This is a genomic window from Shewanella sp. 5_MG-2023 (assembly GCF_030547465.1).
Taxonomy (GTDB): domain Bacteria; phylum Pseudomonadota; class Gammaproteobacteria; order Enterobacterales; family Shewanellaceae; genus Shewanella.
Genome location: NZ_JAUORC010000008.1, coordinates 57,672 through 161,927, shown reverse-complemented (window position 1 = coordinate 161,927; position 104,256 = coordinate 57,672). Strand labels below are relative to the sequence as shown.

The following is a 104,256-nucleotide window of genomic DNA, read 5'->3' as shown; positions in this document are numbered from 1 at the left end:
TCTATTGAAGGTGATATTAGATTATTGAGGGTAAATACAAATGACTAAACCTCGAGAGATATCCATTTCAAACACATTTCGGGGCATAAACGAGTTACCAGCACCAACTTTATACTTCATTTTTATTGGCTAAATTACGGAAGACCATAACTTCAACTTAATCCATTGCCTGCCGCAGGTGATGTATAGGATATACAAATGTCGCGATCACATGGATGTGAAAGAGCGACCTTATGTGCAGATACAACTGCGAGACGCTGCAAGTACGTCCATGTAAGCTCTGCCAAAACATCCCTGTTTTGGAAGCTCGCTGCTGCATCTACACTGGGATTTTCATTTCTTCGATTTGACTGTATTCGTGATAAATTTAAGAGCTAAAAGGCTCAAAAGATCAAGAGTCTAATCTGCTAAAAGGCTCAATTTGAATTGAGGGCGTTGAAGAAAATAGCGTGATGCTCACATGGATGTGAGCATAGCTTTCGCGGTGCAGGGATGCACCATCGGAAGCGTTAGCGTTAGCATTTTCACTCTTTGCAATAAAGAGGTGACCGAAGCGGTTTACAAACGACGTTGAAAGCTGGATCAATCCCCATCGAAAATCATGCGCTTTTCAGCATTTTTCGTCGGGGGCGGCAGGGTGATCCAAGAGGGTATTGCTGTTGATACCCTTTTGGTCGGGTGTGGGTGGAAAACCCACGATGTTAATCCAAACGGAGTTTGGAAAAATAGCACCCAAAGAAAGAAGTTATTCTGTCGGCCAACTGCCATCATTATTCGGTCTTAACCAGGCTTGCGAAAACCAATAATAACCTGACTTAGTTTTACTCGGTGCAGTGCAGTTATAACGGCTTCGACCTGCAGGTAAGTTTGCTGAAGCTTGAATATTAAACTCAGTTTCAGAAACCCAAGTCGGCTTTTTAGCGCCTTGGCCTTGGACAAAACACATCACCTGATGCGGGTAAATATCAGTGGTGTCCAGCTCAACGGTTAGCTCAGGTCGCCACTGACCTTGGCTTAACTGTGGGTCAGTGATATTTTGCTTCACCACCGGCATATTGAGGCTAGTAAACTTGACTTTTAAACTGTCTAAATCAGCATAAGGGCCCGCCACAGGAAAACGTGGCAGCGCAGTCAGTATTGAGTATTTTCCCGCGGCGCCAGATTGTTGCCCTAAACCAATAAAGGCGTGCTTTTTCAGAATATCTTCAACATCGCTATTGTACTCACCATATGGGTAAGCCAGCATTTTTACACTCTGACCGGTATGCTTGTTAATTTCCGCTTCCGTTGCTAGCAAGTTTGCTTCGATTCTATCAAGCCATTGCTGCTTAGATTCGCCATCAAGCTTACGATTTAGATGCTCATGGGCCCAGCTATGGTTGGCGATTGTAGCGCCCTTTTCAGTGAGCGTTTTAATATCATCCCAACTCATCATGCCGCGATAGCCTTTTTCAATCGGCTCTACTGACACAAATACTGTATAAGGAAAATCATATTTGGCTAATATGGGCGCCGCAGCCATACCGATACTGTCATAGCCATCATCAAAGGTAATAACGATGCTTTTATCCGCTAATGGCGTGTTATTCTTTAGCGCATTTACCGCTTGGGTTAATGGAATGATGGTAAACTCGTTTTCAGCAAGGTATTGCATTTGCTCTTCAAATTGAGCTGGCGTCACACTGGTACTTGCAGGTGTAGTTTCTGACACATGATGATATTGCAAGATCACCACGGCATTGGCATTAAGTGATATTAACCACAATAACCCCAATAGAGTTCGTTTTAACATATTATTCCTATGTCCATAAAAGCATTACTTTTTAACAGCCAAAAAAACCGGCAGCTTTTTGCTTTAGCCTTGCCGATGATTTTATCGAATATCACCATACCGTTATTAGGTTTAGTCGATACCGCAGTCATCGGCCATTTAAGTGAGGCCTATTATTTAGGCGGGGTGGCGCTTGGCAGCACAATTATTACTTTAATTGTCTGGTTGCTGGGCTTTTTGCGCATGTCCACCACGGGGCTGGTCGCCCAAGCTTACGGCGCTAATGATACCGTAACTCAGCAAAAATTGCTGGTGCAAGGCGCTTGCCTTGCATTGCTGTTTGGTGGCGCAGCAGTGTTATTGCAGCAACCGCTGCTCGATTTTGCCATGTCTTTAAGCCAAGCCAGTGCGCAGGTGCAGCAATTTTGCCGCGAGTACGTAGAAATTCGTATTTGGTCGGTGCCATTTGCACTCTTAAATTTGGTGTTACTTGGCTGGTTACTGGGCAGGCAAGCGCCCAAGGCGGCAATGTGGCAGTTAATCATCGCCAATATCGTCAATATCGTTTTAGATGTAGTGTTTGTGATTGGCCTAAATTGGAATGTAAAAGGTGCCGCGCTTGCCTCTGTTATCGCTGATATGTGTGCCTTTACCGTTGCAGCTGTCATTGTAAAACGCGCTTTATATCAACAGGCTGATTTTAGTTTGCGTCAGTTAATGGTTCATATCAGCTTAAAAGGCTATTCACGCTTATTAAAATTAAATCGCGATATCTTTATTCGCAGCTTATGTTTGCAAGCCAGCTTTACCTTTATGACTTTTTACGGTGCGGGCTTAGGTGATGACATCATTGCCGCTAATGCGGTGCTGCTTAATTTACTGATGCTGATCTCTTACGCCTTAGATGGCATAGCTTATTATGCCGAAGCCGAAGTGGGCCGCGCGGTGGGGCAAAAAAACCTCAATTTATTACATGACTCAGTGACCCTTGCTGCGAGTTGGTCAGCGCTATTTGCCTTAGGCTTTAGCCTGTTATTTTATTTTGCGGGTAGCAATATCATTGGCTTACTCACCAATATTGAATTGGTACAACAACAAGCCGAACATTACTTAATTTGGCTAGTATTCATGCCATTGCTGGCCTTTGGGTCCTACTTATTTGATGGGGTATATATTGGCGCAGCCCAAGGTAAAATGATGCGTAATAGCATGATTTTATCGACCTTTGGGGTGTTTTTTCCCTGTTGGTATTTACTTCAAGAATACGGCAATAATGCCCTGTGGGCCGCCATGAGCGCCTTTATGTTATGCCGTAGCCTGTCGTTAGCACTGCATTACCGCTACAGTGACTGCTTTAAACAGCTATAAGCGCTCTTTATTATTGAATTAACAGTAGATTTATCAGTCCTGCGACTGATAACATCTAGTTAACAACAATAATAGGGATGATTTTAATGAAACGGATTTTTAGCTTACTAGTGACGCTTTGGCTATGCTCAGCTTCAGTTAGCGCCCAACAATTACCGCTGGAAGCATTTGCCAGCATTCCAGATGTTAGCCATGTGACCATGTCACCTAATGGCAAAAAAATAGCTTCTTTAGTCCGCTTAAATACCAATGAAATGAAAGGCTCTATTATTAATATCCTTGATATTGATACCCGTGAGTCTTTTTATCCACTGCAAACAGATAATGAAAAATTTGTTATTTTATCACTGCAATGGGCCAGTGATGATGCCTTATTAATCAAAGCTAAATTCCCTGCTGTACGCTACGGCACGCCAACTACAGAAACGAGGTTGATGAAGTATTCTATCAGTAAAAATAAAACCTCTAGCATTATCAGCAGTCGCTCTCTTAAAAAATTCAAATGGATGCCGCAAATCCAATCTAACATCATCGACTATTTGCCAAATGATAAAGAAAAACTGTTACTGGGCATTAGTGGTTTAGGTAACAAGCCCAATTTTGAGTCGGTTATTAACATCAACTTGAACAATGGAGCTTTCAAGTTTGTGCAACCAGCAGAACCAAATATCCAAGACTGGATAACCGATAGACAGCATAAAGTCAGAATTGGCATTTATCACAAAGATAGTCAGTTCAGAATTTACGAACAAGCTGACACAGGTGAAGATAGACGTGTTTTATGGGAATTTGAGGCCTTTGCTAAGGAACAAGTTTGGCCGATGGGCTTTGCGCAAGACCCCAATATTCTTTATGTAAAAGCATATCATGATGACTTATTGGCTATTTTTAAGGTTAACTTAACCGACCCAAAACTAACTAAAGAATTGGTGTTTAGCAGAGAGTCCTATGACGTTGAAGGCTCATTAATTTACTCAAGTCTCAAACAAAGAGTCATCGGCATTAATGACAGTGACGAATCTGAATATACATTTTGGGATGACGAATACGTTCGCTTAGCTAATGGACTAAATAAAGCGTTACCAGACTATCGTAATTACATCACTCAATTTAGTGACGATGAACGCCGCTATATTGTCTACTCAACCAATGCCAAAGAAGCGGGTATTTATTTCTTTGGTGATCGTGATGCCGGTGAGTTACTCCCTATCGCATACCGCTATAAAGAGTTAAACCCTGAATTATTAGCTGATACTAAAACCCTGACTTATAAAGCCAGAGACGGCTTAGAAATCGAAGCTTTTCTAACGACGCCCCAAAACAAAGAAGCTAAAAACCTACCTACTATTATTTTCCCCCATGGCGGCCCCATTAGTTATGACTCAAATAGCTTTGATTATTGGACCCAGTTTCTAGCCAACAGAGGCTATGCAGTACTGAGAATGAACTTTCGAGGTTCATCTGGTTACGGCTTTGACTTTATGCAAGCAGGGTTAAAAAGCTGGGGCTTGGATATGCAAAACGATGTTGAAGATGGTACCCGCTGGCTGATGGAGCAAGGTATTTCAGACCCTAAAAAAATATGCATTGTCGGCGCCAGTTATGGCGGTTATGCCGCACTCATGGGTGTGGCTACCACCAAAGATTTATACCAATGTGCAGTCAGTGTGGCGGGTGTCACCGATGTGGAGTATTTAGTCAAGTCTTCAAGACGTTACACTAATTTTGAAATCGTTAAAAAACAAATTGGTGATGACTATGATGCGCTATATGAGCGCTCACCATTAAGCAAAGCTAAAGACATTCATGCCCCAGTGTTACTTATTCACGGCGATAAAGATCGCGTGGTGCGCGTGCAGCACAGTGAAGATATGTTTGATAAGTTAGACGACTTAAAAAAGCCTGTGGAATATATCGAACTTGAAAACGGCGATCATTATTTAAGTAATAATGATCATCGGATTCAGACCTTTATCGCCATTGAAAAGTTTTTACATCAAAATTTACATTAAGCTTTAAATTCAGATCAGTACCCAGTAAATCAACACTGTGGTACTGATTCTTTATCAAAAAAACGTTTAAGAGAAACAATCAATAATGAAATGGATTTCCATACTAATCACCACTTTGGTGCTAAGTCAGCAAGCTTTGGCTGCCGATAATACTCCCCCAAAAACTGCCCCTAAACTCCCCGTTGAAGCCTTTGCCAGTATTCCCGATGTCAGCACTGTAAAGCTGTCACCAAATGGTAAACACATAGCATCGTTAATTTTGGACGATAGCGCCGAAGAGCCACATAAGATTGTGGCGCTGTTTAATACCGAAACGGGTCAGTTTCATATACCGCTTAAAAATGACCATGAACGCTATACCATTATTGGTTTAACCTGGGCCAGTGACGAGATTTTATTAATATCAACACTTATTCCTTCAAAGCGTTTTGGTAAAGATGCCAACGAAAGTTTGCTGATAAAGTACAATATAAAAACCGGTGAGGCGGGCAGCGTATTAACTAAAAAAGTCATCAAAAGTTTCGAGTTTATACCACAATTTCAACATCATATTGTCGATATACTCCCTAAAGATCCTCAACATATATTACTGTCAGTCGCTGGGTTTCGTTCTCGAGCATTAGAGGATAGCGTGCTAAAAGTAAACTTGTATTCCGGCAAGGTTACTATTGAGCAAAATTATCGTGAACATGTTTTCAAGTGGATGACAGATCAGCAAAATAAGGTTCGTATTGCCACTTATCGAGACCCTGATACCACCGAATATAGAACCTACGAGCAAAGTGAAGCCAATGGTGAATTACGTTTACTTTGGAAACACGAAGCATATTCAGAAGACAGCGTTATTCCTCTAGGATTTGACGTAAACCCCAATATTCTCTTCGTCAAAGCTTACCAAGATGGTTACTTTGCCATTTTTAAAGTTGATCTTAGGGATCCTACACTTCATAAAGAACTCGTATTTAGCGAAGACAATAGTGACGTTAATGCACAATTGCTGCACTCTAATATCACTCGAGAGGCCATTGGTATTGCCGCAGGTATCGATAATGAATATCACTTTTGGGATCAAGATTATCAAAAACTGATCAAGCGCTTAAAAAGCGCATTACCCGATACCCAAAACTACCTGACTCAGTTTAGTAAAAATGAACGCCGTTATATTGTTTTTGCTACAAGTCCTACTCAACCAGGGTTGTATCTTTATGGCGATCGCGATGCAAACAGGCTAGAAGTGATTGCGACCAAGTATTCGCAACTCACGCCAGATGTATTAGTCCAACCTCAAGCAATGAGTTATACCGCCAGAGATGGTTTAGAGATACCTAGCTACCTTACATTGCCCAAAGGACGTGAAGCGAAGAACTTACCTACCATTATTTTTCCCCATGGTGGACCTAATTCTTATGTTGGCGAAGAATTCGATTATTGGGCTCAGTTCTTTGCTAACCGAGATTATGCTGTACTGCAAATGAACTTTAGGGGCTCGGCGGGCTACGGGCTTAAGTTCACCACTGCTGGACATAAAAATTGGGGGAAAGAGATGCAAACAGATGTTGAAGATGGCACTCGCTATTTAATCGACCAAGGTGTTGCTGACCCAAATAACATATGCATAGTTGGCGCTAGTTACGGTGGATATGCCGCCATGATGGCAGCAGCAAAGACCCCTGAATTATACCAATGTGTGATCAGTTTTGCAGGAGTCTCTGATGTAGAAGACCTCGTCAAGCTATCCCGTTTTTATACTAGTCATGAGATGACTAAAAAGGTGTTAGGAGATGATTATGACGACCTGTATGAACGCTCTCCGATTTATCATGCTGATAAAATTAATGTGCCCATTTTATTAATCCATGGTGATAATGACAAAGTGGTACAGGTGAGCCAAAGCCGAGATATGTATCGAAAATTATCCTCGTTAGATAAACAAGTCGAATATGTTGAAATCGATAATGCCAATCACTATTTATCAAACAATCAGCACCGCTTAATGACCTTCAGAGCCATTGATAATTTTTTATCTAAAAACCTATAATTGAAGCAATGAAAAAGGCCCGCACATATTGGTATATGTGCGGGCCATTCTTTTAACACTCTATAGGTAACTGCTGAGCTAAAGCTGTTAACTAAAGCATTTAACTAAAGCAGATTAAAACTTAGCTTCAAATGCAAGGCTGAAATGTCTGCCATCACCTATGGTAACGTCGGTGTTGGTGCCGCCATCTAGGTATTCAGTATCAAATAAGTTTTTGATATTAAAGCGTACATTCATATCTGTATTGTGAACCGCAAATGAGTAAGCTGCGCCAAAATCAAATCTAACATAGTCATCTTTAACTATGGTGTTTTGAGTATTGGCAAAACGCTCACCGACATAGATAGCACCAAAGTTAAGTGCGACATCATCGGTAACTTCGTAACGAGTCCAGATATTTGCTGACCATTCAGGTGCATCTACCGGGGTTTTACCGTCTAGCTGTTCAGTATCTTGGCTGCTAGTGACATATTTTGCATCTAGATACATCATTGAGCTGGTGACGAATACATTGTCACTGACTTGTCCTTGAGCGCCCATTTCAAAACCACGGTGATGCTGCTTACCGCTTTGGGTGGTGATGTACTCATGCTCGCCAATAGGTTGCTCTAATTGTTCGCGCACTGTAACGTTGGTCACTGTGGTGTCAAAAACTGCACCAGTTAATAGTAAGCCGCCATCATACAGTTCCCATTTGGTACCGATTTCATATTGCTCACCGTACTCTGGGTCTAAGTTCATACCATTATTGACATCGTCTTCATTGTTAACGATTGACTGAGGGTTAAAACTTTTGGCGTAGTTTACATAGATACTGCCGTTATCTGAAGGCGAGTAAATAACCCCAAACTTAGGTGACACGGCATAGCTATTTTCACCATCGCCGTCTTTTTTCTGCTCGTCATAACGCAGGCCTGCCAGTACTTGCCACTGATCATTAATGGTCATTAAGTCTTGTACATAAAAACCATAATGCTTATAGCTTGACTCTGACTTAGTGGTGTCTCTGTTGTAATCCAGATCAGGTCTAGGTACATAACCACCCGGCTGAACCATCTGCGCGTCATCGCGGTCAATAAGTTGACCATAGTAATAATCGAGAATGTTAGCACCAACTAACAATTGATGTTCCATGCCAAAGCCATTTACGACACCAGTGAAATCCATATAAGCGGTTTTAAGCTGCCAATCATCGTGGCGATCAAACGCCTTAATTTGGTAACCATCGGTAGTTGGATCCATACCTGCCACCATCGATGGAGACGAATCTAAGCGCTGACGGGTAAATGATTGATGGTTATAACCTGTGGTCATTTTCCAATCATCTGATACATACCAGGTTAAATCAGCACCCAGGTTTTGCACCTCGTTGTCAGTAAAGGCCCACGACATATCCCAGATATCTTCGCGATCACCAACTAAGTCACCGTTACCATCTAACCAGCCACCGCTATCGATACCGGTTTTATCATCGGTGTAATCATAGGTCAGTGATAACATCACATCGTCATGGAGATCGAATTCAAGGTTTAAGTACCCTAAGAAACGGTCACGTTCTTGAGTATCATCGCCCTCACCGTCCTGGTATTCACGCCAGTATTTTGTATCTTGCTTAACTAATACAGTGCGGTAACGGATTGACTCAGCATCATTTAACGCGCCGCCTGCATCAAGCTGGAAGCGAGTTGAGCCGTTCTCATCGGTATCGAACCCAAAGTCAAACATGGTTTCAGAGGTGGCCTTTTTGGTCACCATATTAATCAAGCCACCTGGGCCTGATTGGCCATAAAGCATGCTTGATGGGCCTTTTAAGACTTCGACTTGCTGCAAGGTTTCAATCGGCTGCACATAGTGCGAAAACTGCTGCTGACCATTAATTAAAAAGCCACTGCCAGAATCTAATTCAAAGCCACGAATATTAAATACTTGGCGGTTCCACTTTTCACTGCCGCCGGTCACACTTGAGTCGTTAACTAATACTTCAGATAAATTAGTTGCTAACTGCTCATCAGTGACAAAATCTGGAATAACGTTCACTGATTGCGGCGTATCCATCAAGGCAATATCACCCCGCATGGCGCCTGATGACGAGCCTACTTTGTAATTATTAAAATTCATGCCTGTTACTTGAATTCGCTCAATGTTCAACTCGAAATCTAAGCCGTTATCAGTGTCATTAGTTGCTTCTTCAGCCGCTAATGAAGCTGAGGCTAAACTGGCAACAACAGCAAATGCAATAGGTGAGATTTTCATACAAAGTAGCCCTTTAAATGGCAGTAGTCGTTAATGAGATGGATTATCATTTGCATTACGGCGAAAGTGAAGCCATTTATTTAACAGAAGTAAATAACTGTGAACAAGGACACTGTTGTAAGTAAATTGTAGAAAGTTTACCTGAATAAATGTTGCATAAATGGATTAACTAATGTTCATCCAAGCTAGATGAGTTTAATCGCCAAAACTAATACAGATATTAATTATTTAAACAAAGTTACACAAAATCAGAAATTAACAAATATTAAACATGTGTGTTTGTTAGCTTAAATTTCATTATTTTTCGAAAACCTCACTTAATAGCAGCTAAAAAAATTCATTACCAAGAATTTTTATTCAAATAAACTTTTAGCTTTATACGCCCTCTACAGCTTTAAATGTGACCTCGACAACACAATGACACTTATATGCCACTCTTTACATTTCTTTAATTGCAGTTGCAAATGAGATTAATTATCATTACCCATATAGCGTGTCAGTCATAATTGTTAGCTGCTAACTTTTGTCATTGTCATCCATAAATATTTAACCTGAGAACGTAAATATGAAAGTTGTACCCGCTTTAAAGTGGTTCCATAATTGGGTCGGTTTTGTCATTAGTATTTGTATGCTGATAGTGCTGACAACGGGAGTGTATCTCGGCGGCATGGACATGCTAAAAAGAATGGATGATAAAGGCCAAACCTATGTGCCGTTAACCATTGAGCAAAAAGCACAAGCCACTGAGTATATTTTTGAGCATTACCCAAAAATGAGCAGTGTACGTTTTCCTACCGAACATACCCCTTACCTTGAAGCTGCTACCCGTGGGCAATCTATCGCTTTTGATAGCGAGTTCAATGAAATCTCCCATTACAAGGTGACAGAAATTCCGCTTTGGACCACGATGTTTTGGTTGCACAGAAACTTCTTACTGGGTGATATTGGTAAATACGTTAATGCATGGGCATCGTTCATTGGTGGCGTCATTACCCTAGTGGGTATTTACCTTTGGTGGCGAGTACGTAAAGGTTTTAGACTCAAGTACTCTATTCCAAAAGACACCAAATCAAGCAGCCTAGTTAAAAGCCACATTCAATTAGGTTTATTCATATCAGTGCCACTGTTTTTACTCTGTATTACCGGCTTTTTGATTACTTATAAAGGCTTATGGATGGATGCGCTCAAGCACAAGCCAACCGCAGAAATTAATTATCCAGTAAGTAAAGCTAACGATTGGCAAAGCCAGCTACAAACCGCGCAAGATTTATGGCCTGAATCGTTATTAGTATCGGTTAATAAACCAAGGCAGAAAAAACCCGATCCTGATGCACCAAAGGCGGCTAAACCTCAAGCGATGAATTACAGTATCAACTTTGATAGTCATGCTGATGTCTGGCTTAGAAATGCTGACAGTATCACCATGGATCATCAGCACGGCAAAATCGTATCAAGCCTGAAGCACAGCGATAGAAACTTGTCAGGTCAAGTGGCCAGCTTTGTTAGACCACTGCATGACGCATTGAATATGCCACTTAAATACGTTGTATTTATTACATTAGTCGCAGTGGTTGGTACCTTGATTCTATTATTCAGCACAGTCACTTTTTATCGACGTATATTCAAGTCAAAAAAGAAAAAGTAGCCACCTAAATTCATTTGATATTATTAAATTACAGCTATAAAAATAGCGGCTTAAAGCCGCTATTTTTATTATGTCGCATTTGATAAATAACTATCCGATTTATTCATCGATATAGGCTTGAACAGTCCCTTCTACCGAGTCATAGACAATTTTTATCTCTGCACTATTTCGACCTGCAGTATCACCAAGCGTTCGCAGTACATAAGTACATTGGGTCTCACCTGTACCGCCCGCAGCTGCATGTCGATATGATTCAAAATCCACATCATCCGAAGTATTTCTAATGGCAACCGATGGTGGGCTTTCTATCAAAGCGTTCCAAAGATCGACACACCCTTGCTGACCTTGACCAATATTGACAGGGTTGGCCATAGGGTTGTTTTTACCTGTGCCTAACGGATAGCCAAAAGCATTCATGTCGAGATCGTTATTGGCAAAGTCAGGTAGATCATTCATTGGATCGCTGCCACCAATAATTTGCCAACGTGTATGGGAAAAAGTAACCGACTGCTCAAAGGATGCCGCTACCGCCTTTACTCGGCTTATTTCAGCATCACGTTTTACATCTATAAATTTACTCGCCGCTATTACTGCTAAAATAGCCAATACAATAATAACCACTACCAGCTCAATTAAGGTAAAGCCTTGCATTTTTAACGGTTTAAATTGAGTTGTTTTTTCTGTCATGAAGTTATCCTGCTCCGTTTTCATACTTAAGTTATAGCACAAGGCTCCCACTCAGCGTAAGTTACGGCCAATAAAAAACGCGACCATATTGGCCGCGTTTAGTGTAAAATTTGAATTAGCTATTGCTGTATTTTACAACAATAAAACCTTGCAAATTTACTGGTAAGAGTGAGAACCATGTTGATGGTCAGTCACATCTTTCACACCAGAGAGCTCACCAGGGAACATCTCCAGTAACTGTTTCTCAATGCCATCTTTTAAAGTGATATCAACTTGAGAACAACCATTACAACCACCACCAAACTGCAGTACTGCAACTGCATCTTCCGTGATTTCAACTAGCATGATGTTACCACCATGGCTTGCTAACTGCGGGTTAATCTCTGATTGAATCACATATTCAATACGCTCTTTTAATGGCGCATCTGAAGACACTTTACGCATTTTAGCGTTTGGCGCTTTTAAGGTTAGCTGCGAACCTAATTGGTCAGTAACAAAATCAATGCTCGCTTCTTCTAAAAATGGTGCGCTTTTTTCGTCAACCATGGCACTGAAGCCGTTGAAAGGTAATTCAGTGTCATCCGCTTCTACAGCGTCAGGTGGACAATAAGACACGCCGCACTCAGCTTGGGCAGTACCCGGGCTGATTACAAACACACGGATATGCGTGCCTTCAGGTTGATCGGCCAGTAATTTAACAAAATGCGCCTGAGCCGTATCAGAAATGTTGATCATAAAAACTGCTCCGTTAGATAGTACTTTAAAGTGTACTAAAAATAGTACTTGAGTAATTTAGTAAGAATTAGCGCTATGATACTCCTAGTTGCGACGGCTTTGTAGTCCTGCAGTGAGCAAGTTGCATAAAAAACACCGAGAAATTGCGCTTTTTAATGGCGATTTAAGTTTAATCACTTTATGGTGATTGTATTGTTTTCTTTTTATGATGTTGTTTCTTATATGATTAGCTTCAATGCATTGTTTACTCGTCTCGCTAAAGGCACCTTTTTCGGCTTCATTATCTGTATGCCATTATTTACCGTGGCGCAGGCTGATTCCCGCATTGAGCAGCGCCTCGGGGCTGAGAAAATTAATAAAAAAATCACCCAACCTACTGAATATTTAGGTTATCCATTGGGCGAGTGGCATTTAAGACATGATCAAATTAATCACTATTTACAACTATTAGCCAGCCAAAGTTCGCGAGTTTCTTTAGATTCTGCTGGTTACTCCTATGAAAAACGCCAGCAACTTAGCGCGGTCATTACCTCAGATGACAACCAACAGCGGCTAGCTGAAATCCTCGAACAACGCAGCCAAGTAAAATACGGTGTCAAACAACAAGGTCCATTACAGCAAAGCCCATTGATTATCTGGTTGGCCTATTCAATTCATGGCGATGAAGCCAGTGGCGCCCATGCGGCGGTGGCGTTAAGCCATTACCTTGCCGCATCTGATGAAGATTGGGTAAAAGAATTACTCGATAATACGGTTATTTTACTGACTCCGACCCAGAACCCTGATGGTTTTGATCGCTTTGCTAACTGGGCAAATAGCAATCGAGGCCAAGTGATTATTACCGATCCTAATCATCGTGAGCATAATCAAGATTGGCCCGGCGGACGTTTTAATCACCATTTCGCTGATTTAAACCGTGACTGGCTATTTCTGCGCCACCCCGCCTCTCAAGGCAGAGTGGCGTTTTTCCATAAATGGCAGCCCCATTATGTAGGGGATTTCCACGAGATGTGGCAAGACCAAACCTACTTCTTTCAACCTGGTGTCGCTGATAGAGTCAATCCGCTGACCAATCCTGCCAATCAAATGTTATCCAATGAGCTAGCGGCCTATCATCGTAAAGCGCTGGATGAGGTTAAGCAGCCATATTTTAGCGGGCAGATGTTTGATGACTTTTTCTATGGTAAAGGCTCAACCTACCCAGATATCAATGGCGCTGTGGGTATTTTGTTTGAGCAAGCTAGCTCCCGTGGTCAAGCCCAAGAGTCCCCCAATGGTGTGGTCACCTTGCAAAATAGTATTGATAATCAATTTTCTACTTCACTATCAAGCCTGCAAGGCGCCCATGCGCTACGTAAAAAATTGATGACATACCAAAGTGATTTTTTTGCTCGCAACAGTAAGCGCACCCGTGACGGTAAACAAACTGGCCGCCTTATCAAAGCCCATGGCGGTAATGCCCATATCACTGAGCTTGCAACGATATTGCAGCAACACCAAATCAGCTTCAAATATCTAAACCGTGAGCTGGAAGACGATGACATACTCTTTAAGCCGTCAAACAGCCTGTTCATTCCTCAAAGTCAGCCACAGCATGACTTATTGCAAGCATTGTTTGATAAGCGCACTGAGTTTAAAGATGAAACCTTTTATGATATTTCCACTTGGAATTTTGAATCAGCTCTGGGCTTAAGTATCAGTGAAAATGCTAAACCCAACCCCAAATATCTCACCAATAACACGCCATATGTCGCGGCGACTGAGCAGCTAGATAACGCCAGCAATGTGGCCTTTATTATTGACTGGCAACAAGCGGCCGCGGCGCCCATGTTGCAGCAATTACTTAGCCAAGGGGTACAGGTTAAATACGCTAAAAAGCCCTTTAGCCTGCCTGATCGCAGCTCTAACGCCAAAAAGTCAGCAGCAATAGACTTCACAGCGGGTAGCCTGCAAATTCCCTTACGCCAGCCCAACTACAAAGGCAATATCGCCTTACTTGTTAGCCAGCTTGCCACGCAATACCAAGTAGATGTCACTGCAGCAAGCAGCTCACATACCTTAGCGGGAATGGATCTTGGCAGTGATGAATTTAGCGTGATCAACCCCATTAAGCCGTTACTGCTCACAGGCATAGATACTAACGCCTCAGAAACCGGGCAAATGTGGTATTACCTTGATCAAACGCTTGCAGCACCTGTCACTATGGTGGACAGCAATCGACTAGCAGGCATTGATTTATCAGGCTATAGCCACATTTTTATGGCTGATGGGCCTTATCATTTAATCAGTGATGCCAGCGCAAGAAAACTGGGCAAATTTGTAATGGATGGCGGCACTATCGTGGCGCAAAAGCGGGCGCTGGTATGGCTCAATAAGCGCAATATTCTTAAGTCTCAGCCTAAAACCAGACTAGAGCTGAATAAATTATTTAGCACTTCAGGGATGAGTTATGCGGATAAGTCTAAATTAAATGCCAGACAATCCATCGGCGGCGCCATTGTGGCGTTAACACTGGATGAAACCCATCCAATCAACTTTGGTTTACCTAACCCGCTGCAAGTGATGAAAAACCGTGAGATAAGCTTTAACCTCACTTCCACGCCATTTATTGTGGCGGCGGACTATACCAATGAGCCACTGATGAGCGGTTACCTTGCTAAGGAATATCAGCGCGCTTTTGCCAACACCCCAGCAATGATTGTTGAGCCCAAAGGCAAAGGGCATGTTGTGGCATTAACAGATAATTTTTTGTTTAGAAATATATGGTTAGGCTCTGAAAAAGTCTACGCCAATGCGCTGTATTTTATCCAAAAATAACTGACTAATTTACAGTCTGCCTTTCATAATAATCCCGGTGCTTCAGCCCTTGCTAAGCACCAAGTTTGCACATGGGTATAGTGCGCCGCAAATAAGCGGCTAATTTCATTCACCGTGGTGCCTGTGGTCACCACATCATCGATAAGCGCCACCCGCTGGTAGGGGTTATCTCGCTGCAACGTAAATGCATCGGCGCAATTTAAGCGTCGCTGCTTACCATTAAGTCCCGCTTGGGCCTTAGTATCAACGCAGCGCACCAATAAACTATCGTCCATCGGAATACCAATTTGCGCACTGAGCTCTTTAGCAATCAGCCAAGCTTGATTAAAACCGCGCTGCTTTAAGCGATTGCGATGTAGCGGCACCGGAATGAGCACTTGGGGAAGTTGAATTAAACCTCTGGCCGCCAAATCCATCACCCTTACGGCTAATACTTGCACCAAGGCCGCTAATGGCGCGCATTGCTGCTGATATTTAATCCCAGCTATTAACTCCCCTAAGCCTTGATGATAACTGCAAGGGGCAATGACTAACATGGGTTCAATATGCTGGCAGTGGCCGCAATACACTTGCAATAACGGCATCGATTTACCACAACCTAAACAGACTTCCTGCTGATAAAGCCCCGCCACAAGGCAGGTCTGACACACCCCCGTATGCGGTTTAGCTGCAGAGTACTGAATGATATCTTGTTGACATAACAAGCAGCGGTTAGGCAGGTTAGCTGCCACTGCAGCCATCAATGAAACTAACCGCGCTGTATGATTGTGCAAATTGAGCTTGAGGAGTTTTGAGAGTTGCCAAGCCATAGAATATCCTTATCCTGTATGACAGTTGTTTTAACCAGCGATCATTTATTAATCGCCACTTTTTGAGGTTAGCCTTTGAATCCACCAGCGCTGCACATTACTACTATTACGCCTAAAGCTATTTCTCATACAGATATGACTCATGAAAATAGCACCGACGTTATTGATATCGTATTGCTGCATGGCTGGGGGGTGAACTCTGCGGTTTTTCAGCCGCTACAAACCGCATTATCAGAGTATAGAGTGCATTATGTCGACTTGCCGGGCTTTGGTGATAGCCAAGCAAATAGCGATAATATTGAAGCATGGGCAGCGGCGTTAGCTAAAGCTCTACCAGAAAATGCCATCTGGCTTGGTTGGTCATTGGGGGGCTTAGTTGCCACTCAAATTGCCCTAAATCATCCTCAGTCGGTAAAAGCGCTGATCACTGTAGCCTCTTCGCCTTGCTTTATGGCCCAAGAGCAAAATCAGTGGCCGGGGATCGCCCCTGCAGTGCTCACGCAATTTCACCAGCAATTAAATGTCAATCTAGCCAAAACGGTCGAGCGATTTTTAGCGATTCAAGCCATGGGCAGTGACTCGGCCAAACAAGATATTGTAGCGATAAAAAAATTAGTGTTGGCTAAACCTTTACCGACCCAAGCAGTACTCGATCAAGGCTTAGATATGCTCAAAGAGGTTGATTTGCGGCCCCAGCTTAACGATATCAGCCAGCCATGGTTACGTATTTGGGGCAAATGCGATGCCTTAGTACCCAGAACCATCATCCGCCAGTTACCCCAAGCCAGTAATATTACTGACATTGTCCACAATAAAGCCTCCCATGCGCCGTTTATTTCACACCCACAGGCCTTTTTAGATGGCTTATTGCCATGGATAAAAAAACATCAAATATAGGCTATAAAACCTGCTAGCATTTGGTTATAATTTAAACATTAACTGTTTGTTTTTTAAGTGAGTGTTATGCTAATTGTCACTAATTATCCCCAAGTTCCGCTGGCAACAACGAATGTTGCAACGGATCTTGCTCGGGCGGATAATCAGCAGGCAAAGCCAATATTACCGCCACAAGCGTTAACTAAGCCCCACCATGAACGGGCGCTAAATCAAAAAAACGAATCATTATTCCGTTTAAATACCATAGAGGAAAAGCATCGCCAGCAGCGACAATCCTCAGATCAACAGAATCAGCAGCATCTATCCCAACAATCAGCTTTACAACAGCAAGCACCTCAAAGCGCACCGTTAACCGGCTTATTGCCACAACTGCTGCGAGTAGCAGCCAGAAATAATCCCACTGTTAGCCGTCGTGACATTCAACCCCAAACGCCCACTAAGTCGACTGCAATTAACAGCGATAACAATAAAAAAACCGAAGTTAAACAACAGATAAAGCAGCATTCTGATGAGTTTTATAAACAATTTGGCCAGCACATAGCCACATGTTACCAGCAATGCACCACCCCTTCGCCACTCGCTCATCTGCTGATATTAGTCTAACCCTGCTCTCACTTTAATTAACGGGCTTGATGTCTTCACTTATTATGGCCGAACGATTACTAACTAATCATTATTACCCGCTAATCATTGTATTAGGTAATAGTCGTTATTTAGGCCATAAGCATCAATCACACATTCACTTCAAAAGATTATCTATTAATTTTTGATAATAACTCAAATGACAGCCTATTTATTCACCAGTAAGTAATGGCTAATATAGCTTCATCAGCAACAGGGCTGAACCAAATTCAACTTGATACATTATAGGAACTATCATCATGGCTAGCTTAACTATCGTAGCAAACATCATTACCAAAACTGACAAAGTAGAGCTGGTTAAAGCGGAACTACTAAAACTTATGGATATAACTCGCGCTGAAGCCGGTTGCATCAATTACGACTTACATCAAGACAACGAAAACCCTGCACATTTCATGTTTTATGAAAACTGGGAAAGCCGTGAATTATGGCAAGCACACATGGGTAACGCACATTTAGCCGAGTATATGGTGGCAACCGAAGGTGCTGTTGAGCAGTTCATTTTAAACGAAATGACTCATATCGCTTAATTGGTCGCACTATAAATTTTACAAAATAAAAAGGCCTTAACAGTCACGAGTATTCTCACGATGTTAAGGCCTTTTTTGGTTTAACCCTAAGCCAAACACATTAGCGGTGTTACTTTTTCAGCTTAGCAAAGGCGTCAGCAAAGGCATTACCCATAGCGGCATTAGCTGGGGCCTTTTGCGGTTTATGGGCTGACTTTTGCCCTGATTTATTCCCGCTAGCTTTATGTGTAGGCTTGCTGTTGGCTGATTTAGATTGATTAGCGGTTTTCGCTGTGGGTAGTGCTTCATCAAGGCGCATACTTAATGCGATACGGCGACGCTCTACATCCACTTCCATCACTTTAACTTTAACCACATCACCCGCTTTAACTATGGAGTGAGGATCGCTAACAAACTTGTCAGTGAGTGACGAAATATGCACTAAACCATCTTGATGTACGCCTACATCGACAAAAGCGCCAAAGTTAGTCACATTGGTGACCACGCCTTCTAGGATCATCTCTAGCTTCAGGTCTTTAAGCTCTTCAACACCTTCTTTAAAGCTGGCGGTTTTGAACTCACCACGAGGGTCACGCCCAGGCTTGTCTAGCTCTTTCAAGATATCGCTGATGGTGGGTAAACCAAATTCATCAGTAACAAACTCGGCAGCATTTAGCTGGGATAACAATTCGCTATTACCCATTAAGCTGGCCACAGTTTGCTGCTTGGCACTGGCAATGGCTTCAACCAATTTGTAGGCTTCAGGGTGAACAGATGAACCATCTAATGGATTTTTAGCATCGCTAATACGTAAGAAACCGGCTGCTTGCTCAAAGGCCTTTGGCCCTAAACGCGCCACTTTAAGCAATTGTTTACGGCTTTCAAATTTACCGTTTTCATCGCGGTAGTTAACCACGTTTTTAGCTAAGGTTTTATTTAAACCGGCCACCTGCGCCAATAATGGTGCTGATGCCATATTTAAATCAACGCCCACGCCATTTACACAATCTTCTACGACCGCTTCAAGCGAGCTTGATAGTTGGCTTTGGCTCACATCATGTTGATATTGGCCTACGCCAATGGATTTTGGCTCAATTTTAACGAGTTCAGCTAATGGATCTTGTAGTCGACGGGCAATCGATACTGCGCCGCGGATCGATACATCTAAGTTAGGGAACTCCTCAGAAGCCAGCTCTGATGCTGAGTACACTGATGCGCCCGCTTCACTGACCATCACCTTGGTCAAGCTTGGATGCGTCTCTTTCATAAAGCTCATCACTTCAGCGGCTAATTTATCCGTTTCACGTGAGGCGGTACCATTGCCAATGGCGATGATCTCCACTTTATGCATTTTTATCAGGTTCGCTAAAGTGCGGATTGACTTGTCCCACACGTTTTGCGGCGCATGAGGGAAGATAGTGGTATGGGCCACAAACTTACCGGTGTTATCGACAATCGCCACTTTAACGCCGGTGCGCAGTCCTGGATCTAACCCCATAGTGGCTTTAGCGCCAGCAGGCGCTGCCATTAATAAATCACCTAAATTACGGGCAAACACATTAATGGCTTCAGCTTCAGCGCGCTCACGCATTTGGCTAATAAACTCGGTTTCCATTTGCAGCGCAATCTTGATGCGCCAAGTGGCGGTAACCACAGTTTTAAGCCACTGATCGACACTCGAGTCTGAAAACTTTAGTTTGAAATGATCGGCAATAATCACCACGCAATAACTGCTTTGCGCCACTTCAGCTTTAGGGTCTGCATTCATCGATAAACTGAGCGCACCTTCATTGCGGCCGCGCAGCATGGCCAGGGCCCGATGGGAAGGCACTTTAGTAATGGCTTCAGTATGCTCAAAGTAATCGCGAAATTTTGCGCCTTCTTTTTCTTTACCTTTAACTAGGCGGCTTTCAAGCACTGCCTGTTGGCTTAAATGCTTACGCACTTTTTGCAGTAAATCTGCATCTTCAGCAAAACGTTCCATTAAGATAAAACGCGCGCCGTCTAAAACCGCTTTCGCATCGCCAAAGCCGGCGTCGGCATTGATAAATTCAGCCGCTTTTGCTTCAAGATTAATACTACGATTAGCCAGTAAAAAGTCAGCTAAAGGCAACAAACCAGCTTCAATAGCAATTTGACCTTTAGTGCGGCGTTTCGGTTTAAAAGGAAGGTATAAATCTTCTAAGCGGGTTTTGCTGTCAGCGGCATTTATGGCTTGCTGCAATGCTGGGGTTAATTTGCCTTGGGTATCAATGCTAGAAAGAATAACTTGTCTGCGCTCGGCTAATTCACGTAAATAGCTTAAGCGACTATTTAGGGTTCGCAGTTGCGCATCATCTAAACCACCAGTGGCTTCTTTACGGTAGCGGGCAACAAAAGGAACGGTAGAACCATCATCGAGTAAGTTAATCGTCGCTGAGACTTGTTGCTCACGAACATTCAGTTCTTGAGCGATTATTTGAGCAATACTTGGCATAAAAGGTCTATTTGGCTTTGAATAACAAATGAGGTCAAAGATAGCATAATCAACCGCAAACGTTTATGAACAATCGATGATTTTGTGCTATTTATCTAAGCTAACTTTAGCCGTTAGCAAAGCCACACACAGTTAAATAACCGCTAAATCAGCCGCTAAAACTGCGAAATTTAATTAATAATATTACTTATGATTAATTTAATTAATAACCATTCTCATTAAACTTATTATATTAAATGTTGGTTACAGATTGTTGCAAATATTATTGCGCACATATTGAGTTGGCGTGCAGCCTGTTGATTTAGAAAAATATCGGCTAAAACTTGGTAGATCTTTAAAGCCACTTTCATATGCTGACTTTTTTATATTACCTTTATTATTTTTCAAAATAGTTATAATAGAATTCATTCTGGTATTTTGAATCATGTCTTTTACACAGCAGTTTTCAGTTCTAAGTTCACGCTGTAAACCCCTTTCTGAAACCCCAATTGAATTGGCAAGATTAGGTAAACTTAATGCTGACGGTGGCATGCTATTAGCGGCAGCTTTTACCCGTTCGCTACTGGGCAGTATTAGCTTATTGTCTGTCAATATCGGGCCAACATCTCGTTCATCTTTTGCCACTATCACTGACATCGACTGACAGTTAAAGGTCACATTATCAAACAAGTCTACATCAACACCATAGAATGCTCGCCCAAAAGGTAACTCTATGATTAAATTTAACTTATTTTTGAATGAATGACGTAAAATATGTGTAATACAGCTATAAATAAACAAGTCGTCATACTTAGATGCAATCGCTTGAGGAGCGCGTTTAGCCACTAAAGCTAAACTGTGCTGCGTTTCAATATTGCACCAATTGAGATCTGATACTTGATTATAAAATTGGGTAAATGCCAGCAGCTTTTGTGCATCACTTACCTCTGCTGACAAGTCGATATCTGTAAACTTGATGATCCGCTGAATAAAATATTGCATTAAATCAATAAAGAAATACTTATTGTCACAATTATTTTCTATATAACGTAATAAGTTAGTAATGGTATTAAAACCAATCAAATCTGTATCTGCAAGATATTTAAAGTGGTTATATTCATCAGGTAATGGAAAATTAATTAACTCGCAATATTCACACACAATCTTGGTGTGAACAGCTGGCCGGCACTTATATTTTATCATCTGAAAACATCTAAATAATATCCACATTTATTGGGCGGTTATTTTATTTGTTTTTGCCACTCAAGATGCTGACACGGATCACATATGTCGTTTTTTGATAATTCAATTGTATCGATTAGATTTCTACACATCCCTAGAATACCCCCTCTTAATTAGTACACTTTTTAACGTTTGATTTAATAAGGTCAGGTAACTTGATGAACTGGTATCGTAAATTCATAACCTATATCAGCATAACGCTCTGTTTATGCTCATTTAGTGCTATCTCTGCGCCATGGGATGACATGCCAGCAGACCAATTAGAGCAACAATTAGTTGAAAAGTTCGCTGCTGGTAAGTATTCCCCTAAAGGGGCAGACAACTGCTTAATGTGTCACCGCAAAAATGACAAAGTCATGGATATCTTCAAAGGCGCCCATGGCAACTTAACTAATAGTGACTCGCCAATGGCGGGGCTGCAGTGCGAAGCTTGTCATGGCCCTCAAGGTAACCATAACCGTGGCGGCAAAGAGCCAATGATCCAATTTGGCCAAGACAGCAAGTTATCAACCCAAGCACAAAATACCGTTTGTCAGGGCTGTCATAACGATCCAAAACAAATGGCATGGCATAACAGCACCCATAATCTTGAAGAAGTTGCCTGTGCTGATTGCCATAACATCCACGCAGCTAAAGATCCTGCCCTAGACAAACTAACCGTTAACGATACCTGCACTAGTTGTCATAGCCAAGAAAAAGCTGACATGAATAAGCGCTCATCTCATCCACTAAAATGGGATCAAATGACCTGTGTTGACTGTCATTCTCCCCATGGTTCTATGACTGAAAGCGCGTTAAATAAACCTTCTATTAATGACACTTGTTATAGCTGTCATGCAGAAATGCGCGGCCCAGTGTTATGGGAACATGCTCCAGTGACTGAAAACTGCGTCACTTGTCATAACCCACACGGCAGCGTTAACGAATCTATGCTCAACAACCGTGCTCCGCAGCTTTGTCAGCAATGCCATGCCGATGATGGCCATGCAAGTCGCGTAGTACCACAACCAGGAATGGATGCCTTTGGCGGCGGCAAAAGTTGTTTAAATTGCCACAGCCAAATTCATGGTTCTAACCACCCTGCTGGCAGCTTGCTGCAACGCTAAATGAGGACAACAACAATGAATTTTAAACTTAATTTTATTACCGCCTCATTAGTGATTGCCTCAGCCCCCGCTATGGCGGCTGACTTTGCGGTAGGTAAAGCCAATACCGCTAATGTTGATCAGCAAAAATATCAATGTCAGCGCTGTGAAGCTAACACTGGCTATAACGGCAGTATCAGTGTTGCCGCGGGTTACATTAGCAGTGATGATGTTCATGCTGCTAATGCCTTTGGTACTGATCAAGACGGCTTTGTTACTGCCGTTAGCGGTGATGTGAACTACCAAGGCGATAGCGGCTATCAAGCGAGCATTCAAGCTAACCAACTGGGGTTTGAAAACAGCTCAGCGAATGTCAGCGTCGGTAAAGCGGGACTGTTTTCAGTTGATGCCGATTACCAATTACTGACCACCTATCAGTCAGGTGATGCTCAAAGTCAGCTTTATTATGACGACGGCATGATGGTGCCAAGTGACGAGCCATACACCTTTGAGCTATCACAGCAACGTGAAAAAATGGGCTTTGGTGCCAAAGTTAAGCAAGATTTTTATCAAGGCTACCTGCGTTATGAAACCGAAGATAAAAGCGGTTACAAGAGCAGTAGCATTGTTACCCCAAGCCCGGTAAATATTGGTTTAGTTGTCGACTCGACCACTGATTCATTTACCGCAGGCGCAGCGCTTACTGGCGACAACTGGTTAACTGAACTGAGCTATTTTGGTAGTCAGTACAAAAATAATGTCAACGATTTAAGCTTACCGTATTCATACGACTTGTATGCAGCAACCCCTGACAATGAAGCCCATCAAGTATCACTGTCGGGCCAATATCAATTAGATCGCACTGTGATGTCAGGGCGCTTTATTGTTGGCCGCATGATTCAAGATGATGACCTCATTCAAGTGGCTGGTAATCCAATCCAAAACTGGGATGGTGAAGTCGACACCACAGATGCGAGCTTCAATATCACCTCAATGTTGAGCAACCGTTTACGTCTGGGTGCCAGTTATGACTACAGCAACCGTGAAAACAACAGCTCGGTATTTGAATTCCAGCAATACGACTTTAATAGCTTAAGTGGCAGCTTCAAAGAAAACGTTGCCACTGATATCGAACGCTCAAGCTATAAAGTGAATGCCAGCTACCGCATCAGCAGTGGTTACCGCTTACAAGCAGGTTACGATCGCAAAGATGTTGAACGTACTTACAGCGACCGCGAACAAACTAACGAAGACAACCTATGGGCCAAGTTCAGTATTCGCGCCATTGATAACGTCAATATCAATGTTAAAGCCAGCCACAGCAATCGCGGCGGCTCTGAGTATTTAACCAATGAGCTAACGTCATCTGAAGATAACAGCCTAATGCGTAAGTACTATCTTGCTGATAGAACCCGTAACGATATCGAGCTGCGCGTTAATCACAGCCCACTTGATTGGTTAAGCATCGACTTCACTGGACGCTACGCCATAGATGACTATGACGATACTGTTATCGGCTTAACGGAATCAGAAGATTACGGTTACGACATCAATGTAAACCTACAACTTAGCAAGCAATTATCAGCTTATGGTTTTGCCGGACAACAGTGGATTAATTCAGCTCAAGCTGGCAGCCAAAATTATAGCGACCCTGATTGGTACGCCGATATTGAAGACAAATTTATCAATATGGGCGCCGGCGTGAGCTACGGCGGATTAATGCAGGATCAACTGACTTTAGGGGCTGATTACCTATTCAGTAACTCAAGCAGTGATACCTACGTTACCAGTGATGGCACCACGCCATACGGTGATTATTATTCTTATAACCATAGCGCCAGCTTATATGCCAACTACGCCTTAAGTGACGACATGGCCTTAAAGCTGACGTACCGCTACGAACGCTATTACGACACCGATGATGCTCAAATATCGCCAAATGAAGTCCCTGGAATGGTGACGCTAGGCGAGCTTAATCACAATTATAACGCCCATCAGATCATGCTGAATTTCAGCTATCTGCTGTAGTCGTTACCAACGCGCTGAAAAAATTTTAGTAAGAGGATTTAATAATGGAACGCAGAAGTTTCTTGAAAATGAGTGCGGCTTTAGGTTGCGCTGCAACAGTAACCGGCTGTAACACCAGCTCAAAAGATGCCGAGCCACTACCACCAGAAGTACCTGTTGATGAGACCTTAACTTGGTCAGCATGCTTAGTAAACTGTGGTTCAAACTGCCCAGTAAAAGTATTTAGTCAAGACGGCATCATTACTCGCGTTGAAGCGGATCATGAAGTAGAAGATGAATACGGCCTACATCAAATCCGCGCCTGTGCCCGTGGTCGTTCATTACGTCAACGTACCTATGCAACTGACCGCTTAAAAACCCCAATGAAGCGTATTGGCGAGCGTGGTGAAGGCAAATTTATTCCTATTACTTGGGAAGAAGCAGCATCAACTATTGCTACCCAGCTAAACAAAACCATTGCTGAGCATGGTAACAAGTCTATCTTTAGAAGTTACGGTTCAGGTGCTTATTACGGTTTTGCATCAAACGCCTGCTTTAACCGTCTATTCAACTTAGTTGGCGGCTGCTTAAGCTACTACGGTAACTACTCTTGGGCGCAGCAAATTGAAGCGGCTAAGCATACCTTTGGTACTAGCAGTACTGCTGGTTCTTCAACAGTAACCTTAGATCAAAGTGACTTCTTATTAGGTTTTGCTTATAACCCAAGTGAAATCCGTCAATCAGGTTCAGGTGAAGGTTATGATTATCTTAATGCACTGCAACGTAACAACGGCCTAAAAGTAACCTTAATTGACCCGCGTTATACCGACTCAATGTTAGGTAAAGAAAGCACTTGGTTGCCGATCCGTCCAGGAACAGATGCCGCACTTGCTGAAGCAATGGCATACATCATGATCAGCTCAGGTTGGGTTGAGCGCAATAGTATCGACTTCATTAATAACCATACTGTTGGTTATGATGCAGCGTCGATTCTTGCTCAAAAGCTAGCGTTTGAAACCAGCGGCGATGCCACTAAAATTGAATATGCCCAGCATATGAACTCTGAAGATAACTACTATGATTACATCATGGCGCAGGGTATCTACAGCGATCGCGCCCCGCGCACTCCAGAATGGGCCCAATCTATTACTGGTATTCCAGCAGCTAAAATAAAACAGCTTGCTGACGATTTAATGGCAGCCCAAAAACCCTACATAGTTGCGGGCGCTGGCGTTAACCGTCAGGCAAATGGTGAGCAATCAGTCCGCGCCATTTATATGCTTAGCGTATTAGCTGGTAAGTTAGGTGTTGAGGGCTCATCAAACGGTGAGCTACCAAACATGACAAGCGCATACCGTGCAGGGATCCCAACTGGCGCTAACCCAGTTAAAGAACAGATTTCATTCTTCTGCTGGTCTGAAGCGATTCACAATGGTGAAACCATGACGGCTCGTACTCATGGTGTTACCGGTACTGACGGTTTAGATACCCCACTTGGAAACAACATCAAAGTGATCATCTCTGCATCTGACAGTTCACTACTGAACCAACACGCAGACATTAATGGTACGGCTGAAATCTTAAAAGATGAAAGCGGCGTTGAATTAATTGTCTCTTGTGACTGTTGGATGACGCCTGGTGCTAAATTTGCCGACATCATCATTCCTGATACCTCTTGGTTAGAATCAAATGACTTAGTTAATGACTCATATGCATCTGGTTCGCTTGACTATATTACTGCAATGAAAGCAGCTGTAGACCCAATTTGGGACTGTAAGTCAATGTACCAAGTATCAGCAATGATTGCTGATGCTATGGGTGTTGGCGCCGAATTTACCGAAGGCAAAACTGAAGATGATTGGTTAGAAGAGCTTTATCAGCAAACGAAAGCAAATGCCGGTAACGCAGATATCAAACCAGCCTTCCCAGCAACGTACAAAGAAGCACAGGACATCGGTTTATTCCGTAACAACACTCATAATCGTCACGTGGCACTAGAAAGCTTCGTCAATGGCGGCGAAGCACTATCAACGCCATCAGGCAAAATTGAAATCTATTCAGCTGAACTTGCTTGGCGCGCAGCGAACTGGGAACAAGACAAGTACAAAGGCGACATCATCACACCACTACCACAGTACACAGTGACTTGGGACGGTTACGAAGATGAAGACACTAAAGAAGATTACCCACTGCAATTAGCGGGTTATCACACTAAAGGTCGTACTCACTCAAGCTATCACAACGTACCTTGGTTACGTGAAGCGGTAGAAGATGCGGTATGGATTAATGCCATTGATGCCCAAGAATACGGTGTGGCTTCTGGTGACAAAATCGAAATGTATAACGAACGCGGCTCAATTGAAGTGGTAGTACGTATCACTCCACGTGTTGCTCCTGGCATTGTGGCTTTAGGTCAAGGCGCTTGGTTCTCTCCCGATCCAAATGGTCGTACAGGTTCAACTGGTAAAGTGATTGATATTGGCGGCGCGATTAACTCGCTGACTAAATATGCACCAAGCCCAGTTGCAAAAGGCAACCCACAGCACACAAACCGTGTTCAAATTCGTAAAGCTATTTAATGGAGGCTACCATGACCGAATCAACTCAATACAGTTTCTACCTTGATACGACTAAATGTACAGGTTGTAAAGCCTGCCATATTTCTTGTAAAGACCGTCAAAGTGGCATTATTCGCGAAGGCGATAAGCCAACAGAAGGCGGTGTACCTGCATTAAATGGCGTTAATTGGCGTCGTGTTTATGAATACGGCGGTGGCAGCTGGAATGTAGACCCAAGCACAGGCTCTTTTGAGCAAAATGTGTTTAGCTACTATGTGTCAATTGGCTGTAACCATTGCAGTGAGCCTGTTTGTGTTAAGGCGTGTCCTACGGGTGCGATGCATAAACGTCGTGAAGACGGCTTAGTCCATGTGGCAACTGACTTATGCATTGGCTGCAGTAGCTGCGCCAGAGCTTGTCCATATGATGCACCGCAATTAGACCAAGAACGTAAAGTGATGACCAAGTGTGATGGCTGTTACGACCGACTAGCAGAAGGCCGTAAGCCTATGTGTGTTGACTCTTGTCCAATGCGCGCAATGGACTTTGATACCGTTGAAAACATTAAAGCTAAATATGGTAATGGTGATGCCCATATCGCACCCCTACCACCAGAAGGTATTACTTCACCTAATTTAATAATAAAAGCGAATAGAAATGGCGGCCAACAAGGTGACATTCTCAATTTTGCAGAAGTATAACTAAATAATGGCGCCCTTCGGGGCGCCTTTTAACAGGAATGAAATAATGACAGACGCGACTACTCATGATGCTTACTTAGAGCTACAAGCTATTGCACGTTTACTGCATAACGTTTTATTGGACTATCCAACCGAGGATTCAATCCAGTATTTTGTCAGCAATCAATTAAACCTGACTTGGCCTGCACTACAAGACTCTGAGGCCAATAAGCAAGGTAAGTCATTATTAGGCCAATTCTTCTCACAATGGCACCCTGAACAAATCAACGACATTAAGCTTGATTACGGCCAGCTCTATTTTGGTCCCGGTGAGCCTAATGCTATGCCTTGGGGCTCAACTTACCTAGGCGAGCAACAAATCCTCAATGACGACTCGACCATTAGCCTAATGAACTTTTACAAGCAATTAGGCATTAGCTTCGAGTTGAAATTTAACCAACCAGTAGACCATATCGCTTTGTTCTACGCGGTCATTGATCAATTACTGCAGCAATTAATTGATGAGCCAGACAATAAGCCAGCTAAAGAAGCGCTTATGGTGTTATTGCAACAACACATGTTGCCATGGTCAGGTCGCTGTCACGAACTCGCTATAAAACATGCTGAAACCGATTTCTATAAAGGCATTGCCCTACTAGCAGGCGATTTTGACACAGTACTCGCTAACACATTAAATATCATCCCAATGCCAATGCGTTTATTTCGCTAGTAGGAAAAGCTTATGAGTGTCATTCGATCCGTCGCCCAGCAGTGGAACAAGGCAGATTTTGCCCTGCAATTACAACAGTTCTTTGCTCAAGATAAGGACATTGGTGAGCTATTTGTCGGCGCTACGCCTTGCTCGACAGTGTGCAGCCTCATCGCCGCGATGATCGAATTACCACCAAAGCCTAAAAATGAACATTACAGCATGGATATGGAGCAGGTTTTTGATACCTTGTTTCAGTGCTTTTTATTGATGTTTATTAAGGAGCTGGAACATAAACTGCTGACACAACCTGAGCAGTTAATTATGTCGTTGGCAGTGCATTATGCACAAACCATTAGAGATGATGCGCAATACGCCAACTCAAACCTACAAGACAACAGCCAACGAGTGTTAACCGCCATGGCGCGTTTAGAATCTGAGCGCAAGCAACAGCGTAAACAGCAATATAATATGGGTAAATGTTAACTGCGATAGTAGTTGAAACGATAGTAGTTGAAACGATAGTAGTTGAAGTGATACTAGTTGAAACGATAGTAGTTGAAGTGATACTAGTTGAAGTGATTAGGACTGTAGCAAATGCGGCTCCACTGGTGAATAACTAACGGATTCACCAGTCACTCATCGGCAGCTAAGGTATTATTTAGTAAGCAAGAATTCACTTGGGGAAATGCCCATAGTTTGATTAAAGATTTTAGTTAATCTGCCCTGATCGGTAAAACCACAATCACACGCGGTCAGCTTAATATTGCCATTATTCATTTCTAATAATCTGCGCGCTTTTTTATATTTAACATTATTAATTAATGTCTTAAGTGATATTCCCATTTCTTCAACCACTTTTGTTAATGAACGTGGTGAAATACCTAATATAAATGCCAAAGAAGAAATATTAAGCTTATTAATTGGGATCATATTACTTGCCGCTATAAGCAAATCATAATCAGTAATTCTTTTACTTAGAAACATCGGATTATAAACTTTACTATCACACAACTTAGAAACAGAAAACACAAACTTACCCACATTTGTATCATTCGTGCCGAATTTTGTATCAACAGGAAAATCTAAATACTTTAAATACTCTTCACTCTTTAAACTGAACTCTGCTGTTATCGTTCCTGTGGCAGAAATATTTGGCTGATTCATCATTTTAATTAAAAAACTATAAAGTAATAAGTCATTAAATTTCCCATGTAAAGCAGACTTAGAGACTAAACTAACTGTCTCATTCGTTTCCACTAAACTCCAATTGTGATTAATTCTCATCCCGTGAATATTTTCATAAAAATCAACCAGCTGAGAAGCCATATCGGCATCATTTCTCGGGGGTACCATTCGATAAAATGCTTGCAGCCAAGTGTCTGTGCATACTTTCATTAGTTCGCTAAAAAACTCTGCGTTATTTGTTTGTTGCTCAATACATTCCAACATTTTAATGGGAGCACTGCTACTGATTAAATCATCATCTGACAAACTTCTTATTACATCAAACTCTTCTGGCAATATAACATTATTATCTTGGCAATAATTTAAGATTGCTTTAGCTGTTAAAGCTGGTCTTACTAAAAATTTAATCATAGACACCTCCTGTGAATACTATAAAACAACCATTATTTTTTTCCTTTACATTTAAATTGTTTGTGACCGAGTTCAAACAATGTTTTTTTTAGAAAACGATAAAAGGCGAAATATACACAGGTAAAAAGTAAAATATATTTAGTTACTGGTATGTGTAGATTGGTTAAAATTATTAAGGTGCCACGATGAAACATAGTAAATGTTATTCCAGATTATTGACCTTGTTGTTATTTGGTGGCAGCGTTTTAACAGCTAATGCCACCCCATGGGATAACCTCAGTTCAACACAATTAGAACAACAGTTAGTTGAGAAGTTCGCTGAAGGCAACTACTCCCCTAAAGGCGCCGACAACTGCCTAACCTGTCACCGTAAAAATGAAACCGTCATGGACATATTTGACGGCGTACACGGTCAAGGTAATAACAGTCAATCACCGATGGCAGGGTTACAGTGCGAAGCCTGTCATGGCCCACAAGGCCAGCATAATCGCGGCGGTAAAGAGCCGATGATTGCTTTTGGTAAAGACAGCAAATTGTCTGCCCCAACCCAAAATACCGTTTGCCAAGGCTGTCATAACGACCCTGAGCAAATGGCGTGGCATACCAGCACCCATAATCTTGAAGAAATTGCCTGTAGCGATTGTCACACCATTCACGCAGCCACAGATCCTGCATTAGATAAACTGTCGGTTAATGACACTTGTACTTCATGTCACACCCAAGAAAAAGCCGACATGAACAAGCGCTCATCACACCCAATGAAATGGGACCAAATGACCTGTATTGATTGTCATGCTCCCCACGGTTCAATGAGTGAAAACGCCTTAGTTAAACCAACCGTTAATGACACCTGTTATAGCTGTCACGCTGAAAAACGTGGTCCCTTCCTATGGGAACACGCGCCAGTCACCGAAAGCTGTGTGTCATGTCATAACCCCCACGGCAGCGTCAACGACAATATGCTTGATAGCCGCGCACCGCAGTTATGTCAGCAATGTCATGCACCCGATGGGCACGCCTCTCGCGTGGTACCTGAGCCGGGGATGGATGCCTTTGGTGGTGGAAAAAGCTGCCTTAACTGTCACAACCAAATTCATGGTTCTAATCACCCAGCTGGCAGTCTGCTGCAACGCTAATGGAGAGCAAGATTATGTCATTTAAATTGAATCTTATTACCCTGTCACTGCTGGCGGTATCGACCTCTGGCATGGCAGCTAACTTCGGGGTTGGCAACGCCAATACCACCGCGGTTGATACACATAAATACGAATGTAAACGCTGCACTAACGTCGTCGGTTATAGCGGTGAAGTGAGTGTTGCTGCAGGCTATAACGACATCAGTGACATTCACGCTGGCAATGCCTTAGGCACCGCCAAAGATGGCGGTATTGCGGCAGTTAGTGGTGATGTGCGCTTTAACAGCCAGTCTGGTTATCAAGCTCGCATTCAAGCCCATCAGCTAGGCATGGATAATGGCTTTGCTCATATCTCTGGCGGTAAAGCGGGCTTGTATGAATTTAGCCTCGATTATGATGCGATTAAAACCTATAAAGCCGGTGATGTAGAAAGCAATCTGTGGCACAACGATGGCATGTTAACCCCATCTGATGCCATCAACAGCTTTGACTTAGCCCAGCGCCGCGAAAAAGTGGCCCTCGGCATGGAGTACGGTCAAGACTTCTATGGCGCCTTTGTGAAATACAGCCAAGAAGATAAAACCGGCCATAAATCAGCCAGCCTGGTATCACCAAGCCCGATTAACTTTGGCTTACCCACCGATTCTCGCACTAAGCAGTTAGATGCTGGGGTGAACTTATCTGGTGAAAACTGGCTCACTGAGCTGAGCTACTTTGGCAGTTATTATGAAAACAATATCGACCACTTCAGCCTGCCTTATGCCAATGATGTGTACTCAGCAGCGCCAGATAACCAAGCCCACCAGGTGGCGTTATCAGGTCAGTACCAGCTCAATCGCACCGTGATGAACGGCCGCATTGTGACAGGCCGGATGATACAAGATGACAACCTCATTCAAGTAACGGGTAACCCGCTACAAAACTGGGATGGTCAAATTGACACCCTTGATGGTCGTTTTGCGCTGACCTCGATGCTCACTAACCGTTTACGTTTAGGCGGCAGCGTTGATTACAGTAAGCGTGATAATAAAAGCTCAACCGCTGAATTTGCCCAATACAACTTCAATAGCTTAACCGGGGCCTTTAGACAAAATACCCCGCAAGATATTGAACGTAACACCTATAAAGTCAATGCCAGTTACCGCATCGCCAGTGGCTACCGCTTACAAGCCGGTTACGACCGCAAAGAAGTGGAGCGTACCTTCAGCGACCGCGAGCAAACCAATGATGACAACCTATGGTTAAAGTTCAATGTGCGTGCGTTAGACAAGGTTAATTTTAACCTTAAAGCCGAGCATGCCAATCGCAGTGGCTCTGACTATGAAGTTAATGAGCTGACCTCATCTGAAAACAACGCCCTACTGCGTAAATACTACTTAGCAGACAGAACGCGCAACGCGGTTGAATTAAAGGTGAACTACAGCCCTATCAACTGGATGAGCCTGGATATCAGCAGCCGTTATGCCCAAGACGAGTATGACGATACCCAAATCGGCCTGACTGAATCAGAAGATTACGGTTATGACGCTAACCTTAACATCGCCTTTAATCAGCATCTTGATGGTTACGTGTTTGCTGGACAGCAATGGATTAACTCCAATCAAGCAGGCAGCCAAAGCTTTGGCGCAGCAGATTGGATGGCTGATATTGAAGATGAATTTATCAACTTAGGCGCAGGCGCAAGCTATAGCGGTTTAATGCAAGACAAGCTCACCTTAGGGGTGGATTACTTATTTAGTAACTCTGTCAGTAACACTGATGTCACCGCCGAAACCATGAATCCGTATGGGGATTATTACTCATACAACCACAGTGCCAGTATGTACGCCGATTACGCCTTGAGCGAGCAAATGGCACTGAAATTAACTTACCGCTATGAACGCTATTTCGATACCGATGCAGCCAACGTAGGGGTCAATGATATTCCGGGGATGATTACTCTGGGCGATATCAACCATAACTACAACGCGCACCAAGTGATGTTGTCGTTTACCTACCAATTGCGCTAAGACGCATCGTTAATGCTACGAGAGGATATATCAATGGAACGTAGAAGTTTTTTAAAAGCGAGTGCAGCACTTGGCTGTGCAGCAACGGTAACCGGTTGTAAAACCAGTTCAGATGATGCCAATGTCACCCCAACTCCGCCACCTGTGGCTGATGAGCAAATGAATTGGTCTGCCTGTTTGGTTAACTGTGGTTCAAACTGCCCAATTAAAGTATTTAGTCGTGATGGGGTAATTACTCGAATTGAAGCTGATCATGAAACCACTGACGAATACGGTGTTAACCACCAGATCCGTGCCTGTGCCCGCGGCCGCTCTTTAAAGCAACGCACCTATGCACCAGATCGTTTAAAAACCCCAATGAAGCGTATTGGTAACCGTGGCGAAGGTAAATTTGTACCTATCTCTTGGGATGATGCTTACGCAGAAATTGCCGCTAAATTACAAGAGACAGCAAGTACACATGGCAACGAGTCAATCTACTTTAACTATGGAACTGGTGCTTACTATGGCTTTGCTAATAACAACGCCACTTGGGGTCGATTACTTAACCTAAATGGTGGTTTCTTAAACCATCACTGGGATTATTCATGGTCGCAAGTTTACATGGCGGCAATGGCCACTTATGGCGACAAATGGGACTCGATTGGTGGTTCAAGTTTGGCTGAAATCGAAAACAGTGATTTATTCATTGGTTTTGGTTTTAATCCAAACGAAATTCGTCAATCAGGTTCTGGTGAAGGCTATGACTTCATTAAAGCGCTTGAAAATAACAAACATAGTATCGAAGTGTATATGGTTGAGCCGCGCTATACCGACTCAATGCGTGGTAATGAACACAAGTGGTTAGCTGTTCGTCCAGGTACTGATGCAGCGCTTGCTGAAGCCGTTATTCACCACATGATTGATACTGGCTGGGTTAACGATAACTCTGCCGCTTTCTTAGAAAGCCATTGTGTTGGTTATAGCAAAGCGTCACTTGAGCGACTAAAAGCCGAACTAGAAGTTGAACAAGACCAAAACAAGCGTGAGCACGCACAATATATTAATCCTGAAGACAACTACCATGACTACATCATGGGTATGGGTAAATACCTTGGACAAGGCGCTCGCACCCCTGAGTGGGCTGAAAAGATTTGTGGTGTTACCGCTGACAACATTCGTGAACTTGCAACCAAGTTAATGAATGCTAAAGCTCCATACATCTCTGCCGGCGCAGGTGTCAGCCGTCATGCTAACGGTGACCAAAATACTCGCGCAGTTTATATGCTTTCTATTATGACGGGTAAACTCGGCCAAGCGGGTGTTAGCACCGGTGCCATGCCATCAAGCAACCAGTTCCCACTTGGTGGTGGTTTGCCAGCTGGTAACAACCCAGTTGATATTACCATTCCTTGTTTCTCTTGGTCTGATGCCATTGTCCGTGGTGAAGAATTTACTGGCACCACTGACGGCGTTCGTTACGCTAGCAACGCCTTAAATGAAATCGAAGACAACAACAGTGCCAAGTTAAACAGCAACATCAAAGTGATCATTAATACTTCAAGTAACATCTTGATCAACCAACACTCTGATAGTAACGGCACCGCTGAAATCCTCGCTGATGAGAGTAAATGTGAGCTGATTGTTGTTTGTGATTGCTGGATGACGCCTTCAGCTCGATACGCCGATATTATTCTGCCTGATACCACTTGGCTTGAGTCAGAAGATCTTGCCGATGACAGCTATGCATCAGGTCAAATGGCTTATGCAACCATGATGAGTTCATCGCTTAACCCGCTAGGTGATGCAAAATCAATGTATGACATCTGTGCTGGTATTGCAGACAAAATGGGTAAAGGCGGCGAATATACTGAAGGTAAAACAGGCCGTGATTGGTGTGAAGAGATTTACGCTGGTACTCGCGCTGCAAATACTGATGTTGATATGCCAGCCACCTATGGCGAAGCGCAAGAAGTGGGCTTATTCAGAAAGTATATGGCTAACACTGTTGTTGCCTTAAAAGACTATGTAGCTAATCCTGCTGCAGCACCAAGACCTACCATCAGTGGCAAAATTGAAATCTACTCAGTGTCTTTAGCTAAAAAAGCCGCTACTTGGACCTTACTTGATGGCGATGAAATTACTCCGCTACCAAAATATGTAGTGACATGGGATGGCTTCGAAGATGAAGAAGCAGCGAAAGATTACCCATTACAGCTATGTGGTTTCCATACTAAAGGCCGTACTCACTCAAGCTACCACAACGTACCTTGGTTACGTGAAGCGGTTGAAGATGCAGTATGGATGAACCCAAAAGATGCCAATGCCAGAGGTATTACCCAAGGGGCAAAAGCACAAGTATGGAATGATCGCGGCACAATTGAATTACCTGTTCGTGTCACACCACGTGTGGCACCAGGTGTGGCAATGGTTGGTCAAGGCGCTTGGTATACCCCAGATCCTGCAGGCCGTATTGGTAACTCAGGTCACATCATCGATATTGGGGGCTGCATTAATACGTTAACTAAGTATCACCCAACTCCGGTGACTAAAGGTAACCCACAACATACCAACCGTGTACAAATTGCAACAGCTTAATGGAGTAAATAACAATGACCACTAATATCCAATATGGTTTTTATCTCGACACTGCTAAGTGTACTGGTTGCAAAGCGTGCCAAGTATCTTGTAAAGATAGAAAAGACTTACCAGTCGGTATCAACTGGCGCCGTGTATATGAATATGGCGGCGGACAATGGGTTGAAAACCAAAACGGTAGCCTAGAGCAAAACGTATTCACTTATTACACCTCAATTGGCTGTAATCACTGCTCTGAGCCTGTTTGTGTAAAAGCTTGTCCAACAGGAGCAATGCACAAACGTCGTGAAGATGGCTTAGTGCACGTGGCAACTGATTTATGTATTGGCTGTAATAGCTGCGCTAGAGCATGTCCATATGATGCGCCACAACTAGACCAAGAACGTAAAGTAATGACCAAGTGTGATGGTTGTTATGAGCGTCTAGCTGAAGGTAAAAATCCAATGTGTATTGACTCTTGCCCGTTACGTGCAATGGACTTTGACACCATGGACAACCTCCGCGCTAAATATGGTAATGGTGATGGCCACATTGCACCTTTACCACCAGAAAGCATTACATCGCCGAACTTGATTATTAAAGCGAATGTGAATGGCGGTCGTGATGGTGAAATCGTCAACTTCTCTGAAGTTTAAGACGTCATAAAGCCAATTAGCTAGCCAAGTATATTGATACTTGGCTAGCTTTTTTAGCATAAATAATCGTATTTAATGTGACCTAAGTAGGGTCATAGAATAAAACCCAAAAAATCACCACATTTCCATGTAGCATAGCTAATACAGCATCACGTTAATTACTCTTTATCCGCGCTATAACTGGTATTATCAACAAGCCTATGACTGCAGAAATTACCCAATATGGATTCTATTTTGATACACGTAAATGTGTTGGCTGTAGAAAATGTCATCGCGTGTGTAATAAAAAATTTGATGTGGAAAAATCCGTCAGCACTCGACGGGTCTATAAATATGGCGATGAACGCATTCCTACGGCATTATCAAAACAACCCAATATCTCGACCTATTATTTATCAGTATCCTGCAACCATTGTAGCGAACCAGTATGCGTATTGGCCTGCCCAACAGGGGCGATGCATAAACGTGCCAAAGATGGCTTAGTTCATGTTGCTCAAGAGACATGTGTTGGATGCGGTTCTTGCGCCCGTGCTTGCCCTTATGAAGCGCCCCAACTCGACCCAACACGTAAAGTGATGGTCAAGTGCGACGGTTGCTTCGAGCTAATCGAGCAACAGAGCCTACCTTTGTGCGTCGATGCCTGTCCAAAAGGCGCATTAGACTTCGGCTTGATCCATGAGTTAAGAAGCAAATACGGCACTGAAGTAAATATCTCTTCATTGCCTTCAGCACACATTACCTCCCCCAATATGCTTTTAGGTGGACAGCCAATAACCTCCTCGACTAATAAACCCAAGGGCAACATGGGTAAGCGATATTAGTTTTCTTTATTGGCCATATGACTAACGTTATAAATGACCTTAAGTAACTCATATGAGTTGATAATGCTAACGTTAAAATGTGCGCTAAAAATCATCACCAATTAAGTCCATTCTATTCGCACGGCTTTATGTGATTGGCGATAGCATCAAATCACAGTATATTGAGTTTATGATGTCGGCCATGTTCTCAATACGCCGCTATCGACGCGCTGTTATTAACGCGATAATCACTGAATTCGTTATTAAGGCTAACTACGTGAAAACCAATCTCATCACCCCTGAAGGGATGACTAAACTCAAAAATGAGCTCAATTATTTATGGCGTGAATATCGTCCTGAAATCACCAAAAAAGTGACTTGGGCGGCGAGCCTTGGTGACCGCTCCGAAAACGCTGACTACAAAGAGAATAAACGTTTATTACGACAAATTGATGGCCGAGTGCGGTTTTTACGTAAGCGTATCGAAAACTTAAAAGTGGTTGAGTATGCTCCTGAGCAAGAAGGTAAAGTGTTCTTTGGCGCTTGGGTCGAAATTGAAAATGATGCTGGCGACACACTGGCATTTCGTATAGTTGGTCCCGATGAAATTTATGGCGATGCCAAAGGCTATATCTCCATTGATTCACCCATGGCGCGGGCATTATTGAAAAAAGAAATCGATGATGATGCCGTTGTTCCCACCCCCAATGGCCCCCAAGATTGGTATATCAATAAAATATCCTACACCGTTTAGCTAATAGAAAACCTCAAAGCCTCAAACAAAAGTAGAATTTTGCACTGCAAAGCATGCAGTTTAAGGCTGTTTTAGCTACTAAAATTTGCCCTATAGATATATTTAACTAGACTTAAAGTTGTATTTATTTAGCTGGCCTTAACGATATATAGTGCTTTAGCGCTTAGTTTTTAATCTTGGTTCAAGCGCTGATAATAGTACTGTCTATAGCCAAATCGCTGAGCTTTCAAGCAAAAGTCCATTCACCCCCTAATACCTGCATGGAAGCGAGCTTTGAATAAGATGAATAAAAGGATTTTTTATGTACAGTAAAATCTTTTGGGCTGTTGGACTGCTTGTTGTTAGCTTTAAGCTAATGGCGCTGAGCTATGTACCGCAAAATATTGTCGGTAACTGGCTCAATCAGCAAACAGATTACATTGAGCTATTACAAATCAATGAAGACGGCTCCTACCTGCAACTGGGGCTTGACCTACTCCAGCCTGAAAATAGCTTTGCCGAATGGGGCAGTTATACCTTATCTGAAAGCAGCAACTTTGCTGACTTACCGCTGATTATTAGTTTTAACCCTACCTTCAGTAATAATCCTGCAGAAGGCTTGATAACATTGCTCACTGACCGTAGTAAAAGCCATGTCTATATCAATGCCAGTGCCAGTGCCGAGCGCTTACAGCTCAATATGGACTCCCAAAGCGACAGCTCAATTGATGTCATTATTGAATATCATCAGCTGCAGGCTCAAAGTATTGAAGGTTATTGGTACAATCAGGAGTTCGATGATTTATTTGCGGTATTGATGCTCAATAATGGCTTGTATGTGCAATTACAAATCAACTTGGATCATGATGATGAAAATACCGGCATGGAGTGGGGTCAATATCAACACCAAATGGACTCAGGCGAAGTCTACTTTCAAGCTGAATACGATGATAACCAACAAATCGGCTTTAACCGCTTAAATGATATCGCCGCTGCCGCGTTTAATATTAAGCTGCACGATAACCAGCTTATTTTTTTATTGGACAGTAATGATGATGGCGTGATTGACTCCTGTTCAACCTTATTGCGTAAAAACTGATTTAGTTACAATTTCCCTTAATCAATTTAATGCCATTAAAATCACTTTTTTTCATAGACTTAATCCTTGTTATTGATCATATTACCCCTCACAATTAGCAAACAATTCATCCAGCGCTTGTTTGCACTCTTATAAAGTCGCTATATTTAGCTTAATAACTGTATTTAGTGCCGAAATTTAGCCAAAGGATATGTCATGGGCCAAGAAACATCTAAAATTCTCGTTGTCGATGATGACATGCGACTCAGATCATTATTGGAACGTTATCTGCTGGAGCAAGGTTACCAAGTTCGCAGTGCAGCAAATGCCGAGCAAATGGACCGCTTATTAGAGCGAGAAAACTTCCACCTGTTAGTGTTAGATTTAATGCTTCCCGGTGAAGATGGATTATCGATTTGTCGCCGCTTACGCCAACAAGAAAATCCCATTCCTATTATTATGCTGACCGCCAAAGGCGACGAAGTTGACCGTATTATTGGTCTAGAGCTTGGCGCTGATGATTACTTACCTAAGCCGTTTAATCCGCGGGAATTGCTCGCACGTATTAAAGCCGTTATGCGCCGTCAAACGGCTGAAGTACCAGGTGCGCCAGCGCAACAAGAAGAAGTCATTAGCTTTGGTGAGTTTTCCCTTAACCTCGCCACTCGTGAGATGTTTCATGAAGATAAAAGCATTGCCTTAACCAGTGGCGAGTTTGCGGTATTAAAAGTGTTGGTTTCACACCCTAGGGAGCCACTATCGCGGGACAAACTAATGAACCTTGCCCGTGGCCGTGACTACTCTGCACTTGAGCGCTCAATTGACGTACAAGTATCCCGTCTGCGCCGCTTAATTGAAGTCGATGCTGCTAATCCCCGCTATATCCAAACGGTTTGGGGTTTAGGTTATGTGTTCGTGCCTGACGGCACCGCTCGAGGTTAAGCCTTATTAGCCAAGCTCAAGCCATAAAACTGAAGTGGTGGCAGCGTTTCCTGCCACGTAATTCGTTCAGTCAAACCGTACTATTAATTGGTAGCTTGCTACTGATTAATCAGTTGGTGTCTTATTTATCTGTGACGGTTTATTTCATTAAACCCAGTTACGAACAAATCAATCAACTGATCGCACGGCAAATCAACTTATTATTTATTGATGGCGTAGAGATCAGCCGTGAACACCTCACCATTGTCGATGCCCTAAACGCCAAAGTGCGTGACGATGAGATGAAAGTCTATAACCAACAAGGCGCCATTGAAGCTGGGGTAGACAGTGCGACCTACTATGGATTTTTATCTGCACAAATGTCTGAGTATTTAGGCGGAGAAGCAGAAGTCCGCTTTTCCCAAGGGACTCAGTTAGAAGTGTGGATCCGTCCACCTCAAGCCACCTCGGTGTGGATTAAAGTACCGCTGACAGGCCTAAACGAAAATGATTTATCGCCACTGACCTTATATTTATTGGTTATTGGCGCCTTAAGTGTCGCTGGAGGCTGGTTATTTGCTCGGCGTCTTAATAAACCACTTAAACGCCTACAGCGAGCGGCCTTTACAGTATCAAAAGGGGAATTTCCTGCGCCATTGCCCTTAAGCGGCTCTTCTGAAATCGTTGAAGTGACTCACGCCTTTAATCAAATGTCTCACAGCATGAAGCAGTTGGAGCAAGATCGCGCGCTATTGATGGCGGGGATTTCCCACGATTTACGCACACCACTGACTCGTATTCGCCTAGCATCTGAAATGATGGTGGAAGAAGATCAATATCTAAAAGATGGCATCATCACCGATATTGAAGACATGGACGACATCATTAATCAGTTTATTGCCTATGTGCGCCATGACCAAGAAAGCGCCCGGGAACCCAATGATATCAACCGCCTTATTCGCGAAATCGCCCAACAAGAAATGCATCGACAAGGTGATATCGAGCTGCAATTGCAAGAAGGCCCTATGGTGTCCTTTCAAAGTGTGGCCATTAAACGGGTATTAAGTAATCTTGTTGAAAACGGCTTTCGCTACGGTGGCGGCTGGATAAAAATTAGCTCAATCCATAAAGCCAAATACGTCAGCTTTATTGTTGAAGATAATGGCCCTGGTATTAATGAAACTAAAATTGATGAACTATTCCAGCCATTTACCCAAGGCGATAGCGCTAGAGGCTCTGTGGGTTCAGGGTTAGGGTTAGCGATAGTTAAACGTATTATCGATAGGCATCACGGTAAAATCCTCCTTAAAAACCGCCCAGAAGGCGGGCTGCATGCCCAAGTGTGGCTGCCTATTAGCCGTCATTAATACCCAAAAATAAGCATAAAAAAAAGCGACTCATAGAGTCGCTTTTTTAGTTAAGCCTCAGCCATTATAAATCAGCATGAGGGCCAAATACTTCATAATGCAGTTGTGATTCTGGCACATTAAGCGCTAATAATTGCTGCTTAACGGCTTTCATAAAACCAATAGGACCACAGAAGTAATATTGCCCATTGGGTAACATATGCTCAGCGATTTTTTCGAGTTCTACAGTACCTTCAAAATCAAAATCTTCTGCTGGTAAATCCTGTGCTGCTGGCTCACGATACCAAACATAGCTTTGCAGCTGCTCATTAGCGATTGTCTTTGCCTTAATTACCTCTTTAAAGCCATGTACTGCGCCATTATCACAAGCATGTATCCAAGTGATGTTATTTGCGTATTTTTGAGCAATAAGCTGGTTTAACATGCTCATCATCGGCGTTTGACCCACACCTGCTGAAATCAGTATCACAGGGCTTTCTTCTGCTATCAGCGAAAAATCGCCCGCTGGCGCAACCACCTCAATGACATCACCTTGCTGATAATGATCATGGAGCAGATTAGATACTTTACCGCCCGCTTCTCGCTTCACACTGATGCGATAAGTATTGCGATTAGGCGCATCTGATAACGAGTACTGACGAATTTCTTTAAATTCAAGTTCATCATGCTCAAGCGATACACTCAAGTATTGACCAGCAATAAAGTCGATCACTTCTTTACCATCTTCAGGCACTAACAAAAACGAAGTGATCAGCGTTGACTCTGGGGTTTTCGACTTTATGACAAAACGGCGAGTCCCTTCCCAGCCACCTTGAGCCTGTGCTGTTTGCAGGTAAAGCTGAGCTTCACGGTTGATGAAGATTTCAGCAAGGAAACCATAAGCCTTACCCCAAGCTGTTAAGACTTCTTCAGTAACGGCATCGCCACCTAACTCTTCTAGGGTTGCTAATAAGTGGCCACCAACAATGGCATATTGCTCAGGTTTAATTAAAAAACCCGTATGCTTATGAGCAATGCGCTCAACAGCTGAGCCTAGCACGGCAAGATTATCGATATTTTTTGCGTATGCGGCCACCGCACTGAATAAGGCAAGCGGTTGTCCGCCAGAATGCTGATGGGTCAAGTTAAATACATCTTTTAACTCGGGATTATGTTCAAACATACGTTGATAAAAATGCGTCGTCAGCGCGGGGCCAGCTGACTCTAATAAGGGAATGGTGCTTTTAACAACGTCAATCGTATGTTGATCTAACATAAACAACCTCTAATATGTATTTATAATGCATGTTTTGATAGATATTAAACATGCATTTGATTTAGATCAATATATTTCGTATTAATTTAAGTTTAGTGAGCTAACAAATATGGCAAAAGTAACAAACTATTTAATTTCTGCCAGAATAAACACCGACTGAATGAAAGTGCCCGCGGTTGATTTTTGTTAATAACAATCTAGAGCGGTAAAGCTTTTCCCCTAGGATTAGAAAATTATCGATTGACAACATACAAGTCAAAACCCTGTAAATTATACTTATAAAAAATAATAGCATCCCAAATTTGGCAGATACAAACTGCCACTCACAATGTAATATCTTTGCAACATTAACGTCATAAACTAGCGAGCAATATCACTTGTCGTTCATATCAGTTGCGAAGTTAATCTATGAAAATTTCAACCCTCTCCTTATCAGCATCTGCAGTCCTACTTTTATTAGCGGCATTATTAGCGACCACCGTTTTATGGAGCACGGATAAAAGACAGCAACTTGAGCAGCAAGCCAATGAGCTACAAAAAATTCAACACCAGTTTTTGGTTGATGTACGACCAAACATTAATGCCTATCTGCAAACTGGCGACAGCAATACTTTAAACAGTGCCAGACAACAGCTATCTGATATTGCCCATTCAATAAGCATGATTGATTTACCGTCTGCACAAACAGATATTGCAGCCATACAACAATTTCTCAATGGCTTTTTAGCAAACCTTGATAATCGATACCGCGCAGCAGGAAAACTTGCTGGAAATCCGCGACAGCTGTTAGCACATTCAGAGTCAGAAATGCTTGATAACAATATGCGTTTAGCTGCCTATGCCGAACAAGGCTTAGGGACTAACCCTAAGTTGGCTCTGCAATACCTGCAGCTAAGCCGAGAGTTATCGCCGTTGGTTTATCAATTATCACAGCTAACTGAAGGGTATTTAATCGGTAAAGACAGCCGCTTAGAATCCAGTCTACAACGCAGTATTCAAGAGCTTAATCGTTGGCACCGCCAACTGAATACATTGGGCTTACTAGGCATTTTTGAACGGCAAGAAGTAGACGAATTTGCCCTAGGTGATGATGAAGCAGAACAAATTGAAGTCGGTGAAATGTATAAAGATGAACTGATCAGCTTAACTTCACGCTATGAAAGAGAAGTTTCGAACACCTTTAATTTGATAGCAGATAACCTCACGGTACAATCGCAACTGACCGCTGACACGCAGCAAGTTGAACAACAACTCATTTCTCTTGGTCATATTCACGCCAAACATGACCACCAATTAAAGCAGCAGTTACAAACCATAATGTATTCAATGGTCAGCATCATCAGCTTATTCGCTGTTGGTTATTTATGGTTGCAACAACGCCGGGTGGTGCAGCCATTAAAGCGCTTAAACGCTGCCTTTATGAAACTCAGCGAATCAAACCAGCGCGAGCAATTACATATTAATAGTCACTGCGAAACAGGCCAAATTGCAGGTCACTTCAACCAACTATTAAACCGATTTGAGCAAGAAGACGAAAGTCAGCGTCAGCAAGTGTCTAAAGTCTCACATTCATTAAGCTCGTTAATTAACAGGATCAAGCAAATCTCGACCACCACAGAGCAAACTCAAGCAGTGGTCAGTGTCGCGCAAACACAAACTAGCCATTTACGAGAACTAGCCAGTGAAGTAGAACAAAACTCATCCATTGTTGAGCAAAAAGCCACTGCCACCATGGAACATATGCAGGCAAGCCAAACCCAAGCAGAAGCCGTATTAGAAGCGACTGAAACATCGCAACAAGCAGTGACCAACTGTTATGAATCACTGACCAACTTATCGACTTCTGTCACTGATGTATCAAAAATTATTGATGTTATTGGCAACATCGCCGAGCAAACTAATCTACTAGCCTTAAATGCAGCGATTGAAGCTGCCAGAGCAGGCGAACAAGGCCGCGGCTTTGCTGTTGTCGCTGATGAAGTGCGTAACTTATCTCATCGCACTCAAATATCCCTTAAAGATATTATGAATATTTTAGAGCAACTTACGGTATCTAATAAGGCATTAACCCACAGCGTACAAGGTATTGGCGATGCGACTGAGAGCCAACAATTACGCGCAATTCACTTGTTAGATGTTGCCAAAACGGTACAAGCCCAAGCCTGTGAAATGGTCGGTACATCAAAACAAGGCTCTGACTTTGCTAACCAACAAGTCAATTATTTAGATGAATTTGTCACCGCAATGGAAAGCCTCAATACCCATGCGCAAAGTGCATCAGATCAAAGCCAAGCTATCGCCACTGAAGTCGCAGAAAGTGTCAGTACCATTGAGCAAAGCTTAGGAATTGAAACGAAAAACATTGTGGCTGCAACGGCAAGAAGAAGTGTGTTTTAGTGGTGTGAATTATTCATTTTTATTCAAATATTTAAGGAAAGGTCGTGGCGCTTCCCTTCACCTCGAAAGCTAGCCGAATCTTAAGTGCAGGATGCACTAAATGCCTTGAAGCACATGGATGTGCGAGAAAGGCCATGTTTGGACTTACGCATTCTCTTCATAAAGAGTCTGCAACTTCATATGAACTGTCGGGCTCAATGGTCTCCGTGAGAAGTGCCCGAGACGATTAAGTGAATTAGCGTGAGGTTGGCATGGATGCCAACATAGCTTCAGTTAAGCCATGGATGGCGCATCTGAAGCGTTAGCTAATTCACTTTTATCGTCGAGGAAACAGCACTTATTCGGAGCGGGTGGGAGATCCAAGAGGGAATAGCCGTTCACTCCCTTTTGGCCAGTGCAGGGTGGAACCCTGCGATTGCATCTTTAAATAGCTAACATGAAGAAATCGACTTTATAGACCTGACACAGGCAGTGATTGTATAAGACCTTTGGCAGGCAATCGATTAGATTGAATTTTGAGTTTAAAAATATTTGTAAAGACCGAGACTTTATCCTTTTACAATATTGAGCTAAAGCTATTTAATCACGAGCAGCAATGAAACCATTGACCGCTTTTTGAGCCTCTAAAAAGCTTGTTCCTGTATGTTCTCGATACAACCTGATCGCTTTAATTTTCTTACCACTTTTTAAAGCATATTGAACTTCAGCGGGCACAAAATCTTTGTCATTTATTGCAATGCCATTGCTTTCCAGCAGTAGGTTCAACTTAGACTCGACACGATTTAATTTATTCTTAGTGCTCGATAATTCTGCGATCAGAAAAATGAAACTTATAAAGATTAAACACCCAATGATGGACTCTTCCATGTGTAAACATTCCTTGTAAATATCAGACAAACTTTACTTAAAGTGATACCAGCACTTTATAGCTCTTAAATACCCCAGCTACAATATCGTGCATGCTACTTTTGTCAACAATGAGGTTCATTGCCTTTAATATTTATAGCATTGTAAATAAGGGATATTTTATAATAATTCAAACAAAAAGGACGACTTGTTTAAGTCGCCCTTTCAAGAGTTAATCCAGCCAGTGTTTTTATAACGCTGCTAATATCGCTTCTGCTGTACTCACTTCAAACGACTTTGGCGCTTCCACATTTAAGCTGGTTACCACACCATTATCGACAATCATCGCATAACGCTGGGAGCGAATACCGCCAAAGCCTGCGGTATCCATATCTAAACCTAATGCTTTGGTAAAACTTGCATCGCCATCTGCTAGCATCATGAGTTCACTGGCATTTTGCGCATCCCCCCAGGCTTTCATTACAAAGGCATCATTGACAGATACACAAGCAATGGCATCAACCCCTTTAGCTTTAAGTTGATCAGCAAGCACCACAAAACCCGGTAAATGCGCTTCTGAGCAAGTGGGTGTAAAAGCACCCGGTACAGCAAATAACACCACCTTTTTACCAGAAAATAACGTACTAACATCATGACTTACCATGCCTGTTGCGGTTAATTCGCCTAAGGTGCCTGCCGGTAACGTGTGTCCTTGTTCAATCATGGTAAATCCTTATTTATTGAATAATGTGCTCAACAGCATAGCGCTAAAGCGGCGTTACAAACACTGAGTAACTGTATGGGCTTTAGCTGTTGTTCGCCTTGAGCTTATTGTGAGCTCACTTTAACCGATATCGGTTTTAGTGCTCGATATGCATGTCGACAGCCTTTGCCACAACCCAGCAAACAAAGTTCACATATCAGTGATAATAAAAAACCGAGCACTAAACCTATGGTTATCGCCCGTGTATCGAGCATGATGGTATGGCTAAAGTTGTGCCATACCTCTTGGCGTATATCTTCCATTGGCGTAAATGCCACTTGTTCAAAACCACTAAAAGCCGTTTGATTGAACTGCATAAGTGCCCCATTTAGCAACTGATAACGTTGATAAATGGCTTGAATACTGTCGCCACCAGCACTAAACACTTGGTCAGGGTTATGCTGATAATGGGCTATGAGCTGTTGAATATCACCAGCAAAAAATCGATCTGCATCTTGCTCAAACTCGGCTAAACTCAATTTTGCTTCTTGGGTATGAGCTTGCAATCGCTGACCATACTGATCAACAAAAGCAGGCACTTGCACGCCAAGTAATACCCCTGAGACAAATAGTATTAAGCGTAAATAATCGAATACAGATTTCATAATAGATCACGGCCTTTAAATGAGTATGACGGCTAAAACACTACAGTAAGCCGTTCGCGCTTCTATGTCGCAAACAGTAAGCTAAAAACTATATCTACCAGATTAGCCACAAATAGAAAGCGCTTTATCATTAAAAGCAGTTAACAGCCGCAAGCTTACCCATGAAGGCACCTGCTCATGAGCTTTATTTAACCCATAGGGTTAATACGTCACTCAAAGCAAACCGACATTACATAATTTTATTGTTTCTATAATTATTGATAATTTTTCATTAAAACCTTGTCTATATACAATTCGCTCATCAAATTTTCACCAGTTAATGAGGAATACACCATGAGCAACCACGATGACAGCAGCAATGCTAAAAATAACGACTTAAACCTAGGCCGCAGAAACATGCTAAAAACAATGGGCGTGGGCGTTGCAGCCGCTGTTGCCGCCACTACTGCCGCATCAGTTATGGCAGCCACAGGCACTGAGCCAACCAAGCTTGCTGGCGCTATGGGTAATGATAAATTCAATACCAATAATCCCTACCCACGTACTTTTTCTCATATCGGGGTGTCAGTACCTAATCTAGAGGAAGCGGTTAAGTTTTATAGTGAAGTCCTCGGCTGGTACGTGATCATGGAACCTACCGAAGTAAAAGAAGATGACAGTGCAATCGGGGTTATGTGTACCGACGTATTTGGCGCAGGCTGGGAACGCTTCAGAATCGCTCACATGTCTACGGGCGATCGCATTGGCCTTGAACTGTTTGAATTTAAAAATCAGCAAAACCCTGAAGATAATTTTGAATATTGGAAAACTGGTATTTTCCACTTTTCAGTTCAAGATCCAAACGTTGAAGAATTAGCGGAAAAAATTGTTGCTGCTGGCGGTAAAAAACGTATGAAAGCACCACGTTATTACTTCCCGGGTGAAAAACCATACCGCATGATTTACATGGAAGATCCATTCGGAAATATCATCGAAATTTATAGCCACAGCTATGAACTACAATATTCTAGCGGTGCTTATAGCTAAATCGAGCTAAAAGCCAAAGCTCGGTAAAGGCTAAATCTAGGTAAAAGACAAAGGAGGCATTATATGCCTCCTTTTTTGATTTTTAGCTCACCGCTAAAGCTTAGCTTAACAACAAGCCTGACTGTGACGATGAAAATCGATTACAGAAAACAGCATTTTGGTAGCTTTACTTTAAGTAAGCTTACTCGTGCTTTAAGCAATGCTCTATGGCTTTACCCATGGTTGACATTATGCAGTACAAATGAGCACCCCTAGTGACAGCAATGTTAACCATTAGATTGTGTCGATGTTTTTATAGTCAAGCAATTGCGTAACCTTGTAGCAATATCACACCTTTAGCAGCCCCATTGGCTAATTAACACCTTAATTTAGTTTAATAATACTAATGCCTGCCCACTTTTACTTTAATAACAACGACCCCTATGAAATCTTATTCATTAAAGCACAAAATACTTATTCCTGTACTAATCGCATTATCGATGGTGATAACGCTGCTATCTTGGCTTAGTTACTCCAATCAAAAAACCATGCTTATGCAGACTAATCTTGAGCAAGTTCAGCGCTTAAGTGCTCAGCAAGCCCAAAGGATCAGTGAGTGGTTAGACAGCAGAAAAGATATCGTCAATGCGATGGGCGACAAAGCCAACAGCAACACACTTGATGCTTTGCTTCAGGCGAAGCAATCTGGTCGTTTTGAATCAACCTACTTCGGTAAAGCTTCAGGCGAAATGATAGATTCAGATCAAAGTATTGATTTCAGCGATTACGACCCACGTCAACGCCCTTGGTATCAGCAAGCTAACTCAGAACAACAATTAATAATAACCACGCCTTACCTTGATGCTTTTTATAATACTTTGGTTGTAACCCTTGCCACACCAACGATCAATGGTGTGGTAGCTGGGGATCTATCCATTAATGACTTGGTTAATGATGTCAAGCAAATGAAACTACCTTCGAACGGTTTTGCCATCATGATCCACCGAGACGGTACGGTTATCGCCTATAAAGACTCAAGTAAAACCATGGGCCATATCCGCGCCATTGATAACGACCTTGATTACAGCCTTTTGCAGCAAAATCGTCGCGCAAATGAACTCATGTCGATTCACTTCGCTCCTGAAGACAAAGATAAACTTATCTGGCTAGAAGCAATCCCTAATACTGACTGGGAACTTATCCTCGTACTTGACCAAGCAACCTTGGAAGCGCCACTTAAATCATTACTCCTGACCCAGCTCGGTATTGCTGCCATTATTTTACTGGTAAGCATGGTGTCTATTTCTTTGATGATGAGTCGCTTACTTGCGCCTTTATCAAAAGTGTCACAAGCATTAGCCCACATAGCTCAAGGCAATGGCGACTTAACCCAGCGTATTGAAATTGAGAGTAAAGATGAAGTAGGAACACTGGCTGAAAATTTCAACTTATTTGTACATAGTCAGCATCAGCTGATTACTCAAATCCGTCAGGTAGCTCATGAACTTGACCAAAAAGCGGATCAAAGCTTGGGCAATTCACATGAAGCAGCAAAAGAGCTACAAGTGCAGCAACAAGAAGTCACTATGGTTGCCACTGCCGTAACCCAAATGGCCAGTGCCACCAACGAAATTGCTTCAAATGCGGAAAATACTGCAGCTGCAGCGCAGCAATCAAGCACAAGTAGTTTACAAGGGCAAAGTTTGGTTGATAACACTCGCCAGTCAATCAATTTGCTGGCAGATGAAGTCACTCAAGCCACTGATGTAATTGGCGATTTAAGCCGTCATGCTCATTCAATTTCAAGTATTTTGTCGACGATTCAAGGCATTGCTGAACAAACAAACTTACTGGCATTAAATGCCGCCATTGAAGCTGCCCGTGCAGGCGAACAAGGCCGAGGCTTTGCAGTGGTGGCTGATGAGGTCAGAGTACTATCTCGACGCACCCAAGATTCAACCCAAGAGATACATCAAACTATTGAAACCTTGCAAAAAACCACTTCAAGAGCAGTAAGCTTGATGCAAACCAGTCAATCCTTAGCCGCTAACAGTGTTACCGATGTTAATGAGGCCACCAACGCGATTGGCGAGATCACCCAAGCAGTAGCGTTAATTTCAGACATGGCCAGTCAGATTGCCACTGCTGCTGAAGAGCAAACCCAAGTCACCAATGAAATCACCCAAAATACGGTAGCGATTAAAGACGTCACCGATGAAATTAGCCTTGCTGCTGCAGAAAGCTTACAGCAAGCGCAAGATTTGAAGCTGCAAGCAAAGTCATTAAATAATTTGGTGGCAACATTCATCCTGTAACAAGCCATTTGAGGATTAACACCAATACCTATAATGCTTGGTTATAGGTATTGGTCGGCGCCAATATTGGAGGCATTGATAAGTGTTACTGACTAGGCATATGCTCCACCAGCAAGTCGATAAAGCGGCGAACTTTTGGGGATAAATGCTTACGGCTTGGATAAACCGCATATATGTCGATTTGAGGTTGAATGTAATCTTCAAACAGTATGCTGAGCTGCTGTTTTTCAAGCGCTGCAGTTAAGTAAAATGAGGGTAAGCGGCAAATACCGTGATGATCGAGCACCATCGCCAGCTCCATATCTGCATTATTACAACCAATCACTTGCGCCACAGTTACCGTTTCTGAGCGACCATCAGCATGTTCAAACAGCCAGCGATCTGGCTGCTTTAAATTGCTATAGCAAATACATTGGTGCTCAGTTAACTCGCTGGGTACTTGCGGGGTTCCGTGTGTGGCAAGGTATTGCGGCGTTGCCACAACATGCGCATGAAATTGACCAATACGTTTACAGATTAAACTCGAATCAGTTAATTGTCCGGTGGCTCGAATCGCTAAATCATAGCCCTCTTGCACTAAGTCCACATGGCGATCGCTAAAATCAATGTCTAGCTTTACCTCGGGATACATGCGCATATACAAAGACAAAATGGGTTGTAAATATTGCAAGCCAAAGGTCACTGGGCAGCTAATCTTTAGAGTGCCGTTGGGGGTCATTAAGCTGCTATCGATCATATTGATTGCCGCTTGGGCATCGGCGACCATTTGCTGACATTGCTGATAAAACAGCTTGCCCTCTGCGGTTAAACTCAGCGAACGCGTGCTGCGATGCAATAATCGAGTATTAAGCCGCTGCTCTAATTTTGTGACAGTTTTACTGACATAAGAAGTGGAATGGCCGGTTTTTTCTGCCGCTAACGAAAAGCTCCCAAGCTCGATCACTTGGGTAAAAATCACCACACCATCAAATAGCTTTGTACCTTGATCCATCACGCTCGGCCATTGTTACTGCATTTGAGCCACTATAACGGCGTTATTCATTCCAATAAAGATTAAAATAGCTTAAAAAACCACTATTACGAGTCATTTGGAAACAATAAATATCCAACAACTAACTTAATCAATCCGCAAAAAAGCCGTACAGTAGCTGCATAAGTTAATAGCAAACACACTTTAGTCATCCACCGCTTTGGTTTTAGGTGTTTACAATATCAGCGATTTAAATAAGGCAATAACATGAAAATATTAGCATTTGCAGCAAGCAGCAGTCGTCATTCAATCAACAAAACCTTGGCACATTATGCCGCTCACTTGGCCGCTAATATAATAGATGGAGCAGAAGTAGAGTTGTTAGATATTAACGATTATGAAATAGCATTATTTAGCGAAGATAGAGAAAAAGAGTTAGGCAAGCCTGCATTGGCACAAGCCTTTTTTGATAAAATCACCCAGGCAGATGCTTTAGTCATTTCTTTTGCAGAGCATAATGGCTCTTACACTGCAGCCTACAAAAACCTGTTTGACTGGACATCACGTATTGATCAAAAACTGTTTCAAAATAAACCAACGCTATTATTAGCCACCTCACCAGGCCCTGGCGGTGCTAACACGGTATTAACCGCCGCAACCACATCAGCGCCCTACTTTGCCGCTGATGTAAAAGGCACTTTGTCGGTACCCAGCTTTTATCAAAATTTTGATGTAGAAACAGGTACATTAACGAACCCAGAACTTGCCGAAAAACTCACTCAAGCCGTCAGCCAGCTCGCGAGTTAACTCTAATTCAAGATACTCGATAGCGCTGTATTATTGCCGCAGCGTTATCTTGCTGATTTTTCTCATTGCTTTGAGTATCTAATTCAATTTCAGAATCAAGCACCCCACCATTGGCGATGATCATTTTTGCCGAGGCAAGATTGTGCTTATAACAATGAATATGCAGCTCATTGATGCCTTTACCCTTTGCCAATGCGATAGTTTGCGCCAGCAATTCAACCCCTAAGCCTTTACCTCGAAAACGCGGTCGAATACCGAGTCCAATATGGCCGCCACAATAACGAATATTATCATTGAGAGTTAAGCGTAAATTGGCGACACCTAAGAGCTCATCACCTTCCACTAACCAATAAGTTTCACTGGCCACATAACCTGCAGGTAAATTCTGCCCGCGGGCAAAGTCACTGATTTTTTCGAGCATTGCGCCAAAATCACTGTGGTCAAAATCAAGCGGAAACGGGTAGCGCTCTTCATCCCCTAGCTCGGTAATATAATCAATATAGCTTTGCTGGTAGTAGCCACTTGGTTTTACGAGTTGCAACAGGCTTCTCCTTGGATGATCTGACTGACACCAACAGCGCCTTATGGCTCTGTTGGTGTTGCCTTACTCGATTTTACTTACGACCCAGAATACGCAAAATTCTAAGGAACAAGTTAATGATATCCATATACAGGGCTGCAGCACTATCAATAGCATTATCTACTGTTTTCGGAATTTGATTGGCACGGCCCCAGTCATAGCCTATGTAGCCACAAAAAATCAGCACCACAATCCAATCTAATATGCCGTGATGAATACCAAACACGTATATTTCAATCAGCTCAACGACAATCACTAACAATAAAGCAATGGTTAGCGCACCAGCGATTTTGCTAAAAAACGCCGGAAATAACGTTCCTAGACACATCATGCCGATAGTCACTAGCCCTGTAATCCGAATGGCTTCTGATACTAATGCGGCATCATATTGGCTCACCACTAAATTAATAATGAAGCCAAATGGCACCACCACAAAGTTGTAGCCAGCAAAACTAACAATGGGTTTATCAGATGAGGAAAATAGATAAACACCCAAAAAGCATGACGCAAAATACCCGATAAAAAACACCCACGAATTAATATCTGCAATTGCTTGCGGTGAAATATTTGTCACCATCCACCAATTAACGCCAAAGCCCCAGCAGAGTGTTAAGCCAATAACAAGATTATAAAAAGTGGGACTGATCAGGGTGTCGTCTGTATTGCGACGGTCAAAAACATTACTTTCCACAACAATATCCTTTCGTTGTTAATAGACGTTATTGAGCCATTAATGGCTCAATAACTGACAGCAGATTTACTTAATTAATCGCAAAGTATATGGCACGCGAAAGTTATCACCTTTTGATGTGGCAATCGCGCCCATAATGCAAAAGACCAAATGACAAACGCCCAATACCAAGGTAAATAACACCCCAATTAAAATGAAAGTAAGAATGAACGAAATGAAATAACCAATGGTGGCAGTAATTGACCAGTTCAGCGCCTCTTTAGACTGCTCTCTAAGGTATGCATCATCTTCTTTGACTAGATACAACACCAACGAGGGGATAAACCCAAAAAAGATGGTACCAATCCAGCACAACAGCGCCATATTTTTACTATCTTTTGAAATTTCATTTATCACTACGTCGGTATTTTCGCTCATTATTCATTCCTTTATAGACACCCAATGAACCCACTAAAACTGGGTGCAAGACTTTAGCGGTATTTAATATTTAGTATTTAGTTCGTAGCAAATAGAAAAAGTAATAAACACTATCCAGCAGATCTGAAAGGATATGATTGATATCCATATCAGGGCTTAAAATAGTTGTCCTTTACTATCTATATTGATACTTAATGCCCAATAACAGCTTGATTAAAGCATCACAGTGGCACTCAAGGTTTAAAATATAACCACGATTGATATTAGCAAGTCAAATTAACCTTTTAAAACAGAACGATATAAACCATATTATCGCTTTATGAGTTAATAATTTCAGCCTAGGTCATCGATACTGGGTAATTGATACTGGGCATTTAATACTACTGGGCATTGGATAACAGCATCATAGTTTGGCTTTTTACTATAAAAAGCTGGCGAAAAAGATAAATATATTTCATTGATGCAAAAGGGAATACCGCCTAAAACGCTTGCTTTGCTCCTCCGCACAAAATAAACAAGATGTGATGTTAAAGTCTGCATAATTCAATTAATGTATCATCACTTATACCAAGTTATTTACCCCACTAAAAATAAAAAAGGTAAACAATAACAACGTGACCAATAATCAAATCAATAATAATAAAATCCACAATAATAACGTCGCAAAATCAGCGGCTTTAATGGGCACGCCAACAGCACAACTATCCGCATTACGGCTCATTTATTGGCTATTAAAAATAGGCTTGATCTTATTTGCGACTCAGTTATTTGGCTTAACCGCCCCACCAATGGAACTCAACTTTATTCTTGCTGTTGAAGCTGTCTATGTCGCTATTGGCTTTCGCGTTCGTTACGCCATTAACCAAAACCAATTATTGTTTGCCACCTTATTGCTAGATACCCTATTTTGGATTATATGGCTGTATTGTACTGGTGGCTCAGCTAATGCCTTTATTTCATTGCTTTTATTGCCTATCGCCATCGCTGCTGTCATGTTGCCACAATGGGCCCCTTGGTGTTTGGCGCTTATTTCTACCGCCGCCTACAGTGCGATGATTTTTACTCAACCCGATCACAGCATGCACCATGGTATGGACATGAGTTCCCACTACTTAGGCATGTGGTTTAACTTTGTTATTTCAGCATTAGTACTCACCACCACGGTGGCGTTTATTGCTAAAAAAATTCGCCAAAAAAACGCCCAATTACATTACTTGCGCGAAGCGCAAATGCGCCAAGAAAAGCTATTGGCGCTGGGCACAGTATCAGCACAAATGGCTCACCAATTGGCTACGCCACTGGCCACTTTAAGGCTATTATTTGAAGAGCTTGGCGAAGATAATCAAGCGGGTCACTTACAGCTTGAAATGAATAAGGCGCTGAATCGCTGCGAGAAAAGCCTAACAGATTTAAGGCAGGCCACCGAGTCTATTCGATCGGAAAAAATGCACTCGCAAACCGTGAATAATTTAACCAGTAGCCTGCAAGAGCAAGTTAATTTACTCATGCCTGAAATTCAGCTGTCTTTAACCCTGGCTGACAACGCTGACCGAGTAGAAATTCTCACCGATATGAGTCTATTACCGGCATTATTGGCATTAATTGAAAATGCCGCCAGAGCCAGTCAGGAAAATATTCAAACCCAAAAAGTAGCGATAAAAATCACCTTAGATAAACAAGTTGGGCTAAGCATTGGCATTTACGATTTTGGTGAAGGTATGTCTGAAAGTTTGCTGGAAAAACTTGGCCATAAAATGATTGAAAGCCCCAAAGGCTTAGGGATTGCAGTGTTATTAAGCCATGCCAGTTTTGAGCGCTTAGGCGGCAAACTAACCCTACAACCCAACCCAGAGCAAGGCATGATTGCCACTGTAACCTTACCCATAGAAAAATAGGCTTATTAGGTATGAATAACTTACTCATTATTGAAGATGATAGCGCCTTAGCCGCCGTGCTCGCCAGCCGCTTAAGCCGTCATGGGTTTAACTGCGTGCAATGTAACAGTGCGGAGCAAAGCTTATTAAAAGCCCGCCAGCATGCACCGAGTCATATTTTATTAGACATGAAATTGGCCGATAAGAATGGTTTAGCGTTAATCACCCCGCTGCGCCAATACCTGCCTAACGCATTAATCGTATTACTAACGGGCTACGCCAGTATTGCCACTGCAGTTGAAGCCATCAGATTAGGTGCCGACAATTACTTAGCCAAACCCGTTGATACCCAAACCTTATTAAACGCCCTCAATGTTAGCCCCAATGAGCAAAATGAGCCGTTATTGTCTGAGCAGCCGATTTCGCCCAAGCTACTAGAGTGGGAGCATATTCAACAGGTTCTGACCGCCAATAATGGCAACATTTCTGCCACGGCAAGGCTATTGGGGATGCACAGAAGAACGCTGCAACGTAAATTACTGAAAAAGCCCATTACTGACACGCGATAAAGGCCCTAGTGGCTGCTATATACATTTTTCAGCCCCTAAAACTGTCACCATGGGATTTGACTTCAGTTTACTTAATTAATCGCAGGCTAAGGGCACGCGGAAACTGTCGCCTTTGGAGGTGGCTAAAGCGCCTATGGTACAAAAGACCAAATGACTGATAGCCAATACTAAAGTAAGCATGACTCCCATTAAGCTAAAGAAAAGCATAAACCCAATGCTATAACCAACTACACCAGTGAGAAACCAATTCAACGCCTCTTTTGATTGTGCTTGGATATAGTCATCATCTTGTTTCACAAACAACAATACCAGCGTCGTAATGAAGCCGAAAAACAAGGTGCCAACCCAACATAGTCGCGCCATATTTTTCGCATCTTGGGTAATTTCATTGATGACTAATTCCGTGTCTTGGCTCATGGATAATTCCTTTATACACATTCAATGAGCACTGTGAAGCTGGCTACATGATTGGTGTATGAGTTTAATGGTATTTAAAAAATTAAAAAAAGTGCATGAAAACAGCAATGAAGGTCTGACAGGATGTCATCGATATCCATACCTGGCTTAGAATAGTTATCCTTCACTATTTGTACTTTCACCTGTACCTGTATTTATAATTATTTTTGCGGCCTAATGACAGCTTGCGACAAAGTAGCTAATAAACTCTGTTTAAAATATAAGCAGCGCCACTGACAATAAGTCAAACTAGCAAATTTAACCCAACATAATAAAATAAACGCCCTAAATATAAGCGCTTAATTTATCTTGAAAGCTAATTGTCTCGCCAATTTTGCCCTCTGTTTTGCCCTCTGTTTTGCCCTCTGTTTTGCCCTCTGTTTTGCCCTCTGTTTTGCCTCGGATATAAACAAGATTACCATTAAACTTTTACCGCCAATTGCCGATATGTTTGTATGCGGCGGTCTTTTAACAATAAGGCAAATAACGCCAATCATTTAACACTGGGATTAGCGTCAATTTATTTAAAAGCTATTCCTTTTATATCAGTTACATACCAAGACTAAGGCTTACGCCGAGGATTTCAAATGAAACAAATTAGTTTTCGCAAAGTCGATGCCGTACTAATTAAGCTGAGCCTAAATGGTAAATTTTGGGTTATTTGTACCCTAGTCACCTTTTTTACCGCAGCTATAGCACTGACAAATTACCTTAATAGCAATAGCCAAATAAGCCAGTCATCACAGCAATTTGCCCAAACAACCATTGATGCTTACGCGAACAGTGCCAAGGCTCAAAACTTATCAGACGATGCACTTGCTGACTTTGCCCGACAAATAAATGCGTCTGTGGGTTATATGAGCGCCGCCAAACGTAGCGGCGATAACATTACCGTCAGTGCTGCGGTTGGCAATCAAGCACTTGTAACCACTATTAATGTCACCCAAATTGAAATGGCAGCAAAATCAGCTACTAAAAACATAATGATGATAGCCTTATTGAGCTTATTGCCCTTATATCTGGTTTGCTATTGGATCTCGACCTCCCTTGGTGGCGGCCTGTGGGATATGTATATTGCCATTAAGCGCCTTGCAGACGGTGATTTAAGCCAGCGACTGAATTTTTTTGGTAGCGATGATTTCAGTGTTATTGCCCGTGAAATTGATCGCAGCGCCGATAATATGAGTGAAATGGTGTCAGCCATTGCAGTTAATGCTGAAACACTAGCTGGTGCTGCGGTTGAGTTTAATCAACAGGCGCAACAAAGTGAGCAGTTAACCCAGTACCAACATGATTTTTTAGATACGGTATCAGTTGCTATGGCGCAAATGACCGCAGCCATTGAGGAAGTATCCCACAATGCCTCGAATACCTCTGAGCAGACTCAGCTCAACTCAGCCCAAGCTAATAACAGCCAGGTGCAAATTACTGAAGCCGTTACCCGTATTAGCACCTTAACAGGCAGAATTTCAGAAGCCTCAAGCTCAGTGGCTGAGTTATCTACCGCCGCCGCTAATATCGGCGCTGTGGTCACCACCATTAACAGCATTTCAGAACAAACCAACCTGTTAGCCCTAAATGCTGCTATTGAAGCGGCTCGCGCCGGTGAGCAAGGTCGAGGCTTTGCCGTCGTTGCTGATGAAGTGCGCACCTTAGCCAGTCGCACCCAGCAAGCCACGGTTGAAATTCAAACCATGATTGAGGGACTACAGCAAGACACTAATACTCTTTCGCACATCACCACCGATATTGTGGCGCAGGCAGATAAAGGCCGTAATGCCATTGAGTCTGTCGGTAACGATGTGGATCAAATGGTTGGCTCTATTAGCCATGTGTTTGATATGAGTAGCCAAATAGCAACCTCATCAGAGGAGCAAAGTGCGGCAGCGCGAGATATTGCTGGCCAGCTAAGGGATATTCGAGGCCAAGCAGAAACCATCAAGGATAGTGCCCAGCGCTCGGTCAGTCTCGCCACCAATTTAAATGACTCTTCGAATAGCTTGGAAGGTATTTTAAAGCAGTATACTTTAGCGAAATAACAGCACTTGAGCGAAATAACAGCACTTTAGCTAAAAAATAACGATATAAAAAGTGACCCTAAAGCAAGGTTAGCCCTTTGCTTTAGGTTGCTGATTTTAAGCAATTTATCTTTTAAGCGGTTTTTACACTAAGCCACGTTACTGATCCACACCGTTTGATAGGGCTCAAGTAACATCACTGCATTAATATCTGCAATCACCTCACCATCAATGAGATCAAACCAGGTTTCAGTGCCAATTAAATTCAGTTCAGCCAACGGCAGCTCCATCACTTGATCGGTAATATTACTGATACAAAAAATACTTTGTCGTCTATCACGGCTTTGACGCCAGAAACCAAATAACTGTAAGCCTAAATGTAACGTAAACTGGGTCGCATTAGGGTTAAATGCTCGCTGCCGAGTACGAATACTAATTAGCTTAGTTAATGATGCCAGCACTTTACTGTGCTGATTATTATCATCGGCTAGTAATCGACTTAGCTCTTCATAGTCCCAGCGATGACGGTTAATAGCCCGGTTATGGGAGGTATTGGCTAGCTTTTCATAATCATTGCCAGTGCCTAACAAGCTATGAATATAAATACCTGGTATGCCCTCAAGCCCCAGCATAATCGCGTGGGCGCAGCTAAAGCGAGCTAAACCAAACTCATCTTTACCTTTCACTGTGCCTTGTAAGGCGTCAATTAAAGCAATGTTCATTTCATAGGGCTTTTGCTCCCCCTCTTCAGAGGTGCGGCTAGATATTTTGCCGCCAAATGACACCATGGTTTCCACTAGGGTGTTAATTTCATCCTCATCTAATAAGCCTTCAGCAGGTCTTAGCCCTACACCATCGTGGGAGGCTATAAAGTTAAAGTAAGTGGTGCCGTCCTGCGCGGGCGGCATACTCATCTGCCAACGTTTAAGGTATAAACAACTGCCAGTGATCAAGGTATTAATCAATAACGGCGGCAATGAAAAGTTATAAATACAATGGGCTTCGTTAGCATTACCAAAATAGGTTAGGTTTTGGGTATTGGGTATGTTGGTTTCGGTGATCACCACCGCATTATGTTGCGCATGCTCAATAAGGGTGCGTAGTAATCTAATCACTTCATGGGTTTGCACTAGATTAATCGATTTAGTGCCGACGATTTTCCATAAAAACGCCACTGCATCTAAACGGAAAATATTCACGCCTGCATCAAGGTATTGTCTGATGATCTTCACAAACTCCAGCAGCACTTGCGGGTTTCTAAAGTCAAAATCCACTTGGTCATGACTAAAGGTGCACCACACATGCTGCAGACCTTTAGCGGTATTTGTGGGCCTTAGTAAATCAGATGTCCGTGGCCGCACTACCGCAGATAAATCATCCTCAGGCTTAGCGGTAAAAAAGTAATCATGACCTAGGCCCTCACCTTTAATGAAGTTTTGAAACCACGCGCTACGGCTAGAGCAGTGATTAATCACTAAATCAGACATTAATCTGCGTTTGTTGGCAATTAACTCAATATCCGACCAATCACCTAAGGCATCATTGACACTTGAGTAATCAATTACAGCAAAGCCATCATCCGAACTATAAGGAAAGAATGGCAAGATATGCACCCCATTGATGCACTCAAGGTAGTTATCCATAAATTCTGCAAGAATGGATAACGGCTTTTGCCCCTCTTGAATAATGCTATCACCATAGGTGATCATGATGACATCGTGCTGCGACCAATGATTGGCATAGGGATGTGGCTCATCACAATCGACACTAATATTCATGGTGTTAATCAATTGCTCAGCAAGATCATCCACTGGCACATCTAGTGTGATATCTTGATAAATACAACCTAACTGCTGAATTAGCTTTTGCTTAAGTGCATTAATGTCTGCCATTTTGACCTCTTCAAACCTGCGAGCTTGCCCTGCTCGCGGGTATCCTAAAATCTCACTCATAATTACATAAACTCTGCATTATCAGCCTCTACCGCTTCTTTGAGCTGCTCAAGCACATCAGGCATAGCGCTGATCACCCGGCTCCATGTTGGCATAAAAGGGGTTTCCATTGGGTTATCAAGAAAACGCTGCCCAGCGGTCACAATATTTTGGGCAAACATTTCTACGGCTTTTTCTTCAGTATGGATATCGGTGGTGAGCCCATTCATAAGCGCATCATTATGGTAAGTTTCCACATAATCGAGGGCGATACGATAATAGGTCGCTTTTAGGGTTCTAAAGGCTTCGGTACTAAAGGTTTCCCCTTGGGTAGCCAATTTACGATAAAACGCCTTGGTGATATCAATCGACATTTTTGATAAGCCCGCTTCCGCATTATCTAGGGATAAATCCTGATGTTTGTGATCGTAATTATCCGCAATGTCCACCTGACAAATACGGTTATGAGCATAGTTACGATGCATCTCACTCAGCACCCCAATCTCTAAGCCCCAATCACTGGGAATACGTAAATCGTTTAACACATCACGTCTAAATGAAAACTCACCGGCTAATGGATAACGAAAGCTGTCCATATATTCTAAATAATCATTATGACCCACCACTCTTTGTAAGGCTTTAATCAATGGCGTGACCAATAGTCGAGACACGCGGCCATTAATTTTGCCGTTGGACATGCGGGCATAAAAACCTTTACTGAACTCGTAATTAAACTGTGGATTGGCCACCGGATATAACAATCTTGCCAGCAGGGATTTTTCATAGGTGACAATATCGCAATCATGCAGTGCCACTGATTCCGTTTTGCCGGACGCCAAAATATAACCCATGCAGTACCAAACGTTACGGCCTTTACCGAGCTCTTTCGGCGCAAGGCCCAACTCACTTAATTTAGCATCAAGGGCTTGCAGTCTGGGGCCGTCATTCCAAAGTACTCTATGGTGTTGTGGCAGCTGATTAAAAAAACCCAGCGCCTGTTTATATTGCTCTTTATCGGCCCTATCAAGCCCAATCACAATTTCATTTAAGTAAGGCACGTCTTTTAATTTACTAATAATTGCAGGTAAGGCTTCACCCTCTAGCTCTGAATACAGCGAAGGTAAAATCAGCCCTAACGGCCGCGTTTTAGCAAATTTAAGTAAGTCCTGCTCCATCTCTTCATGGGTACGCTGGGTCAGATTATGTAGGGTAGTCACTATGCCATTTTGGTAAAAATCAGCCATGTTATGCCTCCTCAAGCTTCAATGATGTTGAAGAATTTGGGTTTAAAAACAAAGCTTCTAGGCATTCTGCCCAGCCTTTAGGGCCGTATTGGCTACTTTGAATCGGTGTTGATGTGGTATCGATTTTTGGAAAAGTATGAGTGGGAGATTTAATTTGAATGGCAATATCAGCCGCCTCTAGCATGGCGCTGTCGTTACCACTGTCACCGAGGGCAATGGTTTGCACGCTGGTTTGATAAGCATTGGCATATTGCTGGGCTAACCAGTCCATCGCGCGGCCTTTATCTGTATGGCCGCCAACATGTAAGAAACGCCCGCCTTGGAGCATATTCGCGCCTAGGCTATTCATATGGGCCATAAAGGCTTGCTTTCGAGTGTCATCACCGGTCCACAATAACGGCTCAGAGTAATGCCTTACCAAGGCCAGAGTGGCTTTTTCTGGGGTTAAATCCGTTAGCTCACAAAGCTCTTCGGCTGTCAGAGATGAAAAACCAAGGTAATCTTCTGCAAATGCTTTGGCCTCGGTTTCCAGTAAGGTTAACCAATGGCTTCTTGGCTCACAAAATTCTTTTACCCAATAATACCCTTGGGTAAAGGTGTCTTGAGGCTGAGTGTCAAAGTAACCAATGGGAATGTAGATCACTGCGCCATTTTCTGAAATAAACGGTGAGTTAAAACCAATGGTTTGCTGAAACTTTTCCATTTCGGCAAACGTTTTACTGGTATTAGGGATAATAGGAATTTGCTTTTCATTTAATCCTTCAATTACCGCTATTGCGCTGGAGAAACTGTAATCAAAGTGATCAAGTAAAGTACCGTCCATGTCTGTAAATATTAGCGGTCTTGTGGTCATATTTATTCCCTTCCATTACCTAAACAATTATTCAACTGCCTAAAAATGTTTCAGGTTACATGCCAGCTTTTGGCGCTTTGCACTAAAATGGTTAGAAAATAAACATTAGACACTGAATTTATTGATTAAATAATTTATCCGAAGGGAAAGAACACATTAAAAAAAACACAGAAATGGATCATAAATGCAGGATTTTGAAACAACCTTTGCACCATTACGGTGCAAAGAGAGCGTTAAAGGTTAGCTAATTACACTTGCTAATAGGACTGCATTAGCCAAGCTGTTTTTGGTAAGGGTTATGCGCACTCAGCAGCAAGGTGCACTTTATTTTTACCTGCATATTTAGCGCGATATAGTGCTTCATCTGCTATTTTTGCTAAATCAAATAATGACTTAGTGTTATCAACGTTATTTACCACCCCCATGCTCACCGTTAAATTAATCGTAATATCGTCAAAGTGGAACGCTTGAGATGCTATGCCATGGCGCAAACGTTCAGAGATAGTAAAAGCTTGATCCATATTAGTATTGGGTAACACTATCAAAAACTCTTCACCGCCGATCCTACCTATCAAGTCACTGTTTTTTAATAAGGCTTTTACTCTTTTTGACAGCGATTTTAGCGCAAGATCGCCCACATGATGCCCATAAGTGTCATTAATGGTTTTGAAGTTATCAATATCAAACAGGATCACTGCCAAAGGTTGCTGTTTTTTTGCCGCTTTTTCAACGAGGCTCTGACCTTGGGTAAAGGTTTGGCCACGATTATAAAGCCCGGTCAGAAAGTCAATTTCTGCACGAAATTTTAACGATCGCCGCGAGAGCAATAGGAAAATAATCAAGGTTAATAACACCACAGCAGAAACAAAAAGTAGCATCAGATTAAGCTGATAAATACGCTCTTTATCTTCAACTGCTACCAAGTTTAATTCATTAATAGCAAGCCTATTCGCCAGTAATTGATTTTCAAAATTGACCAATTGGTCATTATGGCCAAGCGCAGAAATGATAACTTGGTTGCTAATGACGCTTTGGTGCGCCTCCCTTTCTAAATCAATGACATCAAGCAGCGTATTAACGGCCTCAATGGGCTTAGCCTCATCCATCGCAATTATGGCATCGGCCTGTAAAATCATGCTTTGCTGGTTTTGACTAAAGTGTTTATCTTGTTTGAATGCGCGCGCCATTTCAGCCGCTTTTACTGCATCACCAATTCTTAAATAAGCTAACGCCAGATATAAGTAATTGCTGGTTTTAAAATAACTTTCTTTGGAAGTGTGGTGTAATGCAACCGCTTTTTCTAAATGCTCAATAGCAAGGGGGAAATCATTCATTCTTAGCGCCACGCGGCCGCTATTTAGATGCGCGAAAAATAATAAATCTTTGTAATCTTTAGCTTCATTGGCCAAAGTGAACTGCACCGTCAGGCTTTTCTGAGCTTTATCCCAATCCCCTAGCTTTAATGCCTCGCTAAGCATATTGTGTTGCATATTGAACATGTCTTCTTTGTCATTAATACGCTGCCAAGTCAGGTAGGCTTTTTCAAAGTTTTCATACCCTTGTTGATGTAATCCCACACGCCGATAAAGATTACCTGTCGCATTATAAATCAAAGCTTTACGGTTTAAGTTTAGCGCACTACTTTTATCAACGACTGTCAGCGCTTCGCTTAATAAATCAATGCCCTGTTGAACCGTAGTAGGCTCTGTATAACAAAAAGCATTTTGAGTTAATGTCTTAGCGAGTAATTCTGAGTTGTTATGCTGACGAGCATAATGGAGCGCGAGTGTTCTATCTTCACAGTAAACCGCAGGATCGTTAGTTTGGAGATATTTAGCAAAGGAGCGCTCTAAGTAGCTATCAATTAAGATATCAGTCACCGCCAAAGAGCTAACCAGCGCGATACCTTTATCATAACTGGCTATAGCTAATTCCAACTGGCGAGTTTTTTCGTACTGCTGGCCATAAACAAAATAATACTTTGCTTGAGATTCAGCATCAAAGTTGCTGCCTGTAAGATCAAATTGGTCTAATAACGCAATCGATTCTGCAGCAGAAAGCCCTTTAATTGATTGTTCTAATTTGAGGAAAGCATCATTGGCAACAGCACTCAAGCTTGCTAAAAAAAGCATACTGCACAGCCATGGGATAAATCTTCTCATCTACAAACAATCCATTTTTCGTTAGCTAAATAGCACTTTTGTAGTATATCGACTTAGGCGTAATATGGAATGGCTTCGCAACAAAACTCACAACCACCTACAAATTGATACAAATAGACTGACAGAACTGATACACAAGTAACTTAAACCCGATAAGCCCTTAAAAAATGCACTAGGCATAACAGCAAGAGTTAACGATGAATAGAGTCTGGGTTTACTTAGCATTGGCTAATGCTTGAGATGAATTATCTGAGTTTGCGAGAATCGTTTTGTGAGGCCGATAACAGCCATCACAAATTATTTTTTGCCATAAAAATAGTCAAAAATAACGATTTTAATGCTGTAAATTGGCGTTATTTAACAGAGCTTGGTTCGCACGATGAAGAGTAGCTGTCGAGTTCAATTAACCCTTTGAGGATAATGCCGTGATAGCGCGCTTTAATCAGTTGATAATCCATATCTGCAGCAAAATAGTAGGTGACATCTTCATCGCCAGTTTGCTCCACGGGGATCAAGGTTAACTCCCCCCAAGGTGCAAGTGTAACCGTTTGCTTTTGCTGCACATAAAACTGGTAGGGCTCGATGCCATCAGAGGCTTGCCTTACTAAGGCGAATTGCTGCCGACCTTGTAATAAATGCTCCCGAATTTGAATCGCCAAGGTATCCACATCACGCAAAGGGAGTTCTTTTGACACATAGGTATCCACATCGCCATCAATATCGACCCGCGACTGTCGCCCTGCGTCATCAAAAGTGACTTGCATATCCCGTGAGCGAAATCCTGACACTTGTTGATGAAACTCATCCGTTAACCATTCATTAGTTGCATCAGACCAAGACAGTTCTGCCCGCTGCTGATATTGGGTGCCAATGCCTAAAATACTGGCTTCACTGTTTGACGTTACTACCGCTGATTTGCCTTGCCAATGCTCAGTTCTGGTCATTTCGCCAGTGTGTATCCCATTAAGATAAATGCTGTAATGAGCATTACGGCTGCATTGCTGGTCTGTTTCATTAGCAAGAGATTCACTAGCAAGGGCATCTTTGACGATGGCTTCATTGGCCAATGCATCACTAGCAGCTGCCGCATACAGTATGGCGAGCATCACCAATGACATAGCCACTGACTTAGATGACAGCGCCAATGACATGGCCAATGAGTTAGCCAAAGTTCGCCATCTTGTGGTGCTTATATGCAATTCAGAAATTGTGTTATTCATGCTCGCCTGTTATTGATACGTCAAACAGTAAATTAAAAAACTTCATTCACATTAAGATAGAAGTTAGTTTCATTTTCACCCACACCGACATCAAAACGCAGATTAATATTGTCTTTTATATTGAAGCGAAAACCGGTGCCATAGGATGTCATTAACTCATCAGATAATTGGCTCACTTTAGGCGCAACGCTGCCCACCGCGCCCCAAAAAACCATGCCATAACGCTGAAAAATCGGTAATCGATACTCAACTTGGCCCATCATCATTTGCTCGTCACGGTAACGCCCTTTGATATAACCGCGCATGGCGTTAGAGCCACCTAGATCTGGCAGTAAATTCCAAGGTACATCGCCATCAGTAAAGTGCCCTTGCAGTTGCCAAGCGATTAATCCTGGCGCAGACATAGAGCTTAAATCAATGTAATTGGCTAACTCGACATTGTAAGTTGAAAATGACGATGATTGATCGTTTTGATACAGGCCGGCATCCACTTGAAACAACCAACCTTTAGTGGCATTTAAACGGTAATCCCGCGAGTCGTAAATACTGGTGACGACCACGCCTGAACTAAAATTATTCGGCAATGTTTCAGTCGCATCTACGGCCATTTCAGGCTCAACTAAGGCTAAGTTTTCAGCACTGGCATAAATAAAATCTGCGCCAACACCAATAAAATAGTTGCTGGCAACTTCGGTCATCCACCGTGGCTTAAAACTATAAAGCTGCTCTTCAAACTCATGGTGATTTGCATCGATATTACCTTGCTCGATACCTTGGCCATAATAAACCGCCGCTTCGTTATGCAATTCTAATTGCAGCAATAAGCGCTGCTTTCCTTGATTGAAAAACGTCATGTTTTCCACTTCAACGCCGTAAGAATTATTCATCGATACAAATGAGTTCAGTACTAACGATGACGGCTGCTCCTCTGCCGCTGCGCCATCAGTTTTATATAACCCCACCATTAACAAACCTAAGCCAAACTTTTTCTCGGGGGTGTAATAAGCGGTGGGTAAATAGCTCATATCGATGGCTTTAGTGTCATCAAACTCACCATCGGCGCCAAAGACTGACAAAATATCATCAACCCATGTCGGCTGCATATCTTCTGGCGTTTCAAATAAAGGTTCTACTGCGACGCTTGCGTTAGAAAACGCCATAAATACTAGGAATAAAATCCGTTTCATAACAACTCTAATTAATGATGGGAATGGGGAGTTAATAAACACCTTGTATGCAGCCAATTGACTTGCCGAGTGCATTTTAACAGAGTTTGAGCAATAAAAAATGCCGCTATCGTTGCAATAATAGCGGCATTTATTATCAATGATGGGTTTTATCTCAAACCCATTAACTCAGAGAGTTACTTACCCCAAGGGTTAGTTGGGTCTTGTGATGGCGCAGGTCTTTTGGCGCCCGACTTATCTGAGCTACGATTTTGCGCATAAGCATCTTGTTGTCTTGGCTTATCGCTACCATAACGAGGACGCTGATTTTTAGCCTTCATCGCTTCGTAATTCTCAGTCGCTTTAGCGCGCTGTTCATCTAACAACTCAACCGTTAACTCTTGTGGCTTACGTGGCACGATACCATCAGCAAACCCGCGAGCTCTTGGCTTTAGTTCAAACTGTTCAGCAGTACCTTTTGGCATTTGCTTAAAACGATAAAGATAGAAAGACTCAACTCGCTCTCTAGCCCATTCGGTTTTTTTAAGAAACTTGATACTCGCTTCCATACTTGGATTAAGGTTAAAGCACTCCAACCTCAGTGCCGCATAAAGTACTTTCCAATCATAAAAATCAACCAGCTCAGTCATCATGATGTCTAAACTCAGGCCGTGAAGTGGGTTATTCTGTTGCTTTTCAATCATGTGAGACTCTAATAAAGGATAGTATTTAAAGGGAATGAAGCGGGTTTTGAACTGCTGTGCACATTATAGCGTTTTTAACTGCCTATATTGAGATATTTTTAATATTCAAGTGCGACAAAACCCCGCGTACAGCAAAAGCATGCCATATATCATCTATTCAGTTAATGAGTAACACACTGTATAAAAGCAAATTTTAAAGTCTGTAAAATTAATGCTAATATCCTCAGCTTATTTTTTAACCTCTATTTTAAATATTACTCTCGAAGAGTTATCGGCTTTTACAACTTAAAATCGATGACCATGCTATGTAAAGTATGAGAGTGAGATGCATTTTTAGTTATCAAGGAAGATAATGTGAAGAAAATTTTTATTTTATGCGTTCTATTCGCCATCTATCAAAATTGGCCATTATTTCCTAAGAAGTACGACCAAACTAACGAGGTGGTGTTATATGCCACTGACTGGTGTGGATATTGTGAAAAAGCGCGAGTATTCTTTGATAAAAATAATATTGCCTATACTGAATTTGATATTGAAAAGTCAGCTGAAGGTCGGCGTCGTTATGAAAATCTAGGTGGGGATAGCATTCCATTACTGGATATTAATGGCACCATTATCAGAGGTTATAATGAAAGAAAAATGGCTCAGCAACTATATGAGAAGCGATAATTTCAATCGTAAACCCCATACTTAATCTAAGTATGGGATTTGATAAAATAGCTGTGTTGGTATCGACTACTAACTAAAAAATCAAACTATAGCTAAAAAATGTGAAGCCCTACTTCATTGCCGCTTTCACATACACATCAAAGCGGTTTTTCTTAGTCGCAATAACCATACTCGGTTTTACTCCATCAAGATCTTCAGCGTAATCAGGGCGTTTTACTGCCACTCGCTTAGTGGCTAATGCCATTGCTGGCGCCAATAGGCCATCGGCATCAAGGTCTGCGCCCACTAATGTTTGGAATACGCGCATTTCTTTTTTAACCAAGGCTGACTTTTCGCGGTGAGGATACATGGGGTCTAAATACACCACATCAATTTCTGTCGCGGTCGTTTTAGCTGCATCAGCTAAGGCACTAAGGCTCGAGCCATGAAATAAACTCATGCGCTCACGCATCCATTCACCAATTTCAGCGTCTTCGTAAGCGCGGCGCAGTCCATCTTCAAGTAACGCTGCTACTACAGGATGGCGCTCAACCATAATCACTTTGCAACCTAGGCTAGCCAACACAAAAGCATCGCGGCCTAAACCTGCGGTGCCATCAACCACGGTTGGGGTTACCCCTTGTTTAAGGCCTACCGCTTTGGCGATTGATTGGCCGCGGCCGCCACCAAATTTACGACGGTGAGCAACAGCACCTGAAACAAAATCGACACTTATACCATCTAATTTAGGTTCATCACGTTTGTGCAGGCTTAAGGTGTTGTGCTCAAAGCGCAATTCAAACTGCGCCTCTTTGCTCCACTCAAAACCCCAACGCTCACTGATATCAACCAGTGACGGATATTGCTGATTAAAAAAAATCGGTATTTGCAAAAGTATTTCCAGATATTTAGTAGACTCAAGGCTATTATGCCAAAAGCCTGCAACAGTGAATACCTATACCTGCTTAGACTTAGCCCCTATAATGTAGCTATCTTGCAGCTTAGACTGCTTATTAATTTTCGGACACTCTCATGTTAAGTTACCGCCACGGTTTTCATGCTGGCAATTATGCCGATGTACTTAAGCACACTATGTTGCTGCAAGTACTTAAATTGATGCACAAAAAAGATAAGCCTATGGCCTATATCGATAGCCATGCGGGTGCAGGCGGTTACTCACTAACAGATGAGTTTTCAAAGAAAACTGGCGAATATTTAGATGGCGTAGCTAAGCTTTGGGGTAAAGATGATTTACCAGAATCATTGCAGCTGTATATTGACGATGTAAAACACTTCAACCAAGGTGAGGAAGAACTGTCTTTTTACCCGGGTTCACCTGCTTTTGTTGATATGAACATGCGTGAAAAAGATCGCATGGTTTTACATGAGTTACACGGTACTGATTTTGCTTCACTTGATGAACAGTTTGCTGATGACAGACATGTTCGTGTCGTTAAAGGTGACGGCTTAAAAGGTTTGATAGCTGCAGTGCCACCACTTGAGCGCCGCGGCGTTGCTTTAATTGATCCTAGTTACGAAATGAAAACCGATTACCAAGATGTTGCCCACGCCATTATTAAAGCGCACAAACGCTTTGCTACTGGTGTTTATATGCTGTGGTATCCGGTGGTTGATAGAGCTCAAACTGAGTCAATGTTAAAAATACTGGCTGATAGTGGCATTAAAAATCAGCTGCGTATTGAGCAATCAATTACCCCTGACAACAATGTATTTGGTATGACGGCTGCTGGCTTATGGGTGATTAACCCGCCGTGGCAGCTCGATACCCGCGCCAAAGAAACCTTAAACTACCTAGAGCGCTGTCTTGGTCAAAGCGGTGGTAAAACCGTGGTTAAGTTAGAAGTGGCTGAATAATTTATTTCTCGCGGTACTTTTAGCAGGTATCTTTAGCGATAATTTTAGTAAAGAAATTCCACAAAAAAGCCCATGTAATGCAGATTACATGGGCCTTTTATCATACGAGTTTTTATATTAGCTAGACTATATGCACTCATCGCCATCGTCAGTAAAAGGTCGTACAACCAGTCCAATTAGCGCGGTAAAAATACCAACGAAAATATCACCATCATGTGAATCACTGGTAGTTGCTCCCGGGCTAGAGTCACGTTCACGTCTATCTGAATTACTTTCTGCCGTGCCGCGAACAAAATCACAGCCTGCATTGGTGGCGCTTGATGATGAGCAAGCCGTGTTCAACATCATTGGCAGCAATAGACTTGCCAGTAAAATCCTTTTCTTCATCCTAATCCTTTTTTTTACATCATATTAATCTATTAAAAAAACGCCCCTGCCGCGCCCGGAAATACCACCGGACTCGCATTACCATTATCACCAACACTGGCAACGCCGAAGACATAATTATCTATGACCATGTTTTTTAATATAAATTCATTCACGTTACCAACATAACGACTATGACTCCATTCAGATTCAGTCGTTGAGCGCCAATAGACCCGATAACCTGATATATTCTTATTCGGTTGAGGCTGCCATTGCAGTTTAGTATCGGGCTGCATAATGCCTTCGATTTTCAACCCTTTTGGCGGTTCTGGTGCCCACGCCATCGAGGCTAAACTAATGGCATTAAGTGCGGTTAATTTAGCATTAAAATCAAAATCCACACCCTCAATCACATCGCCATAATCGATGCCATTTTCAGTGCGAATATTTTGATGCTGGCGATCATAATGCTCGTTCGTTTCCATCACCCTTACTGCTGGGTAACCTGCTTTATTAAAAGGTAAATGATGGCCGCCACGGCCAAAACGATCGAGACGATATACCAACATCACATCAAGGTTAGTCATGTATTGATCAACTAAGGATTTAATTTTTCGCGCCAGATTACGTGAAGCGGAATCATTTTCGCCGCCGCTGAAATAACGCTGCTTGGCTTCTTCTGTGGTTTCTGCAATTCTGACCCCTTCAGAAAATACCCTTACAGTAGAATTGTTAATAACCCCGTTAATGCCAGCAATATTGCCAATCATGTCGTTGTTCAATACCGCTTGGATTTGCCAGTCATGCTTTTTAGCATAATTGATCAGCACATCACCGCCATATAGCCCTTGTTCTTCACCTGATAGCGCGGCATAAACAATGGTGCCGTTGAACTGATATTTCGACAGCACTCGCGCGGCCTCTAAAGCGCCAGCAACCCCAGAGGCATTATCATTGGCCCCCGGAGATACCGAGGTAAAATCCATCGGGTCGGTTACCCGAGAGTCAATATCACCACTCATCATTACCACGCGGTTAGGATCTGTTGTGCCTCGCTGAATCGCAAATACATTTACCACTTCAGTGGGTTCAGGAATGCGTTTACCACTGACTGTCTCGCCTACCATGACAACTTCTAAACAGCCACCACAATCAGCAGATATCCGTTCAAATTCAGCTTTAATCCAGCGCCTTGCTGCGCCAATGCCTTGGGTATCAGATTGGGTTTCAGATAAGGTATGACGAGTGCCAAAGCTCACTAATTTCTCCACATCGCTACGCAATCGATTAGCCTCTGGGGCTGTGGCAATATCATATAGACGCATATCTTCTTCTGACGGTGCCATATGATTTTTCTGCGCTGCAATCGCATTGAAACCAATTAAGTTAACGCTTAATAGCGATAGTACGCCAATAACTTGATAGCACTTTTTTATGGTTATTGTGTGTGTATCCCTGTTCATATCATCCTCTTAAATCTTTAGATTATTAGCTCGCTAATGCTGCTTGATAGCGTTTTAGCAAGATTTTTACCCGCTCAACATAGGCTTGAGTCTCTGGGTATGGCGGGATTCCTTGGTACTTAGTCACGGTTGTTGGGCCAGCATTATAGGCGGCGCAGGCAAGCTCAATATCATTATCAAATCGTTCAAGTAAGTACGCTAAATATTGGCTACCACCCAGAATATTCTGCCGCACGTTATAAGCATCGGTCACGCCCAACTCTTTGGCTGTGGCAGGCATTAATTGCATTAATCCAATTGCCCCCACCTTTGAGTGCGCTTTGGCATTAAATGCTGATTCCGCATGGATCACCGCCCGAATTAACGCAGGATCTAACTGAAATTGTTTGGCAGCATCCTCGACTAACTGTTTATGCTTAGAGACAAATATGGGAATACGCTGCCAATCAAGCTGCGAGTCTACTTGGCAGGCAAAGCAGTCATACAATAAAACGTCAAAGTCCTCAGTGGTGGGCACGACATTTGAAAAAGTGGTCACGCCATTTTGTTGATACTGATAGATTTTACGTTTTGGTTTTTTAGTCTGACTACCTGCGGTCAAGGTACTTTTTGCGGTTAATGCGCTTGAAACCATTGTTGGTGCTGCATTATCCGCTGACGGCTGGCGCGAAAAATACTTCTTCTTTGCAGGAGGCTGATAACGCTCTACAACAGCCGCTGATTTTATCGCAGTTTGTTCAACAATCACTTTGGGCTTTAACACCATAGCAGGTTTTGCTGGCTGCTTAAGCGCCACGACCGGAGGGTGTAATACCTGTTGTTTCTTTGGTTTAACTTGAGAGCGGGGTTTAACTTGAGAGCCAGACTCAGCATCACCCGTGTCACTTGCTAAAGGTAATACCACAATAGGCGCATGCAAGACTTGTTGACGCTTAGGCGCTTGAGCCACGGGTGCTGGCATTGCGGCTACTTTCATGGGCTTAGATGGCATGCTAGCTTCATTTGAAAACTGCTTTTTCGGTTTAATGATAGTGGCTTGCTGCGTTGCCACTTTATCTAATTTTTGAGATACCTCAGGCAACCTTAATGCCTCTGCTACTGGGGTAAGCTTTTGATTCGGCTTACTTAGCTCAACCTGTGTTTGTGCTGTCGCAATAATTTGCGGTTTAACTGGCGCTGTCATGGTTAGTTTAGTTTTAGCTTGAGAGAGCAGCTGTTCTTGATTCACTTCAAGGGCCTGAACCCTATCTTGTGCATGCGCCACCGTACCAGAGGCAATTAGCCACATGAGTAAACTCATCCAACAACGGATTGTAAAGCTGAAGCGGCTGAAATGTAGACTATCGCGGTATAAAGGTTTTTTTATCATTATTATCACGTTTATATTAAGCATTAACGAGCTTGCCTCATCATAGCGAAGAATCAACATCATGGTTACTAAATAAACACCTTGGAGTGGTGTTGTTTTTTGCACGATTTTTTACAACTCACGCTAAAAGCAGATTAAAAACCCAGTTCAAACTATCAAAAATAGTAACTTAAGTATCGGCTTTGCCACTAGAGCTCAAAATAGTGAAATTAATAGAACAATATGATGAAAACTATTTTTTTATAAAAATAAAACAGCAACTTAAACAAAAATAAAACTGGGTGTTTTTTATACCCACTTACAACAAAGATCGGTTTTATTAGACTTTTTTTACGATAATGAGTTGTTATTGAGTTAGACTCAATGAATATTTGATGTTAACTGATATTTATCAGTTTTTTCAGCCTAAATTTAAGCTTATTTTAAAATAGGTAATATAGTCTGTAGATTGGCAAAATCTCAAATTCTAATAATTAAGCCTATTTAAGGGATATTCATGAACCTTGATCCATCTAAAGCTGTGCCCAATAAGGGCTCACCTCAGGACCTCGCCTCCAGTGGCGCCTTTGTCCGATTTCTTAATATTGTCGAGCGGTTAGGTAACTTACTACCTCACCCAATCACACTGTTTGCCATGTTCTGTCTTGCTGTCATTGCCATAAGTGGCATTGCTGGTTATTTCGAAATGACAGTCGCAGATCCTCGCCCTTTAGGCAGTTCAGGTCGCAGTGAAGATGGCTTAATCCATGTGGTCAGCTTGATGAATGCTGAAGGGTTAAGGATGATCGTCTCTAACCTAGTGACTAACTTTACCGGCTTCACCCCTTTAGGTACGGTATTAGTGGCCTTACTGGGTGTCGGTATTGCTGAGCGCTCAGGGCTATTATCTGCCGCTATGCGCTTATTGGTCATGGGCACTTCAAAGCGCCTTGTTACCTTAACTATCGTTTTTGCAGGCATTATCTCCAACACCGCCTCTGAACTAGGTTACGTCGTTCTTATCCCTATGGCTGCAATGATATTCCACTCCCTTGGACGCCATCCTTTAGCCGGATTAGCAGCGGCTTTTGCGGGTGTATCTGGTGGCTACAGCGCTAACTTATTATTAGGAACGGTTGACCCCTTACTGTCAGGTATCACCGAAGCTGCGGCGCAAATGATTGATCCTGATTATATTGTTGGCCCAGAAGTGAACTGGTACTTCATGTTTGTGTCGACCTTTTTAATCACCATATTAGGCGCACTGGTCACCGAAAAAATCGTTGAACCCAAACTAGGAAAATACGATGCATCAGAAGCGGCTGATGACCTATCTGAACAGAAAATGGATATTGTCACCCCTGAAGAAAAACACGCCTTAAAGGTCGCGGGTTTCTCTGTATTGGTGCTATCAAGCTTATTGGCATTGACCATTATTCCTGAAGGCGCCCCACTACGAAATCCTGAAACCGGTTTAGTATCTGGCTCACCATTCCTAAAAGGCATAGTGGCGTTCATCTTTATCGGTTTTGCGATTCCAGGTTTGGTGTACGGTAAAGTGGTCGGCAGCATGAAAAAAGACACCGACATCATTAATGCCATGTCTCACAGTATGAGTACCATGGGTATGTATATTGTGTTGGTATTTTTTGCCTCGCAGTTTGTGGCTTTCTTTAAATGGACCAATTTAGGTGCGGTATTAGCTGTAACTGGCGCGGATGCCTTGAGCAGTATTGGTTTGACAGGGCCATTAGTCTTTGTACTATTTATTATGTTGTGTGGTTTTATCAACTTAATGCTCGGCAGCGCTTCGGCGCAATGGGCAGTCACAGCGCCAATATTTGTACCTATGTTAATGCTGGTCGGTTATGCCCCTGAAACCATTCAGGCAGCGTATCGAATAGGTGATTCGGTCACTAACTTGATAACACCAATGATGAGCTATTTCGGTCTAATTCTGGCGGTTGCCAGCCGCTATAAGAAGAACTTAGGTATCGGTACCTTAATTGCGACCATGCTACCTTATTCAATCGTATTCTTTATCGGTTGGACGCTGTTCTTCTTCCTATGGGTATTTGTTTTAGGCTTCCCAGTAGGTCCTGGCGCTGCAACTTATTACACGCCATAACTAATGCCGTTGTCATACCATAATGACTTAAACTAATTAGCTTATTAGCCCTGCATTTGCAGGGCTTTTTATTGCGTTTTTGACAGTGACTCTTTCATGGAGGGGTATTCATTGATAGAAGTATTTTATTGATGGCACTATTTCATTAATAAGAGCATTTGGAATCGCTGCGTTTACTCGCCATTACTGTGGTTCTGCTACTAAAGCATCTAACTCAACTTAACTGACTCGAGTTATTGCAATACAACCTGCTCCCACTGTCATAGCAGCAAAATATACGCCCATGCCATTAAGCATATCTCACTATGTTAGGTCGCAGTAACGGCGCTCTTCTCCCTGAGTCAGCTCATCAACTTAAGCGATAGCATGGCTGATTAAAGGCAATAAGCCCTAAATAACGAGTAACAAAAAGCCCAGCATCTGCTGGGCTTTTTAAGATTAACTACAGTGATTAGCGCTTATTCAGCTGAATCACTTTTCGTTTCAGGTGGTACATAACCTTTACGCTCTTTCTTATTGAAGATTTTCTCAACCACCACGAAGAACAGTGGGATTAAGAAGATACCAATAAAGGTAGAACTCATCATGCCACCAAGTACGCCTGTACCTAGTGCATTCTTACTACCAGAACCAACACCGGTACTAATTGCTAGCGGTACAACACCTAAACCAAAGGCTAGAGATGTCATCAAGATTGGACGTAAACGTACTCGCACTGCGTGCAAAGTCGCTTCAACCAGTCCTGCACCCTTGTCATAGAAGTCTTTGGCGAATTCTACAATCAAGATGGCATTCTTGGTTGCCAGCCCTACCGTCGTCAGTAGACCTACTTGGAAAAATACATCGTTAGGTAAACCACGACCATTCATCGCCAGCAGTGCCCCGATAACCCCTAATGGCACAACTAGGATTACCGCAAATGGTACCGTCCAACTTTCATAAAGTGCCGCTAATACAAGGAATACCACTAGAATAGACAGTGCGTATAACGCTGGAGCCTGGTTACCTGATAGTCTCTCTTCATAAGATAAGCCATTCCACTCGATACCAAACCCTGGTGGTAAATCTTGCACCATTCTCTCGAAATCAAGCATTGCATCACCAGAGCTATATCCGGGCATAGTTGCACCTTGAATATTGACCGCTGGTAAACCGTTAAAGCGTTGTAATTGTGGCGAACCAAATTCCCATGAACCAGTAGTAAAGGCCGAGAAAGGTACCATTTCACCTTTTGAGTTACGCACAAACCAGGTTTCTAAATCACTTGGTTGCATACGGTATTCAGCATCACCTTGTACGTATACTTTCTTAACGCGACCACGGTCGATAAAGTCATTCACATACGAACCACCATAAGCGGTTGCTAGTACACTGTTTACATCATCGATATCCACACCTAAGGCGCGAATTTTAGCTTGATCAACATGGATTTGGTACATAGGTGCATCTTCTTGCCCATTAGGACGTACGCCCACAAGGTTCGGATTCTGCGCTGCCATACCTAATAACTGATTACGGGCTGCAATTAACGCCTCATGACCTTGACCACTACGATCTTGCAGGTACATATCAAAACCATTGGCCGTGCCTAATTCAATTACCGCTGGCGGTACAAAGGCAAACACTAAGGCGTCTTTCATCTGCATGAAACGACCCATTGCACGGTTAGACAAGGATTGAACATCTTGCCCTTCACCACCACGTTCAGCCCAGTCTTCAAGACCGACGAAAGCAATACCCATGTTTTGACCAGAGCCAGCGAAACTGAAACCTGCAACACTAAATACAGATTTAACGATATCGCCTTCTTCTTCCAAGTAATAGTCACTCACATCCTCAAGCACTTTCATGGTGCTTTCTTGAGTCGAGTTAGTTGGCAAAATTGCTTGGGTAAACAAGATGCCTTGGTCTTCATCTGGCAAGAATGCTGTTGGCATGCGCATGAAAATCCAACCAGTCGCGATAACCAGTACAAGATAGACACCCATCATGCGCACAGTACGCTTAAGGATTTTTGCTACACCCGCTTCATAGCGCGAGGTTAACTTATCAAAGTTACGGTTAAACCAGCCAAAGAACCCAGTATTAATATGGGTATGGCCTTTTGGAATTGGTTTAAGCATGGTGGCACATAATGCCGGGGTTAAAATCATCGCGATTAAAACAGACAGCGCCATTGCAGACACAATCGTAATCGAGAACTGACGATAAATAACACCAGTTGAACCTGACATAAATGCCATAGGTACGAATACTGCTGACAGGGTTAAACCAATACCCACAAGTGCGCCAGTAATTTGATCCATCGATTTGCGGGTGGCTTCAAGTGGGCTTAAGCCCTCTTCAGACATAACACGCTCGACGTTTTCCACCACAACAATCGCATCATCTACTAACAGACCAATAGCCAGTACCATAGCGAACATGGTTAAGGTGTTAATAGAGAAACCAGTCGCTGATAAAATGGCGAATGTACCAAGTAATACCACGGGTACCGCAATCGTTGGAATTAGTGTTGCTCTGAAGTTCTGCAGGAACAGATACATGATCAGGAACACTAAAATCACTGCTTCGATAAGGGTATGCACAACACCTTCAATTGATTTCTCAACAAATGGCGTAGTGTCATATGGGTAATAAATCTCTAAGCTGTCAGGGAAATAAGTTTGCAAGTCAGCAAGCATTTCACGAACATTTTTTGCGGTATCAAGCGCGTTAGCACCTGTGGCTAACTGCACACCAATACCAGCAGCGGGTTTACCGTTAAAGAATGATTCCACTGAGTAGCTTTCAGAACCCAGTGCAACGCGAGCTACGTCGCTCAGGTAAACGTTAGCACCAGAGGTGTCAGATTTGAGAATAATCCCTTTAAATTGCTCAGGAGTTTGCAAACGGCTTTGGGCAGTAATGGTCGCATTTAATTCTTGGCCAGCAATTGATGGCGCACCACCTAATTGACCCGCTGAAATCTGCGCATTTTGCTCACGAATCGCGGCCATAACATCAATACTAGTTAAGTTGTATTGCGTCAGCTTTAACGGATCAAGCCAAATACGCATTGCATATTGGGCTCCGAATAATTGCAATTCACCTACACCAGCAACACGGCTTAACGGATCTTGAATATTGGCAGCAACATAATCGGCAATATCGGTTTTATCCAGCGAACCATCTTCAGATACAAACGCTGCAACCATCAAGAAACCAGCACTTGATTTAACCACGTTAACACCCTGAGATTGCACCTCTTGCGGTAACAAGGTCATCGCAGCTTGCAGCTTATTTTGCACTTGTACTTGAGCAATATCCGGATCGGCTTCAGCATTAAAGGTTAAGGTGATTTTTGCATTACCAAAACTATCACTGCTTGAGGCAATATAACGCAGATGGTCAATACCCGTCATACGTTGTTCAATAACCTGAGTTACTGTATCTTCCATGGTCTTTGCAGACGCGCCAGGATAAAACGCGGTTATTTCAACTGTTGGCGGTGCAATACTCGGGTACTGCGCCACAGGAAGATCTTTAATTGCTAAGACCCCTGCCAACATGATTAGAATTGAGATCACCCATGCAAAAATAGGGCGATCGATAAAGAAACGAGCCATAACGTTACCCTATTTAGTTGGAGTGTTTTCGGTTAAAACTTGTGGAGCAACTTCAGCGCCAGGACGAACTTTTTGCAGACCTTCGACAATCAATTTGTCGCCAGCCTTTAAGCCTTCAGTAATACGCCATTGGTGATTAATCACCTCTGCTGTTTTCACCACGCGCGCTTCAGCTTGATTATCAGCATTAACAATCATAGCTACCGCTTCACCTTTTGTGTTACGGGTAATGGCTTTTTGCGGCACTAAAATGGCTGATGGATCTTGTCCGGCATTTAAAATCGCGCGCACATACATACCAGGCAACAACACCCCATCAGGGTTAGGGAATTCAGCACGGATAATCACCGAACCTGTTGCTTCATTGACGCTCACTTCAGAGAACTGCAATGTACCTACGTTCTCGTAAGTGCTACCGTCTTCAAGAATAAGGGTCACTTCAGCATTTTCGCTTTGCTGTAACTTGCCTTGTCTAAGTTTTGACTTAAGACGTAATAGTTGTGCACTTGATTGAGCAATATCGATATTGATTGGATCAAGTTGCTGAATTTTCGCCAGTGTATTTGATTGATTAGCAGTAACTAGTGCACCAGGAGTGACACTTGATGTGCCAATACGACCAGAGATTGGTGCACGTACTTCTGTGTATTCAAGGTTGATTTTAGCAGTATTAATTGCTGCCTCAGCAACAGTCACCTTAGCGATTGCTTCTTTGTAGGCTGCATCAGCTTCATCAAAGTCTTGGGCACTAATAGCATTAGTTTTAACCAAGGCTGCATAACGGTCTGCTGTAGCTTTCGCAGAAGCCAAGGCTGCATTCGCGCTGGCTAAATCTGCTTCTGCGCTAACTAAAGCAGCTTTGTAAGTTGCAGAGTCAATTTGATACAGTGACTGACCCGCTTCGACATCTTTACCTTCAACAAAACCACGGTTGGTGATGATGCCTGATACCTGTGGGCGTACTTCCGCTTCTAAAAAAGCACGACTACGACCTGGTAATTCAACATAAATGGCTTGAGATTGCTCAGTCACACTCATCACCCCTACTGGTGCGGGTGGTGCTTTTTGTTGGCCTTGGCCTTGTTCGGCTTGACCACAAGCGGTAATCCATAAAGCCGCAGTGATAACTGAGGCTATTTTCAGTGCTTTGCGCATGACTGCTCCTACTCCTAATGACATCATCAGTAAATTTCACCTTGTTTGAAGGGTAAATATTTGCTGGATATATATTTCAACGTTTTTCAACGTTTTAAGCTTGAAATTTTAATGGACGTTGTTATCCCATACACTTGCGAGCTCAACAACCATTACAACCAATTAAAAAATTATAAATTGTAAACAAATAATAAACTTAGATACTTTGTATACGCTTTGTTGACTTAGCTGTAGCAACAACAAAAAATACACACGAAAGTGTTACAAAAAGGTTAACTAGCTCACTTTTAAAAGTGCGTAAATATACAACATTCTAATCAAAAAAGGTGTGCGCCTAGTATTAAATCCTGAAAAAATACCTACCTACAATATTAATTGTGGCACTTGTAGCACGAATACAGAGTTAATCAGCATATCCCGCCACCATCATGAGCCTTGTCAGGATGCTTTATACTGCTTAACCACAGCAGCGTAAGTTGTCATACGCTGACTAGACCACGATCACTAGCCTTCTGATAAAATAAACATATCCCGTCAAAGCTAACAAATATCTTAAGCGCAGATTGGTAAGCACCATCGCCATTAAAGAATAGTTTATTTTTTAGCCTTAGCTATCCCAACTTGCCTATAAATTGATATAGCGCTCAAATATACCAAGGTGAGGTAATGCACTCAGCTGAGGTTACGACGAACCTGAGCTCACCTGCTTTTTACCACCTTGTTGCGACACTAAAACGGTCAGGAATGCTTCAATCAATAAAAAGATAGTCTACTTATTGATTGAGGCATTAAAATATTTTGCCAATCTTTGAAACCAATACGACGGCTTTATTAAAATGATCATAATGCTCATTGCCATAAATGGCTGAACTAATAGCATGTAGCAGTTCAACATTCATACAGCAAATGTAAACTACACGGTGCAGTTTATTGATTTAATGTTGAAAAGTAAACTACTCAGTGTAATATACTTGCACGACTCCCAGCGAAGATTTGTAAACAGATATGACAATAACCAAGAAAACCCTCAGCCAGCAAAAGCATGAGGCCATCGTTGACGCAGCCAAGCGGATGTTCAAAAAACTGGGGGTTGCGGCGACCAGCATGGATAAACTGGCAGAAGAGGCGCAAGTGTCTAAGCGCACTGTTTACAACCACTTCGCCACTAAAGAAGCCTTAGTCATGCACCTAGTTAGTGAGTTATGGTTTGAAGCCATGGCCAGCAATCAAGAGCAATATCAACCTCAACAGGCACTGCTTTCGCAATTGTCAGCCATCATTTTGACCGAAATTCAATTCATCAACTCTCAAGAGCATATTGATATGGCCCGAGTCGCTATTGGGCATTTGTTTTACAATAGTGAAGAGATGTGCCGTGAAATAGAAAAAATGAAACTGCATGAAACGGCATTATTACGCTGGATAAAAGCCGCTGCAATTGATGGAAGGATTGAGGTTGAAGATGCTACTTTTGCCAATGAGCAACTATTGCATTTGATCAAAGGCCAGTGTTTTTGGCCGCACATTTTAACCTGTTGCGCACTGTTAAATGATCAACAACGGCAGCATTTAGCCGATGAAACGGCAACAATGTTTTTAGCCCGTTATGAGGTTTAAAGCCTATTTTCACCCACACTAAGTGAAATAATGCGGCTTATTTCAGCCAAGGTGAGTCCTGACTCTTGCTGCCAGTGGTTAAAAGCCGCTTGGGATTGGCGCAATGCCGTTTGCGAGGTAAATCCGGCATCAACCACCTTAGTGGCTTTGAGATATGACTGCACATCAGTGGTTAATAAAAACGTATCCTTACCCACATTACGTAAAAAATACGGCCCAGTATTGCCACCTAAACGACTGCCTTTCTTTTTTAATACTTGCCAAAGTCCTGTGATATCTTCCGATGGCCAATTAGCAATAAACTCAGCAAAGCTGCCATGCTCAGCCGCAATTTGCTGCACCATATAGGCATTATCAACAATAGATTGGGTTTTCTTTTGATGGCGAATAAGCGTTGCGTCAGTGGCGCGCTGCTGAATTTGATCCGGTGACAGCATTAATACTTTAAACGGTTCAAAATCAAAGAAGGCTTTTTCATACGCAGGCCATTTATTCTCAACCACCCGCCACACAAAGCCACTTTGAAACACTTGCTTGCTCATGGCAGACAAAAGTTGTGCATCAGAAAATTGACCAATCTCATCCGCTTCAAGGGTCAGAGGCAATAAATGAGCTAACGCCTTACTGCCACCTTTTCGCTCACTGGCGCGGTCAAAAATATCGCTGAATTTTTCTAATTTGGCCACAAGCTAACCCCGTTAAATAAATGACTAGCGCTTATTATGCTACCTGACTCAGCTTAGGGGCAATATTCTGATCTTTTTTTACTTGCAGAAATTGTTTCCACTTAACCACTTCAGCAGTCATTACTGGCATAGCGCCGTCGTAGCCCGCTTCGGCAATTAACTTACTGATAGGCACTTGCTTACCTTTGCAAACAAACACACCACGCACATGGGCAATACAATGAACCCCACGATTAGATACAAAGCGCTGCTCAATATAGAAATATTTCTCATCCCAACCAACTATCTTGGTTTCAATGTCAAATTTCTCCAGCGGCTTAATATCTTTAATAAAGGTAAACTCAGATGCGTTTACAATGGGCAGCCATTTAAGTTTTAAAAATCGCTTCATTAAACCCATTTCAGCAATCATATAAGTACGAGCTAAATCTAAAAAGGCAGGATAGCGAGAATTAGTAAGATGCATATTGATATCGCAATCGAGCGGTAATGCGCGATATGAAATACGACTGGTACCTAAAAAATCGATGTGATTACAGTGACGAATACGCCAGACAAACAACCAAAACAGACGAAAATATAAATTCATGGGGCTACAACTCCTTTGTCAGCGGCAAAGGCTATCAGAGGTCATACCAGCGAGCAAGTTTGTTCACAAAATTATCCAGTCACCCCCTAAAACGCCCCACTCTTGATGACATTTTATATCTAAGACTGTGAGCATAAGCCCTTTTTTTATAGTCATTTTTGCCATAAAATGGCCGCGCTTAACTTTATTAAGCATCACAATTTAAATTCTCAGGGCGGGGCGCAATTCCCCACCGGCGGTAAATCGAGGCGACTAAATGCGCCAAGATGAGCCCGCGAGCGCTCGATATTTTTCGAGGTCAGCAGATCTGGTGACTTAGGCCATGTTTTCACATGAAGTACGCCTAACAGTCCAGAGCCGACGGTTATAGTCCGGATGAAAGAGAATAGAAAACACCACTACTTAGGTATGCTGGTGCATTTCGTTTGGCGTAAAGCCACTCTTCAAAGCCCTGATTCTGGTATTTTTTTAGGAGTAAACCATGAATCAGCTAACACTACTTTCGCCATTTGGTGATCCAATCGAACGTGTTGAAAAAGCCTTAGCCGCCTTACGATTAGGTAACGGTGTGTTATTACTCGATGATGAAGATCGTGAAAACGAAGGTGACATCATTTATTCAGCCGAGCACTTAACCGCAAAACAAATGGCATTAATGATCCGCGAATGCAGCGGCATTGTGTGTTTATGTTTAACGGACGAGCAAGCCAACAAACTTGAACTGCCGCCAATGGTGCAAGACAATAACAGTGCTAACCAAACTGCTTTTACGGTTTCAATTGAAGCTAAAGAAGGAGTGACTACAGGCGTTTCAGCTCAAGATCGAGTAACGACAGTAAAAACGGCTACAGCAGTAAATGCGAAAGCCAGCGACCTCGCTCGTCCGGGACATGTATTTCCACTGCGCGCGCGTGCAGGTGGCGTTATGGCTCGCCGTGGTCACACTGAAGGCACGGTTGATTTAATGCAAATGGCCGGTTTATCTCCTGCAGGTGTTTTGTGTGAAGTAACGAACGAAGACGGCACTATGGCCAAAGCGCCTGAAATTGTCGCCTTTGGTTTAAAGCACAATATGCCAGTATTGACCATTGAAGATATGGTGATGTATCGCTTGCAATATGATTTGAAGTTAGCCTAAGGCTTGTTTATAAAGAGCATCTATTTCAAAGCTCTGTTATAAATAAAATGGTAAAAAGAGACGAATATACGTCTCTTTTTAATTTTCAGCTTTATAAGTTATTCACAAACGCTTGATAGCGGCTCATCGCGTGAGCGTTATCTAGCATTCCTTGGTGACCAGTATTTGGCACCATAATTAACGCTTTAACCTCTGACTGACTCGCATCAAATAATTTTTCAGACAACTCTGCTGGTACTTGATCATCATTCTCTGCACCAATGACCAGTAATGGGCCTTGGTAGTATTGCGCGACCACTTGCTCATTATCTGCTTTACGGAAATCTTCAGGCATTTCGATACGGGTAAATAATAGATACCAAGGTGTTTTCTCATCAATCCAATCATCAACATTGGTGGCAGAGCCTTGTAATACTAATGCGTCGACACTATTGGTTTTTACTAATTGCGCAGCAATGAAACTGCCTAGAGAATAGCCATGCACAATGACTTTATTTGTTGGGTAATGCTGGTGTAAATAGTCAAGTTGCAACTGTGCATCGGCGATTAAATTTTCAATTCGAGGCTGACCTTCACTGGCCCCTAATCCACGACGATCAACAATGAAAATATCGGTGTTGAGTTCTGATAGTCTGGTTAATATTGATAAGCTGTCAGGCTCAATTTTCATGCCGTTACCTTGAAAAAACATCAAGGTCGTATCACTTGTAGGGTTATCGATGTAAAAGCCTTTCAACCTGACTTGTTCGCTGGCATCAATACTCACTGGCGTAATGGTATTATTAGGCATGACTTGCTGTAATTGATCAACAAAATCAGTTTGATAGGCGGCTGGTTGCTCATCACTAACAATAAACGTATCTTCACTGATCCTTATGGTACAAGCGGTTGTCATCAATATCATGCAGCCAACTACGGCCCCAGAGAATATATTTTTAATCAAACTTTTCATCTCATCTTCCTTTATAAAAAACGGTCTAGGTTTCATCCTGATACAGTAAAATATCACCCGGTGAACACGCTAAATGCTGGCAAATCGCATCTAACGTCGAAAACCGGATAGCTTTAGCGCGGCCACTTCTCAGCACCGATAGATTTTGTGGCGTAATCCCAACGAGTTCAGCCAGTTCAGTTGACTTCATTTTCCGTTTTGCCAACATCACATCGAGTTCAATAATTATGGCCATTAAATTGTCAGATCTGCCTCTTGTTGTAATTCAGTCGCATGCTTCATCACCCATGCGATGCAATAAAAAACTAGCCCGAACAAGGCAAACTTAAGTTCATAACTACCAAGGCTAAAGTAAATCGGCACTGCACTACTGAGACCGCTAAAGTGCAGTACAGAAGCCACAATCATCGGGTAAAACAGGCTCAATACAATCCACCAAACAAATACCAGCGCGATATGACGTAAGCAACGGAAGTTGTTTTTTGTGAACACTAAGCCTTGCTGATAAAGGTCAAATAACTGATATAAAAAAGTATAAATAAGTAAGTAGGGTAAAATTTCGACGCTACCTAATATCACTCCAGCATGAAAACCTTCAGCATAAAGTGTCTCGGCTAGGATTTTCCACGGCGCACCAAAGTCGACAGCCAGGTAACTGTTAAACCAGCCCCACCAGTCGATCGTCATTACGTATTCGCCTTCTCGAAACTCACCAAATACCATAGTGGCGCCATAACTACTGATTTGTAGCAAGGCTAAAAATATAATAAGTAATTTAATCCATTTACTAAGTAAAACTATTCTATCCATGATTAATTTAGGGTCGGCTAAAGTTAATTAAACGTTAACAGAATTAATAATTAACAGCAACTAATTACCGTTAAACGATAATTGCCTCTGTTGATTAGATAATGATAAAAATTGATTTATAAGCTGCAGTCATAAAAAAACCGACAGTAATATGTCGGCCAATTAGATGAACTCTAAATCATGCTTACAAGTCGATAAATAACTGGTTTAAAAGCTGTTTAATTTTCGGATCATTATCTTCAAACTTAATACCTACATTGACTTTGCCATTTTCAAAACGGCTATTACATACTTTGGCTGGTATGGTGATATTCGTGTCATTGGCGTTGCGAATATTGACGAAGATCTCCTTCTCATTCACTTTTAGGTTTTCATTGTCGGTCTTAAACAGAAAGCCACAACCTTTCGCAGAGATATCAGCAATGATCCCTTTGAGTTCAGAGCCGAGCTTACCTTCACTGTCTTCTCTTGCCTGTATTGAAGACGGTAAATGGGTCACAAAGCGTTGATGGGTGCGTAATTGACGATTCTCAATTTCTTTGGGATAGGTGAGAAATATGAATTTTTCAGGAAATTTAGTGATGTTTCTAATGGTGGTTTTAAATGCAAAACACTCACCTTGCTGGCCTTCCAACAAATAACGCACGACCACACCATTACCATGAGCAAAAACATCTTGATGATTATTCATCTGAAGCGGAGCTGGATGTTTGAGAATAATATACTTACCAATCTCGTAGCCCACTAACGTGGCTTTAGTTCTAAATTTAACCGGGGAGTTTATTTGTAGATCAACCAAATTACCTGGCATTAAACTAAAAAATATTTGTTCAACTTGTGCGGTCAAAATACGATTCCATTCTAATTTTTATCAGCAACATTCTAGTGCATTCACAACAATAAATTAAGCATATTTAGTGACTTAAAATGAAACTGTGTGATCTTTAAATAATAAAAAGGTGCCCTAAGGCACCCTTGAAATAGTCATAACTCTCGAAAGCTTAACTCACTAGGCGTTAATACCTGAGTGACGCAATAGTGCATCGGTATTAGGTTCACGACCCATAAAGCGTACAAATAAGGTCATTGGCTCTTCACTGCCACCCATTTCTAAGATGTTATTTAAGAAGCTTTTACCGGTTTCAGGGTTAAAAATACCTTCGTCTTCAAAACGAGAAAACGCATCTGCCGATAATACTTCAGCCCATTTATAGCTGTAGTAACCCGCAGCATAGCCACCAGCAAAAATGTGCGCAAAACCATGTTGAAAACGATTAAATGCCGGTGGCACATTCACCGCTACTTGGCTACGAACTTCATCTAAAATGCCTTGAATATCTGCGCCTTTAGCTACATCAAACTCATGGTGCATTCTAAAATCAAACAATGAGAACTCAAGTTGGCGTAACATCATCATCCCAGATTGAAAGTTCTTTGCCGCCAGCATTTTATCCAATAAAGCTTTTGGTAATGGCTCGCCGGTTTCAAAATGACCTGAAATTTTCGCTAATGCCTCTTCTTGCCAGCACCAGTTTTCCATAAACTGACTTGGCAGCTCTACCGCATCCCAAGGCACACCATCGATACCCGATACGCCGCCCACTTCAATTTGAGTCAGCATATGGTGAATACCATGACCAAATTCATGGAATAAGGTGGTCACTTCATCATGGGTGAATAAAGCAGGTTTACCGTCCACTGGGCCATTAAAGTTACAGGTTAAATAGGCCACAGGCTTTTGCAAACCTGTGGATGTAACGCGGCGACCACGACAGTCATCCATCCAAGCGCCGCCGCGTTTGCCGCTGCGAGCGTATAAATCTAGGTAGAAACTGCCACGATGGACTTTATCAGCATCATAAATGTGGAAGAAACGCACATCATCATGCCACTTATCAAACTCATGTTGCTCTTCAATGGTTAAGCCAAACAGGCGTGACACTGTGTAGAACAAGCCTGATAGCACTGTGTTTTCAGGAAAATATGGACGTAGTAGTTCTTGAGAAACTTCGTACTTGTGGTGCTGTAATTTTTCTGCGTAGAAACTTAAGTCCCACGATGCCATTTCAGTCACATCATAATGCTCTTTAGCGAAAGCTTTTAACTCAGCAAGTTCAGCTTTGGCTTGATCTTTTGAGCGTAGGGCTAATTCATTTAAAAATGACAATACTTGACTAGGATCATTGGCCATTTTAGTTGCTAAAGATTTATCAGCATAGCTGTCAAAACCCAATAGCTGGGCTAACTCATGACGCAACGCCAAGATTTCGTCCATATTGGCACTGTTATCAAATTCGCCTGCATTGGGGCCTTGATCCGATGCGCGGGTGACAAATGCGCGATAGCATTCTTCACGTAATTGACGATTTTCGCTGTAGGTCATTACCGGTAAATATGAAGGGAAGTCTAGCGTAAATAACCAGCCTTGTAGCTCTTTGGCCTCTGCCATTGCTTTAGCTGCCGCAATAGCTGAATCAGGTAAACCCGCTAATTCAGTGTCATCGGTAATCAGCTTAGTCCATGCTTGGGTTGCATCAAGCAGTTGATTTGAAAAATTACTGGTAAGCTCTGATAGGCGTTTTACTATTTCGCCATAGCGCAGTTTTTGCTCATCATTTAAGCCAATACCCGATAACTCAAAGTCACGTAAACTATGGGTCAATAAGGTTTGCTGCGGGGTAGTAAGCTTTGCAAAACCGTCAGATTGTTGCAATGATTTATAAGCTTGGTATAACCCTTGGTGCTGACCCACAAAAGTGCCATATTCAGATAATAACGGTAAGCATGCATCGTGCGCTTCGCGCCATTCATCAGTGCTAACCACTGAGTTCATGTGTGATACTGGCGACCAAATTTTGCTTAATTGATCGTCCACTTCTTCAAGGGGGGCAATTAAGTTTTCCCAAGTGTAAACAGAGTTATTGCTTAGCACTTGTTCAATTTTACTTCGACAAGTTGCAATAGCCTGCTCAACTGCTGGCTGGATATGCTCCGCTTTGATTTTCGAAAACTGCGGCAGTTCAGTGTCACTTAGCAATGGGTTGCTCATCTTTGATTCCTCGGGAAGTCGATTCAATATCACCTTCATTGTTAATAGGGGTTAAAGTGGCGAATTTCAAGGGTAAGCAATCATCATAAGCAGGATAAAAGCATCATAGTGACCAACCATTGTTAACCCCTAAGTGCATTAACTAAATGCCAGCAGCGCAATTATCACTCACTAACTGAAAGCCAACACAATAACTGTGAATAAGATCTCAACCTCAGTCAGCCACTTTTTATAAACAAATATTCGACAAGTTGATCACAAATCGTACTCGTTATCATTTTTATTTGAGAAAGTTAATGTATTCTCATTAAAAATTAATTCCTTTTGAGTCTGATACTAAATATGAAACCAACATTGTCATTGTTAGCTGTATCCCTATTGAGTATTTCTCCTTTCATGTCAGCCGCTAATGCCAATGATATCGCTGTTGCAGTTGATTTAGGTTGGGACTCAAAATACATCTCTGAAGGACGTGACAACCTTGAAGATGGCGGCATCTATTGGGCTGGCGCAGCCATAGAAACGGGTAACCTAACCACTTATGCAGTTGTCGGGCGTGGAGACAGCACCCATTACACTGAATGGAATTTTGGTGTTGAATATAGTTTGCAGCTCCATGACGATTTAGAAACCTTAATCGGCTACCAACGACTTGAATTTTATGGTGATGAGCGCGCTAACGATAATGAATTATTTGCTGAAATTGCCTACGTCGGTGTGCCTTGGTTAATTCCTTCGCTGGCTTATACCTTTGCCACCGAGGCCAGTGGTTATTTTGTTGAACTGAGTTTACATAGCCCATGGCAAATAGGTGAACGTTTCTCGGTTACGCCCTATGTGACTCAAGGGTTTGATTTTCGCTATGCCAGCCAAGACTACGATGGTGCCAATCATTTTCAGTTCGGAGTTGAAGCGGGTTATGAAATCAGCTCAGAAATTGCTATTAGCGCCCATGTTAGTCACTCGATTGCAATGGAAGATATTAAGCAGCAAGCCCGCAATGAAGGCGTCACGGGCAGTTTAGATCAAACTTATGCAGGGGTTAATTTAAGCTTTAGTTTCTAAACCTTTAGTTTCTAAAGCTTTATAAAAATAGCGTAAAAAACGCCCATAGATTTATGGCGAAAGTCTACCGCATATTCTAAGCTAAGCGGGTGAACCATGACTCACTTGAAGCAAAGGAATGCTTATGACCATATTGAAAGGGATTTTCCCGCTTATTTTTGTGTTTATAATTAGCCAAATAGCGCCATTATTTATGACCATTGACTCACCTCAGGCCAACGAATTTGAGCAATTAATCAGTAAACCGGCCAGCGAGAACAAGCAACCCAACCAAGCATCACTATCAATGAAGTCATTGCCGATGAATGTGGTACTTGATCATCAAGGTCAAGCAATCGAGCTACCCGCCACACAATCAGCGCTGGACTATTCTGCTGATGAGATGCTGCTAGAACCGTCGTCTACTCAGCAAGCAGTAAAGCGTGATACAAGCACCGCAAACAATAAAAAAGCCACCAGCAAAAATAAACCGCTCAGACTAGCAAAAAAGACCGCTAACGACCCCAGTTGTCGCTGGCTAGGTAATCGGATTAAACAACTGAGGGTGCAATTAAAAAGGCACTACTCAGAACATGTTGAAACTGAGCTATCTCATCGACAAACTGAGTGGGATTGCTTGCAATGCTCAACCTCAGGCCCAAGCCAAGAGCAATACTCCCAATGTCAGTATCGGCGCTAAACAAACCATAAAAACTTTTTAGCCACCGTAAAACCAATTCCCGACTTAAGCGGCCTAGGAGACTAGCTTGTGGCTGAATTCCGCCCTACAATGGCTGCAAATGAAATATTCTTATCCTAAGAAACCACTTGTTCGAGGTAAAAACCTCCAAATAACAAGCTGTAAAAATACAATTAGAGAGGGTTAACATGGCTCAACATTTTGACTATATCTGCCTAGGCGCAGGTAGTGGCGGTATCGCTTCAGCAAACCGTGCCGCACAGCGCGGCGCCAAGGTATTAGTAATTGAAGCCAAGCATGTTGGCGGTACCTGTGTAAATGTGGGTTGTGTACCTAAAAAAGTCATGTGGTATGGCGCACATGTCGCCGAAGCAATGAACCTATATGCAAAAGATTATGGCTTTGATGTCACGGTAAATAAGTTTGACTGGAATACCTTAGTTGATAATCGCGAAGCCTATATTAGCCGTATTCACGATGCCTATGGGCGCGGCTTTGCTAACAATAAAGTCACCTTAGTAAATGGTTACGGTCGCTTCATTAACAGTAACACTATTGAAGTGAACGGCGAGCAATACACCGCTGACCATATTACTATTGCCACTGGCGGCGCGCCGACTATTCCTAACATTCCTGGTGCTGAATACGGTATTGACTCTGACGGTTTCTTTGCTTTACGTGAACAACCTAAACGCGTTGCTGTTGTTGGTGCTGGTTACATTGCGGTAGAAGTTGCCGGTGTATTACACGCCCTTGGCAGCGAAACCCATTTATTAGTGCGCAAACACGCCCCGCTACGTAATTTCGACCCTATTTTAATTGAAACCTTAGTTGAAGCAATGGCAACTGATGGCCCTAAACTTCACACTCATAGTATTCCAAAATCAGTGACTAAAAATACTGATGGCAGCTTAACGTTAGAGCTTGAAAACGGTGAGTCACTCACGATTGATTGCTTAATTTGGGCCATTGGTCGCAGCCCATCAACTGGCAACATTGGTCTAGAAAATACTGATGTCACCCTAAATCCTAAAGGTTACGTGGTTACCGATGCACAGCAGAATACCACCGCAAAAGGTATTTATTGTGTTGGTGACATCATGGAAGGCGGTGTTGAACTGACGCCAGTTGCAGTTAAAGCTGGGCGCTTATTATCAGAGCGTCTATTTAACGGCATGACAGATGCCAAAATGGATTACTCGGTTATTCCTACCGTGGTATTCAGCCACCCGCCAATTGGCACTATGGGCTTAACTGAACCAGAAGCTATTGAGCAATATGGTGAAGCCAACGTTAAGGTATACAGCTCAGGCTTTACCTCTATGTACACAGCGGTTACCGCCCATCGTCAAGCTTGTAAAATGAAGCTGATTTGCGCTGGCGACACGGAAGTGGTTGTGGGGATTCACGGTATCGGTTTTGGTATGGATGAAATCTTACAAGGTTTCGGCGTAGCCATGAAAATGGGCGCAACTAAAGCTGACTTTGACGCCGTGGTAGCGATTCATCCAACTGGTGCTGAAGAGTTTGTTACCATGAGATAAGTCATCGTTAAATAATGATTTAAAGCAAAGCGAGAAGTCATTTCTCGCTTTTTTATCGCTTTTTTTAACTACAAAATCAAAATCGCTTATTTTTGACAGCTTAATGTGCAGTATGCACTTTGGTTTTCAGCCAGCTTTTAAAATCTTTTTCTGTGGGGATACGTTTTGCTGAGTGACCTAGCAATTGCGTTAACGCATAACTAAATTGATGATACAGCTTAGGGTCATCATGCTGCTTATGGCCATCATCGATATTAATTACTGCGCCGCGTAAGTAATTCATCACCAACTCAACCCGGTCAAAGCCTGCCACTTCACCTATTTCACGTATGGTATTTTCATTCCAGCGATAAGACTCAGCGGTCAATTTCTCATAACGTTGACGATAATAATCGCTGCAATTATTCAGTAGAGTTTCATTGGGCAGAACCCGCTCAATGACAAAATGTTGCTCAGATAAAATACTAAACAAACGCTGGCAGTGATGGAAAATAAAACGTTGATAGGGATCGGGGTACATTGCTGTATCTGACTCAATTTGCGCTAACCACTGCTCGAACTGGGCACAGCCAACTGCCACTATCAAATCAGCCTCAGTGGTGAAGTGATTGTAGATTGTCCCTTTGGATATTTGACTTGCTTTCACCAAGTGAGAACGGCATAAATCAAAGATTTTATGTCCTTTTAAGCACCTTTGAGAAACCTCAACTAAATAGTCTCCCCGCTGATCCCAACTGCTCATCCTGACCTCGGTATACTTTATGTAAATTTATTGTTTCAACTTCACATTCAAACAATAACAAGCTTTAAGGAAACCCTATACTGAGTAATACTAATACCACTATGAACAATTGTAATAGCCAATGTTAAAAGTTGAATTGTTAGAAAGTTTTATTGCGGTTGCCGAGTGTGGCAATTTATCTAAAGCTGCAGAAAAAATTTGCCGCACCCAATCAGCTTTAAGCCTACAAATCAAAAAGCTTGAAGAAAGTGTCGGTCAAACTTTGCTACTTAGAGATAACAAAGGGGTGTCACTGACTGAATCCGGTGAAACCCTACTTAATTACGCCTATAAGATGATCCAACTCAATTCACAAATATTGGATGAACTTAAAGATAATTCCAACAAACAAACTATTCGCTTTGGCGTCCCAACTGATTACATTAAACGTTATTTAAATAGTTGTTTATTAGAATTTATTCGTGAATTTACCCGCATTGAATTAGTGATCGATACCGATGTTAGCGGCAACTTATATAAGCGGCTGCAACAGGGTGAATTTGATGTGATTGTGGCCACCCACTGGCAGGCTCCCGTTAATGGTGAGTTGTTATTTGAACGCCAATTTCATTGGGTCGCAGCTAAAAATGGCAATGCCCATTTGCACAGTACCATTCCAATGGCGCTGTATCCTGAAAACTGCCCAATTCGAGCGCAAGTTTTTGCTAATCATCAATTATCGATGCGACCAATCAATGTATTGCTGTCTTCACCCTCACCTAATGCGCTGTGCATGGCGGTGGAAAATGACTTAGCCATTGCCCCTATTGCTGAATTTCGCATTAACGATAAGATGCAAATATTGGATCCTATTGAGCATGGTTTGCCGCCATTGCCGGTATTTAATGAGTCGGTGTACGTTAATCCAGAAACTCAAAGCCCTGTCACGGAGCAATTAGTCAACTTGATCAAAGCCAATGTGGTATCACTGGCATCTGCAAAGGTTTAACCCTCTCTTAAAACGTCTTTTTAAACACCTGCTACCGAAATAAAAACATAAAAAAGGAGCGATAAACGCTCCTTTTGTTTGGGGATAACACTAAGCTGTAAGCTTATTCTTTATGCTTGCCGTACTCAAAGGTGTGACAATTACTGCACAGTGGCTTTTTCGCTTTATGCTCGCTGTGACACTCTTGGCAAGGTAGCTCTTTACCATAGTGCAGATTGTTATGCGGGTTTTGCCACTTATCTTCTTCACTGCGAGCAGTTTGTTCAGCTAAATCATCTACATTGTGGCACGCTAAACACGATTCATCAGATGGATATTGCTTCATGCCTTGGTCATGGCACGCTTTACAATCTTTACCGATAACGTCTTTATGGTAGTCACGTATTTCTACTGCTTGAGCTGATAAGCTGGCGAAACTAAGCATAGCCAGTGCAAGCATAATCTTTAATGTTTTCATCAATAATTCCTCTTGTTTACTTGCTATGTTAAGCATTCATCATGCTACGAGCGGCAGTCATACCCATCACCATACATTCAGGTATCGAACAACTTCCTAAACGGCTGACCCCATGGATCCCACCACACACTTCACCTGCAGCAAATAAACCTGTTATCGCTTGTCCTGTGAAACTGTCTTTCACTTCAGCTTTAGTAGTAATTTGCACTCCACCTTGGCAGTAATGCACTTTTGGCCATAAACGCACCACGGTAAATGGTGCTTCAATGTACTTACCAGCAGCCTTGGTCATGTTCTTACCAAACTGCTTATCCTCACCAGATTTAACATATTGATTATATTCTTTAATCTGCGCTTTGAGTGCTTTAAGTGGCACATTGAAATGGGTCGCTAATTCATCAACCGACTCAAACTTCCAACCGACGTTATACTTAATCACCTTCTTGGTATTTGGATGCTTTTTAGAATCCTTATAGCTGGTGATCAGCAATGGAGGATATGGATTACCTTGCTCGTCACGACAACTTAACTCAGCATCGGCGCGTGTTTTACGGTCCGCAATTTCATTCATGAAACGCTTACCGGTTAAGCGGTTTACCGCCATTGAATGTGGGAAATTATAAATTGAGTAGTTAGACACATAGCCAAAACCCCCTTCATCAGGAGATGCCCATGGGCCAGATTGAATATGAGCTAAATGAACTGGCACCGCGCCTAAGCGGAACATTTCGTACATGCCTTCACCTGTTGCGCCGGGTGCGTTGGTACAACCCACTTCAGCAGTAAGTGTTGGATCTTGCGCCATACGTAAATTAACATTTTGAGCAAAACCACCAGTGGCCATGATCACCCCACGTTTCGCTCTCACATTAATCACTTTGCCTGGTTGGTCTTCTTCAAAGTGATAGTTTTGACGCATTTTAACGCCTAATACTTCACCTTTTTCACCGACTAAGAAGCCTTCAAACTTCGAACGGTTGTGGGTGTTAACACCTAACTCGCGGCATTTTTTAAGTAATGGCTGAGTGATCCCCGCGCCGCAACTTACGGTTGTTTGATAAGTACGAGCTACTGAGTGACCACCAAGTTGTTGTAAATACGGATGATATTCAGAACCTGCATCTAAGGTCATTTGCAGTGCTTCAACAGCATGCTCTGCTACATGACGTAACAAGGCTTCATCTGCAATACCACGACCTGCTTTCATTTGATCGGCCACCATGCGCTCAACTGAATCGTCAACGCCTTCTTGTTGCTGCATTGGCGTTCCCGGCGCAGCAAACAGACCGCCATTAATGGCGGAGTTACCACCAAAGTAGGACATCTTTTCAAAAATATGCACATCTTTGGCGCCAAGCTTTTTCGCTTCGATTGCTGCTGCTAATCCGGCAAAGCCCGAACCAATAATCACAATTTCAAATTCTTCATCCCACTTAACACCTGCAGCTTTTTCTGATACTGCCATCGCAGGAGCAACCATTGCCGCGCCAGCTGCTACGCCTAAACCCGTGATAAATTTACGGCGTCCCAATAAGTCTATTTTAGTCATCGGTCATCACCCTTTTGTTTTGATTGACACCGATATAATAGAACTGGAATCGATTCCAAAATGGGAACCAATGTTAAATTATGTCGAAAGTGGTTACTTTTATGTCACTAATCAATTGTAGGTAGAGTTTTCAGGAAAAATGTAATGAGTAAATCATTTTGGAATGAGTTCCAAAAAACATAACCTTTATTTCACAGCGTACTGAACTGGGCAGCTTGTAACTAAGCTGTTAATACTAATTGTTTTTAGGTAACATTGTCTTTGAGGACGACCTCAGCAATTGCGCACAAGCCACAATTGATACCATAAGGGGACGGCCCCATCTGATAAACACAGATAGGAGCCCAACATGTTCAAACCTCATTTTATTCTCGCCATCATTACGCTATTAGTCAGTCTATTCAATCCAGCACAAGCTACTGAGCAACCATCATCCCATTATGGCATCCACGGTATGACGTTATTTGGCGGTGAAGATGGCCTGTTTGCCTCACACTTACCCATGTACCACCAACCCCACAACGTGCAGATGATCATGCAGTTTCACTTTGTCGACATTCAAGTTGATAACGCAGTAAAAAAACGGCTGCAACAGCAGGCAATCCAGCCGCAACAACTATGGACTATTGTGCCGCAGCCATTTGATTTGATGACGCTAAAACCCACCATCGATAATGCGTTACCTCAGTTAACCATTGACGTGGTTGAAGGCCACTTTGAACGTGGTGGTGTCAGTCAATTCTTCGAGCAAGCCATTATGATTGATAAAATCATGTTGTTTTCGACCTTAGATATGCAACAAGGCCAACCAAAATCCAGCATTACTGATTATCTTAATATTGCTGCAAGCCCCACTAGCCCCAACCAGTTTTTAATTAAACGCTTAGAAAGTAGGCCTGAAGCCGACCATTTATTGCGGGTAACCAGCCATGACTTATCTGATATATCTCAAATCACTGTAGCAACGAGCTCAATGCATCCATCTGTCACTGAGATTATTGCAGCGCTTAATGAGCAAACAAATCAGCCACAATTACAACAAGGTGATGTTATTGAAGTCTATCTTGAGACTGGCGAGTTACAGTAATGGCCGCATTATCACTAGCAGCGATCAAACACCACAGCGCTGAAGGCCCGGGGCGTATTCAAGATTGGTGTGACAGTCACGGCCATCAGCTAACCTGTTTTATGGCGCCTTTAGGCGCGCTGCCTAAGTTAACTAATTTTGATGGGCTAATTATTTTAGGCGGGCCTACGGATGTGGCAAATAACCCGGCATGGATGCAGGCCGAGCTTGAATTAATAAAGGATGCTATCGACATTGATATGCCGATTTTAGCCATTTGCTTAGGCGCGCAACTATTAGCCACAGCCCTGGGAGCCAGCCTGTATAAATTAGAACAGCCCGAACTCGGCTGGCATGAGGTTAAGCTGTTATCAAACGGATTAGTCGCTGAAACACTAATGGTGCCTCAATGGCATTTTTATGGGTTTGATTTTAATCAGCAAGCCCAAGAAAACAAGCCTATGAAACAAGTCAGTATTGAAGCCAGTTCAGTACTATGTCACCAGCAAGCCTTTCGCCACCAGCGTCAATTAGGGCTGCAGTTTCATCCCGAGTGGCATGAGCTACAAATACACGCCTTAATTGAACACTTTAAAGATGATTGCCCATTCGATACAGAAACTAAGCCACTATTGCAGCAGCAATTAGCGCTGTGGTTTATGTCATTATTGGACTCAATGTTTAAGCCTAATGACCACTAAGATTTTGTCGCTAGATTCTGCATTAACGATACTAGCACTGGCTAATAGTAATGTTGGGTATTAGTGGCTTATCTTTTTTCTTTTCCTGTTTGTGTTTATACATTCGTTGATCCGCTAGTGATAAGCACTCTGATTGATTTGCTGTTTCAAAGCTTGTGGCAATACCAAAACTTAAACCTATATTCTTCCACCTAGTTCGCTGTAATTCCTGCTCTGTTTTGAGCAGTGCTACTGACAATTGCGAAATCACTGAAGCTGTTTGTTGAAGATTTGTAATTTCAGCCACCAAAATAAACTCATCACCTCCAGATCTGAAAATAGTTCCCAAACCTTGAAGTTTTTGTTGAATAAGATTGACTGTGGAAATTAATAATTTATCGCCTTCATCATGGCCAAATGTATCGTTAATCTCTTTAAAACCATCAAGATCAATAAATGTTAGACAATAGCCCCCAGTTAGCTTGGCGAGCTTTTCATTTTGAGCATAGCGATTGCCTATTTTTGTTAATGGGTCTATCCGAGAAATAGTATAACTGCGATGATAGTCCTTCTGTTTTATTTGCAACCATTCAGTCAATGATAACAAAATACAAATACAATCAATTGTTAATGCAACTTGCACAATCAATTCTGTAGAGATATTCCAATCAAGTTTTAGGGCATGAGATAAAACATAAGCAAACAGAGACAAGCCATATAACAGGTTACCTATTAAATAATATTTGGCTTTAAAATCCAAAGTGGTGAGCATAAAGATGCCTGTCCCGATACTTATTGGGATCCATACAGCTGCAATAATATGGGATATTAAGAAGCTGTTATTAAAGGATAGAAAAGGCATCAATAAGCCAAGAGTAACGCTGACTATTGATAATAAATTAAATAGCTTTGCGAATTTACTATGCTCCTGAGGGCAATTAAACAGTAGCTTAGTAAATTGACTTGCAGAAGCGATAGCAAACGGAAATATCATGATGCCAATATAAACAGGGTTAAAAGCGCTGACACTAAACAGCTGCCCGAAACCTCCAGAGGCAACAAGCCAACCTAAACCATGAAAACCAACATATCCGGCGCAGGCTAAGGTCACTAAATATCGGGTTCTGAAATAGATAAAACATGCAATTAAAGCGAGTGTAATCATCACCGAGAAAGCCATAGTATTAATGCTATTGGTAATAAATTGTTTGTTATAGAAAGCCGCTTTACTATAAATATTAACGTCTACCGGTGTGGCGAATTTTTTGGCTTGTATAAAAATCCACAGTACACCACGCTCTTGTTGACTCAACATCAGTGAGAAGGTTTGTGAATGAGCTAATTTAGGGTTTGTACCAGTTATTTGCCCAAAGCTTGCTAAAGCAACAACTTCACCTTGCTCTGACTGCCAATATGCAGTCCCTATGTCTAAGTAATTTGTATATAAATTCACAAACCGAGTGTGCTGAATATCACGACTATTGGCTAGTGGTATCCTTGCCACAAAAGCCCCGTTTCCTCCCAAGGTAGAAGTCACTTGCTTGGCATCGGCATATAAGAGCACTAGATCGGTAAATCGAGGATCTGAAATCAGGGGCGAAGTTTTATACCAGAGATTTTCCTCAACAATTTCAATTTTATCGCGTTCATCTAACGTAACATAAGGGCTAGCACTTACCGTACCAACGGCAAGTGAGATAAGAAAACAAACAAAAAGTGCGGTAATTCTTGCTATATTATTGATAAAATTTAGTCCTTTAAATTTATTTTTATTCCGCATAACATACGTGTTATTAAATTTAATTGTAGCTGCTAATTATATATTTCGTAGCGGAAACCTTTTACTTTGTTAAGCTCTAATAATGGTTTTATTCCTAATCAGTTAACTCTACGCTCTATGCCACCATGAAACGTTAGCCAGCTCAAAAATTAACAGTTAAATAAAACGCTCACAAACCAGACTATTACAACAAGCTCATCCCAAACAAAATTTGCGGTAGATCTTCACTTTCTATTATCTATTACGCTAAGCTAACTACCAACAAAATACTGAATTATAATGGAATAATATAAAAAGCTATTTTAGATGAGTACGGCTCAGTTGCCAGTTGATTACTCTTCATAACAATAATAAAAGTAAGGACACATAGAACATGTACCAGAATAAACAAGCTATCGCATTAGGAACTCTAGTATTTATGACCTTCACAGGGGTCATCATATTGATCTTAGCCTTGTGGGCTTGGCCAAAATACAACGTCTACAAAATGGAACTCAATGGACAGGCAGCGTTAAAAGAAGCCCAATGGTCAAAACAGATCCTTATTGAAGAATCCAAAGCCAGAGAACAAGCAGCTTTAATGCAAGCTAAAGCGAGAGTCACACTTGCCGAAGCAGAAGGTAAGGCCCTAATTGTTCGAGCAAAATCTGAGGGCGCAGCTGATATCGAACTTGCCAAGGCTGCAGCAGAAGCCAACAAGATCATTGGTGAATCATTAAAAGATAATGAAGCTTACTTACGTTATATCTGGATAAAAGGCTTACAAGACGGCAGTGGCGAGCGGATTTATATTCCTACCGAAGCGGGAATGCCAATTTTAGAAGCTGGCAAAGCTGGAAGCTAAATAATTTGCTGTAATTTCAGTGTTCAATATACTCAAGAGAAAACAAAAAAGAGGATTATTAATCCTCTTTTTTAGGTTTAGATGCTAGCCCAAGTCTGAGCTAGTACAGTTAATTAGCCTTCGGCGCTAAAGCCTCTGAATTTTTACTACCATTTGCTGTTACTGGAGGCATATTACTTTGCTTAATTGCGCTGCGAGTTGCATCAGTTAAGAAGTTTTCACCACTCACTAAGTCATTTAACGTGCCAGATTTTGAGTCTACCAACCCAAGCTCTTGCAGCATTGAGTCTACCAGTGGTGCATTGGCACGATAATTAAGCGCTGCCGAGGTAATTTGCTCCGCCATACCTGACGTTCCTGTTGCTACGCTAGCATCGTTACCAGGCCCAGCACCATGGTAGCCTTGAAGAATCTTAATACCATCTATATTTTCTAAAGGTTTAACGGCATTAGCCACGATTTCAGGCAGCACTTTTAATATCGCGAGGGCTTTTTGCAGCTCAATTTGCTCATCTTTCAAGGTGTTTTCAGCTTCATACAAAGCTTGTTTACCAGCAGCTTCTACAGCAAACACTTTTTCATCTGCTTCTGCTCGCAGTTTCTTTGAATCTGAATCTGCTCTTGCTTCAGTTAATATCGCAATGGCTCTATCTTCAGCAGCTTGTTTCTCTGCCGCAGCTTGAACTGTCACCCCGACAGCTTCTCGCTCAGCTTCTTTCTTAGCGTCAATCACTTCAATTTCTTTACGACGGTTTGCTTCAGCAACCTGTCTTGCAGTAATAACCGCTTCTTCTTTTTCCACTTTGTCTTTTTCAGCACCTGCAGCTTTGGTTCTTGCTGCTGACTCTTCTTCTGACTTCACTGCGACAGCAATTTGCTTATCTTGTTCAGACACTTCAATGTCGCGCTGTTGTTGAATTTGCGCCTGAGCAAGAGCCCTTTTCTTATCAATTTGACGAGTTTCAATGTCTTTTGATTTCTCAATTTCAGCGGCTTCAATGGCTTGTTCTTTTGCAATTTCAGCTTCACGCTCTTCACGCTCATTACTCTCACGGGTTTTGGCAATTTCAGCTTTTTGATCCGCACGTTTAAAAGCAATTATTTGCTCTTGGTTTAGGCGTGCTTCCTCTTCTTCTTTTTTTATTTCTAGAGATTGGCGCTCAGCTTCTAAGTTTCTGCGCTGGATTTTTACGCGGTTTTCTTGTTCAATATCATTGGTTTCTTTACGTTTTTCTTCAATAATTTTAGCCAGTCTTGCGCGGCCTTCAGCATCAAAGGCATTATTTTCATTAAAGAATTGCAGGTCAGTTTGGTCAAATCCTGTTAGTGATACTGACTCCAGTTCTAAACCATTTTTCTCTAGATCATTAGCAACACTTTGTTGTACTTTTTGCACAAAATCAGTTCGTTGTTCATGCATTTCGGTCATGGTCATTTCAGCAGCAACGGCGCGTAGTACATCAACGAATTTGGACTCCATTAGCTTCTTAAGCTCTTCCACACGCATGGTTCTTGTACCCAGCGTTTGCGCTGCCATAGAAATGCCTTCTTGGCTTGGGGCCACACGCAAATAAAAATCTGCTTTAACGTCCACTCGCATTCTGTCTTTGGTGATCAACGCATCTTTTTGGGTTTTCTCGACTTCAATACGTAAGGTATTCATATTGACTGGAATGGTTTCATGCAACACAGGTAGGCAAATAGTACCGCCGTCTTTTACGACTTTTTCGCCACCAAAACCGGTACGTACAAAGGCAATTTCTTTTGAGGCGCGAATGTATAATTTAGCGAAGATTAATCCGATGGTGATAAAAGCAAGGACTGCTATACCGGCCATGATTAAGATAAACATGGTATTTGAACTTGAAGATATTTCTAGGGCGTCCATTTCTATTCCTTTAATAATTACAAATGATGGTTCTATCCGTGATTTAATTTTTGAAGCTTATTGATATTTCAGTGTTGAAACTTATTGCTTAAAACGGCTCAAGCCTAGCGACTAGCCAAATACTGCCAGACTTACGTAGCAATACGACCTGTTCATTTTGACTAAAGCTTTCTTCTGCGAATTCTGGCGCCACCATCACATAATGTTTCTGAGAATGTTGATCTACCAGTACCGCTTCTGCAGGACTATTTAGTTTGGCGGTGCCGACTGTAATTTTGGCTGACAGACCACTAAAACTGTCTGTAGATACCGCTAGTGACTCATTTTTAGGGAGAATTCTTGCCAAAGGTCGCCCAAGTATTGAGGTACTAAAAAGACTCGCGATCAGCACTATAGGCGTACTGATTATTGGGGAGGTTAAGTGGCCAGCATAAACGTAGCTCAAGAAATTTAAACTGTAGCCTAGGAGCGTAAAGCTGGTTAACAACAGCACTAACCAAATAAGTAATGGCAACTTATTAAGGCAAAGCCAACCCAGTAACGGCGTTAACCCTGTTTGAGCAACATCAATGCCTGCATCAAAATCTAAATCGATTGGGGATATGTGATCTAACAGGCTGGAAATACTGAAACCAATGACTAAGCCAACTCCCTCTAAAACAGCTAGGGTCAGCACTAAAGTCAATGCTATCGCATAGGGTGTATTGGCATTGATTAATAAAAATTCGAGCATAACTGTATTCCTTTACAGCAAACACCAAGCATCTAAATAGCGAATAGATGGTGTTAAATGAGGGTTTAAAGTCGTTTTGCATTAAAACGCTATTAACTCTCCAAAATTCAAGGTTAACAACAATATCAGAACAAAAGTATCAGAACAAAAGTATTTGTAAACAGTCACCTAATTGATTTATCACTCA

General features: G+C 42.3%; 84 protein-coding genes, 1 pseudogene and 1 riboswitch. Of the genes and pseudogenes, 42 read left to right on the top strand and 43 right to left on the bottom strand.

Features of this window, described 5'->3' with window-relative positions:
• Positions 1-745: 745 nt before the first annotated feature.
• On the bottom strand, positions 746-1,792 hold the full coding sequence (locus tag Q4557_RS06630) for a polysaccharide deacetylase family protein (RefSeq protein ID WP_102439437.1): 1,047 nt from the start codon (positions 1,790-1,792) through the stop codon (positions 746-748).
• A gap of 9 nt (positions 1,793-1,801) precedes the next feature.
• Between Q4557_RS06630 and dinF the strand changes: the two genes are divergently transcribed.
• The 3 genes from dinF (at position 1,802) to Q4557_RS06615 (ending at position 7,189) form a co-directional block, all read left to right on the top strand.
• A complete protein-coding gene (gene dinF / locus Q4557_RS06625; RefSeq protein ID WP_102476154.1) occupies positions 1,802-3,139 on the top strand; it encodes an MATE family efflux transporter DinF in 1,338 nt (445 codons plus the stop codon).
• Between the two features lie 86 nt (positions 3,140-3,225).
• Positions 3,226-5,151 carry a S9 family peptidase gene (locus tag Q4557_RS06620; RefSeq protein ID WP_303411529.1) on the top strand — a complete coding sequence of 642 codons (1,926 nt, stop codon included), beginning with the start codon at positions 3,226-3,228 and terminating at the stop codon, positions 5,149-5,151.
• 85 nt (positions 5,152-5,236) lie between these two features.
• Positions 5,237-7,189, top strand: coding sequence for a S9 family peptidase (locus Q4557_RS06615; protein WP_303411527.1), 1,953 nt, complete (start codon positions 5,237-5,239; stop codon positions 7,187-7,189).
• Between the two features lie 114 nt (positions 7,190-7,303).
• On the opposite strand, the gene Q4557_RS06610 is transcribed toward Q4557_RS06615, so the two are convergent.
• On the bottom strand, positions 7,304-9,442 hold the full coding sequence (locus Q4557_RS06610) for a TonB-dependent siderophore receptor (RefSeq protein WP_102439433.1): 2,139 nt from the start codon (positions 9,440-9,442) through the stop codon (positions 7,304-7,306).
• Positions 9,443-10,007: 565 nt separating this feature from the next.
• On the opposite strand from Q4557_RS06610, the gene Q4557_RS06605 reads away from it, so the two are divergent.
• On the top strand, positions 10,008-11,087 hold the full coding sequence (locus tag Q4557_RS06605) for a PepSY domain-containing protein (protein ID WP_303411525.1): 1,080 nt from the start codon (positions 10,008-10,010) through the stop codon (positions 11,085-11,087).
• Between the two features lie 99 nt (positions 11,088-11,186).
• Here the strand turns inward: Q4557_RS06605 and Q4557_RS06600 are convergent, their stop codons facing one another.
• Complete coding sequence (locus Q4557_RS06600) at positions 11,187-11,774, bottom strand: type II secretion system protein (protein ID WP_102531845.1); 588 nt, start codon at positions 11,772-11,774, stop codon at positions 11,187-11,189.
• A 156-nt stretch (positions 11,775-11,930) separates the two neighbouring features.
• Positions 11,931-12,509: a Fe-S biogenesis protein NfuA gene (nfuA, locus tag Q4557_RS06595; protein ID WP_076538256.1), complete on the bottom strand. Its 579-nt coding sequence runs from the start codon at positions 12,507-12,509 to the stop codon at positions 11,931-11,933.
• 192 nt (positions 12,510-12,701) lie between these two features.
• Here nfuA and Q4557_RS06590 point away from each other — a divergent pair, with 192 nt between their 5' ends.
• Entirely contained in the window at positions 12,702-15,326 is a 2,625-nt protein-coding gene (locus tag Q4557_RS06590; protein ID WP_303411522.1) for a M14 family metallopeptidase, read from the top strand.
• 23 nt (positions 15,327-15,349) lie between these two features.
• Here Q4557_RS06590 and Q4557_RS06585 read toward each other — a convergent pair whose 3' ends face one another.
• A complete protein-coding gene (locus tag Q4557_RS06585) occupies positions 15,350-16,066 on the bottom strand; it encodes a ComF family protein (RefSeq protein ID WP_198589328.1) in 717 nt (238 codons plus the stop codon).
• Between the two features lie 204 nt (positions 16,067-16,270).
• On the opposite strand from Q4557_RS06585, the gene bioH reads away from it, so the two are divergent.
• From bioH to Q4557_RS06570, 3 genes are all read left to right on the top strand, one after another.
• Complete coding sequence (gene bioH, locus Q4557_RS06580) at positions 16,271-17,032, top strand: pimeloyl-ACP methyl ester esterase BioH (protein ID WP_303411544.1); 762 nt, start codon at positions 16,271-16,273, stop codon at positions 17,030-17,032.
• A gap of 66 nt (positions 17,033-17,098) precedes the next feature.
• On the top strand, positions 17,099-17,635 hold the full coding sequence (locus tag Q4557_RS06575) for a hypothetical protein (protein ID WP_303411520.1): 537 nt from the start codon (positions 17,099-17,101) through the stop codon (positions 17,633-17,635).
• A 278-nt stretch (positions 17,636-17,913) separates the two neighbouring features.
• On the top strand, positions 17,914-18,204 hold the full coding sequence (locus tag Q4557_RS06570; protein ID WP_102439428.1) for a putative quinol monooxygenase: 291 nt from the start codon (positions 17,914-17,916) through the stop codon (positions 18,202-18,204).
• A gap of 109 nt (positions 18,205-18,313) precedes the next feature.
• On the opposite strand, the gene Q4557_RS06565 is transcribed toward Q4557_RS06570, so the two are convergent.
• Both Q4557_RS06565 and Q4557_RS06560 read right to left on the bottom strand, forming a co-directional pair.
• Entirely contained in the window at positions 18,314-20,659 is a 2,346-nt protein-coding gene (locus tag Q4557_RS06565) for a Tex family protein (RefSeq protein ID WP_303411516.1), read from the bottom strand.
• Between the two features lie 243 nt (positions 20,660-20,902).
• Positions 20,903-21,841, bottom strand: coding sequence for a helix-turn-helix transcriptional regulator (locus Q4557_RS06560; RefSeq protein ID WP_303411514.1), 939 nt, complete (start codon positions 21,839-21,841; stop codon positions 20,903-20,905).
• 284 nt (positions 21,842-22,125) lie between these two features.
• Between Q4557_RS06560 and Q4557_RS06555 the strand changes: the two genes are divergently transcribed.
• From Q4557_RS06555 to Q4557_RS06530, 6 genes are read left to right on the top strand one after another with little or no spacing between them, the layout of a single operon-like run.
• A complete protein-coding gene (locus Q4557_RS06555; protein WP_277869095.1) occupies positions 22,126-22,986 on the top strand; it encodes a DmsE family decaheme c-type cytochrome in 861 nt (286 codons plus the stop codon).
• 15 nt (positions 22,987-23,001) lie between these two features.
• Positions 23,002-24,993 (top strand): MtrB/PioB family decaheme-associated outer membrane protein, encoded by a 1,992-nt coding sequence (locus tag Q4557_RS06550; RefSeq protein ID WP_303411512.1) that lies wholly within the window; start codon positions 23,002-23,004, stop codon positions 24,991-24,993.
• 44 nt (positions 24,994-25,037) lie between these two features.
• Complete coding sequence (locus Q4557_RS06545; RefSeq protein ID WP_102439423.1) at positions 25,038-27,551, top strand: DMSO/selenate family reductase complex A subunit; 2,514 nt, start codon at positions 25,038-25,040, stop codon at positions 27,549-27,551.
• An 11-nt stretch (positions 27,552-27,562) separates the two neighbouring features.
• Positions 27,563-28,231, top strand: coding sequence for a DMSO/selenate family reductase complex B subunit (locus tag Q4557_RS06540; protein ID WP_102476156.1), 669 nt, complete (start codon positions 27,563-27,565; stop codon positions 28,229-28,231).
• 46 nt (positions 28,232-28,277) lie between these two features.
• Positions 28,278-28,940, top strand: a complete 663-nt coding sequence (locus Q4557_RS06535) for a molecular chaperone (protein WP_303411508.1) — start codon at positions 28,278-28,280, stop codon at positions 28,938-28,940.
• A 12-nt stretch (positions 28,941-28,952) separates the two neighbouring features.
• Positions 28,953-29,405, top strand: coding sequence for a hypothetical protein (locus tag Q4557_RS06530; protein WP_303411507.1), 453 nt, complete (start codon positions 28,953-28,955; stop codon positions 29,403-29,405).
• A gap of 171 nt (positions 29,406-29,576) precedes the next feature.
• On the opposite strand, the gene Q4557_RS06525 is transcribed toward Q4557_RS06530, so the two are convergent.
• The gene (locus Q4557_RS06525; protein WP_303411505.1) at positions 29,577-30,518 is read right to left on the bottom strand and encodes a helix-turn-helix transcriptional regulator; all 942 of its coding nucleotides are present in this window, start codon (positions 30,516-30,518) and stop codon (positions 29,577-29,579) included.
• A gap of 185 nt (positions 30,519-30,703) precedes the next feature.
• On the opposite strand from Q4557_RS06525, the gene Q4557_RS06520 reads away from it, so the two are divergent.
• From Q4557_RS06520 to envZ, 9 genes are all read left to right on the top strand, one after another.
• On the top strand, positions 30,704-31,654 hold the full coding sequence (locus Q4557_RS06520) for a DmsE family decaheme c-type cytochrome (RefSeq protein WP_303411503.1): 951 nt from the start codon (positions 30,704-30,706) through the stop codon (positions 31,652-31,654).
• A 14-nt stretch (positions 31,655-31,668) separates the two neighbouring features.
• On the top strand, positions 31,669-33,663 hold the full coding sequence (locus tag Q4557_RS06515; protein WP_303411500.1) for an MtrB/PioB family decaheme-associated outer membrane protein: 1,995 nt from the start codon (positions 31,669-31,671) through the stop codon (positions 33,661-33,663).
• A gap of 33 nt (positions 33,664-33,696) precedes the next feature.
• Entirely contained in the window at positions 33,697-36,240 is a 2,544-nt protein-coding gene (locus tag Q4557_RS06510; RefSeq protein ID WP_303411498.1) for a DMSO/selenate family reductase complex A subunit, read from the top strand.
• Positions 36,241-36,254: 14 nt separating this feature from the next.
• On the top strand, positions 36,255-36,875 hold the full coding sequence (locus tag Q4557_RS06505; RefSeq protein ID WP_102439416.1) for a DMSO/selenate family reductase complex B subunit: 621 nt from the start codon (positions 36,255-36,257) through the stop codon (positions 36,873-36,875).
• Between the two features lie 200 nt (positions 36,876-37,075).
• Positions 37,076-37,696 (top strand): 4Fe-4S dicluster domain-containing protein, encoded by a 621-nt coding sequence (locus Q4557_RS06500; RefSeq protein WP_102439415.1) that lies wholly within the window; start codon positions 37,076-37,078, stop codon positions 37,694-37,696.
• 256 nt (positions 37,697-37,952) lie between these two features.
• Positions 37,953-38,429 (top strand): transcription elongation factor GreB, encoded by a 477-nt coding sequence (gene greB / locus Q4557_RS06495; RefSeq protein ID WP_303411494.1) that lies wholly within the window; start codon positions 37,953-37,955, stop codon positions 38,427-38,429.
• 301 nt (positions 38,430-38,730) lie between these two features.
• Positions 38,731-39,507 (top strand): hypothetical protein, encoded by a 777-nt coding sequence (locus tag Q4557_RS06490; RefSeq protein ID WP_102439413.1) that lies wholly within the window; start codon positions 38,731-38,733, stop codon positions 39,505-39,507.
• Positions 39,508-39,702: 195 nt separating this feature from the next.
• Entirely contained in the window at positions 39,703-40,428 is a 726-nt protein-coding gene (ompR, locus tag Q4557_RS06485; RefSeq protein ID WP_102475949.1) for a two-component system response regulator OmpR, read from the top strand.
• 23 nt (positions 40,429-40,451) lie between these two features.
• Entirely contained in the window at positions 40,452-41,774 is a 1,323-nt protein-coding gene (gene envZ / locus Q4557_RS06480) for a two-component system sensor histidine kinase EnvZ (protein WP_102439411.1), read from the top strand.
• Between the two features lie 64 nt (positions 41,775-41,838).
• Here the strand turns inward: envZ and hmpA are convergent, their stop codons facing one another.
• The gene (gene hmpA / locus Q4557_RS06475) at positions 41,839-43,029 is read right to left on the bottom strand and encodes an NO-inducible flavohemoprotein (protein WP_102530986.1); all 1,191 of its coding nucleotides are present in this window, start codon (positions 43,027-43,029) and stop codon (positions 41,839-41,841) included.
• A gap of 408 nt (positions 43,030-43,437) precedes the next feature.
• On the opposite strand from hmpA, the gene Q4557_RS06470 reads away from it, so the two are divergent.
• Complete coding sequence (locus tag Q4557_RS06470) at positions 43,438-45,426, top strand: methyl-accepting chemotaxis protein (protein ID WP_303411489.1); 1,989 nt, start codon at positions 43,438-43,440, stop codon at positions 45,424-45,426.
• Positions 45,427-46,005: 579 nt separating this feature from the next.
• Here the strand turns inward: Q4557_RS06470 and Q4557_RS06465 are convergent.
• The 3 genes from Q4557_RS06465 to Q4557_RS06455 all read right to left on the bottom strand — a co-directional run bounded on the left by Q4557_RS06465 (position 46,006) and on the right by Q4557_RS06455 (position 47,640).
• Positions 46,006-46,293, bottom strand: a complete 288-nt coding sequence (locus Q4557_RS06465; protein WP_102529593.1) for a hypothetical protein — start codon at positions 46,291-46,293, stop codon at positions 46,006-46,008.
• Between the two features lie 229 nt (positions 46,294-46,522).
• Positions 46,523-46,996, bottom strand: coding sequence for a peroxiredoxin (locus Q4557_RS06460; RefSeq protein WP_303411481.1), 474 nt, complete (start codon positions 46,994-46,996; stop codon positions 46,523-46,525).
• Between the two features lie 104 nt (positions 46,997-47,100).
• Positions 47,101-47,640, bottom strand: coding sequence for a DUF2937 family protein (locus Q4557_RS06455; RefSeq protein WP_102530985.1), 540 nt, complete (start codon positions 47,638-47,640; stop codon positions 47,101-47,103).
• Positions 47,641-48,141: 501 nt separating this feature from the next.
• On the opposite strand from Q4557_RS06455, the gene Q4557_RS06450 reads away from it, so the two are divergent.
• Both Q4557_RS06450 and Q4557_RS06445 read left to right on the top strand, forming a co-directional pair.
• A complete protein-coding gene (locus Q4557_RS06450; RefSeq protein ID WP_076538443.1) occupies positions 48,142-48,666 on the top strand; it encodes a lactoylglutathione lyase family protein in 525 nt (174 codons plus the stop codon).
• A 422-nt stretch (positions 48,667-49,088) separates the two neighbouring features.
• Complete coding sequence (locus Q4557_RS06445; RefSeq protein WP_102439407.1) at positions 49,089-50,960, top strand: methyl-accepting chemotaxis protein; 1,872 nt, start codon at positions 49,089-49,091, stop codon at positions 50,958-50,960.
• Positions 50,961-51,045: 85 nt separating this feature from the next.
• Here the strand turns inward: Q4557_RS06445 and Q4557_RS06440 are convergent, their stop codons facing one another.
• Entirely contained in the window at positions 51,046-51,951 is a 906-nt protein-coding gene (locus tag Q4557_RS06440) for a LysR family transcriptional regulator (RefSeq protein WP_303411478.1), read from the bottom strand.
• 246 nt (positions 51,952-52,197) lie between these two features.
• On the opposite strand from Q4557_RS06440, the gene Q4557_RS06435 reads away from it, so the two are divergent.
• A complete protein-coding gene (locus Q4557_RS06435) occupies positions 52,198-52,737 on the top strand; it encodes an NADPH-dependent FMN reductase (RefSeq protein ID WP_303411476.1) in 540 nt (179 codons plus the stop codon).
• 7 nt (positions 52,738-52,744) lie between these two features.
• Here the strand turns inward: Q4557_RS06435 and Q4557_RS06430 are convergent, their stop codons facing one another.
• The 3 genes from Q4557_RS06430 to Q4557_RS06420 form a co-directional block, all read right to left on the bottom strand.
• Positions 52,745-53,278, bottom strand: a complete 534-nt coding sequence (locus Q4557_RS06430) for a GNAT family N-acetyltransferase (protein ID WP_303411474.1) — start codon at positions 53,276-53,278, stop codon at positions 52,745-52,747.
• A 73-nt stretch (positions 53,279-53,351) separates the two neighbouring features.
• The gene (locus Q4557_RS06425) at positions 53,352-54,014 is read right to left on the bottom strand and encodes a Bax inhibitor-1 family protein (protein ID WP_102439403.1); all 663 of its coding nucleotides are present in this window, start codon (positions 54,012-54,014) and stop codon (positions 53,352-53,354) included.
• Positions 54,015-54,074: 60 nt separating this feature from the next.
• On the bottom strand, positions 54,075-54,425 hold the full coding sequence (locus Q4557_RS06420; protein WP_303411472.1) for a DUF4870 domain-containing protein: 351 nt from the start codon (positions 54,423-54,425) through the stop codon (positions 54,075-54,077).
• A 614-nt stretch (positions 54,426-55,039) separates the two neighbouring features.
• Between Q4557_RS06420 and Q4557_RS06415 the strand changes: the two genes are divergently transcribed.
• Together Q4557_RS06415 and Q4557_RS06410 are read left to right on the top strand one after the other, a co-directional pair.
• Positions 55,040-56,320 carry a sensor histidine kinase gene (locus tag Q4557_RS06415; protein ID WP_368506489.1) on the top strand — a complete coding sequence of 427 codons (1,281 nt, stop codon included), beginning with the start codon at positions 55,040-55,042 and terminating at the stop codon, positions 56,318-56,320.
• Positions 56,321-56,331: 11 nt separating this feature from the next.
• Positions 56,332-56,868 carry a response regulator transcription factor gene (locus Q4557_RS06410; RefSeq protein ID WP_102439401.1) on the top strand — a complete coding sequence of 179 codons (537 nt, stop codon included), beginning with the start codon at positions 56,332-56,334 and terminating at the stop codon, positions 56,866-56,868.
• Between the two features lie 75 nt (positions 56,869-56,943).
• On the opposite strand, the gene Q4557_RS06405 is transcribed toward Q4557_RS06410, so the two are convergent.
• On the bottom strand, positions 56,944-57,285 hold the full coding sequence (locus Q4557_RS06405) for a DUF4870 domain-containing protein (RefSeq protein WP_303411469.1): 342 nt from the start codon (positions 57,283-57,285) through the stop codon (positions 56,944-56,946).
• 626 nt (positions 57,286-57,911) lie between these two features.
• Between Q4557_RS06405 and Q4557_RS06400 the strand changes: the two genes are divergently transcribed.
• Positions 57,912-59,363 (top strand): methyl-accepting chemotaxis protein, encoded by a 1,452-nt coding sequence (locus tag Q4557_RS06400; RefSeq protein ID WP_303411467.1) that lies wholly within the window; start codon positions 57,912-57,914, stop codon positions 59,361-59,363.
• A 128-nt stretch (positions 59,364-59,491) separates the two neighbouring features.
• Here Q4557_RS06400 and Q4557_RS06395 read toward each other — a convergent pair whose 3' ends face one another.
• The 7 genes from Q4557_RS06395 to Q4557_RS06365 all read right to left on the bottom strand — a co-directional run bounded on the left by Q4557_RS06395 (position 59,492) and on the right by Q4557_RS06365 (position 68,622).
• Entirely contained in the window at positions 59,492-61,234 is a 1,743-nt protein-coding gene (locus Q4557_RS06395) for a sugar phosphorylase (protein WP_303411465.1), read from the bottom strand.
• A 62-nt stretch (positions 61,235-61,296) separates the two neighbouring features.
• Positions 61,297-62,517, bottom strand: coding sequence for a glycosyl transferase (locus Q4557_RS06390; protein ID WP_076538328.1), 1,221 nt, complete (start codon positions 62,515-62,517; stop codon positions 61,297-61,299).
• A gap of 1 nt (position 62,518) precedes the next feature.
• Complete coding sequence (locus Q4557_RS06385; RefSeq protein WP_102530978.1) at positions 62,519-63,370, bottom strand: mannosyl-3-phosphoglycerate phosphatase; 852 nt, start codon at positions 63,368-63,370, stop codon at positions 62,519-62,521.
• Between the two features lie 296 nt (positions 63,371-63,666).
• Positions 63,667-65,502 carry a GGDEF domain-containing protein gene (locus Q4557_RS06380; protein ID WP_303411462.1) on the bottom strand — a complete coding sequence of 612 codons (1,836 nt, stop codon included), beginning with the start codon at positions 65,500-65,502 and terminating at the stop codon, positions 63,667-63,669.
• 383 nt (positions 65,503-65,885) lie between these two features.
• Positions 65,886-66,752, bottom strand: a complete 867-nt coding sequence (locus Q4557_RS06375; RefSeq protein ID WP_368501204.1) for a hypothetical protein — start codon at positions 66,750-66,752, stop codon at positions 65,886-65,888.
• A 32-nt stretch (positions 66,753-66,784) separates the two neighbouring features.
• Positions 66,785-67,939, bottom strand: a complete 1,155-nt coding sequence (locus Q4557_RS06370; protein WP_102520291.1) for a BamA/TamA family outer membrane protein — start codon at positions 67,937-67,939, stop codon at positions 66,785-66,787.
• Between the two features lie 176 nt (positions 67,940-68,115).
• The gene (locus tag Q4557_RS06365) at positions 68,116-68,622 is read right to left on the bottom strand and encodes a VF530 family DNA-binding protein (RefSeq protein ID WP_102439395.1); all 507 of its coding nucleotides are present in this window, start codon (positions 68,620-68,622) and stop codon (positions 68,116-68,118) included.
• A gap of 354 nt (positions 68,623-68,976) precedes the next feature.
• Here Q4557_RS06365 and Q4557_RS06360 point away from each other — a divergent pair, with 354 nt between their 5' ends.
• A complete protein-coding gene (locus Q4557_RS06360; protein ID WP_198590430.1) occupies positions 68,977-69,291 on the top strand; it encodes a glutaredoxin family protein in 315 nt (104 codons plus the stop codon).
• 109 nt (positions 69,292-69,400) lie between these two features.
• Here the strand turns inward: Q4557_RS06360 and Q4557_RS06355 are convergent, their stop codons facing one another.
• Complete coding sequence (locus tag Q4557_RS06355; protein WP_198589950.1) at positions 69,401-70,168, bottom strand: class I SAM-dependent methyltransferase; 768 nt, start codon at positions 70,166-70,168, stop codon at positions 69,401-69,403.
• 134 nt (positions 70,169-70,302) lie between these two features.
• Here Q4557_RS06355 and Q4557_RS06350 point away from each other — a divergent pair, with 134 nt between their 5' ends.
• Positions 70,303-71,145, top strand: coding sequence for a 23S rRNA (adenine(2030)-N(6))-methyltransferase RlmJ (locus Q4557_RS06350; protein ID WP_303411456.1), 843 nt, complete (start codon positions 70,303-70,305; stop codon positions 71,143-71,145).
• A gap of 126 nt (positions 71,146-71,271) precedes the next feature.
• Here the strand turns inward: Q4557_RS06350 and Q4557_RS06345 are convergent, their stop codons facing one another.
• From Q4557_RS06345 to Q4557_RS06335, 3 genes and pseudogenes are all read right to left on the bottom strand, one after another.
• Positions 71,272-71,532 (bottom strand): hypothetical protein, encoded by a 261-nt coding sequence (locus Q4557_RS06345; RefSeq protein WP_102475962.1) that lies wholly within the window; start codon positions 71,530-71,532, stop codon positions 71,272-71,274.
• 32 nt (positions 71,533-71,564) lie between these two features.
• Positions 71,565-72,974 carry a M28 family metallopeptidase gene (locus Q4557_RS06340; protein WP_303411453.1) on the bottom strand — a complete coding sequence of 470 codons (1,410 nt, stop codon included), beginning with the start codon at positions 72,972-72,974 and terminating at the stop codon, positions 71,565-71,567.
• Between the two features lie 25 nt (positions 72,975-72,999).
• Positions 73,000-73,545: pseudogene (locus Q4557_RS06335) on the bottom strand (lytic transglycosylase domain-containing protein); the annotation flags it as partial.
• 1,294 nt (positions 73,546-74,839) lie between these two features.
• Here Q4557_RS06335 and Q4557_RS06330 point away from each other — a divergent pair.
• Positions 74,840-76,450 (top strand): AbgT family transporter, encoded by a 1,611-nt coding sequence (locus tag Q4557_RS06330; protein WP_303411451.1) that lies wholly within the window; start codon positions 74,840-74,842, stop codon positions 76,448-76,450.
• A gap of 458 nt (positions 76,451-76,908) precedes the next feature.
• Here the strand turns inward: Q4557_RS06330 and Q4557_RS06325 are convergent, their stop codons facing one another.
• Together Q4557_RS06325 and Q4557_RS06320 are read right to left on the bottom strand one after the other, a co-directional pair.
• The gene (locus Q4557_RS06325; RefSeq protein ID WP_102439385.1) at positions 76,909-80,058 is read right to left on the bottom strand and encodes an efflux RND transporter permease subunit; all 3,150 of its coding nucleotides are present in this window, start codon (positions 80,056-80,058) and stop codon (positions 76,909-76,911) included.
• 9 nt (positions 80,059-80,067) lie between these two features.
• Positions 80,068-81,213 carry an efflux RND transporter periplasmic adaptor subunit gene (locus Q4557_RS06320; RefSeq protein WP_102439384.1) on the bottom strand — a complete coding sequence of 382 codons (1,146 nt, stop codon included), beginning with the start codon at positions 81,211-81,213 and terminating at the stop codon, positions 80,068-80,070.
• A gap of 1,005 nt (positions 81,214-82,218) precedes the next feature.
• On the opposite strand from Q4557_RS06320, the gene Q4557_RS06315 reads away from it, so the two are divergent.
• Positions 82,219-82,830, top strand: a complete 612-nt coding sequence (locus Q4557_RS06315; protein WP_303411448.1) for a TetR/AcrR family transcriptional regulator — start codon at positions 82,219-82,221, stop codon at positions 82,828-82,830.
• Here the strand turns inward: Q4557_RS06315 and Q4557_RS06310 are convergent.
• Both Q4557_RS06310 and Q4557_RS06305 read right to left on the bottom strand, forming a co-directional pair.
• Complete coding sequence (locus tag Q4557_RS06310; RefSeq protein WP_102439382.1) at positions 82,827-83,516, bottom strand: DNA-3-methyladenine glycosylase I; 690 nt, start codon at positions 83,514-83,516, stop codon at positions 82,827-82,829. The genes Q4557_RS06315 and Q4557_RS06310 overlap by 4 nt on opposite strands.
• 34 nt (positions 83,517-83,550) lie before the next feature.
• Positions 83,551-84,105, bottom strand: coding sequence for a thioesterase family protein (locus tag Q4557_RS06305; protein ID WP_102439381.1), 555 nt, complete (start codon positions 84,103-84,105; stop codon positions 83,551-83,553).
• 201 nt (positions 84,106-84,306) lie between these two features.
• A riboswitch (FMN riboswitch) is annotated at positions 84,307-84,496 on the top strand.
• A 90-nt stretch (positions 84,497-84,586) separates the two neighbouring features.
• Here Q4557_RS06305 and ribB point away from each other — a divergent pair.
• On the top strand, positions 84,587-85,243 hold the full coding sequence (gene ribB, locus Q4557_RS06300; RefSeq protein ID WP_303411445.1) for a 3,4-dihydroxy-2-butanone-4-phosphate synthase: 657 nt from the start codon (positions 84,587-84,589) through the stop codon (positions 85,241-85,243).
• Between the two features lie 91 nt (positions 85,244-85,334).
• Here the strand turns inward: ribB and Q4557_RS06295 are convergent, their stop codons facing one another.
• From Q4557_RS06295 to prlC, 5 genes are all read right to left on the bottom strand, one after another.
• A complete protein-coding gene (locus Q4557_RS06295) occupies positions 85,335-86,195 on the bottom strand; it encodes an alpha/beta hydrolase (RefSeq protein ID WP_303411443.1) in 861 nt (286 codons plus the stop codon).
• Between the two features lie 25 nt (positions 86,196-86,220).
• The gene (locus Q4557_RS06290) at positions 86,221-86,430 is read right to left on the bottom strand and encodes a helix-turn-helix transcriptional regulator (protein ID WP_102439378.1); all 210 of its coding nucleotides are present in this window, start codon (positions 86,428-86,430) and stop codon (positions 86,221-86,223) included.
• Complete coding sequence (locus Q4557_RS06285; protein ID WP_102475968.1) at positions 86,430-87,005, bottom strand: DUF2975 domain-containing protein; 576 nt, start codon at positions 87,003-87,005, stop codon at positions 86,430-86,432. Before Q4557_RS06285 ends, Q4557_RS06290 begins: the two co-directional genes overlap by 1 nt.
• A 184-nt stretch (positions 87,006-87,189) precedes the next feature.
• Complete coding sequence (locus Q4557_RS06280) at positions 87,190-87,852, bottom strand: flagellar brake protein (protein WP_241903540.1); 663 nt, start codon at positions 87,850-87,852, stop codon at positions 87,190-87,192.
• A 162-nt stretch (positions 87,853-88,014) separates the two neighbouring features.
• On the bottom strand, positions 88,015-90,054 hold the full coding sequence (gene prlC, locus Q4557_RS06275; RefSeq protein ID WP_102530968.1) for an oligopeptidase A: 2,040 nt from the start codon (positions 90,052-90,054) through the stop codon (positions 88,015-88,017).
• A gap of 342 nt (positions 90,055-90,396) precedes the next feature.
• Here prlC and Q4557_RS06270 point away from each other — a divergent pair, with 342 nt between their 5' ends.
• From Q4557_RS06270 to gorA, 3 genes are all read left to right on the top strand, one after another.
• A complete protein-coding gene (locus tag Q4557_RS06270) occupies positions 90,397-91,119 on the top strand; it encodes a hypothetical protein (protein WP_303411438.1) in 723 nt (240 codons plus the stop codon).
• A 124-nt stretch (positions 91,120-91,243) separates the two neighbouring features.
• Positions 91,244-91,798 carry a hypothetical protein gene (locus tag Q4557_RS06265; protein ID WP_303411436.1) on the top strand — a complete coding sequence of 185 codons (555 nt, stop codon included), beginning with the start codon at positions 91,244-91,246 and terminating at the stop codon, positions 91,796-91,798.
• Between the two features lie 188 nt (positions 91,799-91,986).
• Positions 91,987-93,342, top strand: coding sequence for a glutathione-disulfide reductase (gene gorA / locus Q4557_RS06260; RefSeq protein WP_102439373.1), 1,356 nt, complete (start codon positions 91,987-91,989; stop codon positions 93,340-93,342).
• Between the two features lie 100 nt (positions 93,343-93,442).
• Here the strand turns inward: gorA and Q4557_RS06255 are convergent, their stop codons facing one another.
• The gene (locus Q4557_RS06255; protein ID WP_102439372.1) at positions 93,443-94,084 is read right to left on the bottom strand and encodes a TetR/AcrR family transcriptional regulator; all 642 of its coding nucleotides are present in this window, start codon (positions 94,082-94,084) and stop codon (positions 93,443-93,445) included.
• Between the two features lie 121 nt (positions 94,085-94,205).
• On the opposite strand from Q4557_RS06255, the gene Q4557_RS06250 reads away from it, so the two are divergent.
• Positions 94,206-95,072, top strand: a complete 867-nt coding sequence (locus Q4557_RS06250; protein WP_102439371.1) for a LysR family transcriptional regulator — start codon at positions 94,206-94,208, stop codon at positions 95,070-95,072.
• A 103-nt stretch (positions 95,073-95,175) separates the two neighbouring features.
• Here Q4557_RS06250 and Q4557_RS06245 read toward each other — a convergent pair whose 3' ends face one another.
• Positions 95,176-95,529 carry a cytochrome c3 family protein gene (locus Q4557_RS06245; protein ID WP_102530965.1) on the bottom strand — a complete coding sequence of 118 codons (354 nt, stop codon included), beginning with the start codon at positions 95,527-95,529 and terminating at the stop codon, positions 95,176-95,178.
• A gap of 28 nt (positions 95,530-95,557) precedes the next feature.
• Positions 95,558-97,078: a flavocytochrome c gene (locus Q4557_RS06240; protein ID WP_102439370.1), complete on the bottom strand. Its 1,521-nt coding sequence runs from the start codon at positions 97,076-97,078 to the stop codon at positions 95,558-95,560.
• Between the two features lie 349 nt (positions 97,079-97,427).
• On the opposite strand from Q4557_RS06240, the gene Q4557_RS06235 reads away from it, so the two are divergent.
• A complete protein-coding gene (locus Q4557_RS06235) occupies positions 97,428-98,165 on the top strand; it encodes a hypothetical protein (RefSeq protein WP_303411427.1) in 738 nt (245 codons plus the stop codon).
• On the top strand, positions 98,165-98,845 hold the full coding sequence (locus Q4557_RS06230; RefSeq protein ID WP_303411424.1) for a type 1 glutamine amidotransferase: 681 nt from the start codon (positions 98,165-98,167) through the stop codon (positions 98,843-98,845). The genes Q4557_RS06235 and Q4557_RS06230 overlap by 1 nt, the downstream gene beginning before the upstream one ends.
• A 31-nt stretch (positions 98,846-98,876) precedes the next feature.
• Here the strand turns inward: Q4557_RS06230 and Q4557_RS06225 are convergent, their stop codons facing one another.
• The gene (locus Q4557_RS06225; protein ID WP_303411421.1) at positions 98,877-100,604 is read right to left on the bottom strand and encodes a diguanylate cyclase; all 1,728 of its coding nucleotides are present in this window, start codon (positions 100,602-100,604) and stop codon (positions 98,877-98,879) included.
• Between the two features lie 373 nt (positions 100,605-100,977).
• Between Q4557_RS06225 and Q4557_RS06220 the strand changes: the two genes are divergently transcribed.
• On the top strand, positions 100,978-101,448 hold the full coding sequence (locus tag Q4557_RS06220) for a hypothetical protein (RefSeq protein WP_102475976.1): 471 nt from the start codon (positions 100,978-100,980) through the stop codon (positions 101,446-101,448).
• A 109-nt stretch (positions 101,449-101,557) separates the two neighbouring features.
• On the opposite strand, the gene Q4557_RS06215 is transcribed toward Q4557_RS06220, so the two are convergent.
• Complete coding sequence (locus Q4557_RS06215) at positions 101,558-103,336, bottom strand: flotillin family protein (RefSeq protein ID WP_303411418.1); 1,779 nt, start codon at positions 103,334-103,336, stop codon at positions 101,558-101,560.
• An 88-nt stretch (positions 103,337-103,424) separates the two neighbouring features.
• On the bottom strand, positions 103,425-104,069 hold the full coding sequence (locus Q4557_RS06210) for an OB-fold-containig protein (RefSeq protein ID WP_102475978.1): 645 nt from the start codon (positions 104,067-104,069) through the stop codon (positions 103,425-103,427).
• Positions 104,070-104,256: the final 187 nt, after the last annotated feature.

What these genes read in the sequence shown, in the direction of transcription:
- Q4557_RS06420 (WP_303411472.1), bottom strand. Translation starts at nt 54,425, where the DNA reads ATGAGCGAAAATACCGACGTAGTGATAAATGAAATTTCAAAAGATAGT.
- gorA (WP_102439373.1), top strand. Translation starts at nt 91,987, where the DNA reads ATGGCTCAACATTTTGACTATATCTGCCTAGGCGCAGGTAGTGGCGGT.
- Q4557_RS06350 (WP_303411456.1), top strand. Translation starts at nt 70,303, where the DNA reads ATGTTAAGTTACCGCCACGGTTTTCATGCTGGCAATTATGCCGATGTA.
- Q4557_RS06575 (WP_303411520.1), top strand. Translation starts at nt 17,099, where the DNA reads ATGCTAATTGTCACTAATTATCCCCAAGTTCCGCTGGCAACAACGAAT.
- Q4557_RS06535 (WP_303411508.1), top strand. Translation starts at nt 28,278, where the DNA reads ATGACAGACGCGACTACTCATGATGCTTACTTAGAGCTACAAGCTATT.
- Q4557_RS06570 (WP_102439428.1), top strand. Translation starts at nt 17,914, where the DNA reads ATGGCTAGCTTAACTATCGTAGCAAACATCATTACCAAAACTGACAAA.
- Q4557_RS06455 (WP_102530985.1), bottom strand. Translation starts at nt 47,640, where the DNA reads ATGAAATCTGTATTCGATTATTTACGCTTAATACTATTTGTCTCAGGG.
- Q4557_RS06410 (WP_102439401.1), top strand. Translation starts at nt 56,332, where the DNA reads ATGAATAACTTACTCATTATTGAAGATGATAGCGCCTTAGCCGCCGTG.
- Q4557_RS06490 (WP_102439413.1), top strand. Translation starts at nt 38,731, where the DNA reads ATGTACAGTAAAATCTTTTGGGCTGTTGGACTGCTTGTTGTTAGCTTT.
- Q4557_RS06325 (WP_102439385.1), bottom strand. Translation starts at nt 80,058, where the DNA reads ATGGCTCGTTTCTTTATCGATCGCCCTATTTTTGCATGGGTGATCTCA.
- Q4557_RS06585 (WP_198589328.1), bottom strand. Translation starts at nt 16,066, where the DNA reads ATGGCTGCAGTGGCAGCTAACCTGCCTAACCGCTGCTTGTTATGTCAA.
- Q4557_RS06550 (WP_303411512.1), top strand. Translation starts at nt 23,002, where the DNA reads ATGAATTTTAAACTTAATTTTATTACCGCCTCATTAGTGATTGCCTCA.
- nfuA (WP_076538256.1), bottom strand. Translation starts at nt 12,509, where the DNA reads ATGATCAACATTTCTGATACGGCTCAGGCGCATTTTGTTAAATTACTG.
- dinF (WP_102476154.1), top strand. Translation starts at nt 1,802, where the DNA reads ATGTCCATAAAAGCATTACTTTTTAACAGCCAAAAAAACCGGCAGCTT.
- Q4557_RS06220 (WP_102475976.1), top strand. Translation starts at nt 100,978, where the DNA reads ATGTACCAGAATAAACAAGCTATCGCATTAGGAACTCTAGTATTTATG.
- Q4557_RS06330 (WP_303411451.1), top strand. Translation starts at nt 74,840, where the DNA reads ATGAACCTTGATCCATCTAAAGCTGTGCCCAATAAGGGCTCACCTCAG.
- Q4557_RS06375 (WP_368501204.1), bottom strand. Translation starts at nt 66,752, where the DNA reads ATGAATAACACAATTTCTGAATTGCATATAAGCACCACAAGATGGCGA.
- Q4557_RS06295 (WP_303411443.1), bottom strand. Translation starts at nt 86,195, where the DNA reads ATGAAAAGTTTGATTAAAAATATATTCTCTGGGGCCGTAGTTGGCTGC.
- Q4557_RS06400 (WP_303411467.1), top strand. Translation starts at nt 57,912, where the DNA reads ATGAAACAAATTAGTTTTCGCAAAGTCGATGCCGTACTAATTAAGCTG.
- Q4557_RS06340 (WP_303411453.1), bottom strand. Translation starts at nt 72,974, where the DNA reads ATGAACAGGGATACACACACAATAACCATAAAAAAGTGCTATCAAGTT.
- Q4557_RS06285 (WP_102475968.1), bottom strand. Translation starts at nt 87,005, where the DNA reads ATGGATAGAATAGTTTTACTTAGTAAATGGATTAAATTACTTATTATA.
- ompR (WP_102475949.1), top strand. Translation starts at nt 39,703, where the DNA reads ATGGGCCAAGAAACATCTAAAATTCTCGTTGTCGATGATGACATGCGA.
- Q4557_RS06225 (WP_303411421.1), bottom strand. Translation starts at nt 100,604, where the DNA reads ATGCGGAATAAAAATAAATTTAAAGGACTAAATTTTATCAATAATATA.
- Q4557_RS06255 (WP_102439372.1), bottom strand. Translation starts at nt 94,084, where the DNA reads ATGAGCAGTTGGGATCAGCGGGGAGACTATTTAGTTGAGGTTTCTCAA.
- Q4557_RS06500 (WP_102439415.1), top strand. Translation starts at nt 37,076, where the DNA reads ATGACTGCAGAAATTACCCAATATGGATTCTATTTTGATACACGTAAA.
- Q4557_RS06620 (WP_303411529.1), top strand. Translation starts at nt 3,226, where the DNA reads ATGAAACGGATTTTTAGCTTACTAGTGACGCTTTGGCTATGCTCAGCT.
- Q4557_RS06555 (WP_277869095.1), top strand. Translation starts at nt 22,126, where the DNA reads ATGCCAGCAGACCAATTAGAGCAACAATTAGTTGAAAAGTTCGCTGCT.
- Q4557_RS06610 (WP_102439433.1), bottom strand. Translation starts at nt 9,442, where the DNA reads ATGAAAATCTCACCTATTGCATTTGCTGTTGTTGCCAGTTTAGCCTCA.
- Q4557_RS06520 (WP_303411503.1), top strand. Translation starts at nt 30,704, where the DNA reads ATGAAACATAGTAAATGTTATTCCAGATTATTGACCTTGTTGTTATTT.
- Q4557_RS06530 (WP_303411507.1), top strand. Translation starts at nt 28,953, where the DNA reads ATGAGTGTCATTCGATCCGTCGCCCAGCAGTGGAACAAGGCAGATTTT.
- Q4557_RS06290 (WP_102439378.1), bottom strand. Translation starts at nt 86,430, where the DNA reads ATGGCCATAATTATTGAACTCGATGTGATGTTGGCAAAACGGAAAATG.
- Q4557_RS06510 (WP_303411498.1), top strand. Translation starts at nt 33,697, where the DNA reads ATGGAACGTAGAAGTTTTTTAAAAGCGAGTGCAGCACTTGGCTGTGCA.
- Q4557_RS06270 (WP_303411438.1), top strand. Translation starts at nt 90,397, where the DNA reads ATGAAACCAACATTGTCATTGTTAGCTGTATCCCTATTGAGTATTTCT.
- Q4557_RS06380 (WP_303411462.1), bottom strand. Translation starts at nt 65,502, where the DNA reads ATGCTTTTTTTAGCAAGCTTGAGTGCTGTTGCCAATGATGCTTTCCTC.
- Q4557_RS06385 (WP_102530978.1), bottom strand. Translation starts at nt 63,370, where the DNA reads ATGACCACAAGACCGCTAATATTTACAGACATGGACGGTACTTTACTT.
- Q4557_RS06460 (WP_303411481.1), bottom strand. Translation starts at nt 46,996, where the DNA reads ATGATTGAACAAGGACACACGTTACCGGCAGGCACCTTAGGCGAATTA.
- bioH (WP_303411544.1), top strand. Translation starts at nt 16,271, where the DNA reads ATGACTCATGAAAATAGCACCGACGTTATTGATATCGTATTGCTGCAT.
- ribB (WP_303411445.1), top strand. Translation starts at nt 84,587, where the DNA reads ATGAATCAGCTAACACTACTTTCGCCATTTGGTGATCCAATCGAACGT.
- Q4557_RS06525 (WP_303411505.1), bottom strand. Translation starts at nt 30,518, where the DNA reads ATGATTAAATTTTTAGTAAGACCAGCTTTAACAGCTAAAGCAATCTTA.
- Q4557_RS06230 (WP_303411424.1), top strand. Translation starts at nt 98,165, where the DNA reads ATGGCCGCATTATCACTAGCAGCGATCAAACACCACAGCGCTGAAGGC.
- Q4557_RS06470 (WP_303411489.1), top strand. Translation starts at nt 43,438, where the DNA reads ATGAAAATTTCAACCCTCTCCTTATCAGCATCTGCAGTCCTACTTTTA.
- Q4557_RS06390 (WP_076538328.1), bottom strand. Translation starts at nt 62,517, where the DNA reads ATGGCTGATTTTTACCAAAATGGCATAGTGACTACCCTACATAATCTG.
- Q4557_RS06545 (WP_102439423.1), top strand. Translation starts at nt 25,038, where the DNA reads ATGGAACGCAGAAGTTTCTTGAAAATGAGTGCGGCTTTAGGTTGCGCT.
- Q4557_RS06250 (WP_102439371.1), top strand. Translation starts at nt 94,206, where the DNA reads ATGTTAAAAGTTGAATTGTTAGAAAGTTTTATTGCGGTTGCCGAGTGT.
- hmpA (WP_102530986.1), bottom strand. Translation starts at nt 43,029, where the DNA reads ATGTTAGATCAACATACGATTGACGTTGTTAAAAGCACCATTCCCTTA.
- Q4557_RS06565 (WP_303411516.1), bottom strand. Translation starts at nt 20,659, where the DNA reads ATGCCAAGTATTGCTCAAATAATCGCTCAAGAACTGAATGTTCGTGAG.
- Q4557_RS06370 (WP_102520291.1), bottom strand. Translation starts at nt 67,939, where the DNA reads ATGAAACGGATTTTATTCCTAGTATTTATGGCGTTTTCTAACGCAAGC.
- Q4557_RS06515 (WP_303411500.1), top strand. Translation starts at nt 31,669, where the DNA reads ATGTCATTTAAATTGAATCTTATTACCCTGTCACTGCTGGCGGTATCG.
- prlC (WP_102530968.1), bottom strand. Translation starts at nt 90,054, where the DNA reads ATGAGCAACCCATTGCTAAGTGACACTGAACTGCCGCAGTTTTCGAAA.
- Q4557_RS06235 (WP_303411427.1), top strand. Translation starts at nt 97,428, where the DNA reads ATGTTCAAACCTCATTTTATTCTCGCCATCATTACGCTATTAGTCAGT.
- Q4557_RS06560 (WP_303411514.1), bottom strand. Translation starts at nt 21,841, where the DNA reads ATGATAAAATATAAGTGCCGGCCAGCTGTTCACACCAAGATTGTGTGT.
- Q4557_RS06630 (WP_102439437.1), bottom strand. Translation starts at nt 1,792, where the DNA reads ATGTTAAAACGAACTCTATTGGGGTTATTGTGGTTAATATCACTTAAT.
- Q4557_RS06345 (WP_102475962.1), bottom strand. Translation starts at nt 71,532, where the DNA reads ATGAAGAAAAGGATTTTACTGGCAAGTCTATTGCTGCCAATGATGTTG.
- Q4557_RS06615 (WP_303411527.1), top strand. Translation starts at nt 5,237, where the DNA reads ATGAAATGGATTTCCATACTAATCACCACTTTGGTGCTAAGTCAGCAA.
- Q4557_RS06540 (WP_102476156.1), top strand. Translation starts at nt 27,563, where the DNA reads ATGACCGAATCAACTCAATACAGTTTCTACCTTGATACGACTAAATGT.
- Q4557_RS06365 (WP_102439395.1), bottom strand. Translation starts at nt 68,622, where the DNA reads ATGATTGAAAAGCAACAGAATAACCCACTTCACGGCCTGAGTTTAGAC.
- Q4557_RS06405 (WP_303411469.1), bottom strand. Translation starts at nt 57,285, where the DNA reads ATGAGCCAAGACACGGAATTAGTCATCAATGAAATTACCCAAGATGCG.
- Q4557_RS06450 (WP_076538443.1), top strand. Translation starts at nt 48,142, where the DNA reads ATGGGTAATGATAAATTCAATACCAATAATCCCTACCCACGTACTTTT.
- Q4557_RS06210 (WP_102475978.1), bottom strand. Translation starts at nt 104,069, where the DNA reads ATGCTCGAATTTTTATTAATCAATGCCAATACACCCTATGCGATAGCA.
- Q4557_RS06320 (WP_102439384.1), bottom strand. Translation starts at nt 81,213, where the DNA reads ATGCGCAAAGCACTGAAAATAGCCTCAGTTATCACTGCGGCTTTATGG.
- Q4557_RS06440 (WP_303411478.1), bottom strand. Translation starts at nt 51,951, where the DNA reads ATGGATCAAGGTACAAAGCTATTTGATGGTGTGGTGATTTTTACCCAA.
- Q4557_RS06435 (WP_303411476.1), top strand. Translation starts at nt 52,198, where the DNA reads ATGAAAATATTAGCATTTGCAGCAAGCAGCAGTCGTCATTCAATCAAC.
- Q4557_RS06265 (WP_303411436.1), top strand. Translation starts at nt 91,244, where the DNA reads ATGACCATATTGAAAGGGATTTTCCCGCTTATTTTTGTGTTTATAATT.
- Q4557_RS06605 (WP_303411525.1), top strand. Translation starts at nt 10,008, where the DNA reads ATGAAAGTTGTACCCGCTTTAAAGTGGTTCCATAATTGGGTCGGTTTT.
- Q4557_RS06445 (WP_102439407.1), top strand. Translation starts at nt 49,089, where the DNA reads ATGAAATCTTATTCATTAAAGCACAAAATACTTATTCCTGTACTAATC.
- Q4557_RS06465 (WP_102529593.1), bottom strand. Translation starts at nt 46,293, where the DNA reads ATGGAAGAGTCCATCATTGGGTGTTTAATCTTTATAAGTTTCATTTTT.
- Q4557_RS06215 (WP_303411418.1), bottom strand. Translation starts at nt 103,336, where the DNA reads ATGGACGCCCTAGAAATATCTTCAAGTTCAAATACCATGTTTATCTTA.
- Q4557_RS06505 (WP_102439416.1), top strand. Translation starts at nt 36,255, where the DNA reads ATGACCACTAATATCCAATATGGTTTTTATCTCGACACTGCTAAGTGT.
- Q4557_RS06245 (WP_102530965.1), bottom strand. Translation starts at nt 95,529, where the DNA reads ATGAAAACATTAAAGATTATGCTTGCACTGGCTATGCTTAGTTTCGCC.
- Q4557_RS06600 (WP_102531845.1), bottom strand. Translation starts at nt 11,774, where the DNA reads ATGACAGAAAAAACAACTCAATTTAAACCGTTAAAAATGCAAGGCTTT.
- Q4557_RS06395 (WP_303411465.1), bottom strand. Translation starts at nt 61,234, where the DNA reads ATGGCAGACATTAATGCACTTAAGCAAAAGCTAATTCAGCAGTTAGGT.
- Q4557_RS06240 (WP_102439370.1), bottom strand. Translation starts at nt 97,078, where the DNA reads ATGACTAAAATAGACTTATTGGGACGCCGTAAATTTATCACGGGTTTA.
- Q4557_RS06315 (WP_303411448.1), top strand. Translation starts at nt 82,219, where the DNA reads ATGACAATAACCAAGAAAACCCTCAGCCAGCAAAAGCATGAGGCCATC.
- Q4557_RS06305 (WP_102439381.1), bottom strand. Translation starts at nt 84,105, where the DNA reads ATGAATTTATATTTTCGTCTGTTTTGGTTGTTTGTCTGGCGTATTCGT.